Consider the following 112163-nt stretch of genomic DNA (forward strand, 5'->3'; position numbering starts at 1 on the left):
AAAAAATTAACTAGAGAAATTTTGAGCCACCCCTACAAATAACTGAATTATCATGATGTCACCCATAGCCTCGCATTATTTAGGTGAGTCACAATGGTGATATTGGTCACAAACATGGCCATATCAACGATAAATTTAAATAGTATGGAGTATCAGATAAAATTGAGGTGATATTATGGCTGAATTACCTGTCGCACCAGTGGGACGTATCATAAAAAACGCCGGTGCACAACGAATCAGTGATGATGCAAGAGAAGCTTTAGCAAAAGCTTTAGAAGAAACGGGCGAAACACTAGCTTTGGAAGCTGTTAAATTAGCTAAACACGCTGGAAGAAAGACCGTTAAAGCATCAGACATAGAATTAGCTGTTAAAAAAATATAAGCTAATTTTATGAATTCTTTTTTTTCTATTTTATTTTATTTTTTCTTGGAATTCGTTTTAAGACCATTATAGCTATTTTTATAGGAATTTTATTTGTTTTTCTGGTTTGATTTCTCCTTGGGATCTACCTATGATTTTTATAGTTTTTTATGGATTGTTTACTAAAAAATAAGTTCTAAAAAAATTGATTTTGAAAAATCATTACTAAATCTATCTCACTTCAAAAATTCATAATTAAACATCAAATTAATTATTTTAATCAAATATTTTAAATGAACAAATATAAACAAATAAATATAGAGATTATAAGCAAATAATTCAAATATTATTTTAATAAATTCAAATAGATTTAAAAGGCTTATTTAATATAAATAAATATAATATTATCTAAATTTAAGATTACAATTTAATTACAATTTAATTAATTAAATTAAGCATTATAACAACTTAAAACATAATTACGGTGATAAAGTGAGTAGAATTTCCATATTAGATCATGATCGATGCCAGCCCAAAAAATGCAATTATGCATGTATTGAATACTGTCCTGGAGTTAGGATGGAAGAAGACACCATTGTGATTGATGAGATAACAAAAAAACCATTAATTTCAGAAGAATTATGTTCCGGGTGCGGAATATGTACCAAAAGATGTCCCTTTGATGCAGTGGCCATCATAAACCTTCCAGAAGCCCTGGAAGATCCAATACACCGATATGGACAGAATATGTTTGAGTTATTTGGCCTGCCCAACATAAGTGAAGGTTCTGTGGTGGGTATATTAGGCCCTAATGGAATTGGGAAATCTACTATAATCCGAATACTCTCTGGAGAGCTAAAGCCCAATTTAGGAAATTATGATGAAACAGTGACCTGGGAAGACATAATCCACTATTTTAAAGGCTCACAAATGCAGAGCTACTTTAATAAATTATCCAATAAAGAACTAAAAGTAGTCCACAAGCCACAAATGGTAGATATGCTCCCCAAATACGTGAAAGGAGAAGTTAAAAACCTCCTAGATCAAGTGGATGAACGGAAACAGATGGATAATGTAATGGAAACTCTAGATATTAGGCCTATTTTAAACCGGGAAATATCTAAATTAAGTGGTGGAGAATTACAGCGAGTGGCCATTGCTGCTGCCGTTTTAAAAGACGCGGATTTCTATTATTTTGACGAACCAACCTCCTGGCTAGATGTTAGACAGCGTTTAAATGCCGTAAAAGTAATAAGAGAACTGGCCGAAGAAGGAAGATCCGTTATGGTAATTGAACACGATTTAGCTGCTTTAGATGCTATATCCGATTATGTTCATGTTTTATATGGTAAAGCTGGTGGTTATGGAGTAGTTTCTCAGATGCGCGGAGTTCGTGTAGGCATAAATGCCTATATAAATGGTTTCCTTCGGGAAGAAAATGTTAGATTCCGAAAGCATCCCATATTATTCCAGATTAGGCCACCGACTCCTGAAGAGGAAGGAGAAGTTTTAACAGAATATTCCCCCTTGAAAAAGTCATTTGATGGCTTTAAATTAGAATCAGAAGAAGGTAAAATATATCACAACGAGATTGTAACTGCATTTGGACCCAATGGTATAGGAAAAACAACTTTTGCCAAAATACTGGCTGAAGTGGAAAAACCAGATGAAGGAAAGATTAAAAATAATGTAACCATATCCTACAAGCCCCAGTATCTATCCTCCGGTTTTGAAGGAAGCGTGCAGGACTTTTTATACACCCATGCCCCCACCTATGGTACAAATATTTTCAAAACGGAAATTTTGAGGCCTTTTTCTTTAGAAGAAATTATTGATAAACAGGTTGAAGATTTAAGTGGTGGAGAACTGCAGAGACTGGCCATAGCCGTGACTTTGGCCACTCAAGCCGAGGTTTATCTTTTTGACGAACCAACTGCATTTTTAGATGTAGAACAGAGGTTAATTGCCTCCAGAACCATTCGAAAAATTGTGGAAAGTCGAAATGCAGCATCCATAATAGTTGATCACGACATAGTGTTCATAGATTACATATCTGATCGGGCCATGGTATTCCATGGTAAGCCCGGTGTGGAAGGTTATGCTACCAGTCCTGTGGCACTTAGAGACTCTATGAATCGTTTCCTTTCTGATGTGGGAATTACATTCCGGAGAGACAAAGAAACAAAAAGGCCCCGAGTCAATAAATACGACAGCTTTCTGGATCGTAAACAAAAAGAAATTGGGGAATATTACTACTTAAAAGATGAATAAAATCTATAAACTAAATCCTATGAATTTTTCTTTAATTTTTTTAGTTTTTAAATTTCTTTTTTAGTTCATTTTTATATTATCCTTCTTTTATTTTCTTTATATTTTCAAGCATTAGAATAGTTATTAAAGAAAAAGTAGGAATAATAATTAAATAGAATATTATAAACCCATTAATGAAAAAAATAGGATTTAATATAAAGAATTAAAATAAAAAAATAATTAAATAGGCCTTAAAACATCAACGGCCTCTAAAAATTTTTCTGAAAATATTTTAACATGTTCTTCTGGAACAGAAAAGCTGACACGGATGTATCTATCGCCGAAAAGTTTACTGGTATAACTACCTTGCCTAATGAAAACTTTATTTTCCAGTAGATATTCAGTCATGGCCTGAGGATCAATTCCAGTATCCTTAATGTCAATGGCCAGCATATTACCATCTGAAGGATAAACCGGTATAAATGCTCCTTCTACCTTATCCACCACATCTTTTATGATTTTCTGATTGTTGCGAGTTGTATCACAAATATGGTCAATCCACTGATCTTTGGATTTTAAAGCCGCGATAGCGCCGGTCTGGGATAGAACATTAGTTCCCAGATCATTTATTACAATACTCCTTACTGATTTCATAATTTCTGGAAGGCCTATTGTAGCTCCAATTCTAAGTCCAGCCATTCCAAAAATTTTAGAGAAACTATAAATCGTAATTGTATGCTCAGGAGCGTAATTCGCAGCTAAATGATGATCTCTTGCAAATTCTCGATAGGTTATATCATGCAAAAGATAAATATCGTTCTCAGTCGCAATTTTAGCAAACTCTTCCATTTCTTCTTTAGTGTAGCAAGATCCTAATGGGTTTAAAGGGTCTATGAGCGAAATAAGTTTAGTATTTTCATCCATATGTTCCCTTACAAGTTTAGGAGTGAGTTTATAACCACATTCTTCATTGTAAATAGGTACTGATATAACGCTGTGACTAAATCTACTGGCAAAGTTATCTATTATTAAATAACCCGGATCACAAGTTATAGCATTATTTTGAGGTTCCAAAACATCATTCATACACAGGTGCAGTGATTCAGTTCCACCTGCAGTAATGAGAATTTCAAATTTCTCTTCCAATCCCAGATCTTCCAATACTAATTTTTTAAGCTCTGGAAACCCTTCTGGCGGAGGGTACTTGCAGTATTCTCTACTATTAACACAAGATATCATGGCATCCATGATTTCTGTATCTTCATGAAGATGGTTGGTGTTTTGACCCATCCATATCATTTCTTTATCTTTAAAAACGTGATCAAAGAAGTCATTTGCAGTTTTAAAGCCCTTAGGTGCAACTCTTGCTGCCTTGGCGTACGTTTTAGGAGAAATCATGTTTTATCACATCATTAAAGTGCATTATTTTCATTTAACAATAGCCACTTCAAAAGATCATATTTATTATTTTAAAATTTTATCCAAACTAAATTATCCAATACTAAAACAGCAATTCGATCTTATCAATTGAATTATATCCTTAATTGATAAACTTATTTTATATATTTTTTTATATAGGATACAATTCTAGATAAAATTAAGCTGGAATTTAGATTCTAATAATAATCTATTATACTATTGCACATTACTATTTATAAACATTAACCGTTTAAATCAAAGCTATTTAACATGAAAATTAGATGTTATTAAATTAATATTTAAGTAAATTATAAAATTAATAAAATGTTTTATAGAATATTTAATAGTTAATTTTAAGTTACTGACAATATCATTAATCAAATCAAAAAAATGAATTTATCGTTTAATTTATTAATTACCCAGTCCCCGCTCCACAATTCTAAATCTAGTCTTAATACCTTCAGCTTTGCTCTTATGTCTTTTTAATGTAGCACATCTCTCCCCAATAATGTCTCCTTTTTCTAATTCCACGATTATTTTGCTCCAGTACTTTAATATTGTACCGCCAACAGGTGAAATAACCCCGTTACCATCCTCATCAATAACCGAGTAAATTTGGTTAGTTAGTACTACTGCTAAGTCATTTCTTCGAGCCAATCTAGATAGCAATGACATTTGGATTCCTAAATCTCGATTTAATTTGGAAGAGTTACCATCTTTCAATCTATAAAGTGCCACTGCTGAATCAAGAATAATTAAGTCAATTTTTTCGCCCTTTGTGTCAATTAAAGCACTAATTCTCCGTAAAACTTCATCCTGTTCTGGAAAAGAAGTAGGTTCAAAAACAATTATTTGGCTGGCAATTTTATCGAAATCAACCCCAGCGATCTGTTTTATTCTATCAATGGATATTCCACCCTCCGTGTCCACATAAATAACTTTTCCTCCATTTTGAGCACAGCGAACTGCCAAGTTAAGGGCAATATTAGTTTTTCCAGAGCCAGGAGGTCCGTAAAATTGAGTTAGAGTCCCTTTTTCCACACCACCATCAAGTAAATTATCAATTGAGCAAGTAGTAGGGATTTTAGAAGCTTTTTTAAGATTAGATAGTACTTTCATTGATTTCCTCAAAAATTTATTTCCAGTGAAATTTATACAATATAATAATAAATTTATTCTCAAAAACACATTCCAATAGTTTGACTTAATAATTGATTATTAAACTAATTAACACATATAATATTATTATCTCATCAAACTATATTAATTCAATTAAGTATTATTATTTAAATAGACATTATTAATATAAATTTATTATTAATACAATATTTACCAATATTTTAATCAAATAAATCCGAACTAAATTTTCCAGACCCCTTCCTAAGAATAATTGGTGGATTTAAGGTGAAATCAATAACTGTTGAAGCTTTATCCACCTGGGATGGACCTGCATCAATCACCAAGCCTAGTTCTGTATCAAGCTGTTCTAAAATTTCATCTACTGATTTTTTTGTTTCCTGACCCGAAATATTAGCACTAGTCGTAGTTATAGGGAATTTCTGAGATATTTTCTGGCAGATTTCACTATCCGGAATCCTTATACCAATAGTTTCACTCCCACCAGTTAATAATTCAGAAATGCAATCTTTTTTCTTCAAAATAATTGTAAAGGGCCCCGGCAATATTTTAGAGATAATAACCAATTTTTTAGAAGATATCTTGGCTATTTTAGGAATCCAATCAATATTAGAAACACATACGGAAATAGGTTTAGTAGTTGATCTTTTTTTAACCGAATATAATTCTTTTAAAGCATTTTCATCAAATATATTGGCCCCCAGGCCATACAATGTGTCCGTTGGATATAATATAATTTCTCCACTTTCCATTAATCGAATTGATTCTTCAATTAAGTCATCTTCAATTTTTTGGGGGTTAATTTTAACAATTTTCATTTTATCCACAAATTTCTAAAATAATATCTATACAAAGTATATATTAATTGAATTTATAAATTACCAGTATGCTTAATCGTTTAAGGCCCCGTGTTAAAAAATTTATAGATCCTCTGGCCAAAAGAATTAATATCAATCCTAACTATTTAACTGTTTTAGGACTTTTAATAGCGCTACTATCAGCATATATGTTTGCTATGGGTAATTTACTCTGGGGGGGGCTGTTAATAGCCCTTAGTGGATTTTTAGATATTATTGATGGTGCAGTGGCTCGTAATAACAATACCGCCACTAAATTTGGAGGATTTCTCGATTCGACCACTGACCGATTTTCAGATGCCATCATCATAATTGGAATAATATATGGTGGATTTGTAAATTGGATTTTTGGAATTCTGGCCCTTCATGCATCTTTGAGTGTAAGCTATGTTAGGGCACGAGCTGAAGTTGAAGGAATTCCTTGTGGAGTAGGAATTGCAGAAAGAGCTGAAAGAATGGTTATTTTAATGGCTGGAGCTTTCTTAGGTGCATTATTCAGTCCAAAAATAATGTCGGCAGCCATAATATTGATTATAGTTCTGGGTTATTTCACAGTTTTACAAAGAGTATATCATACCTGGAAATCTATGAAATAAATTACTTTAATGGCCATATTGTAGTAGGATAATGTTTTAAAGAAATTTTTTGGATAATAAATGTTTTAGAGGATTATAAATGGACTATAAAGAAAGAATTGAAATAGATATAGAAAAATTGGCCAAAAATTTAAAAGAAATTGAGTCTATAAAATTTAGTGAAAAGGAAAAAGAAGTTGTGGAAAGAGCAAAAAACTACGGTGATGACACCACTTATTATGCAAAGAAAGAAGATTACATGACTGCTTTTGGATGCATAACCTACTCGCATGGCCTTATTGATTCTTTAAGATTAATCCATAACCTAATTTAGTAACCGTGCCTTGGAGAGATGAAATTTAATTCCCAAGATAAAATTAAAAATGCATCACTTGACCTTAGATATTTACTTAATCAAAACTATCGCAAAAAAGTAGCCCTGAAATTTGTGGCCAATCACTACCTTTTGGATAAAAATTGCCGTAATTGCTTGGCCCGTTCTGTTTTTTCTGATTCTGTATCTCAATCCAGGAAATCTAAACTTGTTAATTTAGAGGATATTAAGAATAGTATTATTTTTTTAGATGGATACAATGTTATTATAACTGTTGAGAGTATTTTAAATAATGATAAAATTGTTTTAGCTGACGACGGCATTATAAGAGATACTCAGGCTGTTTTTGGAAAATATAAATTTAGAGAAATTACTATTTCTGCGTTATCTTTAATTTTTGATTGTATATCCCACCACCGTCCCAAATATATGGAATTCTACTTGGACAGACAAGTTAGTTTTAGTGGAAAGTTGGCCCAGGAAATAGAGGCGATGATGGAAAACTATGATTTAAATGGAAGGAGTATTTTATCAAACAATACAGACTACCGTCTTGTACAAGAATGTGGTAAGTCCCTCTGTATCATGGGTACAAGTGACGGAGTTATTATAGATAAAGTAGAAAAAGTAGTAGATATTCCACATTTCATTTTAAAGAAGTTGGAAAATGAGTAGTTCTAAAAATAAACAAAGCAAATTAGAAATTATGTATAGAAGTTAAATTAATCCTGATTTTAAAAAAATTAAAGAATATTCAATTAATTAATCTCATTAAATAGAATAATAAAAATTAAAATTAATAATTAAGTAATTATATAAATTAAAATTAAAAATAAAACATTAAATAGGTTAAACCTATTCCATGCTTTCAAATCTACTTTCTAATTTTTCTAGAACACCAGGTAATGAAGTGTATTCCATTTCATCAGCAGGTAACCTGTGTGGTTCGAAAGGTCCGTGTCTTCTCATGTAGTCAGCAATTTCAGCTGCTTGTTTTCTGGCTGGGTCGTAAGCAGGATCATCAAACATATCCGCAGGCCCTATGAGTTTACAATCAGCAATCTGGAATCCTAAAGCAATTACCCTCGGAGGTCCGTCAAATCGAACCGGATAAGCATCTTTTTGACCAACAGGCATTAATGGACCGTTGTGAGAACCTCTCATCCATCCTCCAACTAAGTGAGGGAAAGCAAATGGTTCTACTACTTCACCAGCAGCTGGGAATCCGGACTGTGCTCTTACTATAGCAACAGGGTCGTCTTTACCCACATATTGGCCAGCCATTAAGTTTAATCTTTCAGTACTTACTGCAGCAGCGATTTCATTGTCGTCTTTCCGGATAATCCGCTTAATAACGTATCTACCAGTGGATCCTAGTAAGGCCAGTGCATCGTACATTTCTTCTGGACAACTCATGGTCACTTTTCGGTGTTCCATTACATCGAAAATTTCGAATTTGTATCCATTGTGGAGAGATGGATCAATAACAAGTCCTGCAGTGTTAAATGGATCTGCAAACATTTTAAACAAAGGCATGTTAAATGCACCAGGTTCAGTTTTGTCCATACAGAAAACAACCACTGGGTCGCTTGGTCTTTCTTTGAATTCCATTTCTGCACATCCTGGACCCATTCCTTTAATGTTTCCAGAGAAAGTGTCAGATAATAAGTCCTGACCTGCACCATAGAGTTTTAATTCTCTTGCAACTTCAGTAGCTGCCATGAATGCATTAAATGCTAGTTCATGGATTTCTTCGTTTTCTTCACCTTGTCTGTGGGTCATGATAAGTTCAGTATCATCACCACAGTTGGTTATATAATAATCTTCAAGAAGTTCTTCTTCCCTTGCTTTTGCCAGGAACTCCTCACACTTGTCTAGTAAGGCCGGATGAGCCAAACCATGCCCTGCAACACTTCCAACATCTGCTTTTATTACACTAATAGTTGTTTTCATTCAAAAACACCTCCAAAAATATCAAATTCCCCAAAAATTTGTTTTTATAAAATATTTATAAAATTTGGGCAACAGGTACAATTTAATAAGTCAAAGAACTTTTAAAAAATGATTTAAAAATGTAAAATGACCTAATAAAATACCTAAAATAGTTTAAATCTTTTTATGAGTATAATCATTTTAAAATATGGTTAAGACTAGCATATAAAAGTTACTAATAACATTTTAAAGTTCAATTAAAAGGCCATTAATAAAAAAATATTTCTATAAAAAATTAGAAGCATTTTAAAAAACCATATGAATTGATCTTAGGCCATAAAAGTTTTTAAAATACATTTTTATAAATAATAGTTATTTCATAAACCTCTATATTTTTCTAAACAGTTTTTAAAGAATCAATAACTAATTTTAATTCATTATCCACACCAATAGCTTCCTGAGCATCAATAAGTCTTTCCATATCTGCATTAGTTTCTGGATATCTAGGAACCGCACTGCATCCACCATCCTGAATTATAGAAATTTCATAAGTACCTATTTTTTTGGCCATATTTTCAATTTCTACTTTGTCCATACCAATTAAGGGACTTAAAACCGGCATGGAAACCGAATTTCTGGTGGCTAAAAGATTCGGCAAGGTTTGTGAAGCTACCTGACCCACACTACTACCATCCACAATTCCCAGAGCGTTTTCTTTATTGGCCACCATTTCTGCAGTTTGATACATTCCACTTTTACATAAAACACAGGTCAGCTTTTCAGCCTCATCACTACACTTCTGTAAGTATTGGCCGTATTTGACCACTTTCAAGGTTAGTTTGACACCAGTAGAATATTCTCTAAGTTTCTCAACAATTTTTTGAACTTTATCCAATGCCTTAGGATCAGTAAAAGGTTCATTATCAAAGTGCAGGGCAGTTATTTGACATCCCCTTTTCATCATCATGTAAGCTGCCACTGGAGAGTCTATGCCTCCAGAAAGTAAGACAATTAACTTGCCCTGAGTTCCTACAGGTAGTCCACCCGGCCCTGCAATTTTTTGGTGATAAATGAAGGTCTCGTCCTGACGTGTTTCCACAAATATCTCCATTTGTGGGTTGGTCAAATCAACAGGTGCTCCAATCTTTCCTACAACTACTGATCCTGCAAAGGCCCCTAATTCCTGACTGGAGAAATCGTGTTCTCCTACTCTACGACTTCTAATAGCAAATGGTGTTTTAGAAGAAATTAATCCATCTGATTCAAGTTTATCGACATATATTTCCATATCTTCAGCAATTTTATCAAAATCAGTTATGGTAGTTATGGCAGGAGAGAAAGAAACTATTCCAAAAACTTTGGCCAGTTTATCTAAGGCCTCATCATAATTAGCCGGTTTTATAAATACTCTACCCTGAATTACTTTAATCTCACATTCAAATGAACTTTTAATGTTTGAAACCAATTTATTTTCAAATCTTCGCCTCACACGAGGACTTTTAATACCCAATTCACCATATCTTGCAATTATTACGTCATATTCTATCACTGAATCACCAAATTAAACTTTTAAATATATTAATCATATCCATACATTATCAAACAGGTTAGATGCATTTTGTCCTTAAAAACAATTATTAATCAAGAAGCTACCATTTTCTATTCTTTCTTTAAGTTCCGAAGTAATTTCTCTGGCCCGCTTAAGGTCTGATTGTCTACATGCAATAGGTACATCTACTTCACCCTGAGCAAGTTTAAGTTCTACTGAGCCAGTATTCATTTCAAATGTACCATATTCACAGGAATAAGCACACATTCCACAACCAAAACATTTTTGGGCATCTAATAAATCCGTGAAGGCCATGGTAGGGCATCTTTGCCTCACAATACATTCAGCACAGTTTGCACATTTTTCTGAGTGGTAAATTGGCCTCAAATCGGCCCCATCCCACATTTCACCATAATTGGTTTCAGTAAGAGGTAGATGTCGCCCTTTAATATCTGCCACAGGAAGTTTAATGTCAGTATTCTTAATAAATGTCCTCTCCAGAACTTCCTGACTGGTTATAGGAATTGCAATGGCCACCGAATCAAATATTTCCTGGCCGGCCGCTGTTTTAAAACCGCCCAGATAATGAGCATCCATATCATGCATATCCGCAGCTAACATTAGATTGGGTTTTTCAGGAGTGCTCCGAGTACCATTATCCATTATAAATCCTTCAGAACCATTTAAAAGTATTTTACTTCCCATAGAGATGGTCTGCATTAATGGATCATTTTGAAGAGGGTTTATTTCTCCACAACCCGAAAATGAAAGGCCTTTGAATGGTCCTTCCATATCTATGGCATGGAATATGGAGGATATGGCCTCTTGATTGGGATTTGTAAATGCCGTGTAATTTTTAAAGGCCATGCGGGTACCAATCATCTTGGCAGTGCCCATTTCTTCCAGAGTAGTGGTTGATTTGATTATTTCTCCACGTATAGATTCTACTTCGATTTCAATCTCATTTCCAGCCACCATGTCCTTGAATAAGAATCCCCCACCATATTCATGATCTTTTACACTGTGGGCTGTTCCATAAATCATTAAATCCACAGAACCCAGCCATTCATTGGGACATGGGCCGGGAAATCCAGGGACTCCATTTAAGTAGATTTTTTTGGCCTTTTTAAATGAGCCTGGCTCACCTACTTTCAAGTGTAATAGTGCTGCAGTTCCAGACATTATCCCACAAGTCCCGGTGGTAACTACATCTACTTCATCAACACCAGGTTTTTCACCATTCATAACCATTTGAGTTATTTCTTCCGCAGTTAAGACCTTGGCCTCGCCATTTGTAATTTTCTGATTAATTTCTTCAATAGTACGATTCAAAATAAACCCTCATTAGAGTAACCATGATAATTATTATATTATCTGCTCTTTTAATAAATATTTACTAATAATAAAAATAATATGATTTAAAAATATTTTATTCCTTTATAGATGAAAAGAATGTGTTTAATAAAAAATGAATAAAGTAATATAAAAAATATTTAATTTTTAGGGTATTGCAAAATATTTTCGGTATGCTCCCGCACCAAACCAGATTATAATTGCCACCAAAAGACCATATTTCCAATCATAAAGCCCAAATATTCCTCCAAGAAAAACTAAAAGACCTACAAAACCCAAAATATATAATAAGAAATCCTTTTGCCTATCTTCCATCTTTTGACCTCCATTATATAATAAATGCATATTTCAACTTATTACTTATATATGGACATTATCATATAAATAGAACTGGGCTTTATAAATTAAATGAAATAACTAAAGATAATGGTTTATTTTAAATAATAACCCATTTCGTCTCGCCCTGTTTGTTTAAAATTATTAGAAATAATTTCCAAGTTCATTTGGGCCTTTTTGAATTCGGCCTCATCGTGCTGATCTTTGTCTTTAGTTTTTAACCGTTTTTAAGATTTTATCTCTTAAAAACTGCTTAACTGATTTTTAATATTCTGAATATTTTTAAATAGATGAATAGTATTCGGTTCCTAAAAAAACGACGAATAAAATTCCAGGTATTAAAGCATCTTGAACGTAGAACCGAGAAAGAAAGAAAAAGCGGATAATACAAATGAAAATAATATCAACAAATAAATTATTTTCATATTATGTCCTCGCCCCGCCTTACAAAGCACCCTTTTTTCGTTTATTAATATAAGCTTTGCAATGGGGGATAATTAAACATATTAAAATTATAGTTTGAAAATAAAACAAATTTCTATCTCCTAAATAATTATTTGTTCCAAATAAGATATAAATTAAAATTAATCCCCATAATGCAAATAAACTAAAAATAGCAATATAAAAATTTTTTTTGTATCCTTTATAATTAAATATTACTGACATTATCACCAATATACCTAAAAATATAAGAAAAAAATTAATGTAGACTCCAAATAAAAGATATAACGCTCCAATAATTATTCCAAAACAACCTATTATTATCAATAAAATTAAACTATTTTTCATAAAAAATCACTTCACAAAGTTTTGTATTGTATTAACTAATAATAATTCTTTCTATAATAAATAAAACAATTCATTCAGCAATAATGGGTAGGTTACACTTTTAAACAGTTCCATGAACGAAAAGAGCAGTTATGTATTAAAAATAATTCATTTATAAATTTATTTTTTAGATTAATGATTCTCGTTTTTTTATACACTCTTTCGTATTAAGAAATATAACAGAGCCAAAAAGGAAATAACATCAACAACGACTGTTAAATAACAATCGCTGTTCATATATACATTATTTTTAACATATAATTCCGTATTTTAGATTAACATGTCTTGTTTATTACATTAAGCAATTAAAACCCTGCTTAAAAATATTAATCTATGTACTATTACTTACAGTATATTATTCATTCATTATAAAAAATTTTGGTAATGAATTTATTTGGGTTTAAATAATCAATTAAATAAAAAAAAATTAATTAAAGTGATATTTGAATTCAGAAAGCTCCTTGGCCCCGATAAGGATTCAATTACAACTTTAAATAAATATCCCATTACAAAGATCCAACAAAATAAACAAATAAATGTTGGATAATTTATCTTGGCCATAATGAAGAGTACATGGAGAAAAACTAATCAAACCAGAATGCCCAGAAAAAGAAATCACATACCATTAGAATAAATGATAAGTCAAAGAAACAATTATTATGACCCTAATACTAATAAATAATCGATTCTGTTCCTATTTTCAATATGTAATTCATCTTTATAATCAAGCTTTTATTTTACGAATATATGTTATACCAAAAGTAATCATGAAACTTATAAAAAGTCCAGTTTGAATATAAAATATAGCCTTATTTTCTAAATATTCATTTGTTCTAAATAAGAAAATATAAAGTAACATTAATCCCCATATTGCAATTACACTAAAATTGGCCATATAATAAATTTTATTATAATAACCTTTGTTTTTAAATACTCCAACTATAATCAAGAGTATTCCACCTAACATAACAGATATGTAAGGCAACAATTCACCAAAATAAAATGAGGGTAATCCCATAAGTATAGCAATACACCCAATTATAATTAGTTTTGAACCTGTTTTCATTTTAACTACCTTACCACACCATTATAACATATTTTTTACTAAAGAGGTCTCAATAACATTAAAATGGGTTTTAGATTCTTCATAGTTTACCTCAATACAAATTATTAATATAATCATATTATGTAAAAAAAGTAATATTTAATAATTTCCAAAATTATGTTATCAATAGCTTTTTATATAATATATGAATAATATGTAATACTCTAATAAAAATAAAAAATAGTAAAATGAAGTAGAATCAATACCGATAGATCTAATTATCCAAAATTAAAGAGAAATAAAAAATAAAAAGAGATTATAAACTCTTTTTAAGATTATCCAAGGCCAGATCAAGAGCCTCAACCATCTTATCAAATTTAGGCCCAGCACCTTGAGCAAGGTTAGGTCGGCCTCCGCCTCCGCCTCCGAGAACTGCTGCAGATTCTTTAATTATTTCATTTATTTTAACACCTGCAGCCATGGCCTCTTTAGATGAAGAACCTACGATTTTACCTTCTAGGTTACCTAAAATGACCACGTCAAATTCTCCATCGGCATCAGTCAAATCCAGGGCCATTTTCTGCATTTCACCCATGTCCGCTTCAATCATGTCTTTGAGGACCTTTAAATCCCCAATGGTTTCGGATTTACCTGCCAGACCTTCGGCTTTTAAAGCAGCCATCTGATCTCTAAGTCGGTTTAATTCATTTTTAAAGGCCTTCCATTCATTAAAGAATCTATCACATGTTTTAGGGAGCTGATCAGCATTGACCTTGAAAATATCTGCACTTTCCATTAAGAATCTGTCATTTCGCTGCATGGATTCCACCGCAGCAGCACCTGCAGAGAAATCGACTCTTTCAACCCCATCCTGAACTCTTTCGGTCTTATTAATCTTAATAATTCCAATATCCCCAGTTCTAATAACATGAGTACCAGCACAGGCCTGCACGTCCACTTCTGGAATCTCAATAACCCTTATAGAAGAGCCAGGGACTATTCCACCTTGATAAAGAATAAATCCGTATTTTTTCTCGGCCTCAGTACGATTCATCCAGTTCACATCTAATGAAACATTTTTCATGACGTACTGATTGGCCAGGGCTTCAATTTGATTTATTTCTTCAGAGGTTATACGTTTGTAATGTGAAAGGTCTATTCTGGATCTTTTAACTCCTTTTTGGGCCCCGGCTTGCCAGATGTGATCACCCAAGATTTTTCGGGCGGATGCTACAATCAGGTGAGTAGCTGTGTGGTTACGGGCCAGGGCAATACGTCTATCCCAGTCAATTGCACCTTTAATCTCTTTCCCAATAATATCCGAAACTTTAGATAATTCTTCACATTTTTCAGAGTCAATTTTATGTAAAACAACATTATCCAATTTTTCAGCGTGTTTTACATGGATTTGTTCACCATCAATCTCCAGATATCCAATATCCGAAGGTTGGCCTCCTCCTTCAGGATAAAACACCGTTTGATCCAAGATAACATTTTCTTTATAAAATCCCAGAACTTTAGCTTCAAGCTCTATTTGAGATGGATCATCATAGAACAACAGTTTAGTGGCTGGATAATCCAGTTCAACCGGCACTTTTTCTTCTACCGCTTCTTCCTCGTGTTCATTGGCCACTAGAGTATAGAAATTATCTGGAACATTTACTGGGAATTGAAGATCTTCTGAGATTTCTTTTATGGTTTCAGGAGGTATTCCTTGAGAATCATAGAGTTGAATAAGCATATCCAGCGGCATTTCATCTTTATTTTCCTTTTTAAGATGATTAATACTCTTTTTAACCAAGTTTCTTCCTTTAGAAACAGTTTTAGCGTATCTTTTCTCTTCTAGATTAATGATATTATGAATATGGTCCTGGTGTTTTAAAATCTCCGGATAATGGGAAGCCATGAAGTCAGATTGGATATTCATTACATCTGAAAGTGATTCCTTCATTCCCAAATCATGCATGAATCTTATGGTCCTTCGCAAGACCAGACGGGCCAAATATCCCTCTTTTACATTGGAAGGAATGACCCCATCGGCCAGCATAAAGGCCAGACATCTAGTGTGATCCGCCACAACATAAATAGCCTCCATTGGTTCAGCAGATTTTTCCAGTTCTTCTACCGTAATCCCTAGACGATCCGCCACTTGCTGTCTCAAGGCTCTTAAATCAGCAAAGGTTTCAATGTCCATCATACCAGCTACTTTAGCATTTTCAGCCAGAATTTGCTGGTCAACATCTACTCCGGTGATATCCTTAAGTTGGTCAATAACTGGTCCAAAACAAGCATCATAGGCCGTAGGAGTTCCCTGAGATATCCAGGCAAATCTTTCCAAACCATACCCAGTATCTACAATAGTCAATGGTATTTTTTCCTTTTTTCCACCTGGAAGAGTCCGGTATTGAATAAATACTAAGGTGGCCAGTTCCACTCCCCGCACACAAATCTCGTAACAAGGGCCGGCATTTCCTCCGCCTTCCCACCAGGATTCAATGAAGGTTATTTCTGCAGGATTAATTCCAATATGTTCAATAAAATCATGACAGTATTTTACGGTCTCATTTTCCCAGTAAACTTGATTATCTGGAGTATTAAATGCATGGTGACCACCCATAGTAAAACAGGTCATGTGCCGACCGGTTCGACCTACATTGTCCACATCATTGAGCCTTATAGAAGGTTGGGCCACTACCAGTGGATTAGCTGGTGGTTCTACCATTCCCGAAGATACCCATGGCTGGAAATTGTAAATAGATGCTCCTACTAAGAAAACATCATCCCGCCAGCGCTTGGCCAGTACCGGGTAGCGCTCAATGGGTGTGTGTCCATTTTTCTGGAAAAAATCCTTGAAAGATTTTTGAATTTGATAGAGGTCGTATTTCTTCTTGGTAGCTGGATTTCCAATGAACTCGTATTTGTCACAGGGAGCGTCCCCACAAGTATTACGATCATCTATTGACCAGAAATCATTTCCACAGGCCACACAAGTGCTTTTTTTGTATCCTAGTTCTTCAAGCTGGTGAGACATAGTAATCAGTTGTAAAATTTGTTAGTTCTAAAATTATAAATTTAAATTAGTTATATTAAAACCAGGTTATGATTTAAAAAAACTTTTTTTAAAATTTAAATTATTATATTAGATTTATATTATAGTTTAAAAAACTTTTTTATTAATTTTAATAGTTTAATGACTATACTTGATGAGTTATGAAAATTAATGAATAAATTAATGAATAAATCTTTTATTTTCGATTTAATTAAACTACTAAAATTTTAAAATATGTTGAAAATAATGTTAGAAGCCATGTGATTTAAAATTGATAAAATGAATGAGTAAAAGTAGTAAAATAAAATAAGCGATTAAAATAAGCAGTTTATCCCATAGCGAATGTTAAATTATATGAATTAAATTTATTTCAGTTATTAATTGATTGAATTTGATTAAAAAGAAAAATAAAAAAAGAAAAGAAGAATTATCCGAAGAGAGCGCCGAGACCGGCAGCAGCTTCTTCTTCTTGTTCTTCTTCGTCTTCTTCCTCTTCCTCTTCTTCAGCAGCGGCTTCAGCTACAGGAGCTGCGGCTACAGGAGCTGCGGCAGCTACGGCGGTTTTTTCCATAGCTTCTTCAATGTCCACATCTTCTAGAGCTGCGATTAAAGCTTTAATTCGAGCATCATCAGATTCTGCTCCAGCTGATTCTAAGACCTTTTTAACATTTCCTTCATTAATTTCTTCACCAGTGGTGTGCAATAACATTGCTGCGTATATGTATTCCATTTGATCACCTCAAATTTCTCTTATCAAATTTATTACTAAATTAAGCTAAATTTAGCTATTTTTAGTTTAAACCATACAGATGGTATTTTTAATTAAATTTTAATTAATTTTGGCTAATTAATTAGTAATTTTAAACATTCAGAACTATCCGAAAAGAGCTCCGAGTCCAGCTGCTGCGTCTTCTTCCTCTTCCTCTTCTTCTTCCTCATCAGGCTCTTCTTCTTTCTTTTCTTCAACAACTGGTGCTTGAGTAGCACTTGCTGCTAGTTTTTCAAGAAGTTCTTCATCGACAGCACTGGAATCTTGTTCAGATAATGCAGTTGCTAAAGCAAGCATTTGAGCATAAGCTTTGGCCAGTAACATGTCAGAAGTTTTAGATGTGAGCACAGATGCGTTGAATGCGAGGTTGATGGATTGAGTTGCTGCTTTCTGGATGATAACAGGAGTAGACTCTTTGTTGTAAATAACCGCATTTACAGACAAGTTTAATGCCTGAGAAAAGGCCTTTTGAACGTCTGAAAGGGTTTTTTCTTCATCGATAGTCAATAAATCAGCAGTGTAAACGGTTTCGTCTTCATAAGCTGCTTTAAGATCTATTCCTACTTCCATAGGATGTATGTCCAAACGGGTCAAAATACCAGCCACTTTAGCTGAAACTTCTTCTCCAGCTTTAACTACTACTTGATCCTTTTGTACAACAATTTTACCCTTTTCAATCTTTGCTGGAATGCCTACCTGTTGTAATTCACCTAGAATAGGACCTGGTGGAAAACCAGTATCTCCCTTAGGAACTACTATGTCCTCATTAGCAATAGCACCGGCCTTTGCAGGAGCGGATGTTTTATTACTTTCTAAGATTTTAAATAGCTTGAAAGGGTTCATGTTGGTGAACACTAATGCAGGTTGACCATCCATGTGATCTGCAAGAGCATTAATGCTTCCTTTTTTGTCGGAATCATCCAGGGCCAGACTAATCAGGGTTTTTTTGGACATTCGAATGGTGGCGTTATCCCTTAGGGTCTGCCGCATTTTTTGCAGCTGACGGGCAGGAATATCTGATAAGTTGGCGATTCCCACCACTTCAAAACTGTTGATCAGTTCTTTAAGGTCATTTACCTCATCCTTTTTCCATTCAGCCACGTGAGCCATTTTAAACCACCCTCACTACTGGACCCATGGTTGTTTTAATATACATGGATTTTATCTGATTTCTTCCTTTCTCTAGTTTACGGTCAAGAATGCTGAGAACTGCTTCGATATTGTCTGCAATCAATTCTTCATCCATGTCCTGTGTTCCCACTAAAGTTTGAATTACAGGTTGGTCTTTGATTTTGACTTTCACAGTACTTTGTAGCCTAGTTATAATAGGTTCTGGCTTTGCTGATGCAGGTACTGGTTGAGGCATTTTTTTCCGAGGCCCTAATACAGGTCCCAGGAATCTACCTACCAGCGGCATCATGTCCGCCTGAGCTACAAAGAAATTGTGTCGATTAGCAAGCTTTTTGGCTTCTTTCCGGTCTTTACCCAGATCTTCCAATCCAGTTTTAGTGATTACTAAATCTGCACCGGCCTTTTCAGCTTGAACAGCCAGTTCACCATCTGCGATAAAAGCGATTTTAACCTCTTTTCCGCGTCCATTTGGTAGAGAGACTACTTCGTCAAACCTATTTTCAGGTTTATTGACGTCCAAATCCTTGATGTTTATAACAACATCAATGGATTGTGTGAAGTTTCTCGGCTTGGTCTGTTCTTTAGCCTTCTTCACCGCTTCCATTATCTCTTGTTTCATATAAATCCTCCATGAACTTTCTAAAATAAAAAGTTCACTATTTTGGATATTTAGGTTTTAGGTGATCAATCGTAATTAATCACGTAAATGTAATTTGTGAATTAGACATTTATAATAATCATATTTAACCTATTTGGTAAATTGATATAAATTGATAAATGTCTACAACTCAAGATTTAACTTAAGCTAATAAAATGTCGTCGTAAGTACCCTGATCTACTTCTTTTTGAGCTTCGCGAGGATCTTTACCATCAACAGTTATGCCCATACTTACACAAGTACCCATAACTTCTTTAGCTCCGTGTTTGTAGTCATTGGCCAAAAGAGTATCAAATTTCATTCTGGCAACTTTCAGGGCCTGTTCAACAGACAGGTCAGCCACTTTATCCATTCCAGGATCTTGGGAGCCTTTTTCAATATTTAACTCATCCATGATCAGGGCAGTGGTTGGTGGAGTTCCAATTTCAATTTCAAATTCTTTAGTAGAACTATCTACAATGATTTTTACAGGTACTTTCATTCCTGCAAAATCAGAAGTTTTGTTATTTATTTGTTCTACTACTTGCATCATATTAATTCCTAACGGACCAATCGCAGGACCTAATGGTGGACCTGGAGTGGCTTTTCCGCCTTCTATGAGAATCTCAACGGTATCTTTAGCCATTAGTCAGCCTCCTTTTGTATTATTCTAATTTGATCAGCTTTAACGGTTACTGGGATAGGTACTGCGGCCTCAATAAGTTCAAGAACCACTTCTTCCCTGGATTCATCAATACGAACCACTTTTGCCTTTTCTCCTTTGAAAGGGCCTGAGATAAGTTCTACAATACTACCTTTCTTTATGGAAGCAATTATTGGTTCAGGTTTTAAGAATCTTCTTACCTCTTCAAATGTTATGGCATTTTTGCCTTCAACAATACCTCGTAAATGAGGTACTTTTATTGCAGGGTTTTGCATGTCTATTTTAGAGGAAGACTCCACTAAAACATAACCTTTCAATGATTCAGGGACTAAAATAGCGTTAACCTCAATACCACTATTTTTTACCTTTCTAGCCAGCAATCTAGCCACGTTTTTCTCTTGACCTACCGAGGTCTTGAGAGCATATATGGAGTTTATACTATCTTCCATTAAACACACAACCTTATAAATATAATTCCATTTAGGTTCATTTGAATCTGAATCATGAAAACATGATATTAAAAAATATCAAGAAATAGTAATTAATAAATTATCTATTCTATTACTTGTTTAACAAGCAGACACCAATGAATATAAACAGATATCACTAGATTCAAATTTTATTGTTCGAAATATTATTTTTTTAATATAATATAAATTTTAACTAAGGAACTATAATAATATAACTTAAATTAATTTTCTAACCATCAGCTTAATAATAATCTAATCAATTATAATAGTTCTTAATAATTTATTTTTATATTTGTTATATCATCTTTTTATTTATCCACCAAATATAGAAGCGGAAATATTTATTATAAAACCTATAACACCGATGATTATAATTCCTAACCCTGTTATTTTAGCAACATTAATAAATTCTGTTCTATCTGGTTTTTTAGATACATGCAGTACTCTTTGACATTGTTTTAGAAAACTTATAGTAGATTCTTTATAACTCATGAAAATCCCTACTAATTAACCCTATTAATAAAATGCTAAAAATAAGGAATAAAAAATATTTTTACAGATGGTATAGTACTTATCCTCAAGGATTTATAAAGCTTTCCTTTTCGAATATTTATACAAAAGTTAAAGTTTATGGTTGGGGGGATAAGAGGGGTAGTAAATACAATATAATACTTTAATTAGTGTAGATAACCACCATACCATCTAAATTTAATTTAATGACTGCATACTCCACTAATATCTACAATTAAGAATTTTAAATACTTAAATTTGTAGATTACCCAGTTTAGACAAGTAGATATCTGTTCAGACCTAATACTTTAATATTTATTATAATTCATACCAGATTAGACCTGTATCTGAGATTCTAGAAAGATACTATGGCTTAAAATACACCATCAATAAATTCTTCTAGAGCAGATTCTTTAACAGTTTCTCTTTCTCTTTCTTCTACATATTCCCTTTCAGTCGGTGTGCCGAAAATATGAGGAGATTTTACCCCTGCAACCACAATAGTGGTTCTGATAACATTTTCCAGATCTTCCTGAATCTGTGCACCCCAGATAATATTTGCATCAGGATCCAGTTCATCAGCTACTATCTGTACAATCTTTTCAGCTTCATTTAAGGTCAGATCAGAACTTCCAGATATGTTTATAAGTGCACCTTGAGCATTAGAAATATCCAGATCAAGTAATGGGCTGTTTAAAGCTTCATGAACTGATTCTAAAGCTCGGTCTCCCGATTCTGATTCTCCCATACCAATCATGGCCATACCAGATCCTTTCATAATACTTCTAATATCAGCAAAGTCTAGGCTTACCAAACCAGGTCGGGTGATTAATTCTGTGATTCCCAATACAGCGCGACCTAAAAGCTCATCAGCGACCATGAATGCCTTATTTAAAGGCAAATTAGGTGCTACTTCCAGAAGTTTGTCATTAGGAATAACTATTACTGTATCCGCGGCACTTTGAAGTTTTTCTAAACCCTTTTCAGCGTTTTCTCTTCTCCTTAAACCTTCTGCACTAAACGGCATAGTGGCGACGGCTATGGTTAATGCACCTGCTTTTTTGGCGAGTTTGGATATGACTGGTGCTGAACCAGTTCCAGTTCCTCCTCCAAGACCACAGGTTACAAACACCATGTCTGCACCATCTAATTCTTCCCTTATATCGTCTTCACTTTCTTCGGCACACTCTTCTCCGACATCAGGCACGCCACCGGCCCCCAAACCGCCACATGTCTTCCTTCCGAGAAGTATTTTACGATGAGATTCGCTATAAAACAAATCTTGAGCATCAGTATTTACTGCTAGAGTTTCGGCCCCTTCAATACCAATCTCAGTTAAACGAGATATGGTATTATTACCAGCACCACCGGCACCAACTACATATATCTTGGCCCGACTCTCTTCAATAATACTTCTGAGGTCTTCGTCAATTTCCGTGTCCACTCGTGTAGGACGTTGCTTATCTATTCTCTTTTCAGATTCCTTTATGGCATCGTTTATGAATTTCACTTACTACCCCCACATCAATCTATGGAATGTGTTATTGTATTAACTTATATTTAAAAGCAACGGTAATTGGGTAACAACTGCCCCCACCAGTTACCATTTTTGACCCTTGAGGGTGTAGTCAAATGTTGCTTGTCACACCAACTTTATAGAATTTTATTGAGGTTTAGAAATTAATCTTTGGTCAATTAAAAGTTCAAATTTACCATAAGACAATTGATAAAAATCAAAAATTGTTAAGGTCGTGGCATGGCTATTATTTCATGTATTCTCAAATCAAAAATACTATTCATATGGGCTGGAGTTAAAACAACAGCTGCATCGGCTCCACGAGCTGTTCCTCCCACGGCAATTATCTCTTGGTCCATTGGAATAATTCCTCCATCCGCAGCCATGATGCTTATTTCTACACAGACTTTTACACCCTGAGAAATCATTCTAAATGTTGCAGCAATGATTTCTACAGGGGTGACACCACCAAACTTGTTGGAAATTCCCCTACCAACCCCACTTAAAGCATGCGAACTGGTGTAAGTATGAATATCCTTTTCATTAAGTTTTTTTTCAATTTCAGAATCTATCTCTAACTGCCCTTTCTCTTTAAAACCGGCATGATGAGTAACACTCACAATTGTTACATCATCTATTTTTTCTGCAATTTTAAGAGCCGTTTTACCAGAAACTGATGCTACAAGAATAGTTTTAATACCTAATCCTTCCTTTCTGGATTTAACTAATTCTATTAATTCATCAGTATTATTTTCCCCCGGATTTTCAAAATAATGAATGGTTTTTTGCATTTTTTCACCTTTAAGAGATTATGTGGAATTTTAAATAATAATTAAGGATATATATTAGAAATTATAACTTTAGGAATAATTTAAGATTAATGTAAATTTATTACTATTTGATTACAATTTAATTAAGAATATTGCATAATAATATTATATTTTAAACCACAAATATATATTAATATAATTAAAGATGATTTTTCAATTAAAAGAATTATTGATGAATCAATTGAAGATATAGTAAAATGAAAATTGAATCAATGCAAATAACTTATAATTTCATTTTATTAATGATTAATACTCATCTAACATTTCTAAAATTATAAAACGTGATATAATGAATGCATTCAAATTTTTAGCACCATTAAGACTTGAAAAACCTCGTAAAGACGGCATTACCATGGTATTAGATAAAGGACTGGGTCTAAAAACAGCAGAAGACTTAATGGAGATATCTGGAAATTATGTTGATTTCCTGAAATTTGGATGGGGAACTGTATCCATCCATAATAAAAAGATTATCCAAAATAAAATCGACATGTATGATTCTTATGGAGTAGATGCCTATCCTGGAGGAACTCTTTTTGAACTGGCCTATGTCCAAAAAAAGATTCCAGAATACTTTGAAGAAGCATATAGTCTTGGTTTCAAAGCATTAGAAATATCAGATGGGTCCATTGATCTTCCTTTAGAAGACAGATTATCATATATTTCTGAAGCTAAAGATAAAGGTTTTAAAGTAATTTCCGAAGTGGGAAAGAAAGATCCCGATGAAGATCTAAAATTAACACTTGAAGACAGAGTTAATCTAATAAAAATGGATTTAGAATCAGGTTCATCCAATGTATTGATTGAAGCTCGAGAAAGCGGACAAAATATTGGTATATTTGATAAAAATGGAAATGTAAAGGAAGATGAAGTGGATTATTTATTGAATAATCTTCCTTCAGAAAAACTAATTTGGGAAGCGCCTCAAAAGAGTCAGCAGGTTTATTTCATATTAAAAATTGGTTCTGAGGTTAACTTAGGAAATATCCCTCCTGAAGAGATAACCTCACTAGAAACCATGCGTAGAGGCCTTAGGGGAGATACTTTAGGAAAAGTGAATCTCTAACTAAAAATAGGGAATGAAATAGCCTATTAATATCTAATCAAGAATTTAATTAATAATTTAAATCATTTTCTACTTTTCAAAATTTTCCATTATTCAATAATACTATTTTATTTATATAATCCATTAAATGAGGCAATATCAAATGATAAATAATGATAAATCCAAGAAATCTTTTAAAAAAGAAGATTTATCAAAACTTCTTCCAAGTAAAAACTGTGGAATGTGTGGATATGCTCGATGCGATGAATTTGCAGGAGCCTTGCTGAAAAACCACACTAATCTTGAGAAATGTCGCGTGATTTACTATAAAATTTTTGAAGAAAACCTTAAAGAACTTGAATCAATTTTAGAAGAAGAAGAAGAAGAAGAAGAAGGGAAAAAAGAGAAAATTACTTCTAAAGAAGGGAAAGCCTTGGCCTTCTAAAAATGTTAAAAAAATTTGGAATGATGAAATTATCCCAAATTCTATATTAACTTCAAGTCATTTTAGAAAATTTTAAAAATGAATTAAATAAGCTAAATAGGATTGATTAACAGTTGAGTAAAAATAATTCCAATTCAGTTAATGGTAAAAAATATATTGCAAATCCAGTGCAGACGAATTACATACGTCCTAATCAAAGCCTGGACATTATTATTGAAACAGCTGGGCCTTTTTTAGAGAATCATGATTTTTTAGTCATATCTGAAACACCAGTATCCATTTCACAGGGTCGTTTAGTTGATGAATCTAATTTCAAGCCTTCTTTGAAGGCCATATTTTTAGCAGATGTGTGGTCCAAATACCTATGGGGTTATTTTTTGGGTCCTCTCCTTAGAATCAAAAATAGAACCATTAAAAACCTTAGAAAACTGCCCTCCGAATCAAGATCACACAAAGAAGTCGTTTTAAAATATTATGGTCTTAAACATGCTTTAAAACCAGCATCTGAAGCTGGAATAGATTTAAGTAATGTTCCAGGGACGATGGTTTCACTTTTACCATCCCATCCAGAACAAGTAGCCCGAGAATTATCAGTACAAATAAAAAAAAAATGGAGAAAAGATGTTTTAGTGATGATTATTGATACAGATGTTACTTATCAATTAGCTGGGAAAAAATTTACTTGTTTACCTATTGCCCTAGATGGAATTAAGTCAAATACTGGGATTTTTGGATATTTAATGGGTAGATTTGGTAAAATTGCAGGGCCTACACCATTAGGAGCTTCTTCTAAAATATCAGTTCAAAAAGCACTGGAAATTGCCACTATTGCTGAAAATTATCAAAAATCATTAGAAGGACATTTGGAAACAGTTTATAGCATGAAAAATGAATTTGGAGAAGATATTAATCATATTACTATAGATATGTTAGATTCTATTAAACACACCCCTGCAGTAATTGTAAAAAAGTGTGATAATTAGTGTAAAAAAGTAAAAATGCTTAACTAAAATACAAAAAGATGTTGTTACTAAGAGACAATATTGTTCTTAAAAATATTTAAATACCATAAATTATAATAATAGATATATGCCTATGTTTAGGCAACTACATCGCACTTTTGATATTAATTGCAGAATATTTTTGTTCCTAACTTAATTGTTAAAAAAACGTGAGGGGCTTTATTTCTATAAATTTTCATTGTGCTCGTATTGACCCTTACATGACATTAGAATCTCAATTTTTACTAATTAAACTTTAATTTAATAAACGATTACCAGAATTAAAAATTCAATATAACATCGTATTATATCTGTTTGGTCCTTAGGAGGAACTTGTAAAATGATGAAAGATCCGCTAGTTCAAGAGCTGCTTTATGAAGTCATCAACGAAGAAGAAGAAGGTAGTATAAATATTATCGAGTGCTTAATTGAAGGCAAGGTAACTGATGAAGAAATTGCTGAATATACTGAATTAAGACTAAATATAGTCCGGAGAGTTCTTTACAAACTTTACGATGCAGGTTTAGCCAGTTACAAAAGAAGTAAGGACCCAGAAACACAATGGTATACTTACACCTGGAAATTTGAAACAGAACGCGTTGAAGAAATGATAAAGCGTAAGCATGACGAGATAGTTTCTAATCTAAAATCAATACTGGAATACGAAGAAAATAATATGTTCTTTGTATGTAAAACCAGTGATTGCAGATGCACTTTTGATGAAGCATCTGAAAATGGATTTATTTGTCCAAAATGTGATGGAGAGATGGAATTTGTGGATAATGCTCCCATTATAGAACAAATCAAAGAAGAACTTCATCTTTATGATGGACATGAAGTAGATTTTGGGGCTGAAAATTCCTAATAATCTTTAATTCTAATTTTAGAATTCATTAATTAACTTATTTTAAATTAGCATATTTAATTAATTACCATTATCCACTATTATTATTATTATTATTATTACATTCATTCAAATAGTTGTTTTTTTACACTTAAAAGATTTATATTTCCTATTCACATTGTGTATTTTTATATTAAATGTGTATTTTTAATAAATTAAGAATATAATAATAAATATGCTATATTAAATTAATTAATAAATTGGATTAAAGTCAATAGTAAAAAAAATAAGCTTTTAAGGTGAATATTTGAGTATAAATCTATTAAAAGAAATGAATTGTCCGAAATGGGTAATTCAGCATTCTCAAGCAGTTAATTTAAAATCAATTTCACTATCTGAAAATTTATCAAAAGAATTTGATATAGATAAGGAACTTGTGAAAAAAGGGGCATTGCTGCATGATATTGGCCGTTGTATGACAGACGGAATATATCACGCGGTTCTTGGTGCGGAAATTTTAAAATCAGAAGGGTATCCTTTAAAAGTTATTAAAATTGTAGAAAGACACATTGGGGCAGGTATCCCTAAAGAAGAGGCCATTAAAATGGGTTTACCTCCTAAAGATTTTATGCCTCACTCCATCGAAGAAAAAATTGTGGCCCATGCCGATAATCTCCTACATGGAGATCAAGAAGTTGATATTGATTTCGTAATTGAAAAGTGGTCATCCAGAATGGGAAAAGAACATCCCTCCATTGAAAGACTAATAAAATTACATGAAGAAATTGTGTATCCAACAAGCAATTAAATTATTTTTTGAATAAGTTTTTTGAATTAATTTCAGTTTATCTGTTCTTGTTTTTCTATTAATCTATTTAAGCCTCTTTAAGCAAATATTTGTAATTTTATAGTTTTATATTACTCAAGTTAATAATTTAATATATATAATTCATTTAAAAATTTGAAAAATTGTTTAAATCTTTTTTTATGGAAAATTAGGAATTGATTATAATAATTCGATTTATAATAATATAAATTCTAAAAGAATCATAATATATTTATACATTTTATCAAGAGGGGATTTAATGGTTAAATATCGCTGTACAGTTTGCAATTACATTTATGATGATGAAATAGAAGAAATTCCTTTTTCAGAACTTCCAGAAGACTGGAAATGCCCTGTTTGTAATGCTTCTCAAAAATCATTTGAATTATTATCCCTAGATTCTGAAAATGGCAATAAAGAAAGTATTTCAGAAGATATGGATTTAGGACATTCCACAGTATCCCACGTAATGGTAAATCAAATGACAGAATGGGGGATAGAGTACGTATTTGGAATTCCTGGAACCTCATCTTTAGGTGTTCTTCAAGGTATTAAAGACTCTGACTCTTTAAAATATTATCAGGTTCGACACGAACAAACTGCAGCATTTATGGCATCAGCTTATGGAAAATTAACTGGAAAAGTAGCTGCTTGTCTTACTGTAGCCGGTCCAGGGGCCACTAATCTCAGCACGGGACTTTATGATGCAAAACTTGACCATTCTCCAGTTCTGGCCATAACCGGGCAGGTGAAAAGACAGCTTATGGGACCTGGTTCTTTTCAGGAAATTGACCAACACTCATTTTTTGAGCCAGTTTCTGTTTTTAATAAGCCAATTATTCACAAAGATCAAACCACATTGTTAACGACTCTGGCTATTAAAGAGGCTTTAATAAAAAAAGGAGTTTCCCATATTTCAATTCCCAATGATGTGCAGAAACAGAAATATGAGACTAAACTAATTCCTTTAAATGGTAAAATCCCCCAAACAAATCTTTCCCCAGCAAATGAATTAGTGGAAGCGGCTGCTGAAACAATAAATTCCGCTCAAAGGCCAGTGCTTATTGCTGGTTTTGGAGCAATGGGCCAGGGTGATATTTTATTAGAAATGGCTAAAAAAATAGCCGCACCCATAGTTACCACTTTCCGAGGAAAAGGAGTGGCTGATGAAGATGAAGAACTTTGTGTGGGTAGTCATGGGACTATTGGATCCACTTCTGCATCCCAATTAGTGAAAAACTCCGATCTATTAATTGTAATTGGTTCTTCATATTCTGACATGACACAAATCCCCCCTAAAAGAACCATACAAATAGATAAAGACCCCATGATGATTGGGAGAAAACATTCGGTAGAAGTAGGCCTTTTAGGAGATAGTTCTGTTATTTTACCCGCGCTGCTTGATAAATTGGTTTTTCAGAATCGTTTAGAATATAAAGAAGAAATTAAATTATTAAAAGCAGAATGGTCTAAACTCATTAAAGATGAAATTGACCCTTCAAAAAGCCCTATTCGGCCACAATATATCATGAAAGTTTTAAATGATAAATTAAGCTCCAGTGGAGTAATTACACTGGATGTTGGAGAAAATGCATGGTGGTTTGGCCGTAACTTCCAGATGAAAAAAAGTCAGAAAATGGCAATGTCTGGCTCCTTAGCTACCATGGGTTTTGGACTTCCTGCAGCTCTTGCGGCCCAAATTGCATATCCTGAAAAGGAAGTAGTTTGTATAACTGGAGATGGTGGATTTTCAATGGTAATGGCTGATTTTTTAACAGCCGTTAAATATAATCTACCCATTAAGGTGTTTCTATTAAATAATAGCCAATTAGGAATGATTCAACAGGAACAAAAAGTTGAAGGTTATCCTAACTGGCAGACAGAACTGCTAAACTGCAATTTTGCATCATTTGCTGAAATTTGTGGTGGAGTCGGAATAAAAGTCACCAATCCTGATGAACTTCCACAAAAAGTTGAAGAAGCCCTTGGATTAGATGTGCCAGCCATTGTAGATATTCAGACCGACCCCCGAAGATTTATATAATCCTATTAGTCAGTAAATGTATTTTAAAGTATCATTTAATTATTTTAGCCATTATTAAGAAATTTAAACAAATTATTGTCTCAATAATAATTTTTTAATGTTATTTAGAAGGATTATAATGTTTTCATGTAATAAAAAATTCCAGGAGATCTAAAATGATTCAGGTACCTAACACTGAAGAAAATAGAATTAAGTGTTTATGTAAAAAATGCCCCAGTTATCCGCATAAATGCTCCAGAGAAATTTTATATTGTTCAAAGGGCAGCAGTCTTCTGGAAGTCCATGAAGGAGGATGTCTATGCAAATCTTGTTCCGTGTATTTTGAATGCAATTTAAAAGGACATTATTTCTGTGATAAGGAATTTTTAGGAGACGCCTTTGTTTTAATGCGGAAAAAGAAGAAAGATGAAGATCTTATTTCTTATCAAAAAATGGTAGACATAAAAACTATGGCCGAAACTGGAAAAAGTGTGTTACGTTCCATGGGATCTCCTAAAAAGATGCCATTTTCTTTTGATGATTTCCATTTTATCCCAGCTCAGATTAGCAAAATGCCACTTAATAAAGAACAGAATATTAAAATAAATATTTCAATTGGTCCAAAAGCCAAAAAACCCCTTCATCTCAGTTCTCCCATATTAATTTCAGGTATGAGTTATGGTGCTGTTTCTGGAAAAACCAGGACCGTGATTTCACTTGCTGCTAAAAATCTTAATATTGGATTTAATTCTGGAGAAGGAGGTGTCACCAACGAAGAAATGGAAGTGGCACCTTCACAATTAATAGTCCAATATTCAACTGGACGTTTTGGTTTGACTGAAAAAATATTAAAAAAAGCTTCAGCAGTTGAAATAAGATTTGGGCAGGGAGCATATCCTGGGAAAGGTAGTTACTTACCATCAGACAAAATTAATCCTGAAGTGGCCCAAGTAAGAAACCTTAAAAAAGGTGAAGGAGCTTATTCACCAGCACATCATCCAGACATGAAAACTCCCGATGAAATTAAGGATAAGATTGAATGGATTAAAAAAACAACTCATGGAGTTCCCGTCGGGGCCAAAATTGGTTGTGGGAATATCGAAGAGGATATAAAAATTTTATTTGAAGCGGGAGTCGATTTTATATCTATTGATGGTTTTGGGGGAGGTACCGGAGGTACTGATGCTTTTGTAAGGGAAAATGTGGGTTTACCACTTATTGCTGCATTGCCCAGAGCTGCAAGGATTTTAAATACGCTGGAAAATCAAGGAGAAAATTCCAAAAAAGAAATCATAGCCAAAAATAAAGTTACTTTAATTGCCGGAGGAGGCTTAAGAACCTCAGCAGACATGACCAAATGCTTAGCATTAGGGGCTGATGCAGTATACTTGGGAACTGCTACTTTAATTGCCATAAACTGCCAGCAACACAAGATATGCCATACCGGGAATTGTCCCACTGGCATAACTACCCATAAATCCAAACTTTTGCAAGAATTAAGCGTTCCAAAAAGTGTTCAAAAGCTTGAAAACTTCATAAAAGTATCAAATGAAGAAATTGCAGAATTTATTCGTATAATTGGCAAAAATGATATTCATGACCTCAATAAAGATGACTTAATATCTTTAAACAATGAACTTTCAAAAATGGCTCATGTTAAATGGTTAATTTAATAATTTTGAAATTAATATTTCAAATACATAAATAAAAGTAGAATAATAATTAAGCATAATGAAAAATAAATAAGAATTAATTAAAAATAATTGAAATAACTAAATTATAAGTTCTTATTAGAAGATGATTTAAAATGAAAGTTCTATGTTCCAGTGAAGAGTCACTTTACAGGCCTGAGGCCGTTAGATGGAGAAATAGGATGGGCTTATTAAAACCTCTGGGAGAAGCGGTAGTTATTCTCCCTTGTAGTATGAGAAAACCTTATTCCAACTCCAAATCCCATCAAATTTTTATGAGAGTTAGTAAACGTATTCAGGAAGTTATATTAACATCCCCCTTTGGTATTTGTCCTCGAGAGATGGAAAAAACTTTTCCCATACAATCTTACGATGTTTCCACCACAGGTGATTGGTCTCATGAAGAAATAAAAGTTGTTGGAGAAGTTTTAAGAGATTATGTAGAGGATAAAGAAGTTTTAGCTCATGTTGCCGGAGGATACCGAGAGGTGTGCGAAGAATACCTGGATGATTGCGTGTTCACCTGTGAAGATGGGCGTCCCCTATCACATGAATCAATGCAAAATCTTAAAGACCATATTAAAAAATACCGGAAAATTCCGGCACGTGAAAAACTTCTACATGGATTAAGATCACTAGCCACATATCAATTTGGTCCAGGCGGTGAAGCACTTATACCTGAGGATTGTCATGTGAAAGGACGTTATCACAAAAGAATATTCCATGACAGCGAACAAATTGCTGCCCTATTAATGGATAATGGAGTATATTCTTTGAGTCTTGCAGGTGGGCGCATTTTGTCTGAAATAGGTGCTAAATGGGTTAATATTGAATTTGATCTGAAAACAAATACATTATTTGCTCCAGGAGTCCTTGATGCAGACCCTAACATAGTCCCCAAAGATGAAGTAATCATTCTTAACAAAGGAAATGTAGTGGGAGTAGGTAAAGCTGTTTTAAATGGTGAAGAAATGGTTAAAGCATCCAATGGGGTGGCCGTACGTGTAAGACACCGAGTAAAATAATATTAAACACCATTGAATACTCTATTTTATATTTACTTAAAAATTTTTATCAAAAATTTTAAATATAGTAATGCATTGATAAAAAATCACTTTACTATATTTGTCTATACAAAAACCTTTAGGAATATGCTTTTTATTAAAAAATTAGCTTTAAAAAGTTAAAAATTAATTTTAAGTGAATTCATCAAGATTTATTGTATTGGATAATAAATTATTGAATCATATTATAATTAAAAAATTAATTAAAATTAATGCCTTAAAAGGCCAAATTAACTAAATGATCATATTTGAGGTATAATAATGTCAGAAGAACTTTATGAAAAAGTAAAAGAAGCCCTAACCAAAGTAGCCGACCCCCACATGGGTATCAGTATTGTAGAAATGGGCCTGGTTGAAAACATCGAAATCGAAGAAAAGGACCAGAACGTAGCTAAAATTACTATTAAACCTACCAACCCCGGTTGTATGAGTGCGGCTCGTATGGCCATGGACGCTAAGACCGAAGCCGAGAAGGTTGAAGGTATTGACAAAGCTGAAGTTACTGTTGCTGGCCATATGATGGCCGATGCCATTAATGAAATGGTTAACAAATAATTTAGCTTACTATATTTAATTAATAAATTAATTAGCATAAAATTTATTTTTTTATATATTCTATTTTTATTTTATAGTTTATTTTTGGTGATTATATGGTATCCTGGAATATAGCAGCAGTGGTAGGTGTTCCAGGAGTGGGAAAAACATCACTCTGTAAAAGTGCTGTTAAATCACTGGGATGCAATTACATCAATTATGGAGATTTGATGTTAGAAATTGCCCGGGATAAAACCCTGGCTGAAACTGATAAAGAAATGTTCGCATTAGATATGGAATTGCAGTATGATATATGGAAAGAAGCAGCCCATAAAATTAATGAGAGAGAACATGTTCTTGTAGATCTGCATGGCCTGGATCAATCTCCTGAAGGGTACCTTTTTTCATTGCCTTTAGAAATCATTTGCCCTTCCACAATCGCCATAGTTGAAGCATCTCCTGAAAATATACTTTTTCGCCGGAGAAATGATTTTTTAAAAGATCGTATAAAAGACGATTTTCGAAGTTTAACAGAGCATATGAAGATGCTTAGAATTTCTATGTCTATTGCATCAGTTATTTTAGGAAGTACTGTTTATTTACTTCAAAATGATGAAATAAACAAATCAAAAAAAGAATTAATAGACATACTAAGTTTTTAGAGGATAAAATAGGAATTAAGACAATTTAATCCTTTATTTGCAATGGATCATTTAAAAAGCGTAAAGGATATATACTAGAAACATCAAAGGTTGAGAATACCCCTTTTATTCTGAAATAATGAAGTTAAATAGGAATAATGTTTCATAACATTTTCTAATACCTGTTTATCAGGGGCCCGTGGCTCAGGTGGTAGAGCGCACGGCTGATAACCGTGAGGCCCTGGGTTCGAATCCCAGCGGGCCCATTTTGCTTTTAATTTTGAATTAAATAAATTAAATAGATTTTTTACTCTTTTTAGAATATTTTAAGACGATTTCTATTATTCTAAATTAATTTTCTACTAAATTAATATGAAATTTTTATTTTAAAATAGTATAAAATAGTGGACTTTTTTAATTACGATTTTAAGCAAACCAGATATAATAAATTTTAAATTATGTATCCTAGCTTAATTAAAAATAAGCGATTTAAAGTCGTATTAAGTAAAAATAATGCAAAAAAATAAGGTAATTGAATAATAAAATTACCTTGCTCCAGCCTCAGGTATGTATACAAGTACAATATATAATTTATTTTATTAAAAAAATTTTATTTTGTGGTATAAATAATTAGTGAAATAAAAAAAGATGTAAAAATAGTGATTTATCCTAATTACTAGTTTTAATAAATTTTTTTAATTTTTCAATTGATTTTCCAGATTTAACAGCACGATAAGCAATTTGAGTTCCTTCAATCAAATTATTGGACTTACCAGATAAATATATAATGGCCCCTGCATTAGCTAGAGCAATTTCTAAACGAGCCTTGTCCATGATGGAATCGTTCTTACCATTTAAAACATCCAGAAAAATTTCAAGATTTTCTTCTAGAGTTTCCGGGGCCTTAATAAGATCACTTTTAGTTTTTTGAATTCCAAAATCTTCAGGATTTAATTTTTTTATTTCAATACTACCCTGATCAAGAAATGCAACCAGTGTAGGGCCAACATTGGAAATTTCATCCATTCCCTGTTCTTCATTTTCATCAAAACCGTGTACTACCATTGCCCGCTCGACACCAAGATTATTGAGAACATTAGCCATTATTTCCACATAATTAGCATCAAATACTCCTAAAAGTTGTATATTAGCTCCAGCAGGAGATGTTAGTGGGCCTAAAATATTGAAAACTGTTCTTATACCTAAAACGTGGCGGACAGGCATTACATTTCGGGTTGCTGGGTGAAAATTAGGAGCGAACATAAAGCCCATGCCTGATTCTTCCAGGCATTTAGAGACAATTTCAGGAGAAGCATCAATTTTAACACCCGCTGCTTCTAATATGTCCGCGCCGCCACAAGAACTGGTGACTGCCCGATTACCATGCTTGGCCACATTAACTCCTGTCGAAGAAGCAATTACAGCTGCGGCAGTACTTACATTAAAAGTTTTAAGTGTATCGCCTCCAGTACCACAAGTATCAACTAATTCCACACCTTTAGAAACATTAAGGGGGGTGCAAGCTCCTCGCATGGCCTTAGCAAAGCCAGTTATTTCGTCTACAGTTTCACCTTTGGTGGCTAAGGCTGCTAAAAGGGCAGCTATATGAATATCGCTGGCATTTCCAGATATCATCTCTTCCATACATTGAAAGGCCTCATATTCACTTAAATTTTTCCCAGAAACTATTTTTTGAATATATGTAATCACCAAATCACCTTATTAATTTTAAATAATTTTTAAATAATTGAGTTAAATAAATTAATTAAATTAAATACTCAAATTTTAATTATAGTTAGTTATTAAATCAAACGTTATCCTAAATTCGATATAGAAAAAAATAAAAAAATTAACCAGAAATCAAAATAAAGATAAAATAACAATTAAATGTCACTTAGTCCATAATAAATGCTATTTAAAGTTTTATAGTCCCTGATTTATTGTTAGTTTATCTTATTTTTTGTGGCCTCTTTTAGCTTCCGGGTGTAATCTCCAATTTCTTCCAGCATTTTCTCTTTTTGATTAAGATTTTGAGCAATTATATCAATAATGGCACTGCCTACAATAGCCCCTTCTGCACCGGCCTTAATGACCTCTTTCACATGTGAAGGTTTTGAAATACCAAAGCCCACCATTAAAGGCAAGTCATTGTGTGCTCTTATTCTTTTTATAAGGTCTACCGTACTGGTTTTAACCTCGCTCCTGGCCCCCGTGACTCCCATAACCGAAACCAAGTATGTAAAACCTGAGGAAAACTCAGAAATAGTTTTCAGACGTTCATTGGTAGTGGTCTGGGCAGCTAAAAATATCTGATTAACACCATATGTTCTAGCAGCTTTTACAGCATCTGATGCTTCTTCGGGGGGTAAGTCAGCAGATAAAATAGCATTGAGGCCATTCTCATGTGCTTGTTTGTAAAAAAGATCTATACCTCTTTTATAAATTAGATTATAATAGACCAAGAGGCCAATAGGAATAGAAGTAAATTCTCTTATCCTTCGAATAAACTCAAAACCTTTATCAGTAGTCATTCCTGAATTAAGAGCCCTTACATCTGCATCCTGAACAGTAGGTCCATCAGCGATAGGGTCTGAAAATGCAAATCCAATTTCCAGGGCATCCGCTCCATTTTCCACCAGAGTTTTCACAATTTCCAGTGAGGTATCAAATTCAGGGTCTCCAGCCACCACAAAAGGAACGAAGGCCCCTTCATTTTTGGTTTCGACTCTTTTAAACATTTCTTCATAGCTTTCTATGTAAAGTGACTTTTTAGAAGTTAAGTTTTTAGAAGTTGATTTGTTAGAATCTTCACCCATATTTTCACTCATACTTCCACCCCCAGAAGTTTAGCCGCTAAAAACATGTCTTTATCTCCCCTTCCCGAAAGATTCACTACGATTGTTTTTCCCTTATTTTCCGGCATTTTAGCATATTTCTCAGCATAGGCCACCGCATGAGCACTTTCTAATGCAGGCATTATGCCCTCATACTTGGATAAAAGCTGGAATCCTTTAAGGGCTTCTTCATCAGTGATAGGAACATAATTAGTCCTTCCAATAGTTTTAAGGTAGGAATGTTCTGGTCCTACGCCAGGATAATCCAATCCTGCGGAAACAGAATGGGCTTCAGTAATCTGGCCATCATTATCCTGCAGAACATAAGATAATGATCCATGAAGAACTCCCTCACTTCCTGCACTTAGAGTGGCACCGTGATGGCCGCTTTCAATTCCATCTCCACCACCTTCCACACCAATCAATTCCACATCCTTATCAGACACAAATTCTGAGAATATACCAATAGAATTACTTCCACCACCAACACAAGCAATAATTGTATCTGGAAGATTATTTTCAAGTTCAAGTATCTGTTTTCGGCATTCTTTTCCAATTATAGTTTGGAAATGTTTTACCATGGCCGGGTAAGGATGAGGGCCCATGGTGGATCCTATCAAGTAATGAGTATTTTCCACATTAGTAATCCAGTCCCTCATGGCCTGATTTATGGCATCTTTAAGGGTTCTGGCACCACTTTCTACTGGAATCACCTTTGCACCAGAAACTTCCATTCTAAATACATTTAGACGCTGCCGATCAACATCTTCACTACCCATATAAACGTCCACTGGAATGTCCAGCATTGCCCCTACCGCAGCGGTTGCAATTCCGTGCTGGCCAGCACCCGTTTCAGCAATTATTCTATCCTTACCCATATATTGGGCCAATAATCCCTGGCCGAGAGTATTATTTATTTTATGGGCCCCCGTATGGAGCATGTCCTCCCGTTTGAGGTATATTTTACATCCTAATTTTTTTGAAAGGTTTTTGGCCAGATACAGGCCAGTGGGCCTGCCTGCGAATTCCTTTAAGTAGAAGTCTAAATCCTGGTTAAATTGTTTATCATCTTTATATTTTAAAAATGCACTTTCAAGCTCTTCAAGTGCTGGAATAAGTAATTCCGGGACGAAAATTCCCCCATATTTTCCAAACTTTCCATCCATAATCATTTCATCACCACAGTTTTATATTTAAATTAAATGAGTATTTTATATTGATATTTGTTATTTTTAGATTTCTTCTGATTATTGAAGCAATTTTAATGCCATTATCTTAAATAAATTTTATTAATAATTTTAATTGATATTTGGGCCATTTCTAATCAGTATTGGAATTATATCATAGCCTTGAACTTAGTTCATTTTATTGCCAGTTAAATCCTTTAATTAGATGCATTAATTCTTTTATTTTGTCTTTATTTTTAATTCCTGGTGAATCCTCTAGGGAAGAATTGAAATCAACAACATTGAAGAATTGGCTAAATACATTACCTTCTTTTTTTATCTGGTTAGTATCCATTCCACCCGCTAAGAATATCTTAATATCATCATTAGCAGCTTTAGCAATTTTAGCAGATTCTATGGCCAAAGGAATAGGTATTTGTTTTCCAGTTCCACCACTTTTTCCTTTAATTTGAAAATCAAATAATATACCATCGCTAATTTCAGCAAAAGATATGATTTCTTGTTTTTTAGTTTCTTCCAAAGAATTTCCATGTCTATCTTCATGTTCATTAGAAAGGCCTATAACAGTTATTAGCTTAATTAGATTTCCAGTTATATTCTGAGTCGTGTTCCGAGCAATCAAATTTCTTTTAGAAATTGATGAAGAATCCTTTTCTTCATTTAGTCTATTTTTTAATTCCTTAAATCCATTTAAATCCATTCCATGGAGTTGAATATTATTAATTCCAGATTTTACTATTGTATCATAGGCTTCATCAGTTGTTTCAGGTTCTAAAACCAAAACTGCCTTATTTTTATTATTTAGTGCACTTAACATCTCTTGAATTTGGGCCATAACCTGGAATCTGGGAGACCTCTTGACATTAATAAATCCAACATAATCTGCACCCTGAGTTTCGGCACATTTTAAGTCATCCGCACGAGTTATGCCACAGATTTTTACCTGGATTTTATTTTTTGACATGATAAAATCTCCTCAAGACAATCAAATTTCTTTGAACTTTTTTGAGAATTTTGAGGGTTTTTAAGCAAATTGTTCAAAAGATCCATCTCCAGTTCTGTTTTTGGTGTGTGCACGTGATTTTTTGGGATTCGACTTGTGATAAAGCTCAGAAGAATTTTTTGACATTTGAATAAATCTCTGAATTGTTTCTACAACATTATCAGACTGCATTACACTGGTTCCAATCAATAATGCATCAACACCATATCCACACACCGTTTTCACATCTTCCAAATTGTTTATACCACTTTCTGAAACCAGAACTATATCTTCAGGAATCAATGGGGCCACAGCTTTGGTCCTTTTTAAATCTATACTGAAATCTTTAAAACTGCGATTGTTAATTCCTACGATTTCCGCATCCGCATCTATAGCTTTAAAAACATCAATTGAATTTTTACATTCCACCAGTGGTTCCATTCCCAGCGAACGGCAAGTTTCTATCCCAGCAGAAATATCTGGATATATTTCACTCATTAAAAGGACAGAACTTGCTCCATGAGCTCTTGCTTCAAATATTTGATATTCATCCAAAAGAAAATCTTTTCTCATAATAGGAACATCAATTAGTTTTGAAGCTTGATCCAGAAATTCAATATTTCCCTTGAAAAATTTTTCTTCAGTTAATATAGAAACAGCACTGGCCCCTCCATCTTTATAAAGCATTAAAGTTTCTTCTAATCCCCTGGAAGATATATCTCCAAGAGATGGAGAAGCTGGTTTATATTCACAAATTAATGGAAATGTTTCTTTACTTTTTAAGGCTTTTTTAAAGTTTTTTGGATCATCTGCATCTTTTAAATCCTTTTTGATTTCTTCAATGGGACTTTTAATCATTGATTTTTTTAAATCAACCATTCTTTGTTCGAGGATCTGATCAATGGTTATTTTTTTGGTTATTTCAGAACTCATTCCATCACCAAAAAGTTTTTCACAATTTTCTTACCTTCAGAGGTTCCAATAGATTCTGGGTGGAACTGGAGGCCGAAAATAGGATAATCTTTGTGTTTTAAAGACATTATTATATTATTTTTAGTTCTGGAAGTAATTTCAATGCATTCGGGAGTACTTTGAGAATCACAAATCAAAGAATGATATCTGGCAGCTATTAATGGCTTGGAAACCTCATTAAATAAGCCAGTACCATCATGAAATATTTCACTTTGTTTTCCATGAACTGGTTCTTCTTTAATGATTTTTCCTCCAAATGTAGAAAATATACCTTGATGTCCTAAACAAACTCCTAAAACCGGTATTTTATTTCCCAATTTTTTAATTATATCCCTACAGATTCCAAAATCTCTTTCATTAATTGGATTACCTGGCCCGGGGGAAATAATAATCTTATTTGGATTTAAATCTCTTATTTGAGATAAATTCAGCTCATCATTCCTAATAACCTTTATTTGAGAGAGCGATTTAACTAAATCATGGTCAATATTAATACCATTAATATTAGTATTATTAAATGCATTATTAGATTCGTTAGATTCTTCATTAGAATCATTAAAAAGTTCCTGAACTATCTCTCCAATCATTTGGAAGAGGTTATAGGTGAATGAATCATAGTTGTCAATTATTAATATCATTTAGAATCACCTGACATTTCCAATGAGCTAACTAACGCTCGGGCCTTGTTTTCGCACTCCAAAAACTCATTTTCTGGAACTGAATCATGAACTATTCCAGCTCCGGCCTGTATTTTAGCATTTTTCCCCTGGCAAACCATGGAACGAATGGTGATAGCGAAATTAGCATTTCCATTTAATGAAAAGTATCCTAAAGCTCCAGCATAAGCATCACGAGGCTGACCTTCCATTTCCTCAATAATTTCCATAGCCCTTATTTTTGGAGCGCCGCTAACCGTTCCTGCAGGGAATATGGCTGAAAAAGCATCAACCGCGGTTTTTTCCTTTTGTAAATTCCCAGTTACCCTTGATAAAATATGCTGGACATGGGAAAACTTCTTTATATCCATATATTCTGGAACTTTAACTGTTCCAAAGTCACTGACTTTTCCCACGTCATTACGGGCTAGATCCACCAGCATTAAATGTTCTGCTTTTTCCTTCTCATCATTAAGAAGATCCTGGGCCAGTTGATTATCATGAGCAGTATTTTCACCACGAGGACGGGTTCCAGCTATAGGAAATGTTTCTACTTCCCTATTTTCAACTCGAACCAGCATTTCCGGGCTGGATCCAATTATTTCTCTCTCATCAAGTTTCACATGATACATGTAAGGCGAAGGATTCATTTTTCTTAGAGTATCATAGAAACAAAGTTTATTGCCGGAAATTTTATATTTTTGGGCATTGGAAATAACCCCTTGGAATATTTCGCCTTCTTTTATTCTTTCTTTTGTCTCTAAAACCATTTTTTCATATTGGTTTTGTGAGAAAAATCTTCCATCATTCTTAAAATACATTTTGTCTTCTAAGATATAATCTTCCCGGGCAGTTCTTAGAACTTCTTCCACCCGGTTCTGGCCTAGAGTAACATACTGGCAGCGACTAGAAAGCTTGTCAAATATAATTCCGTCTAAAAACAAACCAAATTCAAAATCAGGGAATTTTCCAGGGCTTAAGTTGACTGGTTCAAAAAATCGGGCCGCTTGATAAGAAACATATCCCACCAAACCCCCACAGAATCCTTTTCTATTGTTTCCTCTGTGGATTAATGATCTTATTTCATTGAAAGGATTTTCTGTATCAAATTCTTCTACAGCATCTTCTTTTTTAATTTCTAAAAATCCTTCTTTGGCAGTTAGGGTTAATTCTGGTTTAAACCCTAAAAAAGAATATCTGGACAAACCACTGTCACTTTCCATGGACTCTAATAAAAAAGTACTGGAATATTTAGAATAAATCTTTTTAAATAATTCAAATGGATCGTTAAAATCCAATGGTATTGTTTTAAGGGCTTTTAATTTAATATCGCCAAAAACATTCACTCCTGCTCATTTTTACGCCTATCTCCATTAATAATTAATTTTTTATAATTTAAACAATTTTGGTAAACAATTGGTCAATTTTGAATTCATCATAAATAATAACCAAATAAAATCTATAACAACTAATTGTCCTATACTATAAAGTACTATTTAAACCTTTTTTGTACATAAATGTTCATTTGTACGCAAGTTTATATAATTGTGTAAACAATAGGATTTTAAAGAATTACATTGCTAATTTTTGCTAAATAAATTGGATTGAATATTAATGATTGAATATTGATAATTGGAGATAGTATGTGGAACAAAATAAAGCATAAGTTTGAAAAATACCCTGCTAGAATGAATGTAGCTCGAAAAATCGTTAAATTAGGCCTCCGAGTTAATTACAACGGGAAAATATACTGTGAAGATGTTGAAATTAGTGATGTGGCCCTAGCCAGAGCTGTAAATGTGGATCGGCGCAGTATTAAATCAACAGTAGAAGTTATTTTGGCTGATGATGAGCTCTCAGAAATTTTTGGAAGCATTATGCCCGCGGGAGCCCTTTTAAAAAAGGTAGCAAAAAATTTAGAATTTGGAGTAGTCGAAATAGAGGCAGAAGCAGGAAATCCAGGGATTTTAGCACAATCCACCCAATTAATATCCTCCAATAACATAAGTATACGTCAGGCCCATGCAGGAGATCCGGAATTAGAAGAAATTCCTAAATTAACAATAATAACTGAAAAATCAATCCCTGGCGAACTTCTAAGTAAATTTCTGGATATAAAAGGCGTTAAAAGAGTTTCCATATATTAAATAGGGCATGAATGGATTGATTCCAGATTATTTTTAAATCCATTAGAAACTTGATAAAATAAAATCAATCTAAAAAAATAACTCAAAAAGAATAAATTAGCTTCAATTAAGCATTTTAAAACTTAATTAAGCCTAAAAAATTTGTTTTTGTAACTATAAATTACAAATTTTGCTGGTCTTCTTCATCAAGGACTTTTAAAAGTTCGTCCCATGCTTCCAAAGATTCTTTAGCAGCTTCATCAGTCATGACTTCAATAGCATAACCCGAGTGGACCAGTACATAACGCCCTTCTTCCACATCTTCCACTAAATCCAATTTTACTTGCTGTCTTACACCACCAAAGTCTACAACAGCTATTTTGTCACTATCATTAATTTCTATTATTTGAGCAGGTGCCGCAATGCACATAAAATACTCTCCATTTTTAATTTTACAAAAATTTAAATTTTTTAAATTTATATAATTTAATATTCAGTTTAAAGATTTAGAATATTTTTTTAGAATATCTTTAGTCGCTATTTTAAATTCTAAGTTAAAACGTGAGTTATTCACTAATACTAATTCTAAGCTAATCTCAAAATTTAAATTAGTATTAACTAATAAATTTAGTAAAGAACATTACATATAAAGATTTGTAGGATTGAAATTTTTATAAGTAGTATTCCCATTAGCATCATAAATAATTCCATCTAAAAATTTCAAAATATTAGCTTGAAATATAAAATAAACACTGAAAGTAAAGGAGTCATTTAATGAGAGTAGTAATAATTGGAGGAGGCCCTGCCGGGCGTGCTGCAGCACTGGAATTGTCAAAATTAGATCAAGATATCACCTTAATTGAAAAAAAACATATGGGTGGCACTTGCTTAAATGAAGGGTGTATGATGGTTTGTGGGCTGGTAGATGTGGCCCGTTTCTTAAATGATGCTGAAAACTTTCAGAAGATGAGAATACTAAATATAAACCCGAAATTGGAGTATAAAAATGTGGCCAATGGGGTAAAAGAAACCCTTAACAAATTAAGGCACGTGAGTGAAAAAGAGATACTGGAAGCTGAAGTAGAGCTAATTTACGGAGAAGCAATTCTTAATGATGGATTTGTAAAAGTCAATGCCCAGGAAATCCATTATGACAAGCTGATTATTACCACGGGTACTCGGCCATTTTATCCACCTATACCTGGAGCAAATATGGCTTTAACTTACTCTGATATCCTTGATTTGGAAAAATTACCTGAAAAATTGATAATTGTAGGAAGTGGAGTGATTGCTGCGGAATTCGCAGGAATTTTCTCCTCATTAGGATCCGAAGTACATGTTTTATGTAGAACTGGATTTTTAAATGTCCTTGATTCTGAAGTAAGTGATTTCGTGGCCAAAAATCTTTTAGAAAAAGTGAATATTCACCAAAATGTTGATGTAGTGGAAATAAGTGAAGAAGGTGCAGTGACCAGTGAAGGTATATTTGAAGGAACCGTACTCATGGCTACTGGAACTATTCCTAATTCGGAATTAGTAGATGGTTTGGTGAAAAAAGGCCATAGGGGAGAAATTTTGGTAAATAAAAAAATGCAAAGCAGCCATGAGAATATTTATGCCGCGGGAGATGTAGTAGGTGGAATAGGGAGCACACCCATAGCCCGTATGGAAGGTATAGTGGCAGCTAGGAACGCGCTAGGAATTTCTGCCCAGGCGAATTACGAATATGTGCCCCATTCTATTTCATTGGATTATGATGTGGCATTTTTAGGTCCAGGAAATTCAAAAAATACTCCTAAGAATAAAAATTCTAATGGTCAGCCCGTTGAAAATATAGTAACTGGTAAAATTCCAGGCACTGCTGGACCAGGATCTTTCTGGAAAGTCCTATCCCGCAAAACCGGTTTTACACAGATGGAAGTTGATTTAGACAGTGGGTCATTGGAAAAATTGTACTCCATAACACCTTCCGCACGGCACAATATGGCCTATATCTCTATGCTGCTGCGCTTAGGCCATAAAACCTATGATTTCGAGAATTTCATAGAAGCACACCCATCTACAGATTCTATTTATAAATTGATGAGATTTTTTGGCAAATATTAGTCTTGAAAATACTAAAATTTACGATACTATAGTTTTTACAGGTAAAAAACTGAAAAATTTTAAATAATTTAATAAAAATTTAGATATCAGTTAAATAAATAAAATAAGAAATAAGAGGAAAAAATGCAAAGAAAATCTGATAATACTAAAAATAACAACAATATAAAAGATTTCAGTGAAGTGACCAGTTTCCATGGCCATGTATGTCCTGGATCTGCACTGGGTTATAAAGCAGCTCAAATGGGCATTAATATGCTTTCTTCCACCAGATCTGAAGACGAAGAAATAGTGACCATTGTGGAAAATGATAGTTGTGCTGTGGATGCCATTCAAGTTTTGACTGGTTGTACCTTTGGTAAAGGGAATCTTATTTTCAATGACTATGGAAAACAGGTTTATAAATTCCTGAATAGATCCTCTGGAGAAGGTATTAGAATTTCTTTGAAAGATTCATTTGAAATGGATAAAATAGACCCTCAATTGAGTATTTTAAGAAAAAAAGTCTCTTCTGGACAAGCCAGCGCAGCCGAAAAAGAACTTTTAAATGAGAAAGTGCAGTCAGTGGCCAATAAAATACTGGAAATGGATGGGAAAAATATATTCAAAGCAGAAAAAGTAAATATGGCTCTGCCCCCTAAAGCTTCCATCTTTAAATCCATTAATTGCCAAAAATGTGGAGAATTAGTTTCAGAACACCGAATAAAAGAAGTTGAGGGAATTAAAGTCTGTATTCCCTGTTCAAAAGAATAAATCTTTTAATATTTTGATAAAATACTGATAAAATACGGATTATTAAATAAATTAAATTTTTTTAAATAAAATCCTAGTCTTTCTTTTTTGATTCTTTTATGATAATATCAGCCACTTTATTTCCGGAATTTAAAACATCTTCCCCATAACTCTGAGCTTCTGCTTTCATTTCAGATATATTGTTCAGAGCATCCTTAATTTTTTCTTCTAATTCATTAATTGGACTTTCTAAAACGGCCCCTGGAAATACAGCAGCCATATTGTGATATCTACCGTATTTAACTCCGGTTAAAGCTACAATAGGCACTTTGCAGGCAATGGCCTCATGAATCATTACCCCATCATCAGATAATATGGAAACATCTGCTAGGTCATAAAGGTCTTGTATCCAATCCACATAACCTAAATAAATTATATTATCTCCTTCAAGATATTTTAAAAACTCATCTTCCAGGGGATAACCCACCACCAGAATATTAGCATCAATATCACTTAAAGAAATGTTTTGAGCAGCTTGTGCAGTTATTTCAAAAAGAGATGAGCCTGAAGAAAACAATAAAGTAGGTTTTTCAGGGTCAAATGATTCTGGCATCTTTTTTAAGGCTTTTCTTTTATCTCCCCCAATTACGTCCGGATTGATAGGAGAATAAGCCTTATAAATATTTTCTTGGGTCAAATTTTGCTGGAAAAGGTTTGATTCAGGCAATACAATGTTGGCATTGAGTCTGGTGCATACTTTAGCATCAGTAGGAGTTATTAAAATTCCAACTGACGGCACCCTGGCCATTTTAGAAGATAAACATCCGATAATGGCTCCGCCTCCAATAATCCCCACTACAACATCGGGTTTTACTTTTCTGATTAGTTTGAATGCTTCCAGCGAAGCTTTAGTGGTTTTAAAGGCAGCTTTAGCCAGCTTCCCCTTGGTGGCCGCGTGTCCTCCCGCCTGAGGAATGCTTATTTTATGCCATTCAATTCCTGCTTTCTCCAATAAAAGGCCTGGTGCCGTGTGGTCCAGAGCATATTCACAATCAATTCCTTTTTTTTCCAGTGCTCGAGCTATATTTATAGCAGTTACAGCATCTCCTCCCATTCCTCGGCCAGTAATCATTAATAAAGCTTTCATGAAATCACCTTGAGTTAAATAATTTCTAATTAATAATAATAATAATAAATTTCTAATGGTTAAATAAGTCTAAGTATTCTAAAATCATGGTTATTTGAGATTTGTTATTCTGATATTTTATTCTGATATTAATTATAGGGTGAAAATTTAGAGTGAAGTTAATTAATTCATATTTTTACAATTTATTCCTTTTACAAATTTCTTTTCTTATATAATTTACCAGTTTTTTTATTATCTGGAGTATTCTGGCCGGTGGAAGCGATACCAATATGGTTAAGGCCCATATCTTATTTAGTTCCTCCCAGCTACGCATTTGATGCTTGTAGAGGCGTTATGCTTAAAGGTTGAGGTTTTGCACAAGTATGGTCTGATTTTCTGGCTTTAATCTTATTTGCAGTATTCTTCTTATTAGCAACCTGGTCTCTTAAAAGAAAGAGTTAATTTAAAAACTATAACTTATAAAATTCCGAAGTTCACTAATTAAATTAAGACAAAATAGGTACGAAAATAGGATATTTAAAAATTATTTAAAAAGAATTATAATTAAAAAGGGTTATAAAAAAGCCTTCTAAATCCTATTTTTATTAAAAACCCATTTTTTATAGAAATTTTTCTTTTTTTGAAGATTATTTTACGGAATAAGTCACCTAATCCCCCACCCGTGAGGACATCCATAAAATAATCCCCAAATGTGGGGTTTTCAATTCCCAGTTTATTTTCCAGGAAAATTTGGAGATTATTTCTTCGAATTATAGCTATCAGAGCAGTTGTTATTAAAAATAAGATCAAAAGGCCCATAAAACCACCATACAAATAGAACATTATTCCCAAAACTATTGCAAATGAATGATTTCCTACTTCTCCCATCATGATCTTTCCATTATAATCTAAAGGAGCATATCCCACACATACAGCCAATATTAGAAGTGGAGTGAAATATAAAGAAGCATCAAAGTTTCCAGAGATTAAATAAAGTAGAATTACTGTTCCAGACATGAATAATATAGTGCTACAAGCTGATCCCGGCTGCATGTCCGCAATATTCAATGGCTGAATCATTAAGGCAACTAAAATAGAAGAAGGACCTAACAAAGGATATCCCAGAATTACAACCATTAAAATTCCCAATCCCCGGAATAATTGTCCTAATTCTACAGGCAAACTTTTAATCTTTTTTCGACCAGTTAAATCATCTAGAAAGGCCAATATTCCCATTACAGCTACAATATACGAATAATTTGGGTTTAAGAAAATTATTAAGACTAAAAATGGGGCTATTCCTACTGCACGAGGAGTACCGCCCCTTACTGATGAATAAAGATTTTTAATTTTTCCCTTGCTCCCTAATTGTCTTATTAATATGTAAAAAATAATAGTTAACCCTGCGGATAGGATTCCTGCTTCTAAAATTTCGATTAGCATTCTTGCACCGATTATGAAATACATCAGCTTACTTTTTGATTAAATAACTTAATTAAACAATTTAAATTCCATGAATATTAATAAAATTTAATCCTATGGGCCAAAATGGCCTTTTTCTGTTTGAATAATGACTGTTTTAAGACCAGTTTCATTAAGAATATCTTTTATTTCTTTCATTTCATTAAAATCCGGTTTTTTCAAATCCATTCTTTTGAATTCAGGCCTATAATCCAGAACACATACTTGAATATAGGGATTTATATCTTTTAGGGCATTACCTATTTCCATTATTTCTTTTTTTGAAATCAAAGAACTATTATAAGGAATTCCAATTCCCATGAAAATTTTTGGATCATCAGAATTATCTATTTCCTTATCCCCATTTTTATCATTATTATTCTTATCTTTATCAAAATCTTTAAATATTTTTTCTTCAAGTCCGTAGTCCATTTTATAATTATCCGCAATGTATTTGACAGCATTCCATGAGTTTTCAAGGTACTTCACTGCCAACTGGTGGTCACTTACTCCAGTGATATTCTGAAATGTTTTTACATTAATTCCTTTTAAATCAATCCCAATACGATTCATTCCAGAATCTATCAACTCATCGATGTATTTAGGAGTTAAAATAGTTCCATTAGTATCAATATGAATATTAACATTCTTGTCATATCGTATGATTGAATTCAAAGTTTTTATGACCCATTTGCGGTTTAAAGTGCTTTCTCCTCCAGAAAAAGCAATGGTATCTAAACCATGCAAATCCTGAAGTCCCAATAAAATTTGCGCTGTTTCTTCCGGTTCAAGTAAATTTCCCTTGCTGGTAAATGCTACCAGATCATTTTGACATTGGGGACATCTAAGATTACAGCCATGGGTGAAACAAATAGCTTCAATAGGTTCTAAATTTTTCTTTAAATTATAAGGAGTGCCCACACCACCAACCCTATGGACCCCAAAACCACTGATCACCCTTAAAGGTGTTTTAAACTTCTTGAAAGTGTTAATTTGCATGCCATTTTCCAGGGGAGTGTTGCAGGATAGAGCCATCTGACCATTTACTTCAATAACACAGGCCCAGCAACCTCCACAATCACATGGAACAAAAAGACACTCTTGTTTTGGTATTATACTTGATTCTTTAGGATCCTCACAAGAGAATTTAGAAATATTTATTCCTAACTGGTGAATGGCATCTTTAACCATACCTGAAGATTCTATTTCATTTCCATTCACCATAACCTTAAAATTCTGCATATAACTCCTCAAAAATTCTATTCCTCATAAAATGATGCTGATAATCATATTATATGAACATTCTACTCCTTATTCACATTTTGAATTTAATTAGTCAAATTATATCTTAAAAGAGCAGCCATTCCACCTAAAGCTTCTAATTGTTTTCCACCCTCATGTTCACTGCTTACCATGATAACTTCCCCATTCATACGCTCTACCATATCCATAACTTTTTCTAAATCTTCCTGACGGACCATTTTATCAAGAACCAGCAACTGTTCTGCAGCACCAGCATTAACTGCGTTTACCACCTGTTTTTTACCATAGGCGACTGCAGATGAAGATTTAGAAATTTGTTCTAAGACCTTATTTACCGAACGCATTTCCCAGGCCACCCTGTTTTCAGCAGTTATTTTCTCAACAGTACCTTTCTTTAAAACTTCACCAATCCCTACTCTTCCACCAGTACCTGTGCTTTCTAAAATAGTTTTTTTGGCAATTTCAGGGTGTTTTTCGGTTAGATATGAATGAAAATCTCCTTTAACAAAACCTGGGCCTGCGATAACTATAGTTTGGACTTCTTTGAATTTTTTTAATGCATCCACTACGGTTTCATAGAATAGAACAACGTTTTTTCGCCTATCCTTTTGTTCAATTCTTTTTCCAGATATGTGTCCAATTAAAGGACCATAATATTCCACACCAAACTGTCTTATAAGACCCATATCTGCGGCGTCATCCTCTAAAACAAGAATTATGGCAGACAATTTTTTTGAAGCTTCAATAGCTTGTTTTAATCTCTTAATGGTCCATCTCGACCATTTTTCCTTCATTATGCGAATAGGAATATTTAGTTTTATTTCTAGGGTGTGGTGTGAACCTAATGGTATTAGATCCTCAGGGCCTTTTTCAATTACGCCTGTGGCCCTCAGTTTACCCGTGTAAATATGAAAATTAAGGCTTTCAACCAGTACGCCCAGGTAAAAAGTTTTTTTGATTCCTCTATCACTTCTAATTTTTTCTCCAGAGGTATCTTGAATCCTGCGAGTCGTTTTTGAGGAAATGATATCATTTTTTTCAATTATGTGAGATAAATGCCATAAATCATCCAATGTCTCAGGAACCAGCTCTATAACGCCTTTTTTCATATCCTGATATACTATACGCATTATTCTACCTCTTTTTAAATGAAATTAAATTATTAATATTTTAGTTCTGAAGTTTTTAATTTATTATAAATTAATTAGTTATACTTTCAAGCAATTATTTACTAAGTTCAATTTTAATATTAATCAGAAGTTATATCTATTTATTTTTAATTTATAAATAATATTTAATTTAAATACTGAAAATCGGTTATTTATTATAAACAATATTGATTTTTAAATTTTTTTAGATAAATGAATATAAATGAAGGAATTAAGTAAGAATAAAAAAAGAATAAATGAATAAATAATATAAAATGTTAATTAATTGAATATAAAATAAGCTTCTAAATAATTAGTATTTACAAGGAGAGCGAAAAATGAGTGATTATTCGGCAGGCTCTGCTGTTTTCGTTAGCATTATCATAGGTTTTATAATCTCAGTATTCTTTGATGGCATATTTGCCATTGCTGTTACCGGTTTCATGGCCACTTACTTAACCCGTTATAAAGAAAGACACACCATTGTTGGTGCTATTGCTGCTCTTATTTTGGGAGTTCTGGTTTTCTTTTTAAACGGCATATTTAGAAGTCCTGAAATGCCTTACAAAATATCATCATTAGTAACCGTTGATTTAGGAAGTTTTATCACGGGTTTTATAATATTATGTTTATTGAGCTTTGGTTTAGGGGCTCTAACCGGGTTTATTGCTAGTAAAGCAGCTAAAAATAAAGCTCCCAGCTAATTCGTTGTGATGAACATTTTATGAATATTAAATATGAAAATTAACAATTTTAATATATTTTGAGGTTAAAATGAAAATTGCCATAATAGGTGGTACTCGAGGATTGGGAATGTGGATAGCTTCTTTTTTAAAAGAAAAAGGCTTTCAGGTTACCATTACATCTAGAGATGAGCTTAGTGGAAACGCTATTTCTAAAAAACTAGATGTTAAATACAGCAGTGATAATCAAAAAGTTGCTGGTGAAAGTGATATAGTTATAATATCTGTGCCCATTGAGAGTACAGAATCTGTAATTAAGCAAGTGGCACCCCATATGAGCAAAGGTTCACTTTTAATGGATGTAACTTCTGTAAAAGAAAAACCAGCCATTTTGATGCATGAATATCTTGCAGAAGGTGCTTACTTTTTACCATCCCACCCCATGTTTGGCCCACGGGTAAGGTCCCTGGAAGGGCAGGTGATTGTTCTTACACCTTTGCAGGAATCTGAATGGTTTGAAACTATTTTTAAATTTCTAGAAGATCATAAAGCAAGGGTTTTAGTAACCACACCTGAAAAACATGACGAAATGATGAGTGTGGTTCAAGTACTAACCCATTTTGCATATATCAGCATATCATCTGCTATAAAAAAACTCAATTTGGATATTAAAGAATCCAGAAAATTTGCCAGCCCCATATATAATCTCATGCTTGATATCATATCCCGAATTGTGGCCCAAAATCCCTATTTGGTTTATTCCATACAGACTCAGACAGATTACGCTTATCAAGCTCGAGAAATATTTATGGAAACTATTAATGAGCTTAATGATATGTTAATTAACAATAATCAGACTAAATTTGTTAATGCCATGAGCTCTGCTGCTAAAAATATGGATGATATTGAGGCAGCATTAGGTAGATCTGATAAAGTTATTTCTGCACTTAATCAAGAAATAAGTGCTCTTAAAGAATCAATTAATAGTGAAGTATTTCTTCGCCATATTTATTCTGGAAAAACACACTACGGAATTCTAAAAGAGATATCGCCCGATTTTGTGACTCTGATTTCTGGTAAAAAGACTTTAAAGTTAAAGATCGCTAATATTGAAGTTTTATCTCCTTCCCAAGTGCAAGATTGGAAATTAAACAATTTAAAACAATATGAATACCATATTTCTGTCATTTTTCCATCCCATTGCGATCCTCAAATCATAGCTTCCGCTATTTCTAATTTGGAAGGAGTGGTCAGCACATCTGTAATGGATATTTATCAAGGCGAACAAATTGATGACAATCAAATAAGCATCACCTTCAGTTATAAAGTCCTGGAGGCTCGTTTTGTTAGGGAAGTTGAAAATCTTCTAAAAGGATTTGGGGCCATTATAAGGTAATTTATTTTATTATTTTTATTATTATATTCATTCAAGATAATTTTAGAATTTATTTAATTTTAAAATCAAATTACTTTTTTAATAAAACTTTTTTACCTATTTTTTAAATTTTCAGGATTATTTTTTTATAGGATAATTTATGAAAAAAATCCGCATTTCATATATAACTACCGAAATATTTATAAGTAATGAACATATATTGTATTATAGTAACAAAAGTTTACTAAAAGATTTTGCAAAGAATTGTTTTGATTTAGTTTGAAATAGAATTAATCTTAAATAAATTGCATAATCCAATTACAAATACTAAAATTATATTTTATACTAAAAACAAATAATTAATAAAAATTACTTATTAAAAGCATAAAAGCGGGGTGTTTTTATGGATAAAAAAGAGATGAATTTAAAAGTTGCTGAAGCTTTATCTCAATCAGATGTTGGTAGATCAATAGCAAGGATAGATCCAGCATGCATGCAAAAAATGGATCTTCTAGACGGGGACATAATTGAAATAAGTGGGAAAAAAATTGCTGCCGCAGCAGTAATATCTTCCCAATCAGACATAGGTCTGGGAATAATAAGAATAGATGGATATATGAGAAAAAATGCTGGTGCTTCCATTGGAGAAGAAGTTACTGTGCGTAGAGCAGAAGTAAAAGATGCTCAAAAAGTAGTTCTAGCGCCAGTAGAACATGAAATAATGGTAAGGGGGGATGTGAGGTCTGCATTCCTTAACCGAGCACTGGTTAAAGGAGACATAATTGTATCCGGAATAAGACAACAACAAGCTCCGAGTAGAATGCCAGGTAGCGGAAGTTTATTTGATGAATTTTTCCGAGATATGGTGGACGTATCCCCTCTTGGAGAAATAAAGCTGGCCGTGGTGTCCACCAAGCCCAGTGGAGTAGTTAAAGTAACTCAAATGACTGAAGTGGAAATTCAGACATCACCCGTAGATGTTTCTAAAATCGAAGGTGTTAAAAACCTGGTTGATGTGACTTATGAGGATATCGGAGGCCTCAAAGAAGAAGTTAAGAAAGTAAGGGAAATGATAGAGATACCCTTAAAGAGACCCGAACTCTTTGAAAGATTAGGAATCTCACCACCTAAAGGTGTGCTTATGCATGGTCCTCCAGGAACAGGAAAAACTTTGCTGGCCAAAGCCGTGGCCAATGAGAGTGACGCTCACTTCATAACCATAAACGGACCAGAAATCATGAGTAAGTATGTTGGAGGGTCAGAAGAACGGTTAAGAGAGTTCTTTGAAGAAGCAGAAGAAAATGCGCCGTCAATCATATTCATTGATGAACTGGATGCCATTGCACCAAAAAGAGAAGAAGTTAGTGGTGAGGTGGAACGCAGAATTGTAGCCCAATTACTGACCTTAATGGATGGTCTTAAAGCTAGAGGACAGGTTGTTGTTATTGGGGCAACAAATAGGCCAGATGCACTTGATGGTGCTTTAAGAAGACCAGGTAGATTTGATAGGGAAATTGAAATCGGAGTGCCTGATAAAGAAGGTCGAAAAGAAGTACTGGAGATTCATACTCGAGGTATGCCCCTAGATGAAAATGTGGATCTTGACGAAATATCCACCATAACCCACGGATTTGTTGGCGCCGATCTTGAATCACTCTGTAAAGAGTCAGCCATGCGAGTTCTCCGCCGAGTACTACCAGATATTAAAACAGACGAAGAAATTCCTAAAGAAATCTTAAAGAAGATGATTGTAAATAAATCAGACTTCAAAGAGGCTTTAAAAGAAATTCAACCATCTGCACTTAGAGAAGTTCTGGTACAGGTCCCAGATATTAAGTGGGACGATATAGGTGGACTAGACTGTGCTAAGCAAGAACTCAAAGAAGCTGTAGAATGGCCTTTAAAGTATCCAGAAAACTTCGAGAAGTTTGGAGTAAGGCCACCTAAAGGCGTCCTCATTCATGGTTCCCCAGGTACTGGAAAAACCCTCCTGGCCCAGGCAGTAGCCAATGAAAGTGATGCTAACTTTATATCTGTTAAAGGTCCTGAATTACTATCTAAATGGGTAGGGGAATCTGAAAAAGGTGTTAGGGAAGTTTTCAAAAAGGCCAGACAAACAGCCCCAACTGTAATCTTCTTTGATGAAATAGATTCCATTGCTGCAACCAGAAGCGGTTCATCATCAGATTCAGGGGTTACTCAGAGAGTTGTAAATCAACTGCTTACTGAAATCGATGGTATGGAAGAATTACAAGATGTATCCGTTATTGCTGCTACTAATCGACCAGACATGCTGGACTCTGCTCTTCTAAGACCTGGAAGGTTTGATAGGCATGTCGAAGTAGGAGATCCTGATGAAAAAGGCAGACTGGCCATATTTAAGGTCCATACCAAAAAAATGCCTCTGGATGACGATGTGGAAATTGAAAAACTTGCCAAATCCAGTGCAGGATATGTCGGTGCAGATATAGAATCTGTGTGCCGGGAAGCAGCCATGTTAACTCTAAGGGATAATCTGGATGCAGAAACTGTTACTATGGCCTACTTCAAAAAAGCCATGGAAAAGGTAAAACCAGCAAAAAACGAAACTGAAATGGTTCAGTACCATTAAGTTTTAAACAAAGAAGAGAATTAAAATCTCTTCTTAATTTTTTATTAATTTAATTTTGTTATTAATTTAATTTTGTTATTAATTTTCGTTTAATTAATTAATTCTGCTATTTTTTAAAATAATTAATTTTAAATAATTTTTACTCATTTTCGGATAAAATAAATCACTGAATCACCACAAAATCAAAGCACAGTTCAAGAACTGATATTTATTATATTTATAATTTTAAATCCATTCATAAATATATTTTAAACAAGTTAATATATTTCAATAAAATATTTTTAAATTAAATGGCTAATAAATAATGTCCTAATAAAGAAAATATTTATAGAAATTAAAGTGATATTAAACTATTGAAATAAATAATAGAAATATAATAAGATTCCTTTAAAAAAAATCATCTTGATATGAATTATTAAAAAATAACGGTGATACAATGCCCTATGATGTAAAAGATATTTCACTAGCACCCCAAGGTAAACAAAAAATAGAATGGGTACAAAAACACATGCCTGTTTTAGAGCACATTAAAAAAGAATTTGAAAAAACCAAACCTTTTGAAGGGATCACCATTGCCTCTTGTCTGCATTTAGAACCTAAAACCATTAATTTAGGGCTAACCTTGCAAGCTGGAGGGGCTGAAGTAGCTATGACTGGATGTAATCCTCTTTCAACCCACGATGATGCCACTGCTGCTGGAGCAGCCCTTGGATTGAATATGTACGGCTGGAGAGAAGAAACTAACGAGGAATACTATCAAAACATTCATAAAGTTCTTGATCACGACCCGGACATTTTAATTGATGACGGAGCAGACATGATCTTTTTAGTTCATAGAGAAAGAAAAGAGCTTTTAAGCAAAATTAAAGGTGCTTGTGAAGAAACCACCACTGGAATCCATCGTTTAAAGAGCATGGCTGAAGACGGAGCATTAAAATTCCCAGTTATGGCTGTGAATGATGCCTATACTAAATATCTTTTTGATAATAGATATGGAACCGGACAATCCACCTTTGATTCAATCATGGGAGCCACCAATATGTTAATCGCGGGTAAAACCGTGGTAGTATGTGGTTACGGTTGGTGTGGAAGAGGAGTTGCTATGCGTGCTCTGGGATTAGGCGGCAATGTTATAGTCACTGAAATAGATCCAATAAGAGCCCTTGAAGCTAAAATGGATGGATTTAGAGTTATGCCGGTTCGAGAAGCCGTTAAACAAGCAGATATCCTTTTGACAGTGACTGGAAATATTGATGTTGTATCTGGAGATGACTTTAAATACATGAAAGATGGGTGTGTTATGGCCAATTCTGGACACTTTAACGTGGAAATAAACCAAGATGATATAAGAAAACTTTCAGTGTCCGAGAAAAAGGTTAAAGTAGACATTGATGAATTTGAAATGGAAGATGGGCGTTTATTATACTTGTTAGCTGATGGAAGATTAGTTAATTTAGCATCAGAAAGAGGTCAAGGTCATCCCGCAGAAATCATGGATCTGAGTTTTGCTATGCAGGCTCTTTCAGCCAAACATATATTAAATGAAGATTTGAATCATGGTGTGCACCGGGCCCCTGATGAACTCGACTTCAGTGTAGCTAAATTAAAACTTGCTGCCATGGATATTGAAATAGATGAATTAAGTCCTCGCCAAATTGATTATTTAGATAATTGGGAAGAAGGAACTTAGTTCCTTTTATTATTTTTTTTAAAGATTTTTTATTGAATATAAAATAATTGATTCAAAGCATAATTTGATAATTGATTTTAGATATCCGTATTCCACCATAGGTTATTAGTTTAATGATATTTCTCTTAAGTAGATAGTTTAGATAGTTGAATTGATTTTAAAGCATTCTAAAATGTAATTTTCAGTTTACATAGCAGAAGGAGATTTAATGAGTTTTTTCAAACTTATAGATAAAGGGCCGGGAATTAAGCGACTTTTTGTAGGTGGAGTTCATGGGAAAGAAGGATTTAGTACTATTAAAGCTTTAAAAAGAATTCAAAGCTCTGATGTTAAAACCGGCCAACTTATTATTTATAATTGTGATCAAAGCAAGTATATAAGCACCTTAGATAGCAATTATTATCAAAGTAAAATGGGAAAAGAAATTTTAAGGTTAATAAACTATTACCGGCCCGAAATGTATGTGGAAACTCATTGTTATCATCATAAAAGCTATGAAAAACTGATTGACCTCCACCGTGAAGAAATATCGGGTGTTCCTCCTTTAATTGAGCTTGAAAAAGGAGTTTTAATGGGATCTGTATCACCTTACCTAAGAACTAGTTCATTTAAAAGAGAAGATATTTGTTTAACCTTGGAAATGCCTTGTATTACAAATAATGATTGTTCTTATCCAAAAAATAAATGTCAAAATCCAGAAGAATCTTTAGATATATATTTAAAAATTCTTAAAATTCTTGCAGAGTCCAATAATAGGTCAGAGTTGGAAACAAATATCTCTAAATATTATCCTCAGCAAGTAAAAACCGCCAGACATTATGCTCGTAAATTTTTTGGAGAATATCCACCATTTTAATTTTATTTAATTTCATCAATCCCAATTATCTAAAAAAACTAAAAATTTCTAATACCTATTGAATAAAAATTCATAGAATGATGGAGGCATATCCATAATATCAATATATTTCAAATCTTCTTAAACTCGTTGAAATGGAGCAAGAAGCAGAAATTAGCTTCATGATGAATGAAATAAGAAGACTATCTCCCAATAAAAGGGAAAGTGTGGGTAGGGCCATAAATAATCTTAGTGGGAAGATTGTAGGTAAAGAGCTCGGATTTAATCTGGTTAAATATGGTAGAAAGAAGTCTTTTGAAAGTGAAATTAATGTGGGGGACTTGGTGCTCATCAGTCGTGGCAATCCCTTAAAAAGCGACCTGACTGGAACAGTTACTGAGAAAGGAAAACGTTTTATAACTATAGCCTTGGAAAATGTTCCTCAGTGGGCCTTAAAAAATGTTAGAATAGATTTATATGCTAATGATATAACCTTTCGCCGAATGAAAGAAAATTTGAACAATTTAAGTTTTTCAGGAGAAAAAGCGCTGGAATTTCTATTGGGAACAGAAAAAACACCATCTATAATAGATATTAATCCCCCTAATTCATTTGAAAATATTCCATTTAAAGATATTCAAATTAATAAATCTCAAATGAATGCAGTTTCCTCTGCTATGGCAACAGATGACTTCTTTTTAATTCATGGGCCATTTGGAACCGGGAAAACTCGGACTTTAAGAGAGTTGATTCGACAAGAAGTCAAAAAAGGGAATAAAATACTGGCCACAGCCGAAAGCAACACGGCAGTGGATAATATTTTAGATGGATTATCTATGGCCATTTCAGAGGAATATAAAATTGAAGATAAAAAAAGGGACAAAAATAAATCCAGAGATGATTGTAATGGTGAAATTGATTGTGTTAGGTTAGGCCATCCTCAGAGAGCTTCTCGCAAAAATATAAAGTATACTCTGGCATATCAAGTAGAAAATCATCCACTGAATTCACAAATAAATCATCTAAAAGATGGAATTAAAAAAATTATTAGTGAACGAGACAAAAATACAAAACCATTGCCTGGGCTTCGTAGAGGATTGAGCGATACCCAAATACTTCTAAATGCAGTTAAAAAAAGAGGTTCCAGGGGAGTTTCACCCAATGTAATGATATCAATGGCCCGCTGGATAGAAAATAATCAAAAAGTGGATCAAAACCAAGAAAAAATACGTGCAATTGAAAAGAATATTGTGGAAAATATTCTAAAAAAAAGCTCAGTAGTTCTTTGTACTAATTCTTCAGCAGGATTAGATTATTTAAAAGGAGCAAAATTTGATTTATCTGTGATAGATGAGTCATCCCAAGCAACAATTCCCAGTTTATTGATACCTATTTCTAAAGCCAAACGTTTTGTTCTGGCCGGAGACCATAGGCAGTTACCACCCACTATAGTCAGCCAAAAAGCTCGAACCCTTCAAAAAACTCTTTTTGAGGAGTTAATAAAAAAATATCCTCAAAAATCCACCATACTAAACGTTCAATATCGAATGAATCCTGCTTTAATGGAATTTCCAAATCATGAATTTTATAATGGTGAAATAAAAGCTTCGGAAAGCCTAAATAAAATTTCACTTAATGATATAGTCTCTAAAATTAATATAAATGAGATTATTGAAAAAAATGAAATTGATCGGTTCAAAGAAGTTGAAAGAGATTTATTAGATTCTCAAATCCCATTTATATTTTTAAATACATCTAAAATTAATGAAAGATTTGAACAGAGAATAAAAGATTCTACATCAATTCAAAATCCTCTTGAAGCAGATATTATAAGCATAATTATTAATATATTCCTGAAATCAGGGTTTTCATCAGAAAATATAGGTATAATAAGTCCCTATGATGATCAAAGAAATTTAATTAGCTCTTTAACCAATGTCGAAGTGAAAACGGTGGATGGGTATCAGGGGCGTGAAAAAGACATTATGATTATATCTACGGTTAGAAGTAATTCAAAAAGAGAAATTGGATTTTTAAGTGATATGCGGAGACTTAATGTCGCACTTACTAGGGCTAGAAGAAAAATGATAATGGTCGGCGATGTTGACACTTTAAAAAGCAATGCAACATACCATCGACTGATAAAAGACTCTAAAAAAAGAGGATTTTTAAAAGATTTACAATTAAATTAAATTAATTGAGTTTATTTTAGTCCCATTGAATTTATGATTATTAATTATGATTATTATTATTAATATATTTTCCAAAATATTCAATTTATCTAAAACCAGTCTTCCAAGCTTTTTTGAGTGGAATCCATTTTCTTAATCTTTTTTATAGCACTGGAAACCCTTTCCTCTGAAAAGCCATGTTCCCCACATAAAAACTCTATTATTCCTTCTTGATCAGGAGTTCTCCATTTGAGTTCATAATCCCTAGTAATTTCTGGATTTAAAAATAATTCTCTTAAAAGTTCTGGATCTGCACCAAATTCATCTAGGGAAGTCTTAGTTTTCTCAATTGCTGCAAATATATCTTTTTCTTGTTTAATAAGTTTTAAACCAGTTTTAGCACCCACTCCTTTAATTCCCGGATTAAAGTCTGTGCCCACCATTAAGGCCACATCAACTAATTGTTCCCGAGTAATTTCCAGACTTTTAAGAACTAAATCAAGTTCCATTAATTCCGGAGCAGCCAAATTTCCACTAATAGTTAAATTACGAACGACAAGTGGAGCTCCAAAAAGCAGACAGTCATAATCCTGGCTAGCTACGGCCCAAGCATCACCATTAGTAACCATGAAAGATGCTTGCGCTTCACCTTCGCCCAACGATTGTATATAAGGCACCCCCATAAGCTCAAGCAACTTTTTAGAACCATTAACCACATCTGAAGACATTCTAGATGATCTTACAGCATATTTTCTTGCTTCTTCAATGTCACCCTTGCCCAATGCCTCTTTCCATTTCTTCTCAGATTCTTTTCGTACTTCAATCCTTTTACTTACAGTTTCTCCCTTTAAAGAATGAGATTTACCATCAAACACATATATGGGCTTTATTCCTTTTTCCATTAAAGAAGAAGTTCTATAAAGTATACCGCTAAGGTGAGATGTGACTCTACCGTGCTCATCCATGAGAGGCGACCCATCTCTTTGGCGGATACTTGATAAAAATTGATAAATACTATTAGCTGCATCAATAGCAACTGTACGGCCATTTAAATCCTCAAAATTAATTGGTTTAGGCGAAACAATATCTTTAAACTTCACTCCCATTTTAAATCCCCTTCATATGCTATTTAAGTAATTTAAATTTATTAATTATATTTATATTTTTACGAATAATATAAATATTTTAAATTAATGCTGATATCAATTAACTGGTTTAGCAGTATTAAATATATTTGATATAAGAAAATTCTGATGAGGAAAAAACTAAATATCCTTGATAAAGTTAATTAATAAAATTATAATAAATTTTAAAGATTATTTAGTAAAAGAAGTTATAGGAAATGTTTCTTTGATTCTAATTAAAATTTCGCCATTTCTAATTATATTATAAGTTCTAGTAAGCATCATAGAATCCGTGTTAAATATGTCTTTAAGTTGTTGGTCTGGTTCTTCCATAGCAATTGATTCAACTTCCCTTCTGGACTCCACATTATGTTTCTTTAATATACGGCCAATAGGTATGTCTGCACGTATTAAGTCCTCTTTAAAATTATTATTTAATCTATCAACAGGAATATATGATATAGCATGAATAAGAGGTTCTTTAGTTCCAATAATTACAACCCTATAATTAACCGTATCACCAGGATTAATTTCTAATATTTCAGCTATTTCCAAATCAGCTATTTGAGATTCTTGAACTAGTGTTTTAATACCGACATGGCCTTTTAAAACATCTAATATTCTAGTAACAGAACCATCAGTGGCCAGAAGTATCTTTTGAGTATTGGATAACTCTCCTGCTAGTTTTTCCATCCTTTTGATTTCATCCATGACATTTATATCCATTTATTTCCCCTTTTTTTTTCTTTTTTCAAATAATGAAATATTTAATAAAAAAATAGATTATAAAATGAATTTTTTAATAAATTAATCATAAAATAGACTCATTTTAAGGGCCCCTAATTTCCCCATGAATCGCTGAATTGGCTGCTACAGCAGCATTAGATAAATAAACCTCAGAATCTGGATCTCCCATTCTGCCTTTAAAATTACGGTTAGTAGTGGCCAGACTTACTTCACCAGAACCTATGACGCCCATATGTCCTCCTAGACAAGGTCCACACCCAGGATTACATACCATTACTCCTGCTTCAATGAATGTGCTGATAATACCATTATTAACTGCTTTTGCATAAATTTCAGCAGAAGCTGGAATTATAACCATCCTTACATCTTCATGAACTTTTTTACCAGATAAAACATCAGCAGCTTCCATTAAATCCTCATAACGACCATTAGTACATGATCCTATGAAAACCTGATCTATATGGGTTCCTTCAACTTTGCTGAGAGGTTTAACATTATCTACATCATGAGGACAGGCAATTTGTGGTTCCATATCATTTACGTCAAAATTAAATTCTTTAGAATAAGCATGGTCTGGGTCGGATTCATAAATCTCAAAAGAAGACCTAGTTCTTTTTTTTAAGTATTCTAAAACTGCTTTATTGGGTTTCATAATGCCATTTTTAGCTCCAATTTCAACGGACATATTAGCAACAGTCATTCTTCCTGAAACACCCATATTATAAATTGTTTCGCCACAGTACTCCACGGAGTTGTAATTTGCCCCATCAGCACCAATTTTTCCAATTATATGGAGTATAACATCTTTTGGAGTTACATTTTCAGCTAAATTCCCATTAATCTCTGCTTTTATTGATTCTGGAACCATAAACCATGTTTTTCCAGTAGCATAGACTAGAGCCATATCTGTAGCTCCCATTCCAGTGGCAAATGCTCCAAAGGCCCCATAAGTACAAGTATGTGAATCTGCACCCACGATAAGTTTACCTGGATGTACAAAACCCTTCTCAGGGAGAACCTGGTGACATATTCCTTCACCATGATTATAAATATTTTTTATGCCTTGTTCTCGGGCAAAATCTCGAGTTATGTGCTGAAATTCTGCAGAACCAATAGTATTCGCTGGAAAATTATGATCAAAAACTATAACAATTTTTTCAGGATCCCATACTTTCTCAGCAACACGTCTAAAGGTTTTAATTGTAGGGGGGGATGTTCCATCGTGAGTCATGGCTAAATCGACTTTTGCTTCTATAATCTCACCAGGTGAAACTTCGCTCTTTCCAGCAGATCTAGCAAGAATTTTTTCGGTTATATTCATTTAAAGTCCTCAATCTGAGTGTTCAGTATTATTTGGTCATTTTAAAAATATAAATAGTTAAAATTAATTAAAATAATTAATTTTAATTGGTTAATTTAAAGTAAATGCTCAATTAATTAATCAAATATCCACTGGGCCTCTTGTAGATTTCACAATGTGGTTAAAGAGCTCATCATTAATGTATCTACCTTCTTCTCGACTTTTTTTTACTTCTTCAACTATTTTACACAGCTCATCCCTAGTAACTTCTATGCCGCACTCTTCGAGTTTTGCTTTGACTGCACGACATCCAGAGTGTTTTCCCAAAACGATTTTACGGGTTTGACCAACTAATTCTGGCAAAAAAGGCTCGTAAGTTAAAGGTTCTTCGATAACTGCATCCACGTGAATTCCAGATTCATGCCTAAATACATTCTTACCCACAATAGGTTTGTTTTTAGGTACAGCCACCTTGGTGTGCTTTTCAACTAAATTGGATAATTCTTGGAAAACTTTTATATTGAATCCTAAGTCTACCCCATACATAATTAGCAAAGACATTACTAATTCTTCTAGAGAAGTGTTTCCTGCCCGCTCACCAATTCCATTCACAGTAGTGGATATGGCATTACCTCCAGCCAATAATCCAGAAATAGAATTTGATAAGGCCATACCAAAGTCATTATGGCAGTGCATAGCAATATCTGTTTTTAAAACAGATCTAAGTTCTCTAACCAAGAAATCCATTCCTTGAGGAGTTATAGCTCCCACAGTATCGGCTATGTGTATTCGATCAACACCATATTCTTCTGCTTTTTTGTAAATTCTTTTTAGAAAATCAAGATCGGTACGGGTAGCATCTTCAGCAGAAAAAGCTACAAATAAATCATGGTCTTTGGCATATTCAATGGACTTCATACATACATTTAAAGCTTCTTCTCGACTTAATTTTAATTTATGTTCTAAATGGAGATCTGATGTTCCCATAAAAGTTATTATTCCATCAACATCACAATCCAATGCCACATCAATATCCTCTTTTTTAGTACGAGATAATACTATAATTTCTGCATCAAGGCCCTCTTGAACAACTCGTTTAACAGAAGATTTTTCTTGCTCAGAAACAACTGGAAATCCAGTTTCTATTTGATGTATATTTAATTCATCGAGCTTTCTTGCAATTTCAAGTTTTTCCTGAGTACCTAAACATACGCCTGGGGTTTGTTCACCATCTCTAAGAGTAGTATCATATACTGTGATCTTTTTTGGAAATTCCAGCTTTACTTCCTTATTAAAAGGACTTACAAAATACTTCAAAAGATTCCCACCTATTAGTTTGATATTTATGAAACAAATCAGTTTAAGTTACTTATCTATTTCTTCATATTTCATCGAATATTATCGTTAAGTTTAATTAATATGTTAATTATCAATTTTATCTATTTATTTAGTATAAAAAATTAACACTGAAGAATCCTTCCGGTGCGACATTAACTGAAAAATTAAAACAATAGTAAAAATTAGAGTATAATTCAAATACCAGTCAATTCCAAGTATGATTTTCTTTCAAACCCTTCAGTTATTCCCAGTTTTTCATATAATATAAAAATATCTTGTAATGATTCTTCGAAATCTTCACCATCTTCCAGGTCTTTCTCTATTTCAACAAAAATTCCTGCTTTTTTTACTGTGTCCAGAGTAATTATAAAATCATTAAAATGGTATATTTCACGATCTTTCACAACATTAGCCACTAATTTAAACCCTAAACTTTCAAAAATATTTTTAGTTTTGGTCGCATCACCCACAGAAACTTCAAATTCTTGACGGGTTTTACTAGATTTATCAATTTTAGCACCTTTATATGTTATAAAAACATCCAGTTTATCCCCATTAGGTATTTTTCTTATTCTCAATGCTTCATCAGTGACTGAAAAATCCCTGTGAGGTGCATTAAAATAAGTATCTTCTTGACGTTCTGTCCTAATTTTTTTTGCATTCAATTCCAAAAGGGATTTTTTTATAGAATCAAATTCATTCACTCGTGCTTTTACCTCAACTTCAATCAAATAAATCACCAAGTTTAGTAATTTCATGAAATAAATTTAAATTTAATATCAAAAATATAATAATGAATAAATTAATGTGGTATTTCAATAATCAAAACATTCCTAAATCAGTTCCAATTATAAACTGAATTGTTTAATAATCTATTTAACCTGATTCTTAATGAACTCTCTTAAAAATATTTTAGAATCTTCTATTTGAACAATATATCCATCAATTAAATTATCAAGAGCATCATAAGGAGCTAATAATTCTTCTTTCTCTTTCAATAATTTTTTTTTAGCTTCTTTAGCTTTTTTATCTGATTTTTTATTTTCTTTAAGAGATTCATTCAGTTCATCAGTTTTAGTTATGTATTCCCGGCGTATGTTTCTAGCATCTATTCGCAAATTATATTTAATTTGTCTCAGTATCCTTTGGTACTCTTTAAGACGCATAAGAATCGTTGTAGCATCCATTAATGATTCCGGCTTTATTTCAAATCCATCAATTCCCAGTTTTTCTATTTGCTTTTTGTAATGTTTTGGATTCATCTAATCCCCCAATAAAAATGAATTGGTTAAAAAATTAAATTTTTTGAATTCATTTTTAATTAAATATTAAAACAGTTTTTGTGATTTAGCAATAGATCATAATCTATTAATATTATAGTTAATCTCCCATAATAATATTATTAAAAATAATATATTAAATATAGAATTATGTCAGAAATAAATTAGAAATAATAAAAAATACCTTAGAGGCTCATTTGAAGTTAAATAATTACATCAGATATATAAGTAACATGATTATCACATTAGCATGAAAAGAAAGATACTTAGATTAAAATATATATTAATTATGAAAGTATTTTAATAAGACAAAGGATACTATTATAAATGAAGATGAATTAATTATTAATATAATAGTTATAATTTAATAGGTGCTTTTAAATAGAACTATTAATATATTGGATTTAGAAACTGTGTCATGAATTCCTTAATCAATTAATATATCATCCCATTAATATGGCACTAGTAGAATAATGTGATATTATGCATATGATAGCATTAAGTATTAACCGCTACTTTTTAAGTGCATTATATATAAATAGCCATTATAAATAACGATTTATACATTTTATATAATAAATAAAATTTTTCTAATTTATACTGGGAGGTATATCACTTGACCGATGTGGATATTAAAATTGAAAACATTGTAGCCTCTGCAACTCTTGGAAAGTCCATTGATCTTCCCACTGTTGCCAAAGCTTTAGAAGGCGTTGATTTTAACCGCGAACAGTTTCCTGGATTAGTATACAAACTAAAAGAGCCTAAAACCGCAGCTTTGATTTTTGGTTCTGGGAAGTTAGTTTGCACAGGTGCAAAGTCCATTAGTGACTCAAAATTGGCCATAAAAATAACTGTGGACCAGATGAGAACTATGGATCCTGATATTCCAGAGGAGTTTGAAATAAAAATACAAAACATAGTTGCTTCTGCTAATTTACATTGTAAATTAAACTTAGAAGCAGTTGCTTTAGGATTAGAAAATACTGAATACGAGCCAGAACAGTTCCCTGGACTGGTTTATAGGTTAAAGGACCCGAAAGTGGTTCTTTTACTCTTTGGGTCTGGTAAGGTAGTTTGTACCGGAGCCAAGACCTTTGAAGACGCCAAACTTGGCGTCGCAAAGACTCGCGAAAGGCTCGGCGAGTTGGATTTGATTTAATTGGTGATATTTTGATTAAACTTATAGTTTTTGACCTTGATAACGTTATTATAGACGGCGAAGCCATAGACGAAATCGGAAAATTGATGGACGTCCAAGACCAGATTATAGAGATCACAGAAAAAGCCATGCAAGGCGATGTAGATTTTGAAACAGCTATCAAAGAAAGAGTTAAATTGCTCAAAGGTGCTTCAATTGAAGATATTAAAAAAATATCTGATGAAATGCCTCTTATGAAAGGTGCCGAAGAAACCATTGCTGCATTGAAAGAGAAAGGATACAAAGTGGCCACTATCAGTGGAAGTTTTGATATTGTTGCTAATTCAATAAAAGAAAAGCTAGGCCTTGATTACGCATTTTCTAACAAATTGCTTGAAGAAGATGGGATTTTAACTGGAGAAGTTAGTGGTCCTCTGGTGGAAGGTTCTAAGTACGATGTTCTGTGTAAACTAGTGAAAGATGAAAACATAACTCTAGAAGAGTGTGTAGCAGTGGGAGATGGCGCAAACGACATATCCATGATTGAAGCAGTGAAATTAGGAATTGCTTTCAATGCTAAGCCAGCCCTCAAAGAAATAGCTGACAAAGTAATTGATAATAAAGATTTAATGGAGATTATTCCTTTGCTAGAAACCAAAACCAATCCGGAAGAAAATAAAAAAGAATCTACCAAGATTGAAGGAAATCTAGACAATGCCATGGATTTGAAAGATGAATATGAGAAGAAACTCTCTAAAATCTCTGAAGAACGGGAGCAGTTTAATCAACAAGCTAAAAAATACCGTGAAATTCGAGATGAACTCAACAACAGCCTGAAAGAAAATTTAAATGTAGCTATCGACTTCCGGGACAAACGGAATAAAATTAATGAAGAAGTCGAAAAGAACAAAAAACTTCGGGATAAGGCTAATGAAGAGCTCAAAAAGATGGAATGGTCTTCTGGTAGAAGAGACCGAATGAAGCTGGAAAACGAGATTAAAAAGATCGATAAGATTATTGAAACCCGTGTTCTCGACATTAAAAAAGAGAACAAATTGGTTAAAGACGCTAATGATCTTCGTAAAAAGCTCATGGAAATCCAGGAAGATGAAGGAGTTCAAGAAGAAGCTCAAGAACTTAAAGCAACTTCTGAGTCATACCATGCCAAAGTGGTTGAGCTATCTGAACAAGCCCAAGAATATCACGAAAGTATGCTTGAGTACTTCCGAAAAACCGATGAAATACGAACTAATGCTGATGAAGCTCATCAAAAATTCCTAGAAGCCAAAAATAATGCTTCAGCAAAACACGAAGACTTCAAATCAGTTCTTGGTGAGATTCATAAGGTCAATAAACAACTCGGTGGCATGAGATCCAAAAGAAGGGATATCGAAAGCCGGGCCAGCCGTAAAAAAGATCGGGAAGAAAAAGAAAAGGCTGAAGAGATATATCGTCGGTTCAAAGAAGGTAAAAAAGTCAGTACAGAAGAAATTTTGTTACTGCAAAAGCATAACATCGTTTAATAAGGGAATATCTCCTTATTAAATCATTATCTTCTTATTGCTTCAAAATAATTATTTTTTAAATAATTAGATTTTATTATATTTTTTTATAGAATTTCACTTGATTCAAATAATTCCATGGTGAGAGCTAAATGGAAGACACTAAAAAAGAAAAAAAAGAATCCCTTGAAAAAATAGAGACCTGCTATATGTGTCATCAAAAATTTGATATAAATAAAGATGATTTAAGTTATTATCACTATGGTAAATTCCCCATATGTGATTATTGTAGCCAATTTTACGGTTTTTATAAAAAAGACTATTAATTCTAATTTTTGCTGTTTTTATCCTTTTTATCATTTATATTAAAATATTAGTTCTACAAATATTAAAATGAATTAAGTTAATTATATTTTAATCAGATTTTAAATATAAGCAAATATGTGTTAATAATGTTAATAGATTAAATCTTAATAATAATATTAAATGAAATGATAGTAATAATATTTAATAATAATATGACACCTGAGTGATATCATGCATGAGGTCATTATCTGCGAAAAACCCAAGTCCTCTGAAAAAATAGCACAGGCACTGTCCCCAAATCCAGAGAAAAAAAAATATAAGAAAGTTGCTTACTGGGAGTTTGAAAAAGATGGTAAAAAAACCACCGTTTTATCCGCAGTAGGTCATTTGTATTCTTTAGTTCCATTAAATCCTAAAGAAGAACAATTTTTTGATTTGGCCTGGGTGCCGCTTTATGATGTGGATAAAAAAAAGGCATATGTTAAAGATTATGTCAATGCCATAAAGAAATTTTCAAAAGGTGCTAATAAGTTTATTCACGCCTGCGATTACGATATAGAAGGAACACTTATAGGATATAATGCTTTAAAGTATGGATGCGGAGATTCATCTGTTAATAATGCATTAAGAATGAAATTTTCTACCTTAACCAAAGAAGATGTTCTCAATGCCTATGAAAATCCTATTGATCTTGATATTAATCAAGTGGATAGTGGAATAGCCCGACACGTTCTTGATTTCATTTTTGGAGTTAATATTTCCAAATCACTAATGAAATCAGTTAGGGAATCAACCAAAAGATTCATTAAATTATCTGCAGGGAGAGTACAAACCCCCACACTCGCTATTTTAGTAGATAGAGAAAAAGAAATTCGTGCCTTTGTTCCAGTCCCATACTGGATGATTAAAGCTTTTTTAGAAGGAGATATAGTTGCGGATCATAAGAAAGGCAAGGTATTTGATAAAAAAGTTGCAGAAACCACACTGGCCAATTGCGAAAGAAATGACGCATTGGTTGAAAATGTGGATATAAAGCAAAGTGTAAAGCAACCACCATTTCCCTTTGATTTAGGTAGTTTACAGTCAGAATCTTATAGTTTATTTGGTTTTAGTCCGAAAAGGACTCAGCAAATAGCTCAAAGTTTATATACTGAAGGTTACACTTCTTATCCACGAACTTCTTCTCAAAAACTTCCCAAAAGTATTGGTTTTGAAAAGATATTTAAACAACTTTCTGGCGATTCAGTATTTGTAAAGCAAATAAAAAAACTTCCCAAACCTTTAAAGCCAAATGAAGGTAAGAAAACTGATGAAGCTCACCCTTCTATTCACCCTACAGGAGTCCTACCAAAAACTCTGAGTAAAGATGACCTTAAGGTATACGAACTTATCGTTTACCGATTTATAAGTGTTTTTGGTGAAAATGCTGCAATGGAAAGCATGAAAACTGAATTAAAAATTGGTGATGAAGATTTCAGCTTCCGTAGAAAAAGAGTGGCCTATATGGGGTGGTTAGAACATTATCCATTCCGTAAAATCGAAAATGAAGAGTTTCCTAATATTAAAAAAGGAGACAGTATAAAAGTAGATAAAGTTGTATCTGAAGAAAAAGAGACAAAACCCCCCGCTAGATATAATGAAGCATCTTTAATAAGGGAATTAGAAAAGAGAGGTTTAGGAACCAAATCTACTAGAGCAGACATAGTAGCAATCCTTTATAACCGAAAATACATCGAAGGAAAACAAATAACAGTAAATCAACTTGGTGAACACATAATTGATACCCTTAGAAAATATTGTGAACAGATAACCAGCGAAGAACTCACTCAGCAGTTTGAAAATGAACTTCAAGAAATAATGGATGATAAAATAACTAAAGATGACGTTATTGATAAAGCCAAAACTGAAGTCGTTTCCATATTAGATGATATAGAAAAAAACAAGCTCAAAATCGGTCAGCAAATCTACGAAGCATATCAGGAAAGTAGAATTGTAGGAGCATGTAAGTGTGGTGGGAATCTGGTTCTTAAATATTCTCCACGCAATAAAAGTACATTTGTTGGATGTTCAAAGTACCCTGACTGCAAGGCCACTTATTCCCTTCCTAGAGGTGCTAGTGTCCTTAAAACTAAGTGCGAAAAATGTACTTTACCTATGATTTCCTATGGAAAACCACGCCAGCGTGCTTGTCTTGACCCTAAATGTGGTAAAGATGGGAAAGAAACACCCCGCGAAGTTGTTGGAAAATGTCCTGAGTGTGGAAAAGAACTTCTAAAACGTTCAGGCAGATATGGTGAATTTATTGGATGTTCTGGTTTCCCAAAATGTAGATTTACCCAATCACTTGAAGAAAAAGAAGGAAAAGAAGAAAAAACAGCAAGTAATTAATAAATTTAAGTTTAATAAGCTTAATTTCATTAATTACACCTTATTTAATTTTTAATTATATTTATTTTTAATATGTTTATAATAGATTTTGAATTTAAAATAAGTTCATGATTAATAATTTTAAAAATTTATTTTTCAATGTAGGTTTTCAAAAATAAATAATTATTCAAATTTTGATTATAGCTACTATTCAAATCCATTAATTGATTTAAAAAGGTTATGTTTACTATTTTATTAAGAATAATAATGGAACTACTAAAACCCAATAAATTTCTTCAAATTAGCCTAGATTTTTATTAAATATTTCCTTTTATTTAACTATTAGTTTTTATTAACTTTCAAATTTCAGTAAAAACAATAAATTCAGATCATAAAATCAAAAAATAAACAACAATAAGATCATATAATAAGATTCTAGAACAAGTTTTTTTAGCAGTTAAACCATGATCATTATACATCTAATTTATCTAATGATTAATATTTTAAAACCGTTTTTAAATTAATAACATATAATTAATAACATGTAAAATAAATAATAGAAAAATGGAATATTCATGAATAAAAAAATACATTCAAATAATAAATTAATTAATAAATTCCACAAATCAAAGAACATTAGAGAGTTCAAAGAGGAGATTCAATGGACTATAAAAAGACATTGTCGAAATTAAAGCCATTAATAATAATTATACTGCTGTTTTCAGTTGTTTTCTTCATTAGAGCAGAAGCTTACAACATTTCAGGAGCTCCAGACCAGTCAAAAGATTTTTACAAAGATGCATCAGGACTTCCTTATTTCAGCGAGATGGATTCATATTATAACTACCGTTTAACCCTTAATTACATTCAAAAAGGAATGATGGGAGATACTAAGTTAAATGGAACAGATTGGGATCTTCATTCATACTCACCACCCGGTCGAGCCATAGATTATCCCCCATTAATTGTGTATATTACCTCATTTTTCTACTATGTTGCCAATCTATTTGGGAAAATACCTTTAACTGAAGTGGCTTTCTGGACAGGAGCCTTGATAGGATCACTTTGTGTAATTCCAGCTTACCTGTTTGTGCTCAGAATCACCAATGATTATGGTGGAATAACCGCAGGAATATTGGTAGGTCTGGCACCGACCTATTTTGCCCACACTTATGCAGGATTCTTTGATACAGATATGTTTAACATGATATTACCCCTAATGGTGATATGGTTCTTCGTGGAGAGTATTTTAGCCAAAGAAATTAAAAAGAGAGCAATTTTTGCATCTCTTTCAGCAATATCACTCATAGTGTTCTCGCTAGCATGGGTAGGATACATATTTTATCTATCCATATTAGTTGCTTTCGTGATTGCCTATTTAATAGTTGCTCGATTCATTTTAACTGAATCTAAACCAATGAGTGAATATTCAAACAAGTTAAAATGGTTCCTAGACCAAAAAGAGATTTTTTCATTGTTAATTGTGCTCGTTATTGGTGGTCTATTTGTAGGAATATTCAACGGGTTCTCATCCATATTAGATTCATTATATGGACTTATAGGTGTGAATCAAATACAGGCCCTTGCACAAGCCACTACATACCCCAATGTATATGTTTCAGTATCAGAATTGCAAATACCTACATTGATCAGTGGTGGAATAAGCTCCGCATTTTTACCAAACCAATCTTCAATTATTGGAGGGGTTGGTGGGTTATTAGCATTTATTTCAGGAATACTGGGAGTTGGAGCTTTAATCTGGAAAGTTAAATCAACTTACCATACTAAAAAACAATCCCATGCTAGCAAAAAACCAGGAAAATCCCAGAGAAAAGAAAAATATGCTGGTAAACGTAAGAATATTGAAAACACCCAACATCCTCGCACACGAATGACTAAAACGGAACTATTTGATTTTAAAAGGAAAAACTTATTATATGCCGTTTTATTTGTAGTATGGATTATAATGAGTGCTTATGCTGTAACTAAAGGTTTCAGATTCATATCTACATTTTCTTTACCTATAAGTTTATGTGCCGGAATATTCATAGGGTTTGCAGTCGTATATGTGAGAGAAAATTTAAAAACAGCATCTACATTAGCATTACTAGGATTTATAACTGGAGCATTGACGATTTATCCATTTGGAATTTCTACAGTGGCCACTCTTGTCGCAGGATTAGTAATAGCACTAATAGTTCTTTTAATTAAAAAACCGGAGATAAGAGCACCTATCGTAATGTCACTTATTGTGCTGGCAGTTATAGCTCCTGCTGTTAGTGGAGCAAATACCGTAGCTAATTCAGTTGTTCCGGGTACTGACGATGGAATGTGGGATTCCATGTCTTGGATACAAAACAACACCCCTAATGACACAGTAGTAATGTCATGGTGGGATTTCGGGCACCTTTTCACTGCCGCAGCAGATAGGCCGGTTACATTTGATGGGGGTTCACAGAACACTCCAAGAGCTTATTGGATAGGTAAAGCCATGTTAACCACGAATGAAACTCTTTCAAGTGGGATATTTAGGATGTTGGCCTCCAGCGGCGATCAAGCATATTTAACATTAGATAACTATACCAATAACAGTGGAAAAACCGCAGAAATATTAACTGCAACTTTAGGACTTAGTAAAGATCCAGCTCAGACGTTGATGGTTAATAAATATAAATTAACGACATCACAAGCCCAAACTATACTTAAATACACTCACCCAGCAAAAGAAACACCATTTGTTTTTGTAGCGAGTTCAGATATGTTAGGAAAAGCTGGATGGTGGAGTTACTTTGGAAGCTGGGATTTCGAGAAACAAAATGCGACCAGATCAAGCTATTTCACTTCAGTGGCTAGTTCAAAACCACAGGTGATAAATAACACCACTATGGTTGAAACTGTGAACACCCAAGTAGGTAATCAACTAGTGGGAGTACTCGTGCAGGAAGATATTAATAGAACCAACCAAACCAACGCAACCATTATTGTTGGTGCGAATAGTACATTCGAGAAAATAAATCCACACAAATTGATAATAATCAAAGGAAACCAGTTAGTTAAAAATGAAATCGTTGACACAAATAGTAGTCTAAGTTTAATAGTTATTGGGGATAATGGAACTTATACTACTATAATAATGGACAAAGCATTAGAAGATGCCATGTTCACTAAACTATTCCTTTTAGGAGGATACAATCAGACTTCCTTTAAGTTCTTGCATCAAGAACCAGGTGTAGTTCTGTGGACATCTACTAGCTCAATAATTAACATGACAAATGACACAACAAGTGCTTAGCAATATATTACTAAAGATTAGTAGAAAAATGAAATAGATGATGAGTGTCGCATCTATTTTCCCATTTTATTTTTATTTTATAAAATCGCCTAATTTAGAAATTATTTTTGTTTTTATTATTAATTAGTTGAATTTCTATAATTAATAAATAAAAAAAAATAGTATTTAAATTAATATTTCAGTATGATGGGAGTTTAAATCCTTATAAAAAAAATAGTGACAAATAATTAATTAATTTTTATAGCAATTATGTTATTTTAATAATTTAGCTGTGTAATCTATGGAACAGTTATCTGATAAAAATAAGGTAACCTAAAAATTTGTATAAATAATAGGGATTAAATTAGAAAAGATTTCAATATTATAATTCTGCTTCAGTACCTTTTATCCATTTTAGCTTTGAAAATATCAGTAGCACTTACCATCCCCATAATTTCACCATCTTCTTCTACCAAAAGGCGCCATACCACATGATTGACCATTTGATGTGCTGCTTCTTTAAGAGAAGCCGTTGGTAAAATTGTTACCAGATCTCTCTCCATTACTTCTTGGGCTTTGACTTCACTTAAATCATCACCTTCAGCAACAGCCTCCAACACATCCCAAGTAGTAACAATACCCACTTTAATATTGTCGCTAGTTACTACAAAACTACCCTTCCCCTTCTCTACGGAATTTTTAAGAAGTTCTTCCAGACTTTCGTTCTCATCAATAGTGCTCATTTCAGTGATCATCACATCTTTAACATTCATAAAGTCACCCTACATTATTATGAATCTTCTGGAATATAAAAATTTCATTATGAGGGAATATAAGGAAAAGGTTAATAACGATTATTTTCAAACTGAATATGTCTATATATTATAACATTTAATGAAATAAATCCTATTTTTAGTTTATTATTTTCACGTGAGTTCTATGGATATCGACGACAAAATCAAAAAGATTGAAGATGAAATTACAAAAACGCCATATAACAAGGCTACTTCTCATCACATAGGTAAGCTCAAGGCAAAAATATCAAAATTGAAAGAGGAATCCATTCAAAGAAAGAGTTCTGGAACTAAGGGAAAAGGATTCCACGTGAAAAAAGCGGGTGATTCAACAGTAGTTCTAGTAGGATTTCCATCGGTGGGTAAATCCACACTTCTCAATGAAATAACCAATGCTGAATCTAAAGTAGGAGCCTATCAATTCACCACACTTGACATAGTACCTGGTGTTATGGAATATAAAGGTGCTAAGATTCAAATTTTTGATATTCCTGGAATAATTACTGGTGCTGCTGGTGGAAAAGGCCGTGGCCGAGAAATTTTATCTGTAGCCCGGAGTGCGGATCTTATAATCATTGTAATGGATGTATTTAATCCCAAACACCTTGAAGTTATTTTAAGAGAATTAAGAGATGTTGGTATTAGACCTAATGAAAAACAGCCTGATGTTACGGTTAAACGAAATAAATTAGGCGGAGTTCATGTTTCATCAACTATTAAACTCACCCATCTTGATGAAAAAATAATAAGATCCATTATAAACGAATATGGGATGCATAATGCCGATGTTCTATTAAGAGATGATGTTACTATAGATCAGTTCATTGATGCTCTAGAGGCCAATAGAACTTATATTCCTGCAGTTGCTGTTTTAAATAAGATAGATCTAGCCGATGAAGAATATTTGCAAGAAATCAAAAAACAGTTCCCGGACGCTATTTTTATCTCTGCCGATCAAAAAATAAATATTGACAATCTTAAAGACGAAATATTCGAGCGCTTAAAGTTAATAAGAATTTATCTAAAACCTCAGGGCAAAAAAGCAGATTATGAAGACCCTTTGATAATTAGAGAAGGATCTACTGTAAAAGACGTTTGTGGAAAATTGCATAGGGAATTTGTGAAAAATTTCCGCCACGCTAATATTTGGGGAAGTTCTGTAAAATTTGAAAGCCAAAAAGTGGGTTTTGACCATATTTTAAATGATAAAGATGTTTTAAGAATTATTTTGAAAAAATAGGTTTAATTAACATTTTAAGATATGAAAATTATTTATTTTGATTTTCATGATATTTTTACAATAATCAAAATACTTGGATTTAAAATTAATAAATATTTATAGAAATATTGAATAATCATAAATAACAATAGTTAATTATATAAATAATTTTTAATTGTTGATATGTAACATATTATTCAATATTAAATTTAATGGTGTAAAAATGGAATTAGACGATATAACTATATCCCGAGCAATAGTAGAAGAATTTATGAATGATTTCATGGATTACATGGACATAGATGTAGCTATTGGTGGCGGAGGTCCTGCCGGACTTACTGCAGGTTACTATCTAGCCAAAGCAGGGCTTAAAGTAGCTTTATATGAACGAAAACTTTCCATAGGTGGTGGAATGTGGGGAGGAGGTATGATGTTCAATAAAATCGTTGTCCAAGAAGAAGGAAAACGTATTTTAGATGAGTTCGGAATCCAATCCAAAAAATACCAGGAAAATTACTATGTGTCTGATTCAGTAGAAGCAACTTCGACCCTCTGCTCCAAAGCAACTCAGGCAGGCCTTAAAATTTTTAATTTAATGAGTATAGAGGATGTTATGATTAGAGGGGACGATATTAGTGGTCTCGTACTTAATTGGAGTTCCGTGGAAATGGGCGGGCTACATGTAGACCCACTAAGTATTAGGTCCAAAGCAGTGATTGATGCCACAGGTCACCCCTGTGAAGTTGTTAAAGTGGTTCAAAACAAAATTGGTCCCAAATTAAACACCCCAACCGGAAAAATTATGGGTGAAAAATCAATGTGGGCCGAAGTAGGAGAGCCAGCCATTATGGAAAACACTCGCGAAGTTTATCCAAATCTTTATGTGGCTGGAATGGCAGCTAATGCAGTATATGGAGCTCCAAGAATGGGACCTGTCTTTGGTGGAATGCTCCTATCTGGAGAAAAAATCGCCAATATGTTAATTGAAAAACTGAAATAAAACCAATCACTCATGGGATATTTAGAAATATTTAAAAAATTTGCAGAACCAAAATATGGATCTTTAAATCATGAAAACCCTTAATAAAACCGTGTTCATAACTGGAACTCCTGGTGTTGGGAAAAGTACTCTGGCAAATTTAATTGAAAAAAATCTTTCATGGCATCTGATAAAAATTAATCAGCTGGCCGAGGAAAGAAACCTATTTTCAGGAACTGATAAAGAAAAAGGATATAAAATTATTGATTTGGATGTTCTTTGCCCAGAAATTACAAAAACCATATCTGAAATATCACAAGATGAATCTGCAAAAATCGTGGTAGATGGCCACCTATCACATTTCTGTCATGGGGCCGACTTGGTCATTGTGCTGAGATTAGACCCTTCTATTTTAAAAGAACGCCTAAAAAAAAGAAATTATTCGGATTCTAAGATCCTTGAAAACTTAGAAGCCGAAGCCTTAGGTGTTTGTTCCTTAGAAGCACATGAAATACATGGAAACATCGTTCATGAAATAGATGTAGGAAACTTGTCTCCAGCAGATATTCTAAATATCATTACTGAAGTTATTAATGGGGAAAAATCATTCCCACTCGGAGAAATCGATTTTTTAAATTGGATAGTGGATAATTAATTATTATGATCACATCCCCAAAATTTTAAATAGTATTCACACTCACATTTATTAATTAGTTTAATTATATCAAATAAGACTGAATAAAATTTTTTAAATAATAAAAAAAAATTAGGATATCTGGTTTTTTTAAATGAGTTATAAAATAAATTTATAACATTTATTTACATTAAAATTACAAATATATATTGTAATAGAAAACCTTTTTAAATAGAGAAATACAAAGCATTTTATAATATTCTTCTTGTGCCTTAAAGTCAGTGATTAATTCATCATTTTTTTGATGTTATTTAATTGATTCTGATTAATTAGAAGATTTTGGATGTCGTATTCTCCATTTATCACAGTTTAAAATAAGATAAATAACCTGATAAAAGAGGTTCAACCTTGAGAAGAGGACGAAGACCAAAATGGATGATTAATATTGGTAAAGAAAGAATAGACATCCTCTTTAAGATGGCAGATAATGAATTCTCCCGACATCCTGAAAGATCTCATCGCTATGTCAAACTGGCACGGAATATATCAACTAAATACAATATCCAGATGCCCATTAAATGGAAGCGCAGATTCTGCAAGAATTGTTATAAATTCTTAAAACCCGGTCAGAATTGTAAAGTGAGATTATCTAAAGGAAAAGTGCACTTCAAATGCCTAGAATGTGGGCAAATGATGAGAGTGCCTTATGAGAAGGAGAAAAAAGAAAAAAGGAGAATTAAAATTGAGTCTTACCTTATCAAGAAAGGAGCTAATGAATAGAGCCCTATCTGCACTTACCATTAATATTGGAAAAGCAGGAATAAATGATAATGTTATAGAAGAAATAAAAAGGCAGCTTAAGTCCCAGGAACTGGTAAAACTGAAGTTCGCTAAAAATATTTCATCTGAAAAAGAAATTTATATTACCCAGATTGTAGAGAAAACAAACTCTAAACTCATAGATATGAGAGGAAATGTTGCGGTAATATTCAAGAAAAAACGTTAGTTAGGAGGCCAAGTATGAGTACAGTTTATGATGTGCCTGCAGATTTACTTATAAATCAAGTTGCAAAAGAATTAACCAAAGAAGATAAAATAAATTCGCCAGAATGGGCGAATTATGTTAAAACAGGTGTTCATAAAGAACGCCGGCCAGAAAATGTTGATTGGTGGTACGTTCGATGTGCTGCCCTTCTAAGAAGAGTTTACATCGATGGCCCTGTAGGCGTAAACAGCCTAAGAACCCATTACGGTGGTAAAAAAGACCGAGGTTCCAGTCCTGAAAAATTCAAAAGAGGAAGTGGAGCTATCATAAGAGGAGCTTTACACCAATTAGAAGCTACCGGCCTAATTGAAAAGATTGAAGGCGGTAGAGTGGTTACTCCTAAGGGAAGATCTTTCTTAGACAACACTTCTGTTGGTGTCAAGGCAGAAATTCCGGAATTAGCTAAATACTAGTTAATTTCATATTTATATATTTAATAATTATATTCCCATAACGGCTCGGAGGCCTTTAATTGAGCGACATAGAAGAAATTCGTCGTAAAAGAATGCAACAGTTACAACAGCAAGCACAGCAACAAGCTGTGGATGCTGAGTCTCAGGAACAAGTGCGTCAGCAAATGGAAATGCAGAAAAAGCAGGCTATGATGCAGATACTAACTCCTGAAGCTCGGAGTAGATTAGCCAATATACGAATGACTAAACCCGAGTTTGTGGATCAAATTGAGCTTCAATTAATCCAGTTAGCTCAGATGGGTAGAGTTCAGTCCAAAATTACTGACGAACAGCTGAAAGAATTGCTTCAAAAGGTTGCTGGGCAAAAAAGAGAGATCAATATTGATTGGAGATAATTTATATAATTCACTCTGAAAAAATATTAACCTACCAAAAAAACTTGAATATTTTCCCTGAGATTATGAAAGCAGGAGTACTATATAGTGGAGGAAAAGACAGTTCTTTAATGGCCTTAATTCTACAAAGAATGGGTCTGAATGTGGAACTGGTGACCGTAAACTTCGGAATTTATGACTCATGGATACCTGCTTCAAAATCTGCTTCTGCTTTGGGTTTCAAGCACAGAATATTAAATATTGATAAAACTGTTCTTGAAACTGCTGTTGATAAAATAGTAGAAGATAATTTTCCAAATAATGGCATTGATTATATTCATCATGCGGTACTGGAGAAAATATCTCAGTGCGATTATTCTTTAGTTGCGGATGGTACTCGTCGTGATGATAGAATACCTAAGCTAAAAGAAAATCAGATCCGGAGTTTTGAAGATAGAAACCAGGTAGAATATGTCAATCTCCAAAGTTTCGGATATAAAACAATTGCGCGGTTTTCTTCTAAACTTTTTGAAGTAAGTAAAGAAGAAAGTAACAGGAAAAACAATTCCGATTATGAAGTAGAAGTTCGTTGCTTGATTGATGAGTTATATGGTGAAGGAAAATCCAGATCAATATTTCCCAAGCATTTCCAGACCAGAGTAATTGGCTGGAAGTTGAACTCGATTCATTCAGATAATATAATTTAAAATAATATAATTACAATATTAATCTTAAATTTCATTAAATTGACCAATTAAACCGTTTTAATGATAAATTTAATTAGTAACTAAAAATTAATGATTGAAAAATGGTTTTTAACTAAGTTATTGGTGGAGAAAAAAATGAGCAGAAATAAACCATTAGCTAAAAAATTAAGACTTGCTAAAGCAAACAAACAAAACAGAAGGGTGCCTTTATGGGCTACAATGAAGACTAATCGTAAAGTACGTAGTCATCCTAAAATGAGACACTGGAGAAGAAGCAATTTAAAAGTTTAGGAGGCCTTCTTATGGAAAGAATTTACGTTATACCCCTCAGAAAAGTTAAAGATGCACCAAGGACTATCAGGGCTCCCAAAGCTGTGAGAGTTGTTAGAGCATTCTTACAAAAACATATGAAAGCAGAAGAAATAAAAATAGACGCTTCTATCAATGAAAAAATCTGGGAAAGAGGAATTCAAAAAATTCCCCCAAAAATAAAAGTAAAAGCTGTCAAAGAAGAAGATGGCAGCGTAGCCGTGACTTTAGCTGAATAATCAGTTAAATCACAATTTAATTGGTGAATCATGATACGGAGAATCAACCTCAGCGGAAATCCCAATCTGGGAGTTTACATTTCTATTACTGATAGTGTGGCCCTGGTTCCCCTGAACCTTCCTGATGTTATGGAAGAAGCTATAAAAGAAGCCCTAGAAATAGAAATTTTAAGAACCCCTATTAGTGGCAGCAGCCTAGCTGGTGCCTTGGCCGTAGGTAATTCTAATGGTTTTTTGGTTTCCAAACACACTATGGATAAAGAAATAGAAACTATGCGAAATGCAGGACTTACAGTTGAAAAAGTACCTGACAGGCATACTGCAGTAGGTAATATCATTTTAGCCAATGATAACGGCGCATTAGTTAGCCCTGACCTCTCAGATAAATCTATAGAAATTATCAGCAGAGTATTAGGGGTTGATGCCCAAAGAGCTACCCTGGCCGGATTTAATATTCTAGGTTCAGTGGCTACAGCCACCAATAAAGGAGCTTTGCTACATCCACAAACTAGTAAATCTGAATTAAAACTTGTTGAAGATGTTTTAAAAGTTTCTGCAGATGTAGGAACTGTTAACAGAGGAGTAGGTTTAGTGGGAGCATGTTCCACAGCTAATTCTAATGGAGTTCTGGTGGGAGAAATAACTACCGGGCCCGAAATGGCAAGAATAGAGGAAGCATTAGGTTTTCTCGAGGGATACTTATGAAAACAAAGATATTTAGAATTCAAGGTAAATTTGTAATGGGTGAAAACTTAAAACCCTTCACAAAAGAGTTAAAAGCTTTAAAAGAAGAAGACATCTACGAAAGACTTTATTCCGAATTCGGAAGCAAACATCACATCGGTAGATATCAAGTAAAAATCGAAAAAATTGAGGAAATCTCTGCAGAAGATGTACAAGACCCAGTGGTTAAAGCCCTTTTAAGGTGATCCCATGGAAGACCAGCAGAGATTAGAGGAATTAGTAAACCAAATAAACCTGTATCAAAACCAGGCGGACCTAATTCAACAACAAATGGAAGCATTAAGAGCGTCCCTTGGCGAATTAGAAATCCTGGAAAATACATTAGAAACCATTAAAAATGGAAAAGATCTGGAAACTTTAGTACCGGTGGGTGCAGGTTCTTTCCTCGCTGCAGATATCAAAAACACCGAAGAAGTAATTATGAGCGTCGGTGCTGGTGTGGCTATAAGTAAAAAAATGGATGATGCCCAGGAAACTGTTTCCACCCAGAAAGAAGAGCTGCAAAAAACCATGGAAAAAATGGCTCAAAATTTACAACAATTAACTGATATAATTGTTAAACTATCTCCTCAAGCTGAGGAGCTCCTCCAAAAAGTTAGGGGAAGTGGGCAATAATTGTTTGATTCTCTAAAAAAGAAATTCAATGGAACCATAGGTAAGCTTACTGAACAAGTTTCTCAGGAAGCTGAAGAGGAAGCTAAAAAGGCTGAAATTGAAACTTCAGTCAAAAATAAAGCGGAATCTTCACCTGAAAAAGTTGATGATGTAAAATCATCACCCGTATCTACTAAACCAGATGAATCATTAGTAGAACTAAGTGAAACCGCAGAAAGCATTCCAGAAGATATTAAAGATGATGAAATTTCTGAAGCTAAAGATTCTGATTCTAAAAAATCCTTTTTTTCTAGATTAAAAAGAAAATCTTCGGAATATAAACCTGAAGAAGATTCTGAAGATCCAAAAACACCTAAAGTAGAAGGTGAAGAAAAAAAGTCTGTTTCTGAGAAAGAAGAAAAAGAATCTGATGAATCTGAGAATGAACCCAAATCAGGTATTTTTTCTTTTATTCGGGAAAAAACTATTTCCGAGAAGGATCTGGATGAACTTTTATGGGAACTTGAAATGTCTCTTTTAGAGAGTGATGTGGCCTTAGAAGTGGCCGAAAAAATTATTAGTTCTGTTAAAGAGGATCTGGTGGGTAGAAAAATAAAAAGAAGCAGCGATGTTTCTGAATACACTCTCCAGGCCCTTAAAAAGGCGGTTTCTAGCATTTTAGATGTGGAAAGTAAGAGCATAGATACTTTACTTGCTGAAAAAAAAGCCAAAAACGAACCTTTAATAATTATGTTTGTAGGCATAAATGGTACTGGAAAAACCACTACTATTGCCAAAATTTCTACTTATTTTATAAATAAAGGATATACTCCAGTTATTGCAGCATCTGATACCTTCAGAGCAGGAGCTATTGAACAAATAACCCATCATGCTGAAGCCATTGGTGTTAAAATCATCAAGCACAAGAAAGGGGCAGATCCTGCTGCCGTGGCCTTTGATGCAGTTTCCCATGCCAAAGCACAAGGTAAAGAAATAGTTTTGGTAGATACTGCTGGGCGAATGCAGACCAATATCAATCTCATGGATGAAATGGCCAAAATCAAGAGAGTTATAAGTCCAGACATGATTGTATTTGTAGGTGATTCCCTTACTGGAAATGATGCCGTTGAACAGGCCATGAAATTCAATGAATCTGTTGGTTTAGATGGAATTATCCTCACCAAGGCCGATGCAGATGCTAAAGGCGGTGCGGCCCTATCTATTGGTTATGTGATAAGTAAACCAATATTATTTTTAGGTATGGGCCAAGGATACGAAGATTTAATGGAATTTAAACCAGAATGGATGATTGAACAGATATTTTAGGAATTATTCATTAAATATTCTTCATTTTAATTTCAAAAAAATAAAATTAATAAAAAATATTTTATTTAAGCATTATTTTTGAATTTTAAAATTTAATTAATAAATTAATATTTTAATTTAAAATAAATCAAAATAAGCATATTATTTTTAACTATTTTACTCCACCGTAGACCCCATAATTATAATACTTCCATAGCACATCTACCTGCTTAAAGCCAACTTCATCTAACCATTTGATATGGTCGCTCATTTTAGAAGGATTATCTTCTGCCCTATGTGTGGGCATCCACTTATTTTCAATATCTTCATGAGAATGGTTTTTGGCCATGAATTCTTTCCATTTTTGAATATAAATATCCTGTAAATAGTCTGAAGAGCCTAAAACAACGTCCGCATTGTAAAACACCCCACCATCTGAGAGCGAATTAAAAATTTTCTCATACAACTTTTTCTTATCTGAGTCTGTTTCTAGATGATGCATGGCCAAAGATGAAACAACAGCATCATAAACTCCATTTAAAGAAATATCCTGAAAATCAGCCAATTTATAAGTGATATTCGAGTAATTTGAGAGCTTATTTTGAGCTATGTCAATCATGTTCTTAGATATATCCACACAAGTTATATGGGCTGCTGGAAATCTGTTTTTTATTTTTTTGGAAATATTACCCGTGCCACATCCTAAATCAATAATATTTAACTCTTCTTTCTCATTAAAAGGCAGTCCATCCACCAGTACATCAGTCATTTGATTATAGTAAGGAATTAAAGTTAAAATTAAGTTGTCATAATATTTAGCTTCACTATCAAAATGTTCCTGAACGTTTTTCATCTTTAATCTCCTATCATGAAATAAATAAAGTCAGTTTTTCTATCCTATTTAAGGTTTATCCAAAAAGACTTTAATAAAATTTTACAAATACTAATGCAATGCATGAGACTTCACTAGACATCGTTATCGTAGAAGATGAAGCTATTACAGCGCTGGATATTAAAAGAAAGCTAGAGCACTGGGGACATATTGTGCCAAAAGTCGCCCATAGTGGTGCTGATGCAATTCAACTAGTGAATGAAACAAATCCGGACCTTATTTTGATGGATATAGTTTTAAAAGGAGAAATTGACGGTATTGAAACCGTAACCGAAATTAAAAAGAATCATGACATTCCCATTATTTATTTAACTGCTCATTCTGAAGAAAAAATCATGGCCCTGGCCAAATATACTGAGCCTTATGGATATCTTATAAAACCTATTGATGAGAAAGAACTTTTTTTCGCTGTTGAGTCTGCTTTTTATAAACATAGTGTAGATAAAAAACTGAAAAAAGTCAATCGTGCACTACGAATGATTAGTGACTGTAACCAAAGTATAGTGCGAATAAAAGACAAAGATGAACTTTTGAATAACATATGTCGCCTAATTGTAGAAGAAGGAGGATACAAACTTGCATGGGTAGGTATGGCTGAAAATGATGAATTTAAAACAGTTCTGCCTGTTGCACATTACGGTTTTGATGAAAGTTATGTTGAATCAATAAAAATAAGGTGGGGAAATAACAAGTATGGTGAAGGGCCTGTAGGAAAGTCCATCAAAAATTCAGAAGTATCAATTTCACGAAATATAATTGAAGATCCTTATTTTGAACCATGGCAAGAAAAAGCTCAGGAAAGAAATTATAAGTCAGTTATTGCACTTCCTCTTTTTATTGGAAAAGAAACCGTTGGATCTTTAAATATTTATTCTTCTGAAATAGAAGCCTATGATGAAGAAGAAGTAGATTTACTCCTGGAACTGGCTGAAGACATTTCATATTATCTTGAATCTTTTGATATTCGGGAAAAAAAGGATTTAGCAATTAAAAAACTGAAAGAGATTGAAATGAGATATAGAAACATCTTTGAGAACTCCGAAGAAGGAATATATCAAAGCACTGCTCAGGGAAAATATATTCATGTAAATCCTGCACTAGCCCGTATGGCTGGTTTTGAATCTCCAGAAGCCATGATATCCAAAGTAAAAGATATAATTAAATTTTATGTTAATCCCAATGATCGAAAAAATCTTAAAAAGCGTCTAGAAAAAGAAGATATTGTTAAAGATTATCATGTCCAAGTATTTCTTAAAAATGGGAAAAAGGCCTGGATGTCAGTCACAGAGAAAGCTATTCGTAATGAAAAAAAAGAAATAATATATTATGAAGGACTGGCTCGTGACGTGACTCGAGAAAAGAAAATTTCAGATCAGTTGAAATCCAGCGAAGAAAAATATAGGAATATAATAGAAACTTCTAATGAAGGTATATGGTCACTTGATGAAAACTTCAATACGATATTTGTTAACAAAAAAATGGGGAAAATGTTAGGATATAAAATTTCAGAAATGCTTAATAAAGATTTTCTTGATTTTATACCTCCAGAATATCTTGATGAACAGAAAAAACGCATAGAGCTTAGAAAAAATGGAATATCCCAAAAATATCATTGCCAATTAATATGCAATGATGGGAACAAAATCGGAGTTTTAGTTTCGGCTACACCACAAATAAATGAAAATGGAGAATTCACCGGTTCCTATGCCATGTGTACTGATTTAAATGAAATAAAAGATATTATTTGAATCTGACGTTTTAAATTTCTAATATACTGTTATGGAGAAATTAAACGTTAATTATACAGCTAAATCAATTTTCATTCATGATATCGTCCGTGCTACTTTTTATTAAATGAGTAAAAGATTTAATCTTTTACAAATTTATACATAAATTTTAATTTAATTAAAACATATTGTTTCTGATATTTAATCAAAAAAACAATATAATGATTAGAATTTAATTTAATAACTAAAAAGGAGATAGAAAATGCTTGGAGAGACTGAATTATTAAAATTATTTCCTGATTTTAAGGAACTAGCAGAACCATCTGGAATTGATTTGAGATTAGATGAAATTTTTATCCAAACTGGGCCTGGTTCACTTATTGATAATGAAAAAAACCTCCCTACTATAGAAAAATTAGAGCCTCCTATTTACAAACTTCAGCCAAAAACTGCTTATTTAGCAACAATTGATCGAAAAATAAAAATACCAAAAGGGTTTTCTATGCTATATCTTCCCAGATCAACTCTTTTAAGGTCTTTTGTTTCTGTTCACACTGCTGTGGGCGATCCAGGATTCTATGGAACATTACAGTTCATGCTTTATAATTATGGAGAATTTGAATACACTCTTAAACAGGGCGAAAGAATCGCCCAGGGCGTTGTTTTTGATGTGAAAGGCTCTGGAGAATATAATGGTAGTTATCAGGAAGAATGAGTAATAAATGAGTAATTTATCAAATATAACTTAAATGTTATTAATTAAAAAGCAAGAATATCCTAAATTGCATTGAAAATAATAAAAAATGAGAAATATGGGTAATCATCATATCTATAGATTATCCACATTATTTTATTACAAAGCCCTATCCAAAGCATCAACTGATTCTGGATTAGCTAAAGTACTAATATCTCCCACATCTTCTTCTTTAACCTTGGCCTTAATAACTCGGCGCATAATTTTTCCAGATCTAGTTTTAGGAAGGTCATCTACAAAACCAATAACTCCTGGACTGGCTATAGGTCCTATTGCTTCCCTAACATGTTCTCTAAGCTGATTTTTGAGTTGAGGAGATGCTTCAAATTCTTGTTTTAAAATTACAAATGCTGCTATTTCTTCTCCTTTAAGAATATCGGGTTTCCCCACTACTGCTGATTCAGCTACTGCAGAGTGACTTACCAGGGCCGATTCCACCTCAGCCGTACTTATCCTGTGGCCCGCTACATTTAGAACATCATCTTCTCTTCCTTGAATCCAGAAATATCCATTTTTATCTTTTCGAGCTACATCCCCACTTAGATAGATTCCTGGAAACTTGCTCCAGTATGCCTCCACATATCGGTCTGGATCCCCATATAATGTGCGGAACATGGCCGGCCATGGAGTTTTCAAAACCAGATGCCCTCCACTTTCAGTAAGTGAATTCCCATTATCATCCACTATATCTGCCTGAATTGTAGGAAATGGCTTAAATGTGGAGCCTGGTTTTAATTCAGTTATAGGGAGGGGAGTTATAATATGCATTCCAGTTTCTGTCTGCCACCAGGTGTCCATTATAGGACATTTACGGTTACCAACATTTTTATGATACCACATCCATGCTTCAGGATTTATAGGCTCTCCTACAGATCCTAAAAGTCTTAAAGTGGTTAAATCATATTTTTGTGGCCATTTTTCACCATATTTCATGAAAAATCTAACTGTGGTTGGTGCTGTGTAAAAAATACTTACCCCATAATCTTCTATCATTTTCCAAAACCTTCCAGGGTCTGGATAATCGGGGGTGCCTTCAAACATGAGCGAGGTGGCACCCATTAAAAGAGGAGCATATACTATATAACTGTGGCCAGTAATCCAGCCTACATCTGCCGCACACCACCAGATATCACTATCTTTAATATCAAAAACAAATTTTAAAGTAGTGTATGTACCTACAGCATATCCTGCATGGGTGTGAAGAACTCCTTTTGGTTTTCCAGTTGTTCCAGAAGTATATAAAATAAATAAAGGATCTTCACTATCCAATTGCTCAGTTTCACATTTAGAACTTTCTTTTTTTAGAATTTCATCCCAGAATACATCCCTTCCTTCTTTCATTCCCACATCGCTGCCCGTATTTTGCACAACAATTACTTTTTCAATACTAGGGATATCATCCATAACCATATCCACCGTATCTTTAAGTTTAATATCTTTTCCACGTCTGTGAAATCCATCTGCAGTAATAGCTACCTTGGCCTTAGCATCATTGGCCCTTTCCTGAAAAGCTTTAGCCCAAAATCCAGAAAATACAACGCTGTGAATGGCTCCTATTTTAGCACAGGCCAGCATGGCAATGGGAAGCTCTAATATCATGGGCAAATATATGCCCACCCGATCTCCCTTTTTAACACCCATGTTTTTTAAGGCATTGGCCAGACGGTTCACTTCGCGGTATAATTCAAAGTAAGTGAGTTTTTTTACCTCACCCGCCTCGCTTTCCCAGATATATGCAACTTTGTTCTTTCTAGAGGTTTTAATATGCCTATCCAGAGCATTATGCACAATATTGAACTTCCCATCTACAAACCACTGGGCATGAGGAGGTTTCCAATCTAATACTTGATTATATGGCTCAAACCATTCTAAATCTTGGGCCATTTCATTCCAAAACCATTCTAAATCTTCATTTGACTTTTCAATGAGCTCTTCGTAATTTTTTATGTTATGCGAATCCATCCACTGTTTAATATTACTTTGAGCTATCATATCTGGGTCTGCTTCAAATTTACGTTCTTCTTTAAGTAGAGTATCTAAATTTTTAGACATTTTATCCCCTTCCCCCACAAATTTGACTTGATAATTAATTATTTTCGTCTTGCATGCAATTAAACTGGAGTATTAAGTAAAGTATAATATGTAATTTCATCTTTGAATAGTTTACTGGAATTTTTAGTAAATGAGAGTAATATAATGAAATTTTAAAGAATTATTCAAATAAATTAAATTTAAATTAGATAATACTAAATATAATTAAATATTTCTTTTACAAAATATTAAAACAATGAATAAATCATCAATGATGAAACCAGAAAAAATTAGTTGTGCAAAGGCAATTATAAATATTCTAGAACAAGAAGATGTTGAATGGATTTTTGGACATCCTGGAGAACAAATACTATCTTTATATGATGCCCTAAGATCATCACCAATAAATCACGTTTTGGTTCGTCATGAACAATCAGCCGCCCATGCCGCAGACGGCTATGCTCGTGCATCTGGAAAATTTGGAGTATGTGTGGCTACTGCAGGTCCTGGTGCTTTAAACTTAGTTATGGGAGTTGCTACTGCTTACCGAGACTCGATTCCAATATTAGTAATTACTGGAGATGTTCCCACAAAGCAAAGAGGCCAGAATACATTTCAAGACATTGACCTCAGTTCAGTATTTAAGCCAATTAGTAGAAAAACTTTCTATTCATCTAATGTCCAAGAAGCCATTTCAAATTTGAAAAAATCCATTGAAATGCTGAAAAAAGGGCCAACCGGGCCAGTCCATCTTAATTTACCTAAAGATGTTCTGGATGAATTTATTGGTGAAAATATTATTTTTAAATTGGACATTGATTTTGAATCTGGAAGTCTCGGAAATTCGCAATCAGATTTATCACAACTAAAAAAAGTAGTTGAATCAATTAAATCTGCTAAAAAACCATTAATAGTTGCTGGGGCGGGTTTAGTTTGGTCGGGTGCTTTAAATGAGATTAAAGAATTTGTTAATAAAACCCACACCCCTCTGGCCACCACTTATCATGGCCGGGGAATATTAAGAGAAGATGATGATTATTGTGTGGGCCTTATTGGAAACAGAGGCACTCCGGTAGGTAATTATGCTGGTGCCAACTGCGATCTGGTTTTAGGTTTAGGTTGTCGTTTTTCAGAGCGAACACTTACTGGAATAGGTTCTGGAGAAAATAATCCCCAGATTGTTCAAGTCAATATGGATTCTGAAACATTAAAAGGAGATATTAACCTTCAAATGGATGTTAAAGAATTTTTAAATGAAATTATGAAAATTTCAGAATCATCAAGTCCTGAAGATGACCCCCATATCAAATCATGGTTAGAAGAATTGCAGGTATACTCAAAAGACCATCCCGCACCATATGATACAGAATTTTTTTATTCCGAGGTTCCTTTAAAACCCCAGCAGGCCATAAAAGAGATTTTAGACGGTTCAAATGATTCAACCATTGTTAATGATGCTGGAACCCACACCACCTGGGTAACCCTCTATAAAAAAGTCTTAAGGCCATTTTCACTGCTATTTTCAGGAGCATTTGGGCCCATGGGATATGGTCTGCCTGCTGCCATCGGAACATGTTTTGCTAGGCCCAGTGAAAGCATAGTGGCCATTATAGGAGATGGTGGATTTCAAATGACCATCCAGGAATTGGCTACAGTTCATCAAAACAATTTACCGATGGTTATATGTATAATCAACAATAGTTCACTGGGCATTATCCGCCAATGGCAGGAAATGCACCACAGTGGCAGCTATGAAGTAGAACTGGAAAACCCAAACTTTGTTAAGTTGGCCCAATCCTATGGAATTGAAGCCGTACGAGTTGAATCCCCTGGAGATGTATTTAAATTTGTTAAAAAAGGAATTGAAATGAAAAAACCATTCTTGATTGACATTTCAGTGAAAGAAGAGAATATACCACTTCCCGATTTCATAAAGGAATGATTTATTGGTTGAATTTTATTATGGTTAAGATTTTGTTAATCTGTAAAAATATTCCAAATATAAATCAAAATAAAATATCACTCAATGAATAGAAATTATCGAAATGACCAAAGATATTTATTAATATAATTCTGACTTATGACAATTGAACGGAATTGCTACTAAAGATCCTGTTCTGGAAACCCTGGACTGTTCCTTGGAAGAACTTAAAAAACTTCAAAAAAGGCCTTCAGGTCTTTTTATCTCAGGCCTAATTATTTGATAAACCAGGCAAGTAAAGATGGATTTGTGCTTATAAACACGGCTGCCGCGATTGTTAAAGAAATTTAATTCCATTTAAGTTAAAAAATTAATATTTAATCAATAATAATGCTTATTAAATAGTCAAAATATTAAGACATGTAATATTATTTTTCTAAAATAGAATAAAAAAAGATAAAATAGAAATTATAATCGTAAAAATAAAAATAACGATTAAATATTTATTATATATTATCTGGCAAGTAGGTATCTGCCACAGCAGCTACACCTTCACCCATATTCACTTCGAAACCTAACTCCCTAAGAGTCATTTCCAGAGCAGAAAAGGTAGTGATGAGTTCTCTGTGAGTAATATTACCCATGTGGCCTATTCTGAAAATATTTCCCTTGAGGTGGTCTTGGCCACCGGCCAGTTCTACCCGGTATTTGTTTCTCATGGTTCCTCGAAGTTCACCGTCACTTACTCCTTCGGGCATGTTTACAGCCGTAACCGTAGTAGAAGACACAGATTCATCCGGGAATAATTCCAAGTTTAAGGCATTTATAGCATTTCTAGTAGCTTTTGCAGCTATTTGATGCCTTTTAACTCTGTTGACCAGGCCTTCTTCCATAATTATGTCCAGTGCTTCATGCATAGCATACATTAAAGAGACAGATGGTGTGTAAGGAGTTTCTGGTGGTTGAGCAGCACCGCTCTTGCGGTATTTTTTCATGTTGAGGTAGTAGCTTTTTGCTTCAACCTTATCCACAACATTCCATGCGTCATTACTCAAAGTAATAGCTGCCATACCTGGAGGTGCTGCCATACACTTCTGGGATCCCGTGACACAGATGTCAATTCCATATCCATCCACATCTACTTCATCTCCAGCCAGTGACGAAACAGTATCTACCACATAAAGAGCATCATAGTCGCTCATTATTTTTCCAATTTCTTTAATAGGGTTTGAAACACCCGTGGAGGTTTCATTGTGCACTACAGTGACAGCCTTTATGTCTTCATTCTCTTCTAAGGCATATCCGATCTCGTCAGGGTTTACACCTTTTCCCCATTCTACATCAATAGTCTGGGATTCTCCACCAAATGCATCAACAATCTGGCCAAATCTTTGGCCGAACTTTCCGCCGACTACACTCAGTATTTTATCTCCAGGGTTAATGATATTGGCCATGGCCGCTTCCATAGCAGCAGTACCAGACCCCGTGATAAGGTAAGACTTATTATTTGTCCGGAAGACATCAGACATCATTTCTGTAGTTTCGCTCAGAATTTTACCGAATAAAGCGCTTCGGTGATTCACAATGTTCTCGGACATGGCTTTCAGGACTCGGGGAGCCACCCGTGTCGGCCCGGGAATCATTAGCAATGTTTCATCCATTTTTAAAAAACCTCCAAATATTTGCAGCTTATAAAAGAGCTTGAATTATAATCCACACCAGGACTTCATATGTCCCTAGTTTATATCTAAATTATTCTAACTTAAAAACCTTATTTAACATCAAATTTAGGTAAGGTAATATTAACTAATATTTTACTAATATTTTTACCAAAATCATGTTAAAATGTACAAATTTGTGTATATTTTAATTAACAAAATAATGAATTAAATCCATGAATACTATTCATATTTTATTAATTTTAATTTAATTGAACTTCATTTAATAAATCATTATGCAGCAAAAAAATTATTCCTAATTGAACTTCAAATTTAACAAATTAATTATCAAAATAAAAAAAATTACAAATATTTATTTTTATGTTCTTTCTAAATATAATCTAATGGAAATTGAAACCTGGATGGCATGGTATAAAGAAATACTCCAGAATTTTGGATTTGATAGAAAGTCTGATGAAGAATCTGCGGAGTATCTGAATGATTATTTAAAAAATCAGTTTATCAATGATAATAGAAATAAAAAAGCTATTTATTTTAGTGATTTGCCTACCAAAGAAAATATTATTGTTTTTGGGGCAGGTCCGTCCCTTAAAAAGCATATAAATCAACTTAAACCAAAAATATCTGCAAATCCAGATCAATTTATTTTAATATCCGCTGATGGGGCCACCACTGCATTAATAGAAGATAATATAGTCCCACATATAATTGTAACCGATTTAGATGGTAAATTAGAAGATATTCTAAAGGCCAATGCACAAGGTGCATTTTTAGTTGTTCATGGCCATGGAAATAATCTAGATGCTTTAAAAACAAACTTAAACGATTTGAAAAATGTTCTGGGCACCACCCAAAGTTACCCTTTAGAATATGTTCATAATTTCGGTGGTTTTACTGATGGTGATCGGGCCGTGTTTCTAGCCGTGAAATTAGGGGCTAAAAATATTATTATGGCAGGTATGGACTTTGGAGAAGTGGTTACCAAATATTCCAGGCCAAATATGAAAGATGTTACTGGGCCGGCCGATGATATTAAGAAATTGAAGTTAAAATATGCTGAAAGGCTGGTGGAATGGATAGGAGCGAATGAAGATGTTTCTATTTATAATTTAGTTAAAAAAGCAGATTTTTAATTTTGTATTTAAGAATTTATTTTAATTTTATTTTTTTAATTTTTTTAATTTATAAAATTATATTTTTAGAACATCTCGCGAATCCTAACATACACATACTTTATTAATTAATGAAACCAACTATCTTTATGGGAATTGAAGATATTTTATTACACGATGAGACCATCTTCAAAAATATTAATGCTTTTGACCCGGATTATTTGCCAGAAAGCTACAAATACCGGGATTCACAGATGGAAGCCCTTGCAATATGCATCAGGCCAGCTTTAAAAAAGGGAAGGCCCATTAATGCAGTTGTTTTAGGTTCATGTGCCACTGGAAAAACCACGGCCATTAAAAAAATATTTGACCTGGTAGAACGCAATTCAGAGAAAGTTGTTTGTTGTTATATTAACTGCCAACTCCATACTACTCGTTTTGGGATTTTCTCTCAAATTTATCAGAGAGTGTTTGGACATTTCCCCCCAGAGACTGGAGTTCCTTTTTCTAGAATTTATCAAAAAATTATGCAACATCTTGTATCTGAAGAAAAAGCTCTGGTTGTGGCCTTAGATGATGTTAATTATCTGTTCCACAGCAAAAATGCTAACAAAATCTTTTACGACATACTTCGGGCCCATGAGGTATTTCCTGGTGCTAGAACTGGAGTTTTTGCCATTTTATCAGACATAGAATTTAGATTTGCCCTGGATAAAAATGTTAATTCTATTTTCATTCCTCAGGACGTTATATTTCAGCCCTATGCGCGAGAAGAAATATATAGCATCCTTAAAGAAAGAACTAGTCTTGGTTTTTATCCTGAAGTAATTTCTGATGAAATATTAGATGAAATAGTAGAGCGGACTTCAGAGAGTGGCGATCTTAGAGTAGGTATAGACCTCTTAAGAGTTTGTGGAAATTTAGCAGAATCAGAAGCTTCTAGAACAATCGAAAACAAACATTTAGACGAAGCTTTAAAACGAACCGGGCCTGCAAGTTTAGCTCACACACTTAATTCTCTTTCAGATCTTGAAAACAGTCTTTTAGAATTAATAATTAATTTTAAAGATGAAAATTTAACTGCCGGAAGCCTTTATGAATTATTTAAACAGAATACTGGAACCAGCTACTCCTCATTCAATCGAAACCTGGATAAACTGGAATTTCTCCGATTAATTGATACCAAGTTCACTGGAAAAGGAATGAGAGGGAATTCCAGGCTAATAATATTAAGATTTAGCCAGGATGAAATCAATAAATGCATGGTTCAACCCTAATCACCAGATTGATGAGAGGTGGGGTTTTTAAATTATTTCTGCCATTTTGAGTGCTTGGGGAGGCAAAATTATGGTTAACCGTTTATGATTTAACAATGACCATAATTTATATTAAAATCCGGCAGGATAATTAGAGTTATGGGCACCAGCCACAAAAAGTATGCTGAATATAAGTACCCCGGTGATAAAGAGCATCACCATGCATGATTGAACATTAATGGCCCTTAAGTCAAATAAAGGCTCTTTTTTTCTTAGATTTGGGATTGAATTGGACTTACCAACTTTAAACATTTAAATCACTTCCACACTACTATCATTGACTTAAAGAGTATTTAAGAAAAGAGATAGAGAGCGTATGAAAAGTAATCATTTTTATATTTCGATATTTTTAGTTTCACAAAATTAAAAATAAAAAAAGGTTCAAATAGTATATCAAATAATAAATTATTCATCAGATAAATCTATTTATCAAATTAAACCATTTTACTATTGTTTAATTAAAAATTAAATAAGGAGAGCATAATATTTTAGATAATAATTTAAAAGAAAATAAATCTGAAGATGCAGCATTGAAGTTTGAATTCTTTGATGTAACTGCGGATGCAGGATTCTGGGCCTATGGTTCCACCCTAGAAGAGTCTTATGAGAATGCCGGCCTGGCCATGTTTGAAATAATGACGGATGCCACGCAAGTTTCTCCAGTAGTTAAAAAAGAATTCACCATTGAATCTGAAGATAAAGTTTCTCTCCTATACGATTGGCTAGAAGAGTTATTGTTTTTACATGATGTGGAGTTCATTCTTTTTTCCAAATTTAAAGTAAGTATAACCCCCTTAGAAGAAGGTTATAAATTAAAAGCAGAAGTTTGGGGAGATGAAATCAATCGGGAAATCCATGAACAGCGAGATGAAGTAAAGGCCGTTACTTTTCACCTCATGGAAGTGAATGAGAAACCCGAGTTTAATGTCAGGGTTATTTTGGATTTATAATGTTTTATTTTGCTAATTTAATATATTATTTCAGTTTTTTTATTAATTAATAAATAACTAAATTTTTTTTTGAACATTACATTTATATAATAATACTTCATGATGTATTAACATTATTGTAATATTAAATTTATTAAATGTTTTAAGCACAGCTTATACCAAAAAAATCTTTAAAAACAAGAAAAAGTAAAATAACAAACAGAAAAACTATTTAAATAATAATTGAACTAATTAAATAATTAATTAAATAATTTAGAGCTGTGAGCCGCTATAGAAAGGAATAAATTAATTTTTTGATGCTGTAAGATAATAGTTTTTTGAAATTGATGATACATATATAACAAAATTGGTGTGAATTAAATGAATATTAGAAAGTTTTTAGCTGGAATTGTTGGTATTTTGACTTTTATTGGTATAATTGTATTAATCGGCATGGTTGTTAATAATATTTGGCCGGGTTATTCACCAAGTGATCATCCCCTGGAACGAATTGTAATGTTAATGTTTTCAGCAATTATAGCCTCATCAACATATAATCTAATAAAAGGAGAAGAAATAAAAGAAAATGGAAAAACTGTTGATAATAATCATATTTTAGAAACAAATAAAAATAATAATTACTTCTTAAATAAATCAAAGGATATTATTGAAAATAATAGCAATTTAGTGGCAGATTCTCCAGAAAATATCCTTGAAGAGATTACAATTCAAAAACATCCTGAAACTAAACAAATAAGTGCCAAAAAATCTTCAGAACCCCATCTCCAATCTTTTAACCAAAGAAATTATCAAACAAAAAACTGCACAGTATGTCAGCAAGAGAATAAAAAAGATGCCAGCTACTGCATAATGTGTGGAAATCAACTAATTGAATATGCATCTCTTTTAAAGCGATTAATGGCATTCATCATAGACATGACAATATTATCCGTGTTAATGGGGGGATTATTAATATTAATGGCCATTATAATTCCCAATTCGGACACCACTAATTTTGATTTTTATTTTATGTTATGGATTATTATATCTGCTTGCACATCATTCATATACTTCGTACTATTCAATCTAACCGGCCAGACTTGTGGTAAAATGGGTCTTAAAATAAAAGTCGTAAGTGATCAAAACCAAAAGTTAAACCTGCTTCAAAGTTTTTTAAGGACATTAATTTTAATTGTAGATTTAATGCCTTACTTCATACCAGGATTAATAGCCCTAATAGCAATGGCTTCCTCAGAAAAAAACCAGAGACTAGGAGATATGATAACCAAAACCATCGTCATTGAAAAGTAAGCTAATAAATAAAGACGTATTAAGAGTTAATTTACAAAAAACCGATCATTCACTTACAATAAAATAAAAGGGCCCAAACTGGAATCTGAAGCGGAGAAAAAGTAAAAAATAGAATCATCTCCGGTATTAATTTATTTAATTAATTTTTAACAACTCAAAATTCATTTATTTTTTTCATTCTCCCAATATTCTAATTTTAATAAGTAGCAGTCATCTATACAATATAAATGCACAAATGCACAAATGGTTTATTAACTTAGAATTGAATTTCAGAGTTTTAGTATTATCAAATTAGGTATATAAATAAAATATTTTTAATTTTAGCTGTTTATAGTGAATTATTATATCAAAATAACTTGAAAATAAATTAAAAAGCTTAAAAAACAGCGCAGAGGGTTTATCATGAGTATGGAAGAAGTATTAACCAGAGTTAGAGACTGTGTCTGGGAAGTGCCCACCAGCTATAAAAAGGGTATGAGAGTCCCCGGAAGAATTTTTCTTAATGATGTAGCCATAAAAGAATTAGAACCGGGTGCCGTGGATCAGGTGGCCAATGTGGCTTGTTTACCTGGTATTCAAAAGTTTTCCATAGGATTACCTGACATACACTTTGGTTACGGATTCAGTATCGGAGGAGTAGGGGCATTTAGTGCCCGTACAGGCGTTATAAGTCCTGGAGGAGTTGGGTTTGATATTAACTGTGGAGTAAGGATGCTACGTACCAACCTCACCGAGGATGAAGTGCGCCCCAAGATGAAAGAACTCATTGATGCCTTATTCATAAATGTCCCCTCTGGAGTAGGAAGTAAAGGTCAAATACGGCTTCAGGAAGGTCAAATCGACGAAGTACTGAATAATGGTGCCGAATGGGCCGTAGAAAATGGATACGGTTGGGACCATGATCTGGAATATCTAGAAGAGAACGGAAAAATGAAAGAGGCCGACTCTGAAAAGGTATCTGAAAAGGCCAAAAAGCGAGGAATACCTCAATTAGGTTCTCTGGGATCAGGTAATCACTTTTTAGAAGTGCAAAAAATAGAAGAAATTTTTGACCCCGATGTAGCTAAAACCTTTGGGGTCAAACCTGGCGAAGTGGCAGTGCTCATACACTCTGGTTCCCGAGGATGCGGACACCAGGTGTGTTCTGACTACCTTAGAACCATGGATAGGGCTTATAAACGACATAAAATTAATATCCCGGACCGGCAACTGGCCTGTGCCCCCGTGGATTCTGATGAAGCTCAGGACTACTTTAAGGCCATGTCTGCGGCAGCCAACTATGCCTGGGCCAACCGACAAATGATTGTACACTGGGTAAGGGAATCTTTTGAGCAGATATTCCACAAAAGTGCCGAAGATATGGAAATGAACATAATTTATGATGTAGCTCACAACATAGCCAAAAAAGAAGTACATGAAATAAAAGGAAGGAAAACTGAAGTCTATGTCCACCGGAAAGGAGCAACCCGGGCCTTTGGTCCAGGACGAAAAGAACTGCCATCAGTCTACCAAAAAACGGGTCAGCCAGTGATCATTCCTGGAACTATGGGAACAGCTTCTTATCTTTTACATGGGACTCAAACAGCTATGGAAGAGACTTTTGGTTCAACTGCACACGGTGCAGGACGTAAAATGAGTCGAGCCGGTGCTAAAAGAGAATTTAAGGGTGAAGAAGTCCAAAAATATCTGGCCAGCATAGGAATTGTGGTTAAGGCCACATCCATGCCAGTAGTAGCAGAAGAAGCACCTGGAGCTTATAAAGATGTGGATGAAGTTGTTAAAACAGCAGATGAAGCAGGGATATCAAAATTAGTAGCTAAAATGGTGCCTTTAGGTGTGGCTAAGGGTTAAAAAAGCCCACGTCCCATTTATTTTTAATTCCTTTTTTAAAAGAAATAGATAAAATTAATTTTATCAACAACTCACACTTCTTAATAAAATTTTAAAAATTATAGCAGGTGCAACTCATGATAGGAATAATTGGCGGTACTGGGGTCTATGAAATTACAGATCAAGCCCACGATGTAGAAAAAAAGGTTTTAAAAACTCCTTATGGTGACTCACCGGAAATTTCACTTTTTAAACTACATGATCGAGACATTGCATTCATTCCCCGCCATGCAGAAGGCCATGACTATCCACCACACATGATAAATTACCGTGCTAATATTTGGGCCTTAAAAAAAATAGGTGTAAAACAAATAATTGCCACCAATGCCGTGGGATCTCTTCAAAAATCTATTGAACCCGGTGATTTTGTTATACCACATGATTTTCTTGATTTTACTAAATTAAGGTCAAGTACATTCTATGATAAGCGAACTGTGCATGTAGATATTACCAACCCATACTGTGATAAAATTAGAAAGGCCTTGATTTCTGCAGGAGACTTAGTTGATGGCGGAGTTTATGTTTGTACGGAAGGTCCTCGTTTTGAGACTGCTGCTGAAATTAAAATGTTTCAGATATTGGGCGGCACATTAGTAGGGATGACAGGTATTCCTGAAGCAGTACTGGCTCGAGAAGTGGAAATGTGCTATGCCAGTGTCTGTTTAGTATCCAATTATGCTGCATCAATTTCTCCAGATAAATTAACCATTGACGAAGTCTTTGAGATAATGGAAAAACAAAAGCATAAGTTGGTAAATTTAATAAACCATACCATTGAGTTTATGCCTTCTGAAAATGATTGTTCTTGTCAAAAAGCCCTTGAAGGCGCCGAAGTAGATGAAATAGATGAAGTTTAAGTTTTTTTATGACATTATTTCATATTCATTTAATGAAAAAAATTTTCTTTCTTAAAATAAACTTACTTTTCTTCTTATTTATTTTTTAATTAAGTAATTCTCTTAAAAAATTAATTAAATCTTTGTAAAATAAAAAAATTTAAAATAAAAATTTAAATAAACGATTTAAGGGGCGAAAACATTCCATAAACCGTGGAAAATATAAGAAGCATACGTTTTTCCGGTTTTTAGCCGTAAATATCCCACAATCATACCTAAAACCATTCCAATTCCCAACTTAGAAACCAGAATCATGGTCAGGTTCGTATGGGCTGCCATAGGATGAAGTAAAAATACATCCAGATATCCTAAATGCCAGATGCTGAAAAGTAAAGTGACTGTTATCCAGGTTAAAACTCCAGAATTAATCATTTCACCGGAATTTTCGATTTTATTCCAGATATAACCCCGAAACATGAATTCTTCAAATGCAGGAGTAATCAGGCCAAAAATTATCCCCATTACCAGAACATCAGCCTCCCAGCTAAAGGTGTAGGGAGTAAAAACTAGGAAAATCAGCAATCCGATTCCAAAAGCATATATTATCCTAGTTCTGGTTTTTATATCATCCCAATTGAGATTTAATTCTTTTAAGGATGGTTTAAAATATAATAATAGAATTAAAGCAGTTATTATAATACTCAAACCATTAATCATCTGGAAAATAGTTGTATTATCTCCGGGGGCCACCAGCCACCACAAAGAAAACATTATTCCGGCCCGTAATAGTTGTATCAAAATTAAGGCCAGAACTATTTTTAATAATAGTTTTAAAAAATTATTTCGATCATTAGATGTCTTAAAAAGTTGCAATTTAATTCCCTCGATTAATAAATCTAATTTGCTAATTTATTAGATTAATCTATTCGCTCTGCTTCTACTTCTAACCGAACCATTTTAATTTCTATACTCTGAAATTTTGAGGGGCGTTTTTGAATATATGACAATGCAATTTCATGTATAAACAACTCTTGAAGTTCTTTAGGAATTCTTTGAGTGTAAGGAAGCCATGTAGTTCTGATCCATCCTTCTAATTCTTCTATATTTGAATGAATCATGATTTTTGGAATTAATTCTACTTTAATTGGTTTCAATCCGGCAGCTTCTAACATTTCCTCATATTCTACTGCATCAAAAAATCCATAAGGAAATTCAAAATCTTTAAAGTAGGTTTTCCATTTTTCAAGCAACCTCAAGTCATCAAATATGTCAATTATTTCCCCAGCATTCCCTTTACCACCCATCTGCAAGACAATTCTTCCTTTAATTTTGAGGGCCTTTTTCATGCCCCTTAAAATAGGTTGGTGGTCTTTTACCCAGTGCAGTGCTGCATTAGAAAATATTCGATCAAATTCATTATTAAAATCCATATCCCTAGCATCAATATGCTGAAATTTTAAATTATGATATTCTTCAAAATGAAAAGTTCTCTGAGCCAGTTTAATCATTTCAATAGAATTATCAATACCTAATATTCTGCCTTCAGGAATTTTAGCCGCTATTTCCGCAGTTATTCTACCATCACCACAACCAATATCCAGAACATTTTCATGGCCTTCAAGCTCTAAAAGATTCATTAGTTCTTTGGCCCATTTTTCTTGATTGGATGAACTTTTCCGATAATCTTCAGCATCCCATTTAACCATTAAATCACCCATTATCCTTAAATCAATCATATAACATTTAAATTATTCATTATAAATAAAAATATCCTCAATTGTTACCTTAAAAAATTCAGCCATTTTAAATGCCAGATTTAGAGAAGGATCATACTTATTTTTTTCTATAGCAATGATAGTCTGCCGAGTTACTCCCAACTCCATGGCCAAATCCTCCTGAGTTAAATCTTTCATTGCCCGGAATACTTTTAATTTATTTTCCATGGTTAAACACCTGATAAATATTCAAATTCCACATCAACCTAACTTTTACATTGATCCCCACTTATTTAGTGGCCGGGAAACTATTTTATTTTTTTATAGGCTTCCGATATGACAAATAATTTCATTTAATCCTTTTTCTTTGAATTTAAATAAATAACAGTAATGGAACTATCACATGAAGCACAATATCAGCAGAAAAATGAGATATCATGGCGGACTCCAGGCCTTTTTTCCAGTAAAGCCATCCAAATATAATTCCACCTAAGGCATTTAAAGCGATGGTGCGGGTAATTAGTAAGGGAGTTATGGTGGTTATGCTCATTAAAGCAGGTAAATGGCCGGCGCCAAATATGATTGCTGCCAGGATAATTCCCAACCATATACTGAGTTTGTTTGGGGTTCCTTCTTTTGTTTTTTTGATCTTGTAGAATATCCACACTAATAACGTCATTAAGAATAGTCTTAGCATGATTTCCTCGTTTATTCCACCATAAAAAGATGCTAAGAAACCTTGCCATGCAGGAGGAGTTATAGAACTGGCTTGAGCTACACTAATGGTCACTCCCATAAGGGAAAATAATAAATCCAAACCAACAATCAAGACACCTAACAGTAATCCCAGGCCAATAGATATTCCCAGAATAGATTTTAGATCACTTTTTGTTTTTCTACCTTCTAACCAGCATTCTAATATTGGAAGTCCTAATCCAACTTTCTTTGCAAGTTTAAGTCCTATAAAAATGGTAATTGCAAAAATAACAGCATTTTGAATAATTTGTCCTGCAATTAGCAAGTAAGGCGGAATCGGTGAATTTCCAAGTAAGCTGCCCTGAAGCGTAAAAACATAAGGCATGATGGCTATTAATCCAAAAATACTGCCCATCCATAAAATTAAAAATAATTTCCGGTCGGTATTCATTTTATCAACTCATCTATCCATTGGTTTTATAAAAATTAGTTTAATATTTTCGACTGTAGTGAATACGAGAAATCCCATAAATGACCAGACATACAACTGCAGATCCTATTAAAGTATAACCCGTCAGAGTCCATTCAGGAAAGCTATTTCTAAGGGCCAAAATAATTATACCTACATAAATTATAACTGCTATGAAAATGCCCAGGGTCATAGTGGATGCTTTTTCATTGATTAGCTGAGTTCTTTCATCTTCTACCACATTACCATCACCTTGAAACATGTCTTTTAGATTGTCTCTTTTAATGTAGATAATCGGAATTTCTATAATAACTACGAGAATAGCCAGTAAAACTAAATAAATACTTCCAATAATCAATCCAGCCACCCACAAACCAGTTACAAAAGCTGAAACTATTTTTAAAATCATTCCTTGTTTTTTAAGATTCATGATAAATTCACCTTTATAAATTCATTATGTAAATTATACTTTACATTATGTAATATAAAGTTTACTATATGTAAATAGTGATTAACATCAAAAATCAAGAAGAAGTAGTTTTTAACAGTTAAAACATTTCAGAATATCTAAAAAAATAAATAATACACCAAATAGCTTAAAAATGTAAATAAAAATAAAAAAAATAGATCGGAAAAAATTTCCATTATTATAATGTAATAAAAAATATGTAATAAAAAATAAATATGAAAATGGCCCCTATTTTTTTCTTTTATTTAAGGGATTACCATTTTCAATCAGATTTAAAGTAATCTTTTCAAATTCGTCCCATAAAGAGGGAGCTTCCTCTTTAAATCTGTTGGAACGAGGTAATGTGGATAATTTAGCACCGCTAGAAGCATAAGTACTGTTATATTCCCTATCCTTGGTATCTAAATCTATTAATTTAGTGTAAATAGATTTAAGGGCATCTAAACAATGATTAAAAGATGAAACTGCTATTATTTCTTTATCAACAAATGTTATTGGTAAAAAAGAAGCTTGTTTACCCCACATATCATTATTCCATGAGGGTTTAGGCATTTTAATCAATTTATGTGCCAGATCAATCTTTAATTCGTCATTTTCAGTTTCGTATTCTTCTGAATTGTTTAATTTATACCAGAAATCTTTAAGTAAGTCAATATTTCTCTCATTTTCCAGGGAAATTAGAGTTCTGGTTGAATTAATTTTGCTTCTTTTTGATCGTTTATGTCTACGTAAATTACTTATCTCACTAGATACAAGGCCCATAGTCACCCCAAGCATGGTGGAGATTATAGGAATATATCCTGTTATTTCAGATGGGAAAAAATCAACTCCAAATATAATTTTTATTATTTTATAATTTGAAAATAAATGAATTTAAAATAAAAATAGCATACCATACATATTTCAATTTTATCAATATTCAATAAATTTCGTTATACTTAATATTGTTTTGAGTTCCTTATAAAGGTACTGATTAAATTAATTATTAAATAAAATTTTATTTTTACATGCAAATTCTGAGATAAATATTTGTTTAATAACATTCTAAAAGTATTACATTGAATGGAATCTTAATTTCATTAGAAATAGAGGTTATGAATTAAATAAATTAATAAAAGAACATTTAGGAGATTCTATAATGAAAAAAGTCCTATTAATATGTGCCAGCCCACGAAAAAAAAGCAATACTATGCAAGTAATGGAAAAATGTGCCGAAGAAATAGAGAAAAACGGCCTGGAAACCGAAATAATATCCCTTAGAAAGATGACTATTGATTCTTGTCATGCTTGCGGTAAGTGCAAAAAAATCAAAAAGTGCAAACTGGATGATGGATTAAACGACATCATAGATAAAATAAGAGAATCTGAAGGTTTCATTGTAGGAAGCCCAGTTTACTTTGGTACTGCCCGGGGATCACTCATGGCCGCTTTACAAAGAATAGGAATGGTTTCCAAATCAACAGACAACTTTTTAAGCTGGAAAGTGGGAGGCCCTATTGCCGTAGCACGTAGGGGCGGGCATACTGCCGCCATACAAGAATTATTAATGTTTTATTTCATAAACGAGATGATTGTACCCGGATCCAACTATTGGAACATGGTCTTTGGATGGGCCCCTGGTGAAGTGGAAGAAGATACCGAAGGAATGGAAACCATACGCTTATTTGGAGAAAATGTGGCCAAATTAATTAACAAAATCAACGAATAATTGAATCCAGCCATCTAACTAATTAATTTATAATTATTTAATTTTTTATCTTAATTTATTTTATTAAAAAACATCAATAAAATTTAATGATGATTAACCATGAAAATAGCTGTAGCATCTTCAGACGGAATTAATGCAGACCTTCACTTTGGAAAAGCAGATCATTTTTCCATATATGAATTTAACAAAGAAAAGGCCATTTTTGTTGAAAGAAGAAATGTTTCCATGACTGAAGGTGAAAAACATCAGTGGAAAAGGCCATTAGACATTATTGAAGATTGTGAAGTGGTTATATGTGTACAGGCCGGAATGAATGGTAAATTTGGCCTGGAGCAAAAAGGAATTAAACTGGTAGAAGACGAAGGAACTGTAGAAGAAGTTCTTGATCATTACATAAAACATTATAAGTTCATGAAAAAACCAATTTGATAATTTAAATCTTTATTATATTAAAATATTTTATTAAAATTATTGAAATTTTATTAAAATCTATAAATTTATAAATTTATAAATTTAATTTTTGTAGTTCTTTAATAAGATTATAAATTAATATTAAAATTTTTTCATATAGCACAAGGTTAAATATAAGGATACTCAAAAATAGGAATACTTCAATTTATTGGCGGTGCAAACTTTTTTAAAAATTTACTGGAAATAAACTCAATACATTTATAAATCATGAATGTGACTTTATAATAAAGGCATGATAGATTTTTTTCAGTTTTGTAATTATGTAGTTGATTTAATATTTATTTGAATTTGATAACTAGAAATTTGATTATTTCAAAATTCTTTTTACCCAGATTTTACAATTTAAGGTGATAATATGGCTAAAGCGCGACGAAGAAGAGTACGTGATACATGGAAAGAGAAACAATGGTACAAAATTACTAGTCCTAAAGCATTCGGAGGAAGCGAAATCGGGATTACACCTGCAAAGGACCCTGAGTTTCTCCTTAAAAGAAGAATAGACACTACTATGAGAGAATTAACTGGCGACTTCTCTAAACAATACGTGAAATTAAAATTCCAAATTAGTGAAGTAGCCGGAGATACTGCAGGAACCAGATTCATCGGACATCAAGTAACTACTGATTATGTTAGAAGTATGATCCGAAGAGGAACCAGCCGAATCGACGCCCCAGTTATTGTTAAAACTAACGACGGATTCACCATGAAAGTGCACATGCTCGCAATAACCACTAGAAGAGCCAAGTCTTCCCAACAAAAATTCATGAGGGAAACTATTCAGCAACTCTTAATCAAGATTGCCGCTGACAAGAGCTTTGAGCAAGTAATCGAAGGATTAGTTACTGGTAAAATAGCTTCTGAAATTTACCATAAGGCTAAAAAAATCTACCCTCTAAAGAGAGTAGAAACTATTAAGACCAAGGTCTTAGAAGAGCCACAATAGATTTAACTCAAATTAAATCTATTTTTTTAAATTAATAATAAATAAAACTTATAAAAATATGAAATGGGACCGGTTATGATATACTGGGGATATGTGATCCTTTGCTCAATCATGGGCCTTGTTACTTACTTTAGAGGGGCTCTTGACTTTTGGGGATCTCTTTTCATGGTTATCATGGGTCTTATAATCATATTAGCTGCTGGTTTTAACTGGCTACTTTTAATTCTTATTTTTCTTATTTTAGGCCTGGTATCAACCAAATACAAACACCAATATAAAAAAGAACTTGGTGTGTATGAAGGTACCCGATCTGCAAAAAACGTTATTTCTAATGGAATCGTGCCTTTTGTAATGGCCGCATTTGGATATTATGACGGTTTTGTAGGCGGATTTATTGGTTCAATAGCTACTGCTACAGCCGATACGATGGCCAGCGAAGTTGGAGTTACCCAGACACCTCGCCTGGTTACCACACTTAAAAAGGTAGCTCCCGGTACAGATGGAGGAGTATCGGTTTTAGGAACTGTCGCAGGTATTTTAGGGGCAGGACTAATTGGAATATTTGCATATTTACTGGGAATTCTCCCTGACCCATTTGTTTGCTTAAAAATATCCATAATAGCAGGTACTGTAGGCTGTTTTATGGACAGTTTCCTAGGAGCAATTTTCGAGAGAAGAAATTATATTACTAATGAGCACGTTAATCTCCTGGCCACCCTCACCGGGGCATTTCTGGGAATTATGCTGGTTTAAGCACTTACTTAGAGTTGATAACATGAAAGGGATAATAATGATAATCGACGGGATGGCAGATCGTCCCTTAAAAGAACTGGATAATAAAACTCCGCTTGAAGCGGCTAAAACCCCCAACATGGACGAAATGGCAAAAATAGGTATCAACGGAATAATGGATCCTATAAAACCAGGTATAAGGGCCGGAAGTGATACTTCCCACATTTCAATACTGGGATACGATCCTTATCAGGTTTACACCGGTAGAGGGCCATTTGAAGCTGCAGGTGTGGGAATAGAAGTCCTGCCCGGAGATATTGCCTTTAGGTGCAATTTTTCTACTTCTAATGAAGAAGGACTTATAATCGACCGTCGAGCAGGGAGAATAAGGGAAAAAACAGAACTATTGGCTTCAAGTTTAAATTCCATTCAATTAGAAGGATTTGAAGATGTTGAGATTATTTTCAAAGAGTCCACCGGCCACCGGTCAGTTTTAGTGCTTAGGGGTAGTGGATTATCTGATCAAGTTAGTGATGCGGATCCTAAAAAAGAAGGAAAAGCTCCTAAAGAAATTGTAGGTCTTGATGGATCTCCTGAAGCTGAAAAAACAGCCAGAGTACTTAATAAATTCGTAAGTGAATCTTATAATATTTTAAAGGATCATGCTCTCAATTTAGAGCGAATTGAATCAGAAGAACCACCAGGGAATATAGTACTTCCCCGAGGGGCCGGAGCCGTGCCAGATGTACAGCCCTTCAATGAAAAATATGGTCTCAAGTCGGCATGTATAGCTGAAACTGGCCTTATAATGGGCATTGGGAAGCTAGCAGGAATGGACATCATTGAAGTAGAAGGGGCCACTGGTGGGGTGGATACTGACCTAGACAGTATAAGTCAAAGCATTATTGAAAATGTTTCAAAGTATAACTTCCTTTTAATCAACATAGATGGTGCTGATGAGGCGGGACACGATGGAAACCTCCAAGAAAAAGTGAATTTCTTGGAAAAAGTTGATGCTGTGATTGGAGAAGTAATGAAAATTCCAGACACTTATTTCATACTTACTGCCGACCATTCTACTCCTATTTCAATAATGGACCACACTGGAGACCCGGTTCCATTAGTAATTAATGGGCCAGAAATAAGAGTAGATGATGTGGAAATTTTCGATGAACGATCAGCTACTAAGGGTGGTCTGTGCAGAATAAGAGGTTCAGATATAATGAATATATTAATGGACCTTATGAACAAATCTGAAAAGTTCGGTGCTTAAAATGGTATTTAAAAACAACAAAGCAAATACCAAAAAAGAAGGAATAAAAAAAGAAGGAAGCGTAAAAGAAAACAAGGATATAAATCCCATCCCTCGACTTTTTGGAACCTCAGGAATTCGAGGTAAAATAGGAGAAAAAATAAACACCCAACTTGCTCTTGATGTTGGGAAAGCAGTTGCCAGCTATTTGAATGGAAAAGGCAATGTAGTTGTTGGTTATGATCCTAGAACATCCAATAAAATGCTGGAAAATGCATTATGTGCTGGTTTGATGGAAGGGGGTTGTAATGTTCAATATTTAGGCATGGTTCCCACACCAGTAGTAGGTTTTGCTGCTTCTCGTCTTAATGCATCTGCCGGAGTTATGATAACTGCATCACATAACCCTTCACCAGATAATGGAATCAAATTATGGAATACTGATGGAATGGCCTATTCCACCGAACAAGAACTTGAAATAGAACGAATAATTCATGAAAAAGATTATTTAGAAAAAAATTGGGATGAACTGGGCAAAAAAGAAGAAGTTAAGGATTTAATTTCAGATTATGTTCAGGAACTTCTGGGACTGGTGGACATTAAACCTGGTCTAAAAGTAGTGGTAGACTGTGGATCCGGCGCAGCTTCCTATTTATCCCCTCTTATTTTAAGAAAATCTGGCTGTGAAGTTTTAAGTTTAAATTCTCAACCAGATGGATTTTTCCCTGGGCGGAAACCAGAACCAAATCGTGCCAATCTAAAAGATCTTATGAAAACCGTGCAGTTTACTGGATCAGATTTAGGTATAGCTCATGATGGTGATGCTGATCGAATGGTGGCCGTGGACGACACTGGTGAAATGGCAGATTTTGATAAGTTGCTGGCTTTAATATCCCATAGGGCTGGAGGAACCGTAATTACCACCGTAGATGCTTCCATGTGTATAGATGAATCTTTAGAAAGCATTGGTGGAAGTGTTGTAAGAACCAAAGTAGGAGATGTTCATGTGGCCCATGAAATTGTTAAAGAAAAGGCTTCCTTTGGTGGGGAACCTTCTGGAACCTGGCTACATCCAGAATTCTGCATGTGTCCTGATGGAATATTGTCTGCTTTGAAGGTAGTGGAAATGGTTTCTGATCAAGGACCCCTTTCTGAGTTACTAGCATCCGTACCAGAGTACCCAACCATGCGGGAAAAACTACCTTGCCCTAATGAAAAGAAAGATAAGGTGATGGAAAGTGCAGAGTCTGAGTTGGAAGCTTGTTTTAATGATAGCTCAAATGTGAATAATATAGATGGTATTCGCATCACATTTGAAGATGGTAGTTGGGTACTGGTAAGGCCATCTGGTACTGAGCCCTATATCCGCATGACTCTAGAAGGAAGGAATAATGCCCGGGCCGAGGAAATTCGAAAAATTTCCACTGAATTTATAGAAAAACTTTTGATTAACTAAGAGAATACTCCTAGCTATCTTAATTAATACTAGTATCCTAATTTAATTTAAAATAACTTTTCATTACTTTTTTTATTCATATCTATAATTCCAATAATACTGTAAATTCTAATTTTTAAAACTGGTTTTAGAAAAAAATAGAATATATTAATAAATTATCAAAGCAATTAGCAAATTTTTATTCAATTATTATCATGAACTTTAACTAGCAACTATTAAATATTCCAATTAAGAAAATATAATTAAAAAAATAATTTTAAATGGAATTTAATGGATTTAATAAGCATATATTTTATTTTAATCCCATTTTAGCGATTTAGGAGAAATTATTATGCAAGCCGTGATTCTTACAGCCGGAGAGGGAACTAGAATGCGCCCTTTAACCTTAACCCGACCCAAAACCATGCTTCCAGTAGGTGGAAAACCCATACTACAGTACAATGTAGAAGCCCTTCGAGATGCAGGAATAACTGAGATACTACTCATAGTCGGTTATCATGAAGAAATGGTTAAGGAACACTTTGAAAATGGGGAAAAATTAGGTGTCCAAATTAATTACATCACCCAAAAAGAGCGTTTAGGTACGGCCCATGCCATAGGCCACTGCCAGGACTTTATAAAAGAGGATTTTGTAGTATTAAATGGAGACATAATCCTTGATCCAGAACTTTTAAGGGAATTAATAGAAAACTATCAGACCAGCTCTCCCGATACCATGATGGTATTAACCGAAGTGGAAGATCCCAGCCCATTTGGTGTGGTAGAAATTAAAAATGGACAGATAACAAAAATCATAGAAAAACCGCCCCGTGATGAAGCCCCTAGTAATCTAATTAACACCGGCATCTATGTTTTCAATCAAGATATTCTCTCTATAATAGAAGAAACTGAGCTTTCCCCTCGAGGCGAGTATGAGATAACTGATTCTCTACAAATGCAAATAGACGAAGGAAAAAGCATTAAAGGGTTCATTACACATAAAAAATGGATAGATGTGGGAAGGCCCTGGGAACTTTTAGAAATTAATGAAGAATTTCTGACAAATCTGGAAGAAAAAATTGAGGGCCATATAGAAAAAGGAGTTAATATTGAAGGTAGGATTGTTTTAGGTAAAAACAGTGTTATTCGCTCAGGTACCTATATTCAGGGGCCAGTTTACATTGGAGAAGACTGTGACATTGGACCCAATAGTTATTTAAGAAGCAACACCTATTTAGGAAATCAAGTAAGTGTAGGTAATGCTGTGGAAATTAAAAATTCTATTATTATGGACCATAGCAATATAAATCACCTTACTTATGTGGGAGATTCCATAATAGGATCGAACTGTAACCTTGCTGCGGGTACCAACATCGCTAATCTCCGTTTTGATGATGGAACAGTGAAAATGAGTGTTAAAGATGGGAGAGTGGACACTGGCCGGCGAAAATTGGGTGTAGTATTTGGTGATGGAGTGAAAACAGGGATTAACTCCAGTTTCAATCCTGGAGTAAAAGTAGGGATGAATTCTGCTATTGGATCTGGAACCGTTATCTACCAAGATATAGATTCTGATAAAATAGTTCTGGTAAAACAAGAGTACCAGATTATTGATAAACAATAAAATTAATTTTAGATTTATTTACTAACTATACTTAAAAAATAAAATTTTACTTATTTTTATTTAATTAAACCATATATAAAATATTCGTTTTAATAATAAATATTAATACTTTATATAAAAACTCAACCTCTTAATAATTATAAATAATATTTTATATCAATTAGAGGTCTGATAATGAAAAACTATGAGATAATGAAAAAATATGCATTCATTATACTCCTACTTTTATTGATGTTAATTTCTTGCCAAACAGCCTCAGCTGAAGATGTTAATTCTACGGCAAATGAAATATTTGTTAATAACGGAAGCAGTATACAAAATGCTATAGATAATGCAAGCTCAGGAGACACAATAATTGTGAATTCGGGGTCGTATCAGGAAAATATAATTATAAATAAAACTTTGAACTTGAAAGCTAATGGAACAGTGACCCTGAATATATCTAATATTAATAAACCTGGTTTTTACATCAATAATTTAGGGAATAACACTCGAATTGAAGGTTTTAGAATTATTGGAGCCACTAGCAGTAGTGGAATATATTTGAATGGTGTATCTAACTGTACCATTTATAATAATAATATTTCTGGTAACCTTTTTGGTATTTACCTAGAGAATTCGTATAATAACCAGATTTTAGATAACACAATATCTTCCAATATCGGGTATGGTATTTATTCAACTAGTTCTGTTAATTGTTTAATTTCTGGAAATACAGTTTCAAATAACCGAGCAGCCGGAATAAACCTAAACAGTGACAACACCACCATCAACCAAAACAACATCACACAAAACGGAAAACAAACACCCTCCTACTGGCACGGCGGAGGAATCTGGCACAACGGAAACAACACCACCATCAACCAAAACAACATCACACAAAACAGTGGAACAGGAC

General features: G+C 33.4%; 107 protein-coding genes and 1 tRNA gene. 62 read left to right on the forward strand and 46 right to left on the reverse strand.

The window, feature by feature from the left end; genetic code table 11:
* Window positions 1-175: 175 nt before the first annotated feature.
* On the forward strand, window positions 176-382 hold the full coding sequence (locus Q7I96_07690) for a histone family protein (protein ID MDO9627487.1): 207 nt from the start codon (window positions 176-178) through the stop codon (window positions 380-382).
* A gap of 471 nt (window positions 383-853) precedes the next feature.
* Complete coding sequence (locus tag Q7I96_07695; protein ID MDO9627488.1) at window positions 854-2632, forward strand: ribosome biogenesis/translation initiation ATPase RLI; 1779 nt, start codon at window positions 854-856, stop codon at window positions 2630-2632.
* Window positions 2633-2851: 219 nt separating this feature from the next.
* On the opposite strand, the gene Q7I96_07700 is transcribed toward Q7I96_07695, so the two are convergent.
* The 3 genes from Q7I96_07700 to Q7I96_07710 all read right to left on the reverse strand — a co-directional run bounded on the left by Q7I96_07700 (window position 2852) and on the right by Q7I96_07710 (window position 5985).
* Window positions 2852-4009 carry a pyridoxal phosphate-dependent aminotransferase gene (locus Q7I96_07700; protein ID MDO9627489.1) on the reverse strand — a complete coding sequence of 386 codons (1158 nt, stop codon included), beginning with the start codon at window positions 4007-4009 and terminating at the stop codon, window positions 2852-2854.
* 432 nt (window positions 4010-4441) lie between these two features.
* Window positions 4442-5149 (reverse strand): DNA repair and recombination protein RadB, encoded by a 708-nt coding sequence (radB, locus tag Q7I96_07705; GenBank protein MDO9627490.1) that lies wholly within the window; start codon window positions 5147-5149, stop codon window positions 4442-4444.
* A 221-nt stretch (window positions 5150-5370) separates the two neighbouring features.
* On the reverse strand, window positions 5371-5985 hold the full coding sequence (locus Q7I96_07710) for an L-threonylcarbamoyladenylate synthase (protein MDO9627491.1): 615 nt from the start codon (window positions 5983-5985) through the stop codon (window positions 5371-5373).
* A 68-nt stretch (window positions 5986-6053) separates the two neighbouring features.
* Between Q7I96_07710 and pgsA the strand changes: the two genes are divergently transcribed.
* The 3 genes from pgsA to Q7I96_07725 all read left to right on the forward strand — a co-directional run bounded on the left by pgsA (window position 6054) and on the right by Q7I96_07725 (window position 7608).
* Window positions 6054-6620 carry an archaetidylinositol phosphate synthase gene (gene pgsA, locus Q7I96_07715; protein MDO9627492.1) on the forward strand — a complete coding sequence of 189 codons (567 nt, stop codon included), beginning with the start codon at window positions 6054-6056 and terminating at the stop codon, window positions 6618-6620.
* 79 nt (window positions 6621-6699) lie between these two features.
* The gene (locus tag Q7I96_07720) at window positions 6700-6933 is read left to right on the forward strand and encodes a DUF357 domain-containing protein (protein MDO9627493.1); all 234 of its coding nucleotides are present in this window, start codon (window positions 6700-6702) and stop codon (window positions 6931-6933) included.
* 18 nt (window positions 6934-6951) lie between these two features.
* Window positions 6952-7608 carry a DUF434 domain-containing protein gene (locus Q7I96_07725; GenBank protein MDO9627494.1) on the forward strand — a complete coding sequence of 219 codons (657 nt, stop codon included), beginning with the start codon at window positions 6952-6954 and terminating at the stop codon, window positions 7606-7608.
* Window positions 7609-7788: 180 nt separating this feature from the next.
* Here the strand turns inward: Q7I96_07725 and fbp are convergent, their stop codons facing one another.
* The 14 genes from fbp to Q7I96_07795 form a co-directional block, all read right to left on the reverse strand.
* Window positions 7789-8886 (reverse strand): fructose-1,6-bisphosphate aldolase/phosphatase, encoded by a 1098-nt coding sequence (gene fbp, locus Q7I96_07730; GenBank protein ID MDO9627495.1) that lies wholly within the window; start codon window positions 8884-8886, stop codon window positions 7789-7791.
* A 376-nt stretch (window positions 8887-9262) separates the two neighbouring features.
* Window positions 9263-10411 carry a tRNA uracil 4-sulfurtransferase ThiI gene (gene thiI, locus Q7I96_07735; protein ID MDO9627496.1) on the reverse strand — a complete coding sequence of 383 codons (1149 nt, stop codon included), beginning with the start codon at window positions 10409-10411 and terminating at the stop codon, window positions 9263-9265.
* A 78-nt stretch (window positions 10412-10489) separates the two neighbouring features.
* On the reverse strand, window positions 10490-11749 hold the full coding sequence (locus Q7I96_07740) for a methanogenesis marker 16 metalloprotein (protein MDO9627497.1): 1260 nt from the start codon (window positions 11747-11749) through the stop codon (window positions 10490-10492).
* A 165-nt stretch (window positions 11750-11914) separates the two neighbouring features.
* On the reverse strand, window positions 11915-12082 hold the full coding sequence (locus tag Q7I96_07745; protein MDO9627498.1) for a hypothetical protein: 168 nt from the start codon (window positions 12080-12082) through the stop codon (window positions 11915-11917).
* Window positions 12083-13655: 1573 nt separating this feature from the next.
* Window positions 13656-13997 carry a hypothetical protein gene (locus tag Q7I96_07750; GenBank protein ID MDO9627499.1) on the reverse strand — a complete coding sequence of 114 codons (342 nt, stop codon included), beginning with the start codon at window positions 13995-13997 and terminating at the stop codon, window positions 13656-13658.
* Between the two features lie 295 nt (window positions 13998-14292).
* Window positions 14293-17007, reverse strand: a complete 2715-nt coding sequence (gene alaS / locus Q7I96_07755; GenBank protein ID MDO9627500.1) for an alanine--tRNA ligase — start codon at window positions 17005-17007, stop codon at window positions 14293-14295.
* A gap of 445 nt (window positions 17008-17452) precedes the next feature.
* Complete coding sequence (gene rpl12p, locus Q7I96_07760) at window positions 17453-17755, reverse strand: 50S ribosomal protein P1 (GenBank protein MDO9627501.1); 303 nt, start codon at window positions 17753-17755, stop codon at window positions 17453-17455.
* Between the two features lie 144 nt (window positions 17756-17899).
* Window positions 17900-18904, reverse strand: a complete 1005-nt coding sequence (locus Q7I96_07765) for a 50S ribosomal protein L10 (protein MDO9627502.1) — start codon at window positions 18902-18904, stop codon at window positions 17900-17902.
* Between the two features lies 1 nt (window position 18905).
* Window positions 18906-19544 (reverse strand): 50S ribosomal protein L1, encoded by a 639-nt coding sequence (locus Q7I96_07770; protein ID MDO9627503.1) that lies wholly within the window; start codon window positions 19542-19544, stop codon window positions 18906-18908.
* Window positions 19545-19725: 181 nt separating this feature from the next.
* Window positions 19726-20208 carry a 50S ribosomal protein L11 gene (locus tag Q7I96_07775; GenBank protein ID MDO9627504.1) on the reverse strand — a complete coding sequence of 161 codons (483 nt, stop codon included), beginning with the start codon at window positions 20206-20208 and terminating at the stop codon, window positions 19726-19728.
* Window positions 20208-20675 carry a transcription elongation factor Spt5 gene (locus Q7I96_07780; protein MDO9627505.1) on the reverse strand — a complete coding sequence of 156 codons (468 nt, stop codon included), beginning with the start codon at window positions 20673-20675 and terminating at the stop codon, window positions 20208-20210. The genes Q7I96_07775 and Q7I96_07780 overlap by 1 nt, the downstream gene beginning before the upstream one ends.
* A 333-nt stretch (window positions 20676-21008) precedes the next feature.
* Entirely contained in the window at window positions 21009-21188 is a 180-nt protein-coding gene (locus Q7I96_07785; protein ID MDO9627506.1) for a protein translocase SEC61 complex subunit gamma, read from the reverse strand.
* Window positions 21189-21579: 391 nt separating this feature from the next.
* Window positions 21580-22716: a cell division protein FtsZ gene (ftsZ, locus tag Q7I96_07790; GenBank protein ID MDO9627507.1), complete on the reverse strand. Its 1137-nt coding sequence runs from the start codon at window positions 22714-22716 to the stop codon at window positions 21580-21582.
* Window positions 22717-22949: 233 nt separating this feature from the next.
* Window positions 22950-23513, reverse strand: a complete 564-nt coding sequence (locus Q7I96_07795) for a pyruvate kinase alpha/beta domain-containing protein (protein MDO9627508.1) — start codon at window positions 23511-23513, stop codon at window positions 22950-22952.
* A gap of 328 nt (window positions 23514-23841) precedes the next feature.
* Between Q7I96_07795 and comA the strand changes: the two genes are divergently transcribed.
* The 11 genes from comA to Q7I96_07850 all read left to right on the forward strand — a co-directional run bounded on the left by comA (window position 23842) and on the right by Q7I96_07850 (window position 33932).
* Window positions 23842-24618 (forward strand): phosphosulfolactate synthase, encoded by a 777-nt coding sequence (comA, locus tag Q7I96_07800; protein ID MDO9627509.1) that lies wholly within the window; start codon window positions 23842-23844, stop codon window positions 24616-24618.
* 142 nt (window positions 24619-24760) lie between these two features.
* Window positions 24761-25042, forward strand: coding sequence for a (Fe-S)-binding protein (locus Q7I96_07805; GenBank protein ID MDO9627510.1), 282 nt, complete (start codon window positions 24761-24763; stop codon window positions 25040-25042).
* 113 nt (window positions 25043-25155) lie between these two features.
* Window positions 25156-26025 (forward strand): coenzyme F420-0:L-glutamate ligase, encoded by an 870-nt coding sequence (locus tag Q7I96_07810; GenBank protein ID MDO9627511.1) that lies wholly within the window; start codon window positions 25156-25158, stop codon window positions 26023-26025.
* Window positions 26026-26383: 358 nt separating this feature from the next.
* Window positions 26384-26908: a transcription factor E gene (gene tfe, locus Q7I96_07815; GenBank protein MDO9627512.1), complete on the forward strand. Its 525-nt coding sequence runs from the start codon at window positions 26384-26386 to the stop codon at window positions 26906-26908.
* A gap of 286 nt (window positions 26909-27194) precedes the next feature.
* Entirely contained in the window at window positions 27195-27695 is a 501-nt protein-coding gene (locus tag Q7I96_07820) for a TIGR00295 family protein (protein MDO9627513.1), read from the forward strand.
* A gap of 277 nt (window positions 27696-27972) precedes the next feature.
* On the forward strand, window positions 27973-29757 hold the full coding sequence (locus Q7I96_07825; protein MDO9627514.1) for a thiamine pyrophosphate-binding protein: 1785 nt from the start codon (window positions 27973-27975) through the stop codon (window positions 29755-29757).
* A 155-nt stretch (window positions 29758-29912) separates the two neighbouring features.
* Complete coding sequence (locus Q7I96_07830) at window positions 29913-31409, forward strand: glutamate synthase-related protein (GenBank protein MDO9627515.1); 1497 nt, start codon at window positions 29913-29915, stop codon at window positions 31407-31409.
* Window positions 31410-31543: 134 nt separating this feature from the next.
* The gene (locus tag Q7I96_07835; protein MDO9627516.1) at window positions 31544-32452 is read left to right on the forward strand and encodes a DUF5591 domain-containing protein; all 909 of its coding nucleotides are present in this window, start codon (window positions 31544-31546) and stop codon (window positions 32450-32452) included.
* Between the two features lie 300 nt (window positions 32453-32752).
* Window positions 32753-33046, forward strand: coding sequence for a metal-sulfur cluster assembly factor (locus Q7I96_07840; GenBank protein ID MDO9627517.1), 294 nt, complete (start codon window positions 32753-32755; stop codon window positions 33044-33046).
* A gap of 95 nt (window positions 33047-33141) precedes the next feature.
* Complete coding sequence (locus tag Q7I96_07845) at window positions 33142-33687, forward strand: AAA family ATPase (protein ID MDO9627518.1); 546 nt, start codon at window positions 33142-33144, stop codon at window positions 33685-33687.
* A 172-nt stretch (window positions 33688-33859) separates the two neighbouring features.
* Window positions 33860-33932, forward strand: a tRNA-Ile gene (locus Q7I96_07850).
* Window positions 33933-34335: 403 nt separating this feature from the next.
* Here Q7I96_07850 and trpD read toward each other — a convergent pair.
* From trpD to trpE, 7 genes are all read right to left on the reverse strand, one after another.
* Entirely contained in the window at window positions 34336-35379 is a 1044-nt protein-coding gene (gene trpD / locus Q7I96_07855; protein MDO9627519.1) for an anthranilate phosphoribosyltransferase, read from the reverse strand.
* A 230-nt stretch (window positions 35380-35609) separates the two neighbouring features.
* Complete coding sequence (trpA, locus tag Q7I96_07860) at window positions 35610-36404, reverse strand: tryptophan synthase subunit alpha (GenBank protein MDO9627520.1); 795 nt, start codon at window positions 36402-36404, stop codon at window positions 35610-35612.
* An 86-nt stretch (window positions 36405-36490) separates the two neighbouring features.
* A complete protein-coding gene (gene trpB / locus Q7I96_07865; GenBank protein ID MDO9627521.1) occupies window positions 36491-37672 on the reverse strand; it encodes a tryptophan synthase subunit beta in 1182 nt (393 codons plus the stop codon).
* Window positions 37673-37865: 193 nt separating this feature from the next.
* Window positions 37866-38651: a phosphoribosylanthranilate isomerase gene (locus tag Q7I96_07870; protein ID MDO9627522.1), complete on the reverse strand. Its 786-nt coding sequence runs from the start codon at window positions 38649-38651 to the stop codon at window positions 37866-37868.
* Window positions 38652-38711: 60 nt separating this feature from the next.
* Window positions 38712-39602 (reverse strand): indole-3-glycerol-phosphate synthase, encoded by an 891-nt coding sequence (locus Q7I96_07875; protein ID MDO9627523.1) that lies wholly within the window; start codon window positions 39600-39602, stop codon window positions 38712-38714.
* Window positions 39599-40279: an aminodeoxychorismate/anthranilate synthase component II gene (locus Q7I96_07880; protein MDO9627524.1), complete on the reverse strand. Its 681-nt coding sequence runs from the start codon at window positions 40277-40279 to the stop codon at window positions 39599-39601. Before Q7I96_07880 ends, Q7I96_07875 begins: the two co-directional genes overlap by 4 nt.
* Window positions 40276-41643, reverse strand: a complete 1368-nt coding sequence (gene trpE, locus Q7I96_07885) for an anthranilate synthase component I (protein ID MDO9627525.1) — start codon at window positions 41641-41643, stop codon at window positions 40276-40278. Before trpE ends, Q7I96_07880 begins: the two co-directional genes overlap by 4 nt.
* 297 nt (window positions 41644-41940) lie before the next feature.
* Between trpE and Q7I96_07890 the strand changes: the two genes are divergently transcribed.
* Complete coding sequence (locus Q7I96_07890) at window positions 41941-42444, forward strand: amino acid-binding protein (GenBank protein ID MDO9627526.1); 504 nt, start codon at window positions 41941-41943, stop codon at window positions 42442-42444.
* A gap of 160 nt (window positions 42445-42604) precedes the next feature.
* Here the strand turns inward: Q7I96_07890 and Q7I96_07895 are convergent, their stop codons facing one another.
* On the reverse strand, window positions 42605-42853 hold the full coding sequence (locus Q7I96_07895; protein ID MDO9627527.1) for a HypC/HybG/HupF family hydrogenase formation chaperone: 249 nt from the start codon (window positions 42851-42853) through the stop codon (window positions 42605-42607).
* 344 nt (window positions 42854-43197) lie between these two features.
* Here Q7I96_07895 and Q7I96_07900 point away from each other — a divergent pair, with 344 nt between their 5' ends.
* Both Q7I96_07900 and Q7I96_07905 read left to right on the forward strand, forming a co-directional pair.
* Window positions 43198-44529, forward strand: a complete 1332-nt coding sequence (locus tag Q7I96_07900) for an NAD(P)/FAD-dependent oxidoreductase (GenBank protein MDO9627528.1) — start codon at window positions 43198-43200, stop codon at window positions 44527-44529.
* Between the two features lie 123 nt (window positions 44530-44652).
* Complete coding sequence (locus tag Q7I96_07905) at window positions 44653-45279, forward strand: FmdE family protein (protein ID MDO9627529.1); 627 nt, start codon at window positions 44653-44655, stop codon at window positions 45277-45279.
* Window positions 45280-45352: 73 nt separating this feature from the next.
* Here Q7I96_07905 and Q7I96_07910 read toward each other — a convergent pair whose 3' ends face one another.
* Entirely contained in the window at window positions 45353-46405 is a 1053-nt protein-coding gene (locus Q7I96_07910) for a glycosyltransferase (GenBank protein MDO9627530.1), read from the reverse strand.
* 180 nt (window positions 46406-46585) lie between these two features.
* Here Q7I96_07910 and Q7I96_07915 point away from each other — a divergent pair, with 180 nt between their 5' ends.
* Window positions 46586-46753 carry an ABC transporter permease gene (locus tag Q7I96_07915; protein ID MDO9627531.1) on the forward strand — a complete coding sequence of 56 codons (168 nt, stop codon included), beginning with the start codon at window positions 46586-46588 and terminating at the stop codon, window positions 46751-46753.
* Window positions 46754-46948: 195 nt separating this feature from the next.
* Here Q7I96_07915 and Q7I96_07920 read toward each other — a convergent pair whose 3' ends face one another.
* The 3 genes from Q7I96_07920 to Q7I96_07930 all read right to left on the reverse strand — a co-directional run bounded on the left by Q7I96_07920 (window position 46949) and on the right by Q7I96_07930 (window position 50238).
* The gene (locus tag Q7I96_07920; protein MDO9627532.1) at window positions 46949-47827 is read right to left on the reverse strand and encodes a cell wall biosynthesis protein; all 879 of its coding nucleotides are present in this window, start codon (window positions 47825-47827) and stop codon (window positions 46949-46951) included.
* 93 nt (window positions 47828-47920) lie between these two features.
* Window positions 47921-49087, reverse strand: coding sequence for a radical SAM protein (locus Q7I96_07925; protein MDO9627533.1), 1167 nt, complete (start codon window positions 49085-49087; stop codon window positions 47921-47923).
* A gap of 86 nt (window positions 49088-49173) precedes the next feature.
* Window positions 49174-50238: an mRNA surveillance protein pelota gene (locus Q7I96_07930; GenBank protein MDO9627534.1), complete on the reverse strand. Its 1065-nt coding sequence runs from the start codon at window positions 50236-50238 to the stop codon at window positions 49174-49176.
* Window positions 50239-50594: 356 nt separating this feature from the next.
* On the opposite strand from Q7I96_07930, the gene Q7I96_07935 reads away from it, so the two are divergent.
* The 6 genes from Q7I96_07935 to Q7I96_07960 all read left to right on the forward strand — a co-directional run bounded on the left by Q7I96_07935 (window position 50595) and on the right by Q7I96_07960 (window position 59642).
* On the forward strand, window positions 50595-50960 hold the full coding sequence (locus tag Q7I96_07935; GenBank protein MDO9627535.1) for a hypothetical protein: 366 nt from the start codon (window positions 50595-50597) through the stop codon (window positions 50958-50960).
* Window positions 50961-51030: 70 nt separating this feature from the next.
* Window positions 51031-52335, forward strand: a complete 1305-nt coding sequence (locus Q7I96_07940; GenBank protein MDO9627536.1) for a prephenate dehydrogenase — start codon at window positions 51031-51033, stop codon at window positions 52333-52335.
* A gap of 382 nt (window positions 52336-52717) precedes the next feature.
* Window positions 52718-54925 carry a CDC48 family AAA ATPase gene (locus tag Q7I96_07945; GenBank protein MDO9627537.1) on the forward strand — a complete coding sequence of 736 codons (2208 nt, stop codon included), beginning with the start codon at window positions 52718-52720 and terminating at the stop codon, window positions 54923-54925.
* 436 nt (window positions 54926-55361) lie between these two features.
* Window positions 55362-56615 carry an adenosylhomocysteinase gene (gene ahcY / locus Q7I96_07950; GenBank protein ID MDO9627538.1) on the forward strand — a complete coding sequence of 418 codons (1254 nt, stop codon included), beginning with the start codon at window positions 55362-55364 and terminating at the stop codon, window positions 56613-56615.
* Between the two features lie 208 nt (window positions 56616-56823).
* Entirely contained in the window at window positions 56824-57471 is a 648-nt protein-coding gene (locus Q7I96_07955) for a DUF2119 domain-containing protein (GenBank protein ID MDO9627539.1), read from the forward strand.
* Between the two features lie 134 nt (window positions 57472-57605).
* On the forward strand, window positions 57606-59642 hold the full coding sequence (locus Q7I96_07960) for an IGHMBP2 family helicase (GenBank protein ID MDO9627540.1): 2037 nt from the start codon (window positions 57606-57608) through the stop codon (window positions 59640-59642).
* Window positions 59643-59731: 89 nt separating this feature from the next.
* On the opposite strand, the gene fen is transcribed toward Q7I96_07960, so the two are convergent.
* The 6 genes from fen to Q7I96_07990 form a co-directional block, all read right to left on the reverse strand.
* Complete coding sequence (fen, locus tag Q7I96_07965) at window positions 59732-60727, reverse strand: flap endonuclease-1 (GenBank protein ID MDO9627541.1); 996 nt, start codon at window positions 60725-60727, stop codon at window positions 59732-59734.
* 210 nt (window positions 60728-60937) lie between these two features.
* Window positions 60938-61471 carry a chorismate pyruvate-lyase family protein gene (locus tag Q7I96_07970; protein MDO9627542.1) on the reverse strand — a complete coding sequence of 178 codons (534 nt, stop codon included), beginning with the start codon at window positions 61469-61471 and terminating at the stop codon, window positions 60938-60940.
* 103 nt (window positions 61472-61574) lie between these two features.
* Window positions 61575-62813 (reverse strand): homoaconitase large subunit, encoded by a 1239-nt coding sequence (hacA, locus tag Q7I96_07975; GenBank protein MDO9627543.1) that lies wholly within the window; start codon window positions 62811-62813, stop codon window positions 61575-61577.
* A gap of 120 nt (window positions 62814-62933) precedes the next feature.
* On the reverse strand, window positions 62934-64109 hold the full coding sequence (locus Q7I96_07980) for a homocitrate synthase family protein (protein ID MDO9627544.1): 1176 nt from the start codon (window positions 64107-64109) through the stop codon (window positions 62934-62936).
* Window positions 64110-64324: 215 nt separating this feature from the next.
* Entirely contained in the window at window positions 64325-64861 is a 537-nt protein-coding gene (gene cyaB, locus Q7I96_07985) for a class IV adenylate cyclase (GenBank protein MDO9627545.1), read from the reverse strand.
* Window positions 64862-65002: 141 nt separating this feature from the next.
* Window positions 65003-65392, reverse strand: a complete 390-nt coding sequence (locus tag Q7I96_07990; GenBank protein ID MDO9627546.1) for a hypothetical protein — start codon at window positions 65390-65392, stop codon at window positions 65003-65005.
* 634 nt (window positions 65393-66026) lie between these two features.
* Between Q7I96_07990 and Q7I96_07995 the strand changes: the two genes are divergently transcribed.
* The 5 genes from Q7I96_07995 (at window position 66027) to Q7I96_08015 (ending at window position 74018) form a co-directional block, all read left to right on the forward strand.
* A complete protein-coding gene (locus tag Q7I96_07995; GenBank protein MDO9627547.1) occupies window positions 66027-66572 on the forward strand; it encodes a TATA-box-binding protein in 546 nt (181 codons plus the stop codon).
* Window positions 66573-66583: 11 nt separating this feature from the next.
* Entirely contained in the window at window positions 66584-68074 is a 1491-nt protein-coding gene (serB, locus tag Q7I96_08000) for a phosphoserine phosphatase SerB (GenBank protein ID MDO9627548.1), read from the forward strand.
* Window positions 68075-68205: 131 nt separating this feature from the next.
* Entirely contained in the window at window positions 68206-68379 is a 174-nt protein-coding gene (locus tag Q7I96_08005) for a hypothetical protein (protein MDO9627549.1), read from the forward strand.
* Window positions 68380-68590: 211 nt separating this feature from the next.
* Window positions 68591-70747 (forward strand): DNA topoisomerase I, encoded by a 2157-nt coding sequence (gene topA / locus Q7I96_08010; protein ID MDO9627550.1) that lies wholly within the window; start codon window positions 68591-68593, stop codon window positions 70745-70747.
* 640 nt (window positions 70748-71387) lie between these two features.
* Window positions 71388-74018, forward strand: coding sequence for an STT3 domain-containing protein (locus tag Q7I96_08015; GenBank protein ID MDO9627551.1), 2631 nt, complete (start codon window positions 71388-71390; stop codon window positions 74016-74018).
* A gap of 374 nt (window positions 74019-74392) precedes the next feature.
* Here the strand turns inward: Q7I96_08015 and Q7I96_08020 are convergent, their stop codons facing one another.
* Window positions 74393-74770, reverse strand: a complete 378-nt coding sequence (locus Q7I96_08020; protein MDO9627552.1) for a CBS domain-containing protein — start codon at window positions 74768-74770, stop codon at window positions 74393-74395.
* Between the two features lie 166 nt (window positions 74771-74936).
* On the opposite strand from Q7I96_08020, the gene Q7I96_08025 reads away from it, so the two are divergent.
* From Q7I96_08025 to ftsY, 14 genes are all read left to right on the forward strand, one after another.
* Window positions 74937-76031: a GTP-binding protein gene (locus tag Q7I96_08025; GenBank protein MDO9627553.1), complete on the forward strand. Its 1095-nt coding sequence runs from the start codon at window positions 74937-74939 to the stop codon at window positions 76029-76031.
* Window positions 76032-76233: 202 nt separating this feature from the next.
* Entirely contained in the window at window positions 76234-77010 is a 777-nt protein-coding gene (locus tag Q7I96_08030; GenBank protein MDO9627554.1) for a sulfide-dependent adenosine diphosphate thiazole synthase, read from the forward strand.
* A 70-nt stretch (window positions 77011-77080) separates the two neighbouring features.
* Window positions 77081-77644 (forward strand): adenylate kinase family protein, encoded by a 564-nt coding sequence (locus tag Q7I96_08035; GenBank protein ID MDO9627555.1) that lies wholly within the window; start codon window positions 77081-77083, stop codon window positions 77642-77644.
* Between the two features lie 387 nt (window positions 77645-78031).
* Window positions 78032-78403, forward strand: a complete 372-nt coding sequence (locus tag Q7I96_08040; GenBank protein MDO9627556.1) for a ribonuclease P protein component 4 — start codon at window positions 78032-78034, stop codon at window positions 78401-78403.
* Window positions 78396-78629, forward strand: coding sequence for a YhbY family RNA-binding protein (locus Q7I96_08045; GenBank protein ID MDO9627557.1), 234 nt, complete (start codon window positions 78396-78398; stop codon window positions 78627-78629). The genes Q7I96_08040 and Q7I96_08045 overlap by 8 nt, the downstream gene beginning before the upstream one ends.
* Window positions 78630-78643: 14 nt before the next feature.
* Window positions 78644-79081 carry a 30S ribosomal protein S19e gene (locus Q7I96_08050; GenBank protein ID MDO9627558.1) on the forward strand — a complete coding sequence of 146 codons (438 nt, stop codon included), beginning with the start codon at window positions 78644-78646 and terminating at the stop codon, window positions 79079-79081.
* A 92-nt stretch (window positions 79082-79173) separates the two neighbouring features.
* On the forward strand, window positions 79174-79476 hold the full coding sequence (locus tag Q7I96_08055; protein MDO9627559.1) for a DNA-binding protein: 303 nt from the start codon (window positions 79174-79176) through the stop codon (window positions 79474-79476).
* A 65-nt stretch (window positions 79477-79541) separates the two neighbouring features.
* The gene (locus Q7I96_08060; GenBank protein MDO9627560.1) at window positions 79542-80162 is read left to right on the forward strand and encodes an asparagine synthase-related protein; all 621 of its coding nucleotides are present in this window, start codon (window positions 79542-79544) and stop codon (window positions 80160-80162) included.
* Between the two features lie 135 nt (window positions 80163-80297).
* Window positions 80298-80453 carry a 50S ribosomal protein L39e gene (locus tag Q7I96_08065; protein ID MDO9627561.1) on the forward strand — a complete coding sequence of 52 codons (156 nt, stop codon included), beginning with the start codon at window positions 80298-80300 and terminating at the stop codon, window positions 80451-80453.
* Between the two features lie 11 nt (window positions 80454-80464).
* Window positions 80465-80710, forward strand: a complete 246-nt coding sequence (locus Q7I96_08070; protein MDO9627562.1) for a 50S ribosomal protein L31e — start codon at window positions 80465-80467, stop codon at window positions 80708-80710.
* Between the two features lie 30 nt (window positions 80711-80740).
* The gene (locus Q7I96_08075) at window positions 80741-81415 is read left to right on the forward strand and encodes a translation initiation factor IF-6 (protein ID MDO9627563.1); all 675 of its coding nucleotides are present in this window, start codon (window positions 80741-80743) and stop codon (window positions 81413-81415) included.
* On the forward strand, window positions 81412-81639 hold the full coding sequence (gene rpl18a, locus Q7I96_08080) for a 50S ribosomal protein L18Ae (protein MDO9627564.1): 228 nt from the start codon (window positions 81412-81414) through the stop codon (window positions 81637-81639). Before Q7I96_08075 ends, rpl18a begins: the two co-directional genes overlap by 4 nt.
* Before the next feature lie 4 nt (window positions 81640-81643).
* Window positions 81644-82069, forward strand: a complete 426-nt coding sequence (pfdA, locus tag Q7I96_08085) for a prefoldin subunit alpha (protein ID MDO9627565.1) — start codon at window positions 81644-81646, stop codon at window positions 82067-82069.
* Window positions 82070-83374, forward strand: coding sequence for a signal recognition particle-docking protein FtsY (gene ftsY / locus Q7I96_08090; protein ID MDO9627566.1), 1305 nt, complete (start codon window positions 82070-82072; stop codon window positions 83372-83374).
* A gap of 151 nt (window positions 83375-83525) precedes the next feature.
* On the opposite strand, the gene Q7I96_08095 is transcribed toward ftsY, so the two are convergent.
* Window positions 83526-84206 (reverse strand): class I SAM-dependent methyltransferase, encoded by a 681-nt coding sequence (locus Q7I96_08095; protein MDO9627567.1) that lies wholly within the window; start codon window positions 84204-84206, stop codon window positions 83526-83528.
* 98 nt (window positions 84207-84304) lie between these two features.
* On the opposite strand from Q7I96_08095, the gene Q7I96_08100 reads away from it, so the two are divergent.
* Both Q7I96_08100 and Q7I96_08105 read left to right on the forward strand, forming a co-directional pair.
* Window positions 84305-85993, forward strand: coding sequence for a PAS domain S-box protein (locus Q7I96_08100; GenBank protein ID MDO9627568.1), 1689 nt, complete (start codon window positions 84305-84307; stop codon window positions 85991-85993).
* Between the two features lie 241 nt (window positions 85994-86234).
* Complete coding sequence (locus tag Q7I96_08105) at window positions 86235-86687, forward strand: deoxyuridine 5'-triphosphate nucleotidohydrolase (protein ID MDO9627569.1); 453 nt, start codon at window positions 86235-86237, stop codon at window positions 86685-86687.
* A 138-nt stretch (window positions 86688-86825) separates the two neighbouring features.
* Here Q7I96_08105 and acs read toward each other — a convergent pair whose 3' ends face one another.
* On the reverse strand, window positions 86826-88778 hold the full coding sequence (gene acs / locus Q7I96_08110) for an acetate--CoA ligase (GenBank protein ID MDO9627570.1): 1953 nt from the start codon (window positions 88776-88778) through the stop codon (window positions 86826-86828).
* A gap of 235 nt (window positions 88779-89013) precedes the next feature.
* Between acs and Q7I96_08115 the strand changes: the two genes are divergently transcribed.
* Entirely contained in the window at window positions 89014-90699 is a 1686-nt protein-coding gene (locus tag Q7I96_08115) for a thiamine pyrophosphate-binding protein (protein ID MDO9627571.1), read from the forward strand.
* Between the two features lie 485 nt (window positions 90700-91184).
* On the opposite strand, the gene Q7I96_08120 is transcribed toward Q7I96_08115, so the two are convergent.
* Entirely contained in the window at window positions 91185-92339 is a 1155-nt protein-coding gene (locus Q7I96_08120; GenBank protein MDO9627572.1) for an alanine--glyoxylate aminotransferase family protein, read from the reverse strand.
* Between the two features lie 401 nt (window positions 92340-92740).
* Between Q7I96_08120 and Q7I96_08125 the strand changes: the two genes are divergently transcribed.
* The gene (locus tag Q7I96_08125; protein ID MDO9627573.1) at window positions 92741-93490 is read left to right on the forward strand and encodes a DUF115 domain-containing protein; all 750 of its coding nucleotides are present in this window, start codon (window positions 92741-92743) and stop codon (window positions 93488-93490) included.
* A 110-nt stretch (window positions 93491-93600) separates the two neighbouring features.
* A complete protein-coding gene (locus Q7I96_08130; GenBank protein MDO9627574.1) occupies window positions 93601-94746 on the forward strand; it encodes an ORC1-type DNA replication protein in 1146 nt (381 codons plus the stop codon).
* Between the two features lie 111 nt (window positions 94747-94857).
* Here the strand turns inward: Q7I96_08130 and Q7I96_08135 are convergent, their stop codons facing one another.
* Window positions 94858-95037, reverse strand: coding sequence for a hypothetical protein (locus tag Q7I96_08135; protein MDO9627575.1), 180 nt, complete (start codon window positions 95035-95037; stop codon window positions 94858-94860).
* 278 nt (window positions 95038-95315) lie between these two features.
* Between Q7I96_08135 and Q7I96_08140 the strand changes: the two genes are divergently transcribed.
* From Q7I96_08140 to mtnP, 4 genes are all read left to right on the forward strand, one after another.
* On the forward strand, window positions 95316-95735 hold the full coding sequence (locus Q7I96_08140; protein MDO9627576.1) for an archease: 420 nt from the start codon (window positions 95316-95318) through the stop codon (window positions 95733-95735).
* A 360-nt stretch (window positions 95736-96095) separates the two neighbouring features.
* Window positions 96096-97025 carry an RDD family protein gene (locus Q7I96_08145; protein ID MDO9627577.1) on the forward strand — a complete coding sequence of 310 codons (930 nt, stop codon included), beginning with the start codon at window positions 96096-96098 and terminating at the stop codon, window positions 97023-97025.
* 402 nt (window positions 97026-97427) lie between these two features.
* On the forward strand, window positions 97428-98876 hold the full coding sequence (locus tag Q7I96_08150; GenBank protein ID MDO9627578.1) for an RtcB family protein: 1449 nt from the start codon (window positions 97428-97430) through the stop codon (window positions 98874-98876).
* A gap of 116 nt (window positions 98877-98992) precedes the next feature.
* Window positions 98993-99772, forward strand: coding sequence for an S-methyl-5'-thioadenosine phosphorylase (gene mtnP / locus Q7I96_08155; protein MDO9627579.1), 780 nt, complete (start codon window positions 98993-98995; stop codon window positions 99770-99772).
* 165 nt (window positions 99773-99937) lie between these two features.
* Here the strand turns inward: mtnP and Q7I96_08160 are convergent, their stop codons facing one another.
* The 6 genes from Q7I96_08160 to Q7I96_08185 all read right to left on the reverse strand — a co-directional run bounded on the left by Q7I96_08160 (window position 99938) and on the right by Q7I96_08185 (window position 103862).
* Window positions 99938-100624, reverse strand: coding sequence for a CPBP family intramembrane metalloprotease (locus Q7I96_08160; GenBank protein MDO9627580.1), 687 nt, complete (start codon window positions 100622-100624; stop codon window positions 99938-99940).
* Window positions 100625-100668: 44 nt separating this feature from the next.
* Window positions 100669-101457, reverse strand: a complete 789-nt coding sequence (locus tag Q7I96_08165) for a methyltransferase domain-containing protein (protein MDO9627581.1) — start codon at window positions 101455-101457, stop codon at window positions 100669-100671.
* A 42-nt stretch (window positions 101458-101499) separates the two neighbouring features.
* Window positions 101500-101694 carry a helix-turn-helix transcriptional regulator gene (locus Q7I96_08170; GenBank protein MDO9627582.1) on the reverse strand — a complete coding sequence of 65 codons (195 nt, stop codon included), beginning with the start codon at window positions 101692-101694 and terminating at the stop codon, window positions 101500-101502.
* 145 nt (window positions 101695-101839) lie between these two features.
* Entirely contained in the window at window positions 101840-102613 is a 774-nt protein-coding gene (locus tag Q7I96_08175) for a CPBP family intramembrane metalloprotease (GenBank protein MDO9627583.1), read from the reverse strand.
* 40 nt (window positions 102614-102653) lie between these two features.
* Window positions 102654-103061: a DUF2178 domain-containing protein gene (locus Q7I96_08180; GenBank protein MDO9627584.1), complete on the reverse strand. Its 408-nt coding sequence runs from the start codon at window positions 103059-103061 to the stop codon at window positions 102654-102656.
* A 267-nt stretch (window positions 103062-103328) separates the two neighbouring features.
* Entirely contained in the window at window positions 103329-103862 is a 534-nt protein-coding gene (locus tag Q7I96_08185; protein ID MDO9627585.1) for a hypothetical protein, read from the reverse strand.
* A 376-nt stretch (window positions 103863-104238) separates the two neighbouring features.
* Between Q7I96_08185 and Q7I96_08190 the strand changes: the two genes are divergently transcribed.
* From Q7I96_08190 to Q7I96_08225, 8 genes are all read left to right on the forward strand, one after another.
* Complete coding sequence (locus Q7I96_08190; GenBank protein ID MDO9627586.1) at window positions 104239-104808, forward strand: flavodoxin family protein; 570 nt, start codon at window positions 104239-104241, stop codon at window positions 104806-104808.
* 99 nt (window positions 104809-104907) lie between these two features.
* Window positions 104908-105237, forward strand: a complete 330-nt coding sequence (locus Q7I96_08195) for a NifB/NifX family molybdenum-iron cluster-binding protein (protein MDO9627587.1) — start codon at window positions 104908-104910, stop codon at window positions 105235-105237.
* Between the two features lie 397 nt (window positions 105238-105634).
* Window positions 105635-106222, forward strand: coding sequence for a 30S ribosomal protein S3ae (locus Q7I96_08200; protein MDO9627588.1), 588 nt, complete (start codon window positions 105635-105637; stop codon window positions 106220-106222).
* A gap of 75 nt (window positions 106223-106297) precedes the next feature.
* Window positions 106298-106975 carry a TIGR00297 family protein gene (locus Q7I96_08205; protein MDO9627589.1) on the forward strand — a complete coding sequence of 226 codons (678 nt, stop codon included), beginning with the start codon at window positions 106298-106300 and terminating at the stop codon, window positions 106973-106975.
* 22 nt (window positions 106976-106997) lie between these two features.
* Window positions 106998-108227, forward strand: coding sequence for a 2,3-bisphosphoglycerate-independent phosphoglycerate mutase (locus tag Q7I96_08210; GenBank protein ID MDO9627590.1), 1230 nt, complete (start codon window positions 106998-107000; stop codon window positions 108225-108227).
* 1 nt (window position 108228) lies between these two features.
* On the forward strand, window positions 108229-109662 hold the full coding sequence (gene glmM, locus Q7I96_08215; protein ID MDO9627591.1) for a phosphoglucosamine mutase: 1434 nt from the start codon (window positions 108229-108231) through the stop codon (window positions 109660-109662).
* Window positions 109663-109987: 325 nt separating this feature from the next.
* The gene (locus tag Q7I96_08220) at window positions 109988-111265 is read left to right on the forward strand and encodes a sugar phosphate nucleotidyltransferase (GenBank protein MDO9627592.1); all 1278 of its coding nucleotides are present in this window, start codon (window positions 109988-109990) and stop codon (window positions 111263-111265) included.
* Between the two features lie 174 nt (window positions 111266-111439).
* Window positions 111440-112163 (forward strand): right-handed parallel beta-helix repeat-containing protein (locus tag Q7I96_08225; GenBank protein MDO9627593.1); only part of this gene is annotated, 724 nt, incomplete at its 3' end.

The sequence above is a fragment of the Methanobacteriaceae archaeon genome (genome assembly GCA_030656015.1).
Lineage (GTDB): Archaea > Methanobacteriota > Methanobacteria > Methanobacteriales > Methanobacteriaceae > UBA349.

Excerpts from the sequence above, each read along its gene's own strand:
- Q7I96_08065 (MDO9627561.1), top strand. The coding sequence starts at position 80,298 with ATGAGCAGAAATAAACCATTAGCTAAAAAATTAAGACTTGCTAAAGCA.
- Q7I96_07795 (MDO9627508.1), bottom strand. The coding sequence starts at position 23,513 with ATGCAAAAAACCATTCATTATTTTGAAAATCCGGGGGAAAATAATACT.
- fen (MDO9627541.1), bottom strand. The coding sequence starts at position 60,727 with ATGGGAGTGAAGTTTAAAGATATTGTTTCGCCTAAACCAATTAATTTT.
- Q7I96_07840 (MDO9627517.1), top strand. The coding sequence starts at position 32,753 with ATGTCAGAAGAACTTTATGAAAAAGTAAAAGAAGCCCTAACCAAAGTA.
- Q7I96_07845 (MDO9627518.1), top strand. The coding sequence starts at position 33,142 with ATGGTATCCTGGAATATAGCAGCAGTGGTAGGTGTTCCAGGAGTGGGA.
- comA (MDO9627509.1), top strand. The coding sequence starts at position 23,842 with ATGAATGCATTCAAATTTTTAGCACCATTAAGACTTGAAAAACCTCGT.
- Q7I96_08145 (MDO9627577.1), top strand. The coding sequence starts at position 96,096 with ATGAATATTAGAAAGTTTTTAGCTGGAATTGTTGGTATTTTGACTTTT.
- Q7I96_07690 (MDO9627487.1), top strand. The coding sequence starts at position 176 with ATGGCTGAATTACCTGTCGCACCAGTGGGACGTATCATAAAAAACGCC.
- Q7I96_07910 (MDO9627530.1), bottom strand. The coding sequence starts at position 46,405 with ATGAAAGCTTTATTAATGATTACTGGCCGAGGAATGGGAGGAGATGCT.
- Q7I96_08210 (MDO9627590.1), top strand. The coding sequence starts at position 106,998 with ATGAAAGGGATAATAATGATAATCGACGGGATGGCAGATCGTCCCTTA.
- Q7I96_07895 (MDO9627527.1), bottom strand. The coding sequence starts at position 42,853 with ATGTGCATTGCGGCACCTGCTCAAATAATAGAAATTAATGATAGTGAC.
- topA (MDO9627550.1), top strand. The coding sequence starts at position 68,591 with ATGCATGAGGTCATTATCTGCGAAAAACCCAAGTCCTCTGAAAAAATA.
- Q7I96_08020 (MDO9627552.1), bottom strand. The coding sequence starts at position 74,770 with ATGAATGTTAAAGATGTGATGATCACTGAAATGAGCACTATTGATGAG.
- Q7I96_07700 (MDO9627489.1), bottom strand. The coding sequence starts at position 4,009 with ATGATTTCTCCTAAAACGTACGCCAAGGCAGCAAGAGTTGCACCTAAG.
- trpA (MDO9627520.1), bottom strand. The coding sequence starts at position 36,404 with ATGTTTAAAAGAGTCGAAACCAAAAATGAAGGGGCCTTCGTTCCTTTT.
- Q7I96_07870 (MDO9627522.1), bottom strand. The coding sequence starts at position 38,651 with ATGTCAAAAAATAAAATCCAGGTAAAAATCTGTGGCATAACTCGTGCG.
- Q7I96_07930 (MDO9627534.1), bottom strand. The coding sequence starts at position 50,238 with ATGCGTATAGTATATCAGGATATGAAAAAAGGCGTTATAGAGCTGGTT.
- fbp (MDO9627495.1), bottom strand. The coding sequence starts at position 8,886 with ATGAAAACAACTATTAGTGTAATAAAAGCAGATGTTGGAAGTGTTGCA.
- Q7I96_07880 (MDO9627524.1), bottom strand. The coding sequence starts at position 40,279 with ATGATATTAATAATTGACAACTATGATTCATTCACCTATAACCTCTTC.
- Q7I96_08205 (MDO9627589.1), top strand. The coding sequence starts at position 106,298 with ATGATATACTGGGGATATGTGATCCTTTGCTCAATCATGGGCCTTGTT.
- Q7I96_07945 (MDO9627537.1), top strand. The coding sequence starts at position 52,718 with ATGGATAAAAAAGAGATGAATTTAAAAGTTGCTGAAGCTTTATCTCAA.
- Q7I96_08180 (MDO9627584.1), bottom strand. The coding sequence starts at position 103,061 with ATGAATCTTAAAAAACAAGGAATGATTTTAAAAATAGTTTCAGCTTTT.
- Q7I96_07925 (MDO9627533.1), bottom strand. The coding sequence starts at position 49,087 with ATGCAGAATTTTAAGGTTATGGTGAATGGAAATGAAATAGAATCTTCA.
- Q7I96_08175 (MDO9627583.1), bottom strand. The coding sequence starts at position 102,613 with ATGAATACCGACCGGAAATTATTTTTAATTTTATGGATGGGCAGTATT.
- Q7I96_08135 (MDO9627575.1), bottom strand. The coding sequence starts at position 95,037 with ATGTTTAAAGTTGGTAAGTCCAATTCAATCCCAAATCTAAGAAAAAAA.
- Q7I96_07935 (MDO9627535.1), top strand. The coding sequence starts at position 50,595 with ATGAGTGATTATTCGGCAGGCTCTGCTGTTTTCGTTAGCATTATCATA.
- Q7I96_08070 (MDO9627562.1), top strand. The coding sequence starts at position 80,465 with ATGGAAAGAATTTACGTTATACCCCTCAGAAAAGTTAAAGATGCACCA.
- Q7I96_08045 (MDO9627557.1), top strand. The coding sequence starts at position 78,396 with ATGAATAGAGCCCTATCTGCACTTACCATTAATATTGGAAAAGCAGGA.
- trpB (MDO9627521.1), bottom strand. The coding sequence starts at position 37,672 with ATGATTATGGATGGAAAGTTTGGAAAATATGGGGGAATTTTCGTCCCG.
- tfe (MDO9627512.1), top strand. The coding sequence starts at position 26,384 with ATGATGAAAGATCCGCTAGTTCAAGAGCTGCTTTATGAAGTCATCAAC.
- Q7I96_08150 (MDO9627578.1), top strand. The coding sequence starts at position 97,428 with ATGAGTATGGAAGAAGTATTAACCAGAGTTAGAGACTGTGTCTGGGAA.
- pgsA (MDO9627492.1), top strand. The coding sequence starts at position 6,054 with ATGCTTAATCGTTTAAGGCCCCGTGTTAAAAAATTTATAGATCCTCTG.
- mtnP (MDO9627579.1), top strand. The coding sequence starts at position 98,993 with ATGATAGGAATAATTGGCGGTACTGGGGTCTATGAAATTACAGATCAA.
- alaS (MDO9627500.1), bottom strand. The coding sequence starts at position 17,007 with ATGTCTCACCAGCTTGAAGAACTAGGATACAAAAAAAGCACTTGTGTG.
- Q7I96_07745 (MDO9627498.1), bottom strand. The coding sequence starts at position 12,082 with ATGGAAGATAGGCAAAAGGATTTCTTATTATATATTTTGGGTTTTGTA.
- rpl18a (MDO9627564.1), top strand. The coding sequence starts at position 81,412 with ATGAAAACAAAGATATTTAGAATTCAAGGTAAATTTGTAATGGGTGAA.
- Q7I96_07720 (MDO9627493.1), top strand. The coding sequence starts at position 6,700 with ATGGACTATAAAGAAAGAATTGAAATAGATATAGAAAAATTGGCCAAA.
- ahcY (MDO9627538.1), top strand. The coding sequence starts at position 55,362 with ATGCCCTATGATGTAAAAGATATTTCACTAGCACCCCAAGGTAAACAA.
- Q7I96_08075 (MDO9627563.1), top strand. The coding sequence starts at position 80,741 with ATGATACGGAGAATCAACCTCAGCGGAAATCCCAATCTGGGAGTTTAC.
- Q7I96_08055 (MDO9627559.1), top strand. The coding sequence starts at position 79,174 with ATGCAACAGTTACAACAGCAAGCACAGCAACAAGCTGTGGATGCTGAG.
- Q7I96_08170 (MDO9627582.1), bottom strand. The coding sequence starts at position 101,694 with ATGGAAAATAAATTAAAAGTATTCCGGGCAATGAAAGATTTAACTCAG.
- Q7I96_08095 (MDO9627567.1), bottom strand. The coding sequence starts at position 84,206 with ATGAAAAACGTTCAGGAACATTTTGATAGTGAAGCTAAATATTATGAC.
- Q7I96_07905 (MDO9627529.1), top strand. The coding sequence starts at position 44,653 with ATGCAAAGAAAATCTGATAATACTAAAAATAACAACAATATAAAAGAT.
- Q7I96_08100 (MDO9627568.1), top strand. The coding sequence starts at position 84,305 with ATGCATGAGACTTCACTAGACATCGTTATCGTAGAAGATGAAGCTATT.
- Q7I96_08165 (MDO9627581.1), bottom strand. The coding sequence starts at position 101,457 with ATGGTTAAATGGGATGCTGAAGATTATCGGAAAAGTTCATCCAATCAA.
- Q7I96_07830 (MDO9627515.1), top strand. The coding sequence starts at position 29,913 with ATGATTCAGGTACCTAACACTGAAGAAAATAGAATTAAGTGTTTATGT.
- hacA (MDO9627543.1), bottom strand. The coding sequence starts at position 62,813 with ATGAATATAACCGAAAAAATTCTTGCTAGATCTGCTGGAAAGAGCGAA.
- Q7I96_08025 (MDO9627553.1), top strand. The coding sequence starts at position 74,937 with ATGGATATCGACGACAAAATCAAAAAGATTGAAGATGAAATTACAAAA.
- Q7I96_08060 (MDO9627560.1), top strand. The coding sequence starts at position 79,542 with ATGAAAGCAGGAGTACTATATAGTGGAGGAAAAGACAGTTCTTTAATG.
- Q7I96_07785 (MDO9627506.1), bottom strand. The coding sequence starts at position 21,188 with ATGAGTTATAAAGAATCTACTATAAGTTTTCTAAAACAATGTCAAAGA.
- rpl12p (MDO9627501.1), bottom strand. The coding sequence starts at position 17,755 with ATGGAATACATATACGCAGCAATGTTATTGCACACCACTGGTGAAGAA.
- Q7I96_08190 (MDO9627586.1), top strand. The coding sequence starts at position 104,239 with ATGAAAAAAGTCCTATTAATATGTGCCAGCCCACGAAAAAAAAGCAAT.
- Q7I96_07875 (MDO9627523.1), bottom strand. The coding sequence starts at position 39,602 with ATGAGTTCTGAAATAACCAAAAAAATAACCATTGATCAGATCCTCGAA.
- Q7I96_08005 (MDO9627549.1), top strand. The coding sequence starts at position 68,206 with ATGGAAGACACTAAAAAAGAAAAAAAAGAATCCCTTGAAAAAATAGAG.
- Q7I96_08015 (MDO9627551.1), top strand. The coding sequence starts at position 71,388 with ATGGACTATAAAAAGACATTGTCGAAATTAAAGCCATTAATAATAATT.
- Q7I96_08115 (MDO9627571.1), top strand. The coding sequence starts at position 89,014 with ATGAATAAATCATCAATGATGAAACCAGAAAAAATTAGTTGTGCAAAG.
- glmM (MDO9627591.1), top strand. The coding sequence starts at position 108,229 with ATGGTATTTAAAAACAACAAAGCAAATACCAAAAAAGAAGGAATAAAA.
- Q7I96_07710 (MDO9627491.1), bottom strand. The coding sequence starts at position 5,985 with ATGAAAATTGTTAAAATTAACCCCCAAAAAATTGAAGATGACTTAATT.
- Q7I96_07955 (MDO9627539.1), top strand. The coding sequence starts at position 56,824 with ATGAGTTTTTTCAAACTTATAGATAAAGGGCCGGGAATTAAGCGACTT.
- Q7I96_08185 (MDO9627585.1), bottom strand. The coding sequence starts at position 103,862 with ATGGGCCTTGTATCTAGTGAGATAAGTAATTTACGTAGACATAAACGA.
- Q7I96_07890 (MDO9627526.1), top strand. The coding sequence starts at position 41,941 with ATGTGGAACAAAATAAAGCATAAGTTTGAAAAATACCCTGCTAGAATG.
- Q7I96_08035 (MDO9627555.1), top strand. The coding sequence starts at position 77,081 with ATGAAAACCCTTAATAAAACCGTGTTCATAACTGGAACTCCTGGTGTT.
- Q7I96_07960 (MDO9627540.1), top strand. The coding sequence starts at position 57,606 with ATGGAGCAAGAAGCAGAAATTAGCTTCATGATGAATGAAATAAGAAGA.
- radB (MDO9627490.1), bottom strand. The coding sequence starts at position 5,149 with ATGAAAGTACTATCTAATCTTAAAAAAGCTTCTAAAATCCCTACTACT.
- Q7I96_07835 (MDO9627516.1), top strand. The coding sequence starts at position 31,544 with ATGAAAGTTCTATGTTCCAGTGAAGAGTCACTTTACAGGCCTGAGGCC.
- Q7I96_07750 (MDO9627499.1), bottom strand. The coding sequence starts at position 13,997 with ATGAAAACAGGTTCAAAACTAATTATAATTGGGTGTATTGCTATACTT.
- Q7I96_07805 (MDO9627510.1), top strand. The coding sequence starts at position 24,761 with ATGATAAATAATGATAAATCCAAGAAATCTTTTAAAAAAGAAGATTTA.
- Q7I96_07765 (MDO9627502.1), bottom strand. The coding sequence starts at position 18,904 with ATGGCTCACGTGGCTGAATGGAAAAAGGATGAGGTAAATGACCTTAAA.
- acs (MDO9627570.1), bottom strand. The coding sequence starts at position 88,778 with ATGTCTAAAAATTTAGATACTCTACTTAAAGAAGAACGTAAATTTGAA.
- Q7I96_08105 (MDO9627569.1), top strand. The coding sequence starts at position 86,235 with ATGCTTGGAGAGACTGAATTATTAAAATTATTTCCTGATTTTAAGGAA.
- pfdA (MDO9627565.1), top strand. The coding sequence starts at position 81,644 with ATGGAAGACCAGCAGAGATTAGAGGAATTAGTAAACCAAATAAACCTG.
- Q7I96_08195 (MDO9627587.1), top strand. The coding sequence starts at position 104,908 with ATGAAAATAGCTGTAGCATCTTCAGACGGAATTAATGCAGACCTTCAC.
- Q7I96_07940 (MDO9627536.1), top strand. The coding sequence starts at position 51,031 with ATGAAAATTGCCATAATAGGTGGTACTCGAGGATTGGGAATGTGGATA.
- Q7I96_07825 (MDO9627514.1), top strand. The coding sequence starts at position 27,973 with ATGGTTAAATATCGCTGTACAGTTTGCAATTACATTTATGATGATGAA.
- Q7I96_07900 (MDO9627528.1), top strand. The coding sequence starts at position 43,198 with ATGAGAGTAGTAATAATTGGAGGAGGCCCTGCCGGGCGTGCTGCAGCA.
- Q7I96_07775 (MDO9627504.1), bottom strand. The coding sequence starts at position 20,208 with ATGGCTAAAGATACCGTTGAGATTCTCATAGAAGGCGGAAAAGCCACT.
- Q7I96_08120 (MDO9627572.1), bottom strand. The coding sequence starts at position 92,339 with ATGGATGAAACATTGCTAATGATTCCCGGGCCGACACGGGTGGCTCCC.
- Q7I96_07920 (MDO9627532.1), bottom strand. The coding sequence starts at position 47,827 with ATGCTAATCGAAATTTTAGAAGCAGGAATCCTATCCGCAGGGTTAACT.
- Q7I96_08125 (MDO9627573.1), top strand. The coding sequence starts at position 92,741 with ATGGAAATTGAAACCTGGATGGCATGGTATAAAGAAATACTCCAGAAT.
- Q7I96_08200 (MDO9627588.1), top strand. The coding sequence starts at position 105,635 with ATGGCTAAAGCGCGACGAAGAAGAGTACGTGATACATGGAAAGAGAAA.
- Q7I96_07990 (MDO9627546.1), bottom strand. The coding sequence starts at position 65,392 with ATGAATCCAAAACATTACAAAAAGCAAATAGAAAAACTGGGAATTGAT.
- Q7I96_08030 (MDO9627554.1), top strand. The coding sequence starts at position 76,234 with ATGGAATTAGACGATATAACTATATCCCGAGCAATAGTAGAAGAATTT.
- Q7I96_08130 (MDO9627574.1), top strand. The coding sequence starts at position 93,601 with ATGAAACCAACTATCTTTATGGGAATTGAAGATATTTTATTACACGAT.
- Q7I96_07725 (MDO9627494.1), top strand. The coding sequence starts at position 6,952 with ATGAAATTTAATTCCCAAGATAAAATTAAAAATGCATCACTTGACCTT.
- Q7I96_07770 (MDO9627503.1), bottom strand. The coding sequence starts at position 19,544 with ATGAAACAAGAGATAATGGAAGCGGTGAAGAAGGCTAAAGAACAGACC.
- Q7I96_08050 (MDO9627558.1), top strand. The coding sequence starts at position 78,644 with ATGAGTACAGTTTATGATGTGCCTGCAGATTTACTTATAAATCAAGTT.
- Q7I96_07780 (MDO9627505.1), bottom strand. The coding sequence starts at position 20,675 with ATGGAAGATAGTATAAACTCCATATATGCTCTCAAGACCTCGGTAGGT.
- Q7I96_07970 (MDO9627542.1), bottom strand. The coding sequence starts at position 61,471 with ATGGATATAAATGTCATGGATGAAATCAAAAGGATGGAAAAACTAGCA.